Source organism: Dyadobacter tibetensis Y620-1, assembly GCF_000566685.1.
Lineage (GTDB): Bacteria > Bacteroidota > Bacteroidia > Cytophagales > Spirosomataceae > Dyadobacter > Dyadobacter tibetensis.
Genome location: NZ_AZQN01000008.1, coordinates 1 through 115,343 on the forward strand (window position 1 = coordinate 1; position 115,343 = coordinate 115,343).

Below are 115,343 nucleotides of genomic sequence, written 5' to 3' on the forward strand. Positions count from 1 at the left end.
AGGGACTGTGTCGTAAACATAACACCTAACGTTTCGGGGCTTTGCGATGGTGGGGCAATCGAAGCACAAATCTTCAACTTTGCAGTTTCGCCCCACTATTGCAAAACCCTTGTTAGCGGTTCGGTTTTATTTTTCTAATTCTTTTTGCTTTCATTTTTTAGGTCGTTTAGAATGGCAGGTCGTCCGATAATTCTTGAGCTTTTTCTTGTTCATTAACCTTATTCATTTGTGTTTCTATAAACTCAATAAATTTTATTGTACTTGATATGTTATTAAAGATTAAAACACTTTCGTGATAGTTAAGAACAGGATTGTCGTGGGCAAAACTTTTATTGTTTCGTATGTCGTTAAATGCTTCAATGATGTTGATTGAGTATTTTAAAATTTTTTCTGACATTGACGATTCAATATGTTTCTTGTCCACAATAAACTTTACATATTTTCCAAATACAGCGTTTAGTGAGTCAGCTTTATCATAAGAGATATTGTGTTTGTCACATAATTCTCTTAAATATTTGAACGTGAAAGTATGAAGTCTATCTAATGCAACCTCGGGTTCATTTCTTTCAATACTTTCTCTAATTGATTTTGCAAGTAGTTTAAAGTCACGGTCGTCAGCATTTGGTTTGATTGCATCAATATGTTCAACAATACTCTCTTGTTTTAATCTGTCAGCGATTTTTACGCACTCTTTATAGAGATTTTCGTCATGGTGGTAGTCGATTTCGCCTGTGTGAACTTTTGAAAGCCAATAATCACAGAATGCAGATAACAATTTGCCAAATGTATAATTTGATTCAACTTTAATAAATTGCCTAAGTCGGTTAGCTTTTGAATTTGAACTGTAATGATATTTAGGGTCGTTAATGTCTAAACCAACAGCTTCACCAACAAACTCTTGAAAAGTTCGGTCGGAAAAGTCCATAACATAGCCACTTTTCATTCCCAAAAAGTTCTCAATGTTCGCTTTTTCTATGTATGTCAAGTCTGCCATTTTCTTTCATTTTTTGGGTCGCTCTAAACTGACCGCTAACGGTTTTCGGCTTGGCGATGTGGCGGATATTTAGCACAAAAGTTCAATGGAATTACTGCTGTTGAACCTTGCACAAATGTTTTATAGAAGCACTTCAGCCGCCATATTGCCAAACCGATGTTACCAGCAGTTATTTTTCAATGTAATCTATCAAATTTTTTGTTTTAGATACTAATTTAACGTCTTGTTTGTCTGCCTTATCAAAGTCAGCTTCCTCTATCACTTTACAACACTTCTTAAAGGCTTTAATTGCTTTATCGTCATCATATAAAATATCTAATAAAACTTTACAATATTGTTCCATTTTTTTGCTATTTAATCTTGGCATATCTTCCTTTTCATTCAGCATTCTAAATAGCATAAGTAAGTGAAATTTTACTTTTCTGTAGCTTGAATCCACTAAACCACGTTTAAATAAAGTTTCTAATTTATAATAAGCATAAGCACTTGTATAATATGGAAAATAAGAATGGTTATTATCAAAAATTTGAATTTTACCATCATTTAACTTCCTGACAATTGAACCGAAGTAACTTGTTACATTATGTGGTTCATTTAAAAACATACCAGCAAACGACTTAATTTGATATGGTACTGTTATTACTCTTGACTTGATTACAGTTGTGTCAGAATTATACTGTTTTGAACGTCTTTCATAATAAAGCTTGTTATCATTTTCATAAGAGTTATAAAATTGTTCTAAACTTCTTTGAAATTGAGTTAAAGAAGCCAATTGTTCCTTTTTAATAGGAGTTTGATTGTTTGTCGCTAAAGTAATTCTTGTTTTTATTTCATCATCTTCGGTTGCTATTAATTTAATTGGTATAACAACGTTAGGTGTATTAGTACTGTTTCTATTGTTATATAAAACATTACTTGTCTGACATCCATTTACAATCTGATAATCAGTAATTGTAAATTGATTACCAGTTGGAGAAATTTTACTGGCAACTATTGTTATTCCATTGTTTAGAACACTAAATATTTCTGAACCTTCGTTTGTAATAGTGGAAGCAATGCCACTATTAACATCATTATTTTCTCCTTGAAAATCTCTTACATTATCCTCAAAAACATTTAAAAGATTTTGGTCTTCATTCGCAACAATTTTCAAAAATTCTGAATATGGAATTAAACCGATGTACGCCTCTGATATTCCAGAAATTTCTGGAATTGTCAACCTATTTGTAAAAGTTATAGTTGTACTTACGCTTTCTTTTGTTTTTCTGTAATAAGTAGCTAATTCTCTTGCACCAATCGGTATAATATCAATTGAATCAAATAAGTTTGTGCTTTCTAAATCCTCTTTGCCAGATTCAATTATTGCAATCAAATTTGTATCACCAACCCATTTTCCTGTTGTAACATAAAATAATTTACAAGTAGGATTGTTTTTCAATTTAGGTGCATTATTATAGATGTGATTTGCTAAATCTGCGAATTTTTGCAACGATTCATTTCTTCTAAATTTGGGAGAAATTGAAAAGAAATCTTTAACACCAAAAATAAAAGTATTTAATTCGGAAGTTGAAAAATTGGAAGATGTTTTTGACTGAATAAAGGTAAAATCTACTTCTATTGTTCCATTTTTTTCAATAAGGTCATCAATTTCTTCTGTATTTTCAACTAAAACTCCGTTCACAATAATTGATATTCCGTCGACACCTGTATCATCACCATCACCAATTGTCACAAAGTTTAAGTCAAAAGTTTTATTATATTCATTAGAAATTATTGAATAATTAGCTAGTTTTTCAAAATCTTTTGATTCTCCTTGTGAAGTTAATTCTTCGGTTTCTAAAAGTTCTTTGATAAAGCTTTGTGTAATTCTATCCATAGTGTTTTTTTATAATTGCTGGTAACGGTTTCGGGCTTGGCGAAGGTGGCGATTTTCACCACAAATGTTGATGCAGAGAACCAAACTTTGATTAACCACAAATGTGTCTGCGGAGCACTGAACCGCCACTTTTGCCAAACCCGTGTTAGCGGTAGTTACTTCTCATGATTTCTAATTACCTTATTCAATACTCTAAAAATGTCACTAGGCCGATTAATATTTAACTCTTCAAAAGTCACTAGTTCAGGGTAAAAATCTTCCTCCGAGAATGACTTTTTAATTTTCTTGACAATTGTCATAAATGCAGCATCTAAATTCAATTCTGTTTTAAATGTCATGGAAAATTCCACAAACAATAGTGCAGCATAAAACTTATTGAACTGTTCGTAATACTTATGGAAATTCGAAGAGGAAAAAACGGTCGGCCCCCATTTACCGTCTTTATCTGTATCATACCATCCCATTCGTAAAAGTATATTGGGACTAAAATGTACCATCCTTGATGTTGCGTGGTAAAAGAAGTCATATAGTTGTTTTAATTCTCCGTCAATGGCCATATGCTCTACACTCGGGAAAATTCGGTCTTTACTCAACCCATTTTTTTGCATTATTGCTTTTAATCGGTTTTCTAATGCTTCAATTTCTGGTCTAGTATCTTCCTGCTTTGGGGAAATTTGGTCTGGAACAACTCGATTAAAGTATGCTGTCTGAGCCTCAATTGAGGTTTTCAGAAGATATTGCATATATATTAACATTAATTCATCCCTATCAGATGTAAAGTACTTTCTAAGGTACTTCAGAACTATTAGGTCTTCGCAAATACCTCTTAAAAATGGTGTAAGAAAAAATGAGTTTTCAATGGAATTGTCACTTTGAATGAAGTGATTATACTCTATACATTTTGCAAAAGCAGCCTTAATAACACAAACAAAACTTTCATTAAGGTTTTCTGTTGGATGAGAATTGTAGTTCTTTAATTTCTCAAACAGTTCTATAAATTCATCCTTAAAGTTCATCTTTCCGTGTTGTTTAATTACCGCTAACACTGTTATTTACGGCACTAGTTGCGTCTATATCGTATTAGTCAGTAGGTTTCTCTACAATTATATCGAAATTTTCAAGAAAACAAGCCGTGCATTGGGCGGTTTTGTTATTGGCGAACAATATATATTAATATATTGAGGTATACAAGTGCCAGGTCCCAGCTTTTTTTAATAACTCGAAGTTCCACCCCTTCTTGTAGAATATTCCGGGAGGTGGGATCCGTCGCGAAAGGGTTCCTCAGGATATCCACTGTATACCAGACATTTAAGACGCTTTTCTCCACCGCAGTTCTCAATACATTTTAAATGCTTTTGGTATAATATCCCCCCTCCTCTTTAATGCGGCTTTAGTCTGGTAATTCCAGAGAATGAAGTACTAATGGACAGAAACCAGCCCGATGCCAAATCATCAGATCCTTTTTTGAAATTGCCTCTCAAAGCCGTTGTAATCCTTACTTATTCTATACACCATACTTAAAATATATATATGGGCAATACGAATTACGGTAAACCATATACGTGTTTACCAGTACTTGAAAAAATTCGCTTTATGTCTCTAGTCAAAGTAGGAGTCGTTGGGCTAGCTTCCCATTTCAGCGACAAGAAAAAAAAGCCGTCTCAGATAAACGAGACGGCCGTATGGGTGCTGGTCATCAACGCTTCATCGCTAAAAGCAGAAAACCCTTCCTTTGTGATGATTAAGATGGGGAAACCAAGAATTTATAGAAGGTCAAAAGAAAGCCCATTGGTTGGAATAGTAATTCCGACTGTAGAAGAGGTCGTGGAGGCAATTGCAAAAAGAGACAAAACAAGAACATTCCTAGTGGGAGCTATGCACTGAGAATGCCCTTGGATTAAGTACACAGCTTCCAATGAAAATTGTCCTTTTAACCGATGGATCACCACGCGAAATCCCATTGGATTGGCGGACCATTAATTTTAAAAAGGTCCCGCCTAAGCATCTTCTTGCAAAGGGGAAAGTTAGCAGGCTGGCCGTACAAGCCCTCAAGGAACTTGGCGCAAAGGTTGCTCCGTAAGGATTAATCCTTACGGATCTGCCGGTTGTTCGCCTTTAACGAAGAGTAAGGAGAACAAAGGTGAAATTGAAACACACCGTCCTGGCTACCTTGGCACCCAAGATATTCATTACGTGGGTTATCTTAAATGGGCCGGGAAGATTTATCCCGGCGGGGAACCGCAGCAAATATTCTTAGATTCAAATAGCCATGTAACTTTTGCAAAGATAAATGATCGCAAGTAACCTCCTTAACGATCTGCCGACAATTTCGTATCGTCCTCCTTTCCTGAATCCTCTTCAGGAGAGGTCTTTTTCGCATTCTCAGCCGGATCGTTAGGCAGTGAACCCGTTTCTTCTCTTCCTGCTTTTTCGTAGGTACCCTCCTGGATTTTTATATTTAGCTCGTCAGGATTCTTTAATTTCTTTCCTGGCTCTTCTTGATTTTGCATAACGTATATGTTTGGTTAATACGATATACTGACTATCAAAATCCGTGCCAAGGAAAGTGGTTCCGCGAAGGGAGGCGCCGCAGCAGGTCTACTCAATAGAATTATACTAACCAGTGAATTTATAGCTGATATGCCGTTACCTTCATTTCTGAATCGTCGTAACGGAGAATGCCTTTCTAGGTTCCTGAGAACGGATAACGCTGTCCCGTCATTTTGTTTTGTAGAACAGCACTGAAGGAACAGGTAATATTAATGGCTTGAATACCGTAAGTGACGACCAACCTGGATTTAGGAGGTACGTTGAAAGTGACGCCTTCAGTACTGCGAGAGACTAGATTATAAGGCTTATGATTCACTTGTTGGTTAAAAGGAAATTTTTCGGGAAACAAATTCACCATACCATCCGAATTCCAATTCTGGGGAACACTTACCAAAAAGTCGTCCAGATTTACATCTTTAGGTAAAGCGTCCAAATTGGTCAGTTGAAATTGGGATGTTTTTACAAGTTCATTTAAATTACCCGTAAAACTCTGAACATTTACAGTCTGGCCCGGATTGTAATAGGTAGTGTCCTTCAAGGCAACACGTGTACTATCCATCATATCGCTGCTATCCATATAATACTTAAATTCCTCAATAAAATATGCTGCTGTCGCCGATTCTTCTGGCTCAACCTTATCAGACTTGGAACAGGAAGAGATTAGAACTCCGCCCAATATTGTCATCATTAATAGCTTATAATAGATACGGCGCATATACGTATTTGATTGGGTTAATAGGATAGCTTATTTAGGTATACATTGGTTACATTCAAATATAGTTATATTATTCTGGTTTTTCAATTTCACATTTTATTCCTGCAGTGTTACATCGTAGCCCTTTTGTAAAAGCACCCGCATGATCTCCTCTCTACTAGTCGTCTCCTTATGGTAAGTAATCCAAATACGCTTATCTTTTATTGCGAGACTACTAGTCCGGATCCCGTTTATAAGTGCCAAATCCTTCTTTACATAATTAACTTCAAATGGCTCATTAATTTTAATTTGTATGCGGCGATGGGTCTTAAAGAACTGAAATTGCTGCTGGGCAATCTGTTGATTTTCATTGTGGAAAGGTTCAAAATAACCTATAGCCAAGGTAGATGCCGCTACCATCCAGCCGATGTAATAAATCATTCGATCGGCATTCGAATGAAAACGCCCTTTCCCAAAATGATGCCGGATTAGTTTTATACTCAGATAAATCAACATACAGCTTTGAAGAAATAAAATATAAGGACTGTATTCTACCCAGAAAGAAAATTGGGGTAGTGTGCCGCCGGCTATGGCTAAAATAGGAACGAGGCAACATCCGATATGGGCTAGAAACAGGAGAACTGCTGCGGATAACGAGGGAATAGATTTGAAAATCATATCAATCTAGGCTTATGGTTTCATACATTTTGACAATATTTGCAACATTGTTGCATTTACTAAAGTTCATACCTATGAAGAATTTCATTTTCCCACCCGTATTATTAGCTCTACTGACTTTTTCGGGTTGCGCTCCTAAAAAAGACGCGAATACCTTGATTCAGGCGCATAAGCTCCACCTTGAATCGATCGCCATAGCCCAGGAGCTAGAATCTACCTTCCAGACTCTTCAAAAAAGGAATCTACCTACAGCCCATCGCCAGAAAGTGGACAGCTTAAACCAGCTTCTTCATTTATGGGAAGCGTCCCTGATTGAAGTTTCTGGATTTGACCATGAGCATGAGGGAGCACACGAACATAAGCCAGCTCCGCAGATGACAGAAGAATCCATGCTCGAATATCAACTTCAGGCGAAACAGGCTATTCTGTTGATTCAAAAAGATCTGGAAGAATTTAGTCAACTTAAATAATAGTAAGCAAATGAAATCGCTGATAACAGCCTTCCTCATCGGTAATGCCTTTTATTGGCAGGGTCTCAGCCTCCCCATGCTTATAGACTGGGATCGGCTGAAAGACGTAAGATTCGTGCGGAAACTTAATAAAGACGTCAATATGCATTTCTTATATCCAACCTTCGGACCGAAGGTTAATGCCTTGTCAGGAAAGGAAGTGCAAATTGAGGGATATATGATCCCGGTTGATACAGAGTATAATTTATATGTACTCTCGGCCTACCCTATGGCCATGTGCTTTTTTTGTGGAGGATCGGGACCAGAAACTATTATCGAGCTACAATTTAAAGACAAAAGACGCCGCTTTAAAACAGATGAGATAAAAACAATCCGTGGTAAACTCATTCTGAATGCCAGCAATATCGAGCATCTGAATTACATTCTCAAAGATGCGGTGGTTGAAAAATGAAACCCATCCAATATCTCGATGGCCTCCATTTTGGAGAGGTTTCAATAACCTAAGCTATCACCAGTCTGAGAAGCAGGAGATCGCTCCCATTACTCAGGCTGGTGATATTCCAGCATTTCTTTAGTCAATATGTCCAGCAAACCGGTCACGAATTTTGTGCATCATTGTTGCAATCTATTTTAATAAATTCTTAAATTGCAACAATGTTGCACAATCATAAATGTATTGAAATATGTGCCTTGTATTTTTCCATCTTTAATGCCTATGAGCACTCATTCTACCTACCTTAAATTTCTTTCCTAAGATGAATACTAGATTAATTAAGATTATTGCCCGACAGGAATGGGCTGCCTTTTTCCGAGCCAGACTCCCCCTCGGCCTTTATGCAGTACTCTTATCTATGAGTATTTTAGCTATCTATATTGGATGGCAATATGTTAACAACTTCAACGAGCACCAGACCGAAGCCAAAGAAGAGGTCCACGATCATTGGATGAAACAGCCAGACCGACATCCACATCGAGTAGCACATTATGGATACCTGGTTTTCAGAGAGAAATCGCCATTAAGTTTTTTCGATTTCGGACTAGACAGTTATGTAGGAAATTCGGTTTTTCTGGAAGCACACCGGCAAAATACGATTAATATGAGTGAGGCAGGTTTCTCCAACGGAATGCTTCGTTTCGGAGAACTTAGCATGGCTGTGGTATTCCAACTGCTAGTACCTTTATTTATCATATTTATAGGCTTTCATACCATTGCTGGTTTAAAGGAGAACGGCCTACTCAAAATATTACTTTGTCAGAAAGCTACCTTTCGAGATGTTTTGTTAGGCAAAGCAGCGGGAATAACCTTACTAACCTGGTTTTTATTTTTGCCCTTACTCTTTTTGGGCTTATTGATAGGCACGGTGTCTCATTCTGCTGGGCTCTCTACGGATGAGCTAATACGTATGGGGTTGATCGTTCTATCATATGGAATTTATTTCCTGATTATATCCATGATTGTAGTAGCCGTTTCTGCTATTAGCACCAATGCCCGAAATGCATTAATGGCTTTGGTACTTATATGGATTCTGTTCTATGTTATGGTACCGAAAAGTGCACAAAACCTGGGAAATACTATTTTTGTTGCTCCAGATAAAATAACCTTCGAGCAAGGAATAGAAAGTGATATTGCAAAAGTTGGCGATAGTCATAATCCCAACGATCCGCACTTTTCTGAACTTAAAGAATCCACTCTGAAGAGATATGGTGTCGATTCCATCCAGGCATTGCCCATTAACTATGGAGCGCTGGTAATGCAGGAAGGAGAAAATATAAGCTCTGGGATCTTCGATAAACATTACAATCAACTCATTCAGATCTACAAATCGCAAAACTCAATAGCTTCCTTTCTCAGCTTTATCGACCCTTTCCTGGCTATTCGGAATATCTCCATGAATTTATCTGGTACCGATTTCGAAAGTTTTACAGAGTTCCAAAAACAAACTGAAAGGTACAGATTCGAAAAAACACAAGCCCTTAACAAAATCCACCTTAACCAAATCAAATTCAAGGACGACAGTAAACAAAGGGTAAATGCTCAGAGTTTCCAGCAACAACCGGAATTTAAATTTCAACCTGTCCCCATTAAAATGAGCCTCCGGCATGGTGCAATGGGCATTTCCGCACTGTTCTTCTGGGTACTTGCCAGTTTCACTCTATTAAGTTTTATTTCTAAAAAACGTCAGTTCCAGTTATGAAATCCCGTCAAAAAATACTGTTTTTGGAATGCAAAAATTTCCTCATAGGAAAAGCGGTTATTTTCAGTGCCATTTGTCTTCTATGCTTTGGAGTCTATGGGTTTTACCATGGAAAAACAATTATTGACCGACAACAAAAGACCATTCTGTCTATATCTGATATTCAAAAAAAACATCTCGACCAGATCGCTTCTCATGGACGTGGCAAACCTGTAGGCACCACAGCCTATTATCCTTTTTTTTATACGTTTAATCCCGCATCCCCTTGGGCTAAGTTCTCAATTGGCCAGAGAGATATTAATCCTTTTACACTGAAGGTTAAAATGCTGGCTATTGAAGGCCAACTTTACGATGCTGAACTGACTAACCCCTTAACACTTCTGGTGGGCAATCTTGATGCTTCTTTTGTTTTTATTTTCCTTTTCCCTCTCCTGATTATTGCCCTTACTTATAACATGATCTCAGGAGAGCAGGAAAATGGTGTATGGAAAATTTTAAGAACCTCAACTACGAATATAAAGGCAGCGATTTTCTATAAACTGCTGGTCCGGTTCGCCTTCGTTTTAACCATGACCTTGTTGCTGTTTTTTTCGGGAATTTTGATTCTAGACCTTCCTTTAACTCAGCCTACTTTTCAATTAGGCCTGGTCTTGATGGTATATGTCATTTTCTGGTTTAGCTTATCGATCGTCATCGTTTCTTTGGGCAAGAGCACCTCATTTAATGCCACAACGATGGTTTCCATTTGGATTTTTCTTTGCATTCTGTTCCCTGGCGTCGCTAATATCATTGTGAATAGGAACATACCCATACCAGAAGCAGCCGAAACGACAATTAAGCAACGAGAAGGATATCATGAAAAATGGGATTTACCTAAAAAACCTACGATGGAGAAGTTTTACGCTGTGTACCCCCAATATAGGAAATATCCCATTCCTGAGGACCAGTTTTCTCCTGGATGGTACTATGCCATGCAACTTGCAGGAGATTTAGAATCGGCAAACTCTTCAGAGGTATTATTTTCCAAACTCAATCAAAGGCAAGAATTTTCTGAACGGTTGGCTTATTTCAATCCGATACTGACTGCCCAGCAGCTGGTTAACAAAGTGGCTAACACCGACCTAAGCAACCATATTCGGTACTTAGAGTCGGTCAAATGGCACCATAAACAAATTAGAGAATATTTTTATCCATTCATCTTTGAAGTTACCCCCACTGAAGCGATGGATTGGTCTGGTTATCCCAAGTACCGACCGGTAACGTATTCGCAGGAGGTTTTATCCTCAGGTATCCTGGTTATTATAATCTGGATCGCCCTAGGCATGGCCCTCTCCATTATACTCTTTTATAAAAATTTCATTCAAATCAAAGACCCGCAAAATGCTTGAAGCTACAAATCTTACCAAAAGGTATGGCAACCATACCGCTCTGAATCAGCTGAATCTGACCGTTGAGCCAGGAGAGATATTTGCCTTACTAGGCCAGAATGGTGCCGGCAAAACGACTACCATTAATCTGTTTCTGGGCTTTATAGAGCCTAGCGAAGGTATGGCACAAATCAATGGTGTTTCAGTCTCTGAAAATCCCGAGGAAATCAAGCAGTACCTGGCCTATATTCCTGAAACGGTAATGTTATATTCTAACCTTACGGGTCTTGAAAACCTTGAATATTTCTCCTCTTTAGCAGGATTTGAATACTCCAAAACGGAGCTTGCAGAACTACTTTCCACAGCAGGTCTGCAGACTCAGGCCTTTGACCTAAGGCTTGGAGGATATTCCAAGGGCATGAGGCAAAAAGTGGGAATCGCCATCGCAATCGCAAAAAAAGCGAAGGTACTGTTACTGGACGAGCCCACAAGTGGCCTGGACCCTAAGGCATCTAACGAATTTTCAACTATCCTGAAAAGTCTTGCGGCTCGGGGCACGGCCATTCTCATGGCCACACACGACATCTTTAGGGCGAAAGAGGTAGCCACACGCATCGGCATCATGCGAGAAGGTTGTCTGCAATCCGTCGTCCGCGCTTCGGATATTTCTGCCAATGAGCTAGAAGAACTTTATTTAAGGACCGTTTAAAGTACATATTATACCCTTTCACTTCAATTCATGAAATTTATTTTTATATTTCTACTCTGCCTGCATGCCTTTCATTTACAGGCTCAAATAGTATCGGGCAGAGTATCAGATGCCCACACGGGAGCTAATATTCCCGGAGCAACCATAAGACTTTTAAACGATAATACAGGCCTGATCACCGATGAGGAAGGTAAGTTTTCTATCGAAGGGAATGGACCCCTGGAAGTTTCATTTTTAGGATATAAAAAATTACGGATTAATCAGACACAACCCAATATGGAAATCGCACTGATCTCCGAAACCAATCAGCTACAGACGGTAGAGGTTCTGGGGCGTGTAAATAGGGACTATAACAGCGATTACTCCTTTTCGGCCACCAGAATCTCGGCCCTCAATAAGGATATTCCACAGTCAATCTCGACGATCACCAAAGAGCTTATGGCGGACAGACAGGCCTTTCACCTTGGGGATGCGGTAAAGATTGCCAGCGGCGTAATCCCTTCCAGCTATTATAATCAATATACCATTCGCGGCATTAGTCAGAATGAAGAAGGACAGATAATTAACGGTATGCGTACCAGGCAATACTATTTTCTTCAACCCCTGACCTCAAATATAGAACGAGTAGAGGTAATCAAAGGTCCCGCCAGTGCTACTTTTTCCTCTGTGGATCCAGGAGGAAGTATTAATTTAGTTACCAAAAAACCCCTGGCCACCAACAGAAATGAAGTCACGCTGAGTGCAGGGAGCTTCAGTACCTTCCGTGCAGCCCTCGATATTACGGGACCGTTGAATGAATCTAAAACGCTCCTATATAGGCTCAACGCAGCATTCCAGGAAGGCCGCTCTTTCCGAGATCTCGTTCGTAATAAGTCACTTCTGATCTCCCCATCGATCAGCTACCTCCCAACAGACAAAACGGCCATTAATGCGGAGCTGATCTTTAGCAATGACAACGGAAATCTAGACCGTGGGCAACCTATTTTTGGGGCGGTAGCCGGCAAAACGGCATTAAACAGCACGCCAAAGGGCCTTAACCTTGGTGCGCCTAACGATTTTTTCAAATCCAAACAGCTGATCCTGATGAGCAATCTGACGCATAAATTTTCATCTCAGATTGGTTTCAATGCCTCGTATATGAAACAGTCGTGGACAGAAGATCTACAGGAACACCGGACTACGAACGGCTTTGCCCCTGATATCACTAACCAGCCGGTAAGAAGCCTTGCCGCCATGCAGTTCGTCCAACGGCAGCAATATTGGAATGTCGATAACCTGAATGCCTACTTCAATTTTAATTTCACTACCGGTTCGGTCGGCCATAAGGTGTTGGTTGGGTATGATTTGAGCTATTGGCATAAACATAAAGGCGGAGGACAAAATGCGGCCCGGGGATTTCTGCTAAAAGACGGCACTGTAGCGAGTTCATTCATTTTGGACAAGGCGGATAACTACCAAACCATAACCATTGGCAACCAAACACTTCCCCGACCTAATGTACACTATTTCGATTTGCAAAACCCGCAGTATACCCTTAGAAATGCCGAAGACTATATTCTGAATGTACGTACGGCTTTGCCTTCTGCGTTAACAACCACCCATGCGATCTACCTTCAGGAGCAGCTGCAATGGAAGAAATTCACTTTACTGCTTAGCCTTAGAAACGATTGGTTTAAAGACATTACCAATTACCAGGCACCGGGCACGCTAACCGTACACAAGACGGCTCTTTTACCACGGGTTGGCTTGACTTATGCTCTAAATAAAGCCATGAATATATACGGGACATATCTGGAAGGGTTTCAACCCCAGTCCAATACTGTTACACTGATGCCCCAAACGGGAGCACTACCATCGGGTAGCCAATTTGATCCCTTGACCAGCAGTCTTAAAGAAGTGGGAATGAAAGTCGAATTATTTCAAGGCCAGATCCATATGAATATGGCTATGTATGAAATCGATCAAAAAAATATTCTTATGAATGCCAACGATTCGACTAACCCTGACCTACTCGTAACGAGAGGGAGTGAGCGCAGCAGGGGCATTGAGTGGGATCTAGCTGGCTATATCACTCCCGACTGGCAAATTAATGCCTCGTATAGCTTCATCGACGCAGTCATCCTTAACGACGCCAATGAAGATCTGATCGGAGAAAGAAAACAAAATACGCCCAAGCACAGCGCAAATCTATGGACCCGCTATAATTTTGCTGCATCCTCGGCATTGAAAGATCTGGGCATCGGCATTGGTATACAGCATCAGGGCAACAAACTTCCCTGGTTTGACCGTAGCTTCACCATTCCGGCCTTTACCATCTTCGATGCGGCCCTGTATTATCATCCCGGTAAAAGCAACATTCAAATCGCAGTGAATGCCGGTAATCTATTCGACAAAAACTACTGGCTGGGGGCACAAAATTACCTGAGGCTGTTCCCGGGGGCGCCTAGAAACGGTAGACTTACCATCAGTTATATTTTCTAAATATTTACATTTTCATCAGCTTCTAGAAAACAAAACTTCCCCCTCGAAACCATAATAGTAAGAAGTGGGAAGTTTTGTTATTCCTTTCAACCCATGTAGAAGAGGTTAGGCCTGTTTACCTACTGATACTCTCTGCTTTGGAAGCCTGCTTGAACTGAACCGGTGAAAATGATTTCTTCCTACGTCGCCACCAGAGCATAAAGCCGGTAATCGACAAGAGACCAGGGGTAAGCCCTATGAATACATAAAGTATTTTAATAGGTAGTCCTCCGAAATTTCCAATATGCAAGGGAAGGAATGTCGACACCAATCGATCGGAAAATGGCTTTTCACTTAGACGGCTAATTTGAAATATCTCACCGTTCTGTTGATCCACCTTTACGGAACTGCCCGCTCCACATAATTTCCATTGCCCGATTTCATAGCCCCTTACTTCAAATTTACGACCAGGCTGGGTGGGCAGATATACATAAGAAGGCTCCAAATCGGGCATGGCCTGCAAAGCCTGGTGGTACATCCTGTCCGGTGAAATGGCCATTGGGGTATTAGGCTTTGTCGTTACCATTTCTTTTTCCCATGATTTACTGTCCAAGGCAAATAGGTTAAACCAAAAACCCGTAAAAAAAATCACCGCATTGAGTAGCAGGGTCCATACACCCACAATACGGTGTAGGTCGGAGGTAATGGTCCGCCAGTTTTTTCTATTCAGCCTCAGGCGAAAGCTCAAAACTTTCCAGATCATCTTCCGGTAGACTACCGCCCCCGTAATTAATGACAGGAGCATGGTCAGGCCAAAAATGGCAGTCAGTGCCGCTCCGGGTATGCCCAGCTGAAAACTAAAATGAAACTGGAACAGCCACTCAATAAAGCTAGGAGTAAACTGGCTTGAGGGACCTTCCCGCAGAATGACTCCCCTGTATGGGTCGAAGGATATTAAGGCTAGATCGTAGGTCATTAAACGGGCATCATTATAATAGATCCTAAAATTATAAGCCTCTTCGGGTCCTGCCTGGGGATTTACCCAGGCAATACCATCCAGATTGGGATAACGGCTGACGATAGTATCGTAGCATTTTTTCAAAGTCCCTTGCTCTCTCCCATTATCAAGAGGGGAAATCTTTAATAAATCATGATTAAAGAACTCATCCAGTTCGGTTTTGAATACCAGGACAGAACCACTCAATCCCAGCAAAAACAAAAAAATGCCCGTAAATAGACCTAGCCAGCTATGCCACTTAAATATTCGTCTGGTCATTGATGCACTTTTCATAAAGCGTTCAGATTTAAAAATAAATTAGGGATTACCATAGCTGATAGGTGACACCCACCCTCATATTGAATGGATCGCCCAAGCCTGCCAGGGTCATCCCAGAGCGGCTCCCTGTGAAATAATGTCGATTGGTCAGGTTATAGGCATTGGCTTGAATCAGAAAACGATTCTTCCGATAGGTAATGGCGGCATCCAGAACGGTATATGAAGGAAAAATAAAATTTTGATTGCTAAGCAAACCAACCTGGTCACTAACATATCGGATTCCGGCAGCCAGACTCAAACCTTTTAGTACGGTAGAGGGAAGATTGTACTTCCCCCAAAAATTAACTTGATGCTTGGGTGCATTAGCGAAGCGGTCTCCCTTATTTCCATAAGTACTATTGCTTATCAGGACATGCTCATTAAAGGCATACCCCGCTACTAGGCTAAGAGCATCCAGATTCCCCGTGATGGTGAACTCTCCCCCCCTACTCCTGGTCCCATCTATAGCCGCCTGGCGATGTGAATTCTCCTCAGTAGGAGCGGCAGTAAGGATATTGGCATAGTTTATCTGGTATATCGAAAGCGTTGCAGATAGGTGGTTGCTAAACAAGTCTGCCTTCGAGCCTAGCTCGTAAAGCGTTGATTTGCGGGTGGGAAAGGGACCTCCCGCACGGATATTATTGGATGTTTGCGGGTTAAAGGACTTCAGATAGGTACCATAAATGGATATATTCTTTACTGGCAAATAAACCAATCCGATGCGTGGGATCCAGCCAGAAGCTTGTAGCTCATCCCCTTGTTTTCCATCCCGGTCTGACAAGGGTGTCTCTACAGCATTATAGTTGTCGTAGCGCAGTGAAAGCAATAGTTTTAACTTGCTACCCATACCGATCTGATCTTGAATATATGCTCCAATCAAATTGGTTACCCGCTCATTATCATCCGACTCTAAGGCGGGAGCCGTAGCATCTGGGACACTACCTGAATGATCTGGATTAAAAATCGAAATTCGGGTAGATGATTTATATTGATAGTCATTCCGCGTCCAGCCATAACGGTTATAATCGACGCCTGCAATAATCTGATGGGCCAGTAGTCCCGTCGAAGCCTTGTATGTTGCAAAGGCAGTGGTCTGCAAACTAAACCGATCCGTCTCCCAGTCCTGGTACCCCCGGCTGATGGAGTCATTCCGAATCCTTCCCTGAGGCACATGGTCGGTAAAGTCCAATACATTTCGAACAGCGCGCTCCACAAAGGTCAGCTTCAGACGATCGTTAAACTGATGGTCGAAGGTCAGAGTAGCCGAACCATTATGTGTTTTACCATAATCCGTCGGGCTTTGTATGGTTAGATTATTGGGGTAGTAAGTAAAATCAAAACTACCATCGGGCCGGGTATAAATAAAACTTCCATTATCATATTGCTGAACTGCTTTCTGATAGGCATAATTAATTTCCAGGTTTATCGAGGTTCTGTCATTTAATAGATAGGTAAAGGAGGGAGCGAGAAAAAGATTTTGTTTCATCTGTTCATCCCTAAAGCTCTTTGACCGATCGTAGCCGGCTATTGCTCTATATAACCACTTTTTATTCGCAGAAATGGGGCCTGTAAAATCCAAGGCTACCCGACCGAATCCCCAACTCCCTCCGGAGGCCGCTACTGAGGCGCGCGATTGAGTTAAAGGTTTCTTGGTTATAAAATTAACCACCCCTCCAGGAGAACCCTCACTGAATAATGCCCCTGAAGGCCCTCTAAGTAACTCTACTGACTCTATATTATATAATAAGGGCTGTTGGCTCCATAGGAATAGATTTCCTCTTATGCCATTATATAGTAAGAAGCTGGCATCATTGGGTGAATAGGCGGTAAAGCCGCGTATCTGATAATTCCCATTACCATTATTAGCTTTCATTCCCGTAAAAGAACCTGCAATATCATTTAAAGTGAAAGCCTGGCGATCCTTAAGAACCTGCTCTGACATGATCTGTACCGACTGAGGGGTAGCAAGCAGAGGAGTGTTGGTACGTGTTGAACCGCTCGAACGCTCTACCTGATAGCCCCCTCTGGCAGTACGAACCAAAACCTCCTCCAGATCCTCCTTATTTTCTGTGAGATTCAGACTTAGATATGAATTATTGCCGCTGGTAATCTCAATTTTCTGAGTGTGACTCCTGTAACTCACGCTTGAAACTACAAGTTGATAGCTCCCTGGTTGTATACCCTCCAGATAGAACCGGCCATCCTGGTCTGATATGGTTCCTAGTGATGATGGTTGCAGTATGACAGAGGCGCCCTTTATAGGTTGTCGATCTACAGTTAGCACGCTTCCAGTCAGCGACCCCAAATTTGTTTGAGCCAGGGCGCTCCAGTTGATAAACAGGAAAAGTAATATATATATGCTTTTGATTTTCATTTGAATAGGATAGAAATATTCCTTCTCTTTCTTTTCAGAATGGAGGAGAAAGGGGAATAATGGACATAAGTTGAGTTTCTCCAGGGAAAAATCTATTTTCTGGAGTAAAGATTAGCTTGCAGGCTGACTGGGCTTAATTGCAGGGCGGAGGCACTAAGATGGAAAGGACCGCTTGATAGTAAGGCAATAAATATAAAAAAGTGGCTTTGTGATTGATTTTTAAACCAGTAGAAGAAAATTCAAAAGAGGATAAAGTCGAAGAAAAAAGTTGTAGGACAGGGATATTCTGAATCTGTTCACTTGTTTGCTGATCCTGTTTCTCCTTTTGCTCTTTAAGCTTTTTGGCCAGATAACATTTCCCGTTACACTGGAGCTGGGGCCTCTCCCTGTTCTCGCAAAGCACTTTGGTGATATAATCCTTATTGACTTGATAGTATGCAATGATGCCCCACTGACTAAAAGTCGGCAGTATACTAGTAATAAGCCATATGTAGACTAGAATCGTACGCATCAAATTGGCGGCAAATATAATAATTAAAGCCTTCGAAATATCCTGAAAACAAAATATTGTCACTATTTACCAACTAGGCATTATCCTATAGTTGAAAAACCTGAACTAGTAAGCTTATCTATCATCGTGCCCTGCGTATTACATTTCGAAATCAAAAAATTCAAAATAAGGCTTTCCATTCATTCAATATTTAAAGCCAATTCTACAATCGGGTAATTTCTGAAACCTCCCTTAAAGGCTATCGGTGCGTCATACTAATTTTCATTTGGTTATGTCCTAAAGGGTTGTCCTCAGGAGGCATTACTAACCGAAGGTCAATAAACTGATAATCATACAACGATGACGGCCATTTCAGTGGCTTACCTAGATAAGTAACCCTCATCAAGTCAGCGGTCGCTGCAGCCCATGCTTTCGACATGGTTACACTATAGCTACAGTTAAAATAAAACAGGAGGCTTACTGTCTGTAAGCCTCCTGTTAAGTTATCCAATTTCAATCAATCGGGGTTCCTTTTTCCTAGCCTCCTCTTTTTTAGGAATGGTAAGAAATAATAGCCCATTTTCGTATTTGGCCGATATCCCATCCTCATCGACAACATCCTTAGGTAGCAGCAGGCTCCTTTGGAATGATTGATAGCTAAATTCCCTTCTGCTATAATTTTCTTCATTTTGTTCGTCCGTATGCTCCTTAGATGAAGCTATGGTGAGGGTATTGCCCTCCAGACGAACCTGAAAATCTGATTTTTGCATACCCGGAGCCGCAAGCTCGACTTCGTAGCATTCGGCCTTTTCCCGGATATTTACTGAAGGTACCGTGGTACTGGTTGCCGAAAAGTTACTGTTCCCCCAGTTAAAAAGTTCGCGGCCAAAAAAATCATCAAATAAAGCTGGGATGCTCTCCCGATTTCTTTTGATAAGTGACATGATTAACCTCCTTTTTTAATTGTTAAACAATAATAAAAATAACAGAAACTATCTGATAACGTGACTACTATCAAAGTCTATACCAGGGAAATTATCCTAAGACAATTTTTCAGATTACTGCCAATTTTTCAGATTTTTCTTATGAAATGTCATCCAGCTAACTGGCAAAAAAGCCTTAGTCCTTCACTTACCATACTAGTGATTTTTTTTGGCTGGCACTTTTTTTTCTAGAGATACTAACTCAAGGTAAAACCAGGAAATTATGAAAACGAAACCATGGTCCAGAAAAAAGAAAATTACCGTAACATTAATCAGCCTAGTACTTTTCCTTGCTGCATTACGGATTGCACTCCCATATATTCTCTTACATTTCGCAAATAAGAGCCTTGCCGAAATGAAAGGTTACTCCGGCCATATTCAGGATATAGATCTGGCCCTGATCAGAGGTGCTTATCGCATCGATAGTATTTATCTTAATAAAACGGATTCGGTTTCAGGCACGCAGACTCCCTTTTTTTCTGCTTCCGTAATCGATTTATCTATCGAATGGAAGGCACTCTTAAAAGGGTCACTCGCCGGAGAGGTTCAATTAGAGAAACCTTATTTGGTTTTTACCAAAGATAAGGTCGAGCCTGCTGATGTCGCTGAAGATTCCGCCAGTTTTAAAAAAGTATTGGACGGATTTATGCCTCTCAATATTAACCGATTCGAAATCAATAATGGACGAATCCGCTATCGGGACCTTACCTCCTCTCCTCAGGTAGATATTCAGATGGACCAGATGCACCTTTTGGCACAGAATCTGCGGAATAGCTACGACTCCACTTCCCTTCTGCCGGCATCAGTGGATGCGTCTGCTCAAATCTACGAAGGCAAACTCACCTTAGACGCAAAACTAAACCCGCTTGCCGATGTACCCACTTTCGATATGAGTGCCGAACTGAATAATACTAATTTGGTTAAGCTTAATGATTTTTTTCAGGCTTATGCCAAAATAGATGTAAATAAGGGGTTATTCGGTCTATATACCGAGGTGGCAGCCAAAGACAATCATTTTGCAGGTTATGTCAAACCTATTCTTAAAGATTTGGACATCCTCGGAAAGGAAGATCGCAAGGATAATATTTTCCAAAAACTTTGGGAAGGAATTGCCGGAGGAGTGGGTCAGATATTGCGAAATCACCCTAAGGATCAAGTGGCTACCAAAATACCATTCAAAGGGGAATTAAAGGACCCTAAAACCAATGTCTGGTACGCTCTAGGGCAAATTCTCCAGAATGCGTTTATCCAAGCGCTTCAACCTTCCATCGATGGAGAAATATCAATGGATTCTGTTGAGAACGGAGAAGAAAACAAAAAGAATTTCTTTCAGAAAATATTCTCCAAAGACCAAAAAAATAAAAAGTAAGTCTTGGCCAATCCATTGCTATATAATCAATGCTGAATCATTGGGAAAGGGATAGGAGGCAACTCCCTGTCCCTTTCCCCTTTTAAGGAGGTTCTCCACCCTATCTGCGTGCTAAAGGCATATGTTAGTACTACAGCCTCACACAGGCAGGGAAGGAGAACGCTATCCTTAAATATAGATTATATTTATCATTATATAAAATCAATCAATTTTTATTATTAACTTCAATCTTTTAATTTTATTGCTCCAAAAAAAAATGCAAATTGTACATGCATATTGGTTGTTATCACAAAATCTAATCTAAAACATGGAGCACAACGAAAGCGACATCAGTAAATGCCCTTTTCATAACGGAAGTATGAAACAAAACGTAGGCGGTGGAGGCACAAAAAACCAGGACTGGTGGCCTAATCAACTTAAGGTAAACATCCTGCGACAACATTCTTCCTTATCCGATCCTATGGAAGCGGACTTCAATTATGCTGAAGCCTTCAAGAGTCTGGATCTGGAAGCAGTAAAGAAAGACCTTCACGCACTGATGACAGATTCTCAGGACTGGTGGCCAGCGGATTTCGGTCATTACGGACCTTTGTTTATACGTATGGCCTGGCATAGCGCTGGTACCTACCGGGTAGGCGACGGTCGCGGAGGATCAGGGTCTGGTCAGCAGCGTTTCGCCCCATTGAACAGCTGGCCCGATAATGTGAGCTTGGACAAGGCTCGCCGACTATTGTGGCCTATCAAGCAAAAATATGGTCGTAAAATATCCTGGGCCGATCTGCTTATACTGACTGGCAATGTGGCCCTTGAATCCATGGGCTTCAAAACTTTTGGTTTTGCTGGCGGTCGTGCCGATGTATGGGAGCCCGACCAAGATGTATATTGGGGCAATGAAACTACCTGGCTGGGAGGAGATCTCCGCTATGCCCATGGCTCCGAAGGGGCTCAAAAAGATCATGGTGTACTGGTATCGGACGATGATGCCGATGGGGATATACATACCCGTGATCTAGAAAAACCTTTGGCAGCGGTGCAAATGGGACTCATCTATGTCAATCCGGAAGGACCAGACGGAAACCCTGACCCTATAGCGTCTGCTAAAGACATCCGGGATACTTTTGGAAGGATGGCCATGAATGACGAAGAAACGGTAGCACTTATTGCCGGAGGTCATACCTTTGGTAAGACGCATGGAGCGGCTTCGGCCGATCATGTCGGAAAAGAGCCGGAAGCTGCCGATCTGGATGCTCAAGGCCTCGGCTGGAGCAATAGCTATGGTTCGGGAAAAGCTGCCGATACCATTACCAGTGGACTGGAAGTAATATGGACAACTACGCCCACCCAATGGAGCAATAACTTCTTCGAAAACCTATTTGCCTTTGAATGGGAACTTACCAAAAGTCCGGCTGGAGCACATCAATGGGTCGCAAAAAATGCAGGGGAAATTATACCAGATGCCTACGATCCCGGCAAAAAACATGCCCCAACCATGCTTACTACCGACTTAGCCCTGCGCATGGATCCCGCCTATGAAAAAATATCCCGGCGTTTTTTAGAAAACCCAGACCAGTTTGCAGATGCCTTCGCCAGAGCATGGTTCAAGCTTACTCATAGGGACATGGGTCCTCGCGCAAGATACCTGGGACCTGATGTTCCTGAGGAAATTTTGTTATGGCAGGATCCTATACCTGAGGTGGATCATGAATTGATAGAAGAGCATGACATTGCACTGCTCAAAGAAAAGATCCTGGCAACCGGACTTACTGTTTCTGAACTTGTTTCTACAGCCTGGGCATCTGCTAGTACCTTCCGAGGTTCCGATAAACGTGGTGGAGCCAATGGAGGCCGTCTGAGACTTGCTCCTCAGAAGGATTGGGAAGTAAACAACCCTGCTCAGCTGCAGAAAGTGCTGCAGACTCTAGAAGGCATTCAACAGGAATTTAATCAGGCCGGAGCCAAAAAAGTATCTATAGCCGACCTGATCGTTCTGGGAGGTGCCGCAGCCATAGAAAAGGCCGCCGACCATGCTGTAATTGTGCCATTTAAAGCAGGCAGAATGGATGCTTCTCAGGAGATGACGGATGTGGAGTCCATGAGTTTTCTGGAACCTCTTGCCGATGGATTCCGAAATTATAAAAAGTCCAACTATACGGTATCAACCGAAGCCATGCTGATAGACAAGGCGCAACTGCTTACCTTAACGGCACCTGAGCTCACCGTGCTGATCGGTGGAATGAGAGCCCTGGACACCAATTATGACGGTTCTAAAAATGGAGTCTTTACGCATCGACCAGGCAAGCTTTCCAACGATGTCTTTAAGAATCTACTGGATATGAATACAGCCTGGAAAGCGACCTCTCCAGATCGTGAAACCTATTTGGGTACCGACCGTAGTACCGGACAACCCAAATGGACCGCCAGCCGGGCGGACCTGGTATTTGGCTCAAACTCGGAGCTGAGGGCCATCGCAGAGGTGTATGCCAGTGCCGATGCAAACGACAAATTTCTTCACGATTTCATCGCAGCGTGGAATAAAGTAATGAATCTAGATCGTTTCGAGCTAAAATAAATGCTTCTTAAGCGCAATATTACCTGCGGCAGGGCTAACCCCCTGCCGCTTATTTGTTTGAAAGCAGATTTTCCCAATCAAGATCGCTGTTTACGTGTCCGAGGTTATTTGCGTGTTACTTACTGATGTCAATAGATTCTCTCTCGACATATTTTCTAAAATTATCCAGAATAGCTTGCCATCCAGCCCGCTGCATTTCTATGCTATTCTGACTTTCTGCATCGAATCTGATCGTAACAGTTGTAAAGCTTCCTGACCTGTCAAATTTTATAAAGGCTTGCCTCCCATCCGCCATAGTATAATTAATGGTTTCATAAGGCACCACTTCGTCATAAATTGCCTCAAAATCAAAACCTATGCTCCCATCGCGAGCTTCCATCCTGCTAAGATACTTACCTCCAACTCTCAAATCATTTTCAGCTTTAGGACAGTGCCAGTCATCACTGGCAAAGTTCCAGTGAGTAATATGTTCGGGATTGGACCAGCATTCCCAAACCCTGTCGATAGAACCGTTAATCTCCGAACTGATCTCTATTTTTTCCATATTAATTTTCCTTTAAAAAATGATCTGTGTACAAAACAATTTTTAATTAAACCTTGTATGCAAAAATAACTCACGAATAAAGATATTATTAAGGCGAAAAACGACAGATTTAAGGGGTAATTGCGCCTCCCATGTAAGCCATAGAGCCAGGTTTTCAGCCCTTCCTAAAAAGACTGCTTATCGTCCGGACTCATCTCCCGTTCAAGGCCAGCCATCCCTAAAATAAATAAAAATTCGTAAATTGCAGCTTCATCAAAACGTCGCTTCCATTACCTGTGCATGCATAAAGGACTTAATTTTACAGCCATTGATTTTGAAACGGCTACTTCGGCTCGGACCAGTGCTTGTTCTTTAGGACTGGCAGTAGTAGAAAACGGCCAACTAATAGAAACCAAGAGCTGGCTTATCAGACCGGAGCCTTTCGAAATGAATTTCTTTAATGAGCGGATTCATGGGATCAGCCTTGATATGCTAAAGGACCAGCCGACTTTTGGTGAACTCTGGCCAGAAATAGCGCCTTATGTTACCAATCAGATGCTGGTCGCTCATAATGCCTTATTTGATATTGATGTACTTCATAAAATTACTCAGCAGTTTGACATTCGTTTCAAGACCAAGGAGTATTTCTGTACCTATACCTCTTGCAGTTGGTGCTGGCCAGAATTAGAAAGGTTCAAACTCGACTATGTTGCACGCTTTTTGGGTATCCAATTAAAACACCATGACGCCCTGTCCGACGCTACCGCTTCGGCTCATATAGCCGTGGCTATGGCCAAAAAAACGAAGACCTATGACATCCGTAAGTTAAAAAAAACTTTTCCTTCTAAATTCCCTCGGGTAACGAATCGAGCGCCTGGTCAGAAAGCCGACCGTTCTAAAAGTGCCTTATGGCGTGGCTCCTCCATTCCTGCCGATCTTACGGAACTGCAATATGCCGGCAGTAATATGGAGCAGCTCCACTGGGCCGGTAAACGTTTTTGTGTCACCGGCACTTTTCAGCATTTCCCCGATAGAGAGCAACTCATAGAAACCCTCCGCAATAAAGGAGCTATTCAGCAAACCTATATCTCTCCAAAAACCGAAATTGTTTTACTCGGGGAGAACGCTGGACCGGCCAAAGTAAGAAAGATTGTTGAATATCAAAAAAGTGGTATTCCAATACTCGTATTTCCTGAATCTCACTTTCAAGACTTGTAAATCGGCAATAATATGGCAGGTTATACGGTTTTTCAGAGCTTCACCTGGACGAACACAATCCCTCCTAGGCATAACAGGTAATTAAATAATGCTGGAAGATCAAAAGGTTCTGTTTTAGGTCAAGCCAAAACTTCTATACAATTACCTAATTATCAATACGTTAACTATCAATCCGGAAGACTCTAATTATGTTTTCTTATTTATAATTAGTACAGATTAACGTAGTATCAATATTTTTTATTTATTTCGCATCGTCAAAGAGGCTCGTAGCCTTCGTTATTCGAAAGTCAAATAATTCCAGGTCGACATCTGACCTGGCGCTTAGAACAACGTTTTTAAACGGTTATATGACAGCCCTTTGATCGCGAATAAAGTCAACCAACAGATATCTGTTTATAATTAGTCCAATCAAATTGAAGATGAAAAAATCACTCCGCACGGTACGCAATTTAACCCTGGCACTATCGGCCATGGCATTTTATGCCTGCAAAGACGATAACAATTTTGACCCGATAGAAACAAACCTACGGGCAAAAATAGAATATAGCAGTCTGACACCTACTACCGACTATAAAACCACATTTGTAGACGGAAGTAATGCCAGTACTGTCGATTTCACGGAAGGTAATGCCCGCTTAAAAATGTTCCAGGCAATGGACAATTATATCAAGGGAGCTGTAAATAACAATGAAGAAATCAGTGCGACCGTCCTTAGCAATATGTTTGCTAATACAGGCAATGCCTTCCCGGATAGTGTAGGCGTAAATGCAAGTCCATTTAATATTAAGAGTGCAGTGGCGTTTTCTGCCGATGCAGCCACTAAGGCAGAAACGGCCTTATACTTCGATGCTTTATTCAGCCAGATTGCTGCAAACAGTAAGTTCATAAACCAGACCGGCGAAATGGGAAAACCTGGCAAAATTGGACGGTATTTGGTAGATGCTAAGGGTATTGAGCTTGCTCAGATCATTCAGAAAGCCCTGATTGGTGCCCTTCAGTACGATCAGATCGCTAATGTATTATTGGCGGAAGGTTTAGAGGCAGATAATAAAACTGAAATTTCTGGAAAGAACTATACCCAACTGGAATATAATTGGGACCAAGCTTATGGCTTGCTAACTTTTAATCCTATCTACCTTAAAGGAGCTACAGACTCCGACAAGGTTACGAGTGAATTTGGCCTTGGCTCCTATATCTGGGAATACAATAAGGCTGGTTATGCGAAGATCTACCCAGCATTCCTGAAAGGTCGTGCGGCCATTGTCAATAATGACATAACAGAGGTAAAAGCACAAGCCGATATAATCAAAAAGGAAATGGAAAAAGCTATTGCCTCTGCAGCAGTTGGATATTTGGCCAAATTCAATGCCGCAACCTCAGTGGGTGCAGGGGTACATCCCTTAGCTGAAGGACTAGGATTCATTTATTCGCTACGTTATGCTAAGGTAGCAGGTGGAGATGCTCCTTTCTCCGATGCCATTCTGGTATCGCTCATTGGCAACCCCAATGGCGTATGGGACCTGGCTCCAGCGACGGTAACGGCCCAGTCCGACAAAATAAAAACGAAGTTTGCACTATAGACACCATTGAAGTATTCACATCAAAAACAGGAATGGCAGGCTTTAGGCCCGTCATTCCTTCTTGTATTTTTAAACTAAAATGAAAAAAGTCAACTTCTGCCTACCCATACTTTTGATCGGACTCATCTTCATATTAGGAGCTTGCTCAGAAAAAGGGGGTGAATCTTCTGAACCAGATGTTTCAGCCAAAAACAGAACGGCTCTCATGATCAACCTCTCCGACCAAATTATCCTTCCATCATATGCCAGCTACAAAACCAAGCTGGAGGTAATGGTGGAAAAATCGGAGGCTTTTTCCGCTCAGCCTGATATAGCAAATCTTCAAGCCTTTCGGCTTGCCTGGGAGGAGGCTTATATTAGCTGGCAAAAGGTAGAGCTGTTTGATTTCGGCCCAGCCTCCAGACATGCCATTCGTAACTATCACAATATCTACCCAACTAATACAGCGGGCATAGAAGCCAATATACAGGATGCCAATGCCAACCTGGAGGCCCCCTATGCTTATGATAAGCAAGGTTACCCTGCACTAGACTATCTTCTTAATGGACTTGGCTCCACGGATGCTGCAATTGTTGCAGCTTATAAGGGTCAGGATGGTGCTAAAAGACTCGCTTATATCCGAAGGCTTACGGGCCGAATGCAGACGTTGCTATCTACCGTAGTCAGTGAGTGGAACGGAAGCTACCGTACCGAATTTGTCAGCAAAACCGGCTTGGATATCGGTTCTCCGTTAGGGGAATTAGTTAATGGCTATATTGCCCATTATGAGCGGTATATCCGATCTGGAAAAATAGGGATACCATCCGGCGCTTTGGTCAATGGGATTACCTCGGCCGACAAAGTGGAAGCTTATTATAAAAAAGATCTGAGCAAAAAGCTTGCTCAAAGCGCTCATGAAGCAGCCGTAAACTTTTTTAATGGGGTTTATGCAAATTCCAGTGAGGAAGGCCCATCACTTAAATCTTACCTGAATGCCCTGGGCACCAAAGACTTGAGTAGCGGGCTGTTGCTAAGCGAAGTAATCAACAGCCAATTTTCAAAGAGCAATGAGGCATTGAAAGGTTTAAATGACAATTTTTATCTGGAAGTCACCACTAACAACCAGGCCATGCTAACCGCCTATGCCGAATTACAGAAAGTCGTTCGATTGCTTAAGGTGGATATGACTTCGGCCATGAGTATTACCATCACTTATACCGACAACGACGGAGATTGATTTCACCGGATCCAGAACTGTGATGCAGCAAAACATCTACTGGCCCAGATTAGCCTACTTACAAAAATCCGCCTCGACCGCCCCATTGGCAGTCTTTAGGATCCTTTTTGGCTTATTGATCGGTGTCAGTATGATACGTTTTGCCCTTCATGGCTGGATAGATATGCTTTATATCCAGCCCCTGTTTCATTTCAGTTTTTACGGTTTCTCCTTCATCAAACCCCTGGGGCAAGCCACTTATCTGATTTTTGGGCTTTGCCTGTTATCGAGCCTTATGGTTACCTTGGGATGGTATTATCGCTGGGCCGCTCTAAGTCTGTTCCTTAGCTTTACCTATATAGAGCTTATGGATCAGGCCACTTATCTGAATCATTATTACTTCATCAGCCTCATGGCCCTGCTCATGACAGTGCTACCGGCCGGTCGTTACTTCTCGGTAGATGTCTTTCGCAAACCAGAGAAGGCCTGTTCAAGAATGCCAGCCTGGTGCCTTCACGCCCCACTGTTATTGGTGTTTATTCTTTATTTTTATGCCGGCCTGGCCAAGTTAAACAGTGACTGGCTGCTTCACGCTCTTCCTCTGAAGATCTGGCTCCCAGCACGCAACGATATGCCACTTATTGGGCAGGCTTTCAACCTCCCCTGGATTCCCTATTTGTTTAGCTGGTTCGGATGCTTTTATGATCTGACCATCGTATTTTTTCTGTTATACAAGAAAACCCGGGTTGGAGCATATCTTACTGTGGTAGTATTTCATGGATTAACTGCGATATTATTTCCAATAGGTATGTTTCCATATATTATGATGGTAACGGCCTTATTATTTTTTCCTGCCAGCTTCCACCACCAACTCCTTGACAAATTATCCAAGGCCCTATCCCTGTCTCCCGCCAGGTTGCATACTGACCACAGTTATCGATTCCCCCTTCATCATCAAAAATGGATCTTAACCTTAGTAGGGACTTTCTTTATCTTCCAACTCCTTTTCCCATTTCGGTACGGTCTATACCCCAACGAACTCTTTTGGTCAGAAGAGGGCTATCGATTTTCCTGGCGTGTCATGCTAATGGAAAAGGCGGGACAGGTACAATTTACCGTCCAGGACTCCCACCACGCCCCCGAAAGAGTAATAAATAGTGCGTTTTTGACACCCTTACAGGAAAAAATGATGGCTACACAGCCCGATCTGATCCTACAATTTGCGCATTATCTGCGTGATTTTTATACAAAAAAAGGATTTACAGCGCCAAAAGTATACGCGGACACCTATGTGTCACTCAACGGCCGGCTCGGACAAACGCTCATCGACCCGTCTACCGACCTAGCTAGGGAGACGGACTCCTTTCAACCAAAATCATGGATACTACCATTTAAAGATGAAATTAAAGGTCTATAATCTCATATTATTAATGTTGCTTGCCCTTCGGGTTTCCGCACAGTTTACTCTCTCCGGAGTCGTGCGGGCCAAGACAGATAGCAGCACCATAGATTCCTGCCGGATATATTTAAACGGGAAAATAAGTACCTATACCGATGCCAGAGGGCACTTCCAGTTCGACAACCTTCCCAGAGGAAGTTATAGCCTTCAAACTTCGGTTATGGGGTACCAGTCAGTCTCTGCCCGGTATCAGCTTTCGAGCGACCAGCAGATTGTTTTCCTGCTGCCCTCCCTAGACCAGCACCTGCAAGCGGTAACCGTAAAAGAAAAGCAGACGGGTTTCGGAATGTCCCGGCTACGGGGTGTGGAACATATGGCCATTTATGAGGGGAAAAAATCCGAGGTAATAGATCCAGACAAAATCACGGCCAACCTTTCAACGAATAATGCAAGGCAAATTTTTGCTAAAGTCGCCGGGCTGAATATATGGGAGAACGAGGGAGGGGGCCTTCAACTGAACATTGGTGGCCGTGGCCTTGACCCCAACCGTACCTCTAATTTCAACGTTCGGCAGAATGGATATGATATCAGTGCCGATGCCTTAGGCTATCCAGAAAGTTATTACACCCCTCCAATTGAAGCGGTGGGCAAAATTCAGATCGTGCGAGGAGCGGCATCTCTACAATATGGTACTCAGTTTGGAGGACTAATCAATTTTGTAATGCGGAAGCCTGTTGAAGACAAGAAACTGGAATTAACGGCGCGGCAAAGCATAGGTTCGTATGGCTTCTATAACGCATTTACGAGCGTTAGCGGTACGGTCGGAAAGTTAAGTTACTACTCCTTCTTTCAATATAAGAAAGCCGATGGCTGGAGAGATAACTCCCAGTTTAAGAACCACACTTTTTACGCCGACCTGGACTATCGACTCACAGAGAAGGCGACAATTGGCCTGGACATCACCCAAATGGGCTATCTCGCCAAACAGCCTGGAGGACTTTCCGATCAGATGTTTGCCAGCGATCCCCGCCAAACGAATCGTGAGCGCAACTGGTTTGATGTAAAATGGAATATGCTGGCCCTACATTACGATTATAAGTTCAACAGCATGGAGGAGTTTAACCTCCGATTATTCGGCCTGGATGCTCATCGCTACTCCGTAGGCTTCCGACCCAACAGGGTGGCTACCATTGATGATAACGGGGAGCGTGACCTTATTAAGGGAGCCTTTAAAAATTGGGGTGCTGAAGCGCGTTATCTGAAGCGCTATTATTTGGGGAAACAGCTCAATGTATTGCTGGCAGGTAGCCGATACTATCACGGATACAACCAAAGTCTGCAAGGGGTAGGCAGTAGCGGAAAGGATGCTGATTTCCGATTTATAGAGCCCGATAAGCTTAATACTTACGCCTATGAATTTCCGAATCGCAACGTTTCCATTTTTCTAGAAAATATCTTCTATCTGGGAGAGCAATGGTCAGTCACCCCCGGGTTGAGATACGAATTTATCAATACCCAGGCTGAAGGCTATTACGGAAATATCTCCAGAGACCTGGCCGGAAACATTATTACCATTACAAAAAATGACGAATACCGGCAGAATAAACGGCAGTTCTTATTAGCAGGATTGGGCATTAGCTTCAAACCTAGCGCAACCATGGAGCTTTATGCTAACCTCAGCCAAAATTACCGATCTATAACCTTCAGTGATATGCGGATTTCTAATCCCTCTTCGGTAATCGATCCTGAAATGCAAGATGAAAAGGGGTATTCGCTGGATTTAGGATTCCGTAGTCGTGGGACTAGCCTGTTGAGTTATGATGCCAGCTTATTTTTATTAAATTACGATAATCGCATTGGCGAAGTGCAGTTTTACGACGAGAATAACCGAGTCCTCCGCTTGCGTACTAACGTGGGGCAAGCCCTGATTGCAGGGCTGGAAACCTATGTAGAAGCCGATGTCTATCGACTATTTCGCCCAGAGAAAGAAAATCTAAGTGTAGCCTTATTTTCTAATTTAGCCCTCATCGGATCGAAATATGTGCGGAGCGAAATGCCGGGTATCGAAGGCAATGAAGTGGAGTTTGTCCCAAAGATTAATCTTAAAACGGGTATAAAGGTAGGCTATAAAAATTTTAAAGGTTCGATGCAGCTCACTCACCTTAGCGACCAGTATTCCGATGCAACCAATGCCGTGGATGGAGGTGTATCCTCAGTGGTCGGGTTGATCCCAGCCTATAAGATCGTCGATCTAAGCATTTCCTATGATTGGAATAAGTTAAGAATAGAGGGGTCGGTCAATAATTTAGCCAATGAAATGTATTATACCAGGAGAGCCACAGGTTATCCCGGGCCTGGCATTCTGCCCTCGGATGGAAGAGGCTTTTTCCTTACCTTACAGGTAAAGCTATAATAGTGAACAAATCGGCGTAAACTGGGGGGTACAGTTGCGATGTTTAGCCAAATTGCCTAGATTTCGTATTAAATATAATTAACCCATATGCGCTTCTATAACAAACCGTACATTTTAGCAGCGGTGTTGCTTCTGACATCTCTGTCCCTGGCAGCCCGTCCGCAGTCCGACTCAACGCAGATCAAACGACTGCAAATCATTTATGACGAGGTAAAAAAGGAATTTGCTCCAGATGGACGTACTGCCTGGTTTAAACTCGAGCATAACGACCGGAATGAATATGTGCTCGAGACCACAGAAAAACCAGCTGCCAAGTCATTTCAGGATAAATTAATAGCAGAAGGACTTGACCTGCCTCTGACCCTCTCACTTCTCCCCGACACCACCCTGGGGGAACAGCGGTATGGGTTAGTCAATTTATCGGTGGTGAACCTTCGTTCTACTCCTAGACATTCCGGCGAGTTGGCCACACAAGCCCTTTTGGGTACCCCATTAGACATTCTAAAGAAATCAGGAGGATATTACCTTGTCCGAACCCCGGATGCTTATCTGGCCTGGCTGGATCCTGCAGCTATTTCTCTGAAAACCTATAAAGAAATGGAGGAATGGAGGCAACAGGAGCGCCTGATTTTCACGGCAGATTATGGACATGGCTTTACAGCCGCAAACGACAAGTCGCAGCGGGTGTCTGATCTGGTAATGGGGAATATACTTGTTAAAACCGGAAAGTCGAAAGGGTACTACCAGGTATCCTATCCCGACGGGCGCAGAGCTTATATCAGCACCAGCCAAGTTACGGAATATGCTTCATGGCTAAAAAAAGCTCAACCACGACCCGAAAAAGTGATTGAAATTGCCAAAACCATGCTGGGTGTACCCTATTTATGGGGAGGCACTTCAATCAAAGGGGTTGATTGTAGCGGATTCACCAAGACTTCCTTTTTTATGAACGGTTTAATTATCCCCAGAGATGCTTCGCAGCAGGTTTTGGTAGGTGAGCCAATCGAAATTCTCAAGGATAATGAACTCGACATAGATTTAGCCCTCAAAAACCTCCAGCCTGGCGACCTGTTATTCTTTGCAGGAGGGAAAAATCAAGCCCCTAATGCCAGGGTTACCCATGTAGCCCTCTACCTGGGAGAAGGTTCATTTATACATTCTGCAGGAACGGTACGTATCAACAGTATCCGTAAAGAGGCGGCTAACTACGACGACTTTCAGTCCCGGACTATTGTGGCTGCCCGACGATATGCCGGACAGATAGGTCAAGCAGGTTTAACAGCGCTCAGCGCCAGCTCCGGGTACTAGATTTTTTTTAATAACAAACGCTTACTACCTCAACCAGCCTGGTAGTAAGCGTTTGTCCTTCCCGGTTAGCCAAGGGGATAAGTATAATTTATATATTAAAAGGAAAAAGTTCAGAAACGCTTGAAGCCATACCCCCTTCGAGACAGCTCCTCAATGAGCTCATCCAGTCGCAAATAGAACTTGTCTGTTCTCCGAGGGTCGATTCCCGGATGTATCAATATATGATAACCCGCTAAACCCGATTTCTCTTCCCGCTGTAAAATACTAGTCATGATCCAGTCGGATGACTTATAATTAGGCATTTCCGGAGTTGTATAATCGGCATTCGACCCCGTGCCGGGGGTGAAATTTACCGTTATTTGGCCTAATTCCTGGGCTAATAAAACTACCTTTTCATTATACCATTCATAAGGAGGCATAAAAAAATGGCTTTCGATTCCCAAAGTCTGAAGCTCAGCTAAATTATTTGCAATATCATTTTGGATATCATCGGGCTTTACAAGAAGTTTCCCCCGCTCCTGCCAGTCACAATAGAGCAGATGTCGATCGGAATGGGCACCCACATAATGACCTCGTTTGGCCATATTGACCACCAACTCCCGATGCCCCCTGACGAAGTCGCCGGTCAGAAAAAAGGAGGCGTGTATTTTTCTTTTCTCTAAAACATCCAGTACATAACCGAAGCCTTGATCCTGATCATGTCCCGTAAAGCATAGAAAAATTTGCTTTTCGGTACTATCGGAACGCAGAAGGGCCCCCATAGCATCTATCATACCTTGGGCATAAAGGAATTCAGAAGATAATATCAAAAAAATAAGAATGCCCAGTTTCTTCATCTACGTACCTTTTTCACATCGGCTTCGTTGCCATTCATTTCGTAAGGAAGTTCCCACACATTTCCCATCTTATCACCAAAGTACAAACGGGATTCGGTAAAGGAATCAGGGTTACCATCGGCCCAGAAATAATTAAAAGGCTCTTTACCATTCATTACTTTTCTGACATAATTATGATTATACCTACTGTTATGGGTAACGTTTTTGACGGCCTTCCAAGTCTTACCCTTATCAGTACTCTTCCACATGACAAGCTCTCCCCCTGCCCCCCAGCGCTGAGGGGTATCGGTAGTAGGCGCCACCACCGTCCATACCCCATCTTCGACTAAGAGGCTACCCATGTCATAGTTGTGGTCGGAAGTCGTGATCTGGTGTTCCCTCCAGTCTTTACCATTATAATGCATAACCATCCATTGACGCGGACCGTTATCGGGCCCGGGCCGATGCCCGACACCTATAACATATAAGGCGATAGGATTGCCCTCCTCGTCGAAGTCTACATCTTTAACATAAACATTTTTCTTTACTCCAAAATATTCTCGTAAAAGCGCCGGGGAATCGTAATCACTCAGCGGAACTTCCACCGGCCTACCGTCTACCGTAGTCCAGGTGCGCCCCATATCGGTCGATTGGAGATAGTATAAGTTGGTCCGTAGGTCTACATCTCCATCGGGATGCCAATTCATAAAAGTCACCACTTTACCCCCATACTGCCCTGTAACCTGATAATGGCCACTTTTTTTATCTTCCGCTCTTTTAATACCAGCCAATTTTTGATCTTCAGTCCAGGTTATTCCGTCTGCACTCGTTTCAAAGTATAATTCTCTAACACCCGAATATTTGGTAAAGAAATGAATAAAGCCCTTGCCCGGCACGTATTTTGGTTGCGGGTAGGTCATTTCTTCTTCACTAATTTTCTCGAACCCCTCGGTACTGTAGGGCTTCAGACTTCTATATTTCATACCGGGCCGAGTTTTGCCGCGGCCACTCACAAACACCCACAGAAATCCGTCCTGATCCAAGGCCAGACTAGGGTTATCGTGAGGGTCGTCTACACCATTCTTATCATATACAACCACTGGCTTAGATACCTTCTGACTGGCATGGTCGAAGCTCCCGATCATACAAAGCAGGTGACGCTCCTTAGCATTACGCGTACCTCCATAAACAAAAAAAGTTTTATTGACGGCGGGAGCATAAATAGCCAGTGGGTTATGCTTGGCGGTATAGGTTCCCAGCCCTCCTGAATACTTATCACCATATTCAGAAAACTGGCCAAGCGTGAACCATATTCCTTTATACCCTTCTACTGTTTTCAGAGGTTCCGAAGCTAAATTCTGTGCGATTAATCCATGGGACGCACTCGTGCAGACCAGGACTATCAGGTATAAAATAAATGGATGATTACCGGGCAATGGATATTGAAAGTATTTCATAAGATGGGTTTAAGGTGAATCTCCTGATTTATAGAAAGACCAGGCAGATTTTATCAATTCGTTTTCTTGATTTTAAACCAATCCAGGTGTAGCCTCTAGCACAGTCTGCAGGATCAGAAACAGTGCGGGATGTGGCTTGGCAGATTGGCTTAACAGATAGTAAAAGGACGGTTCGCCCATACTATACTGATTGCTGCGCTTGTAGCAAGATCCTATCCGATTAAGGGTAATGCGCCTTGGTTAATTTCTAATGAGCTCCCTGGCTCGCCCACTAGAATATAAGCCAAAGTCACCTGAGTGGCCTAAAGGGATATGGCCTTCGATCTGATACGCATCCAGTTGATGCCTATGAAAGCCCTTACCCCCAAGTTTTAGGATTGATGTTACGCACTCATTAACCCCAGAACTAGATATATTCCAGAATGCTTACGATAGAAACAGCAGGTAACCAGCTTTTGGTAAAAAGCGCAAATATTTTAACAATCAGAATAATTCATGAAAAGGCTAATGCTATTTCTATGGGTACTAACCGCAAGTGTTTACGCTCAACAGTATTTCAACTCCCCGACGGTTAAGCGACACACTACCGTATCCATACAAGGAGAGGATTTTTATATCAATGGCCAAATCTTATTGAAAGGCATTTCATACCAAGGCTTCCGCATGGAGGGGCTACTACCCAATTCCCGTATGGTACATGGTATATTCGACGTCCGCAATATCAATTGCCCATCACACCTCATACTTCAACCTGAAAATACCGATGGACTGATCGATTTGGCGAAACCGATAAAACGTAAAAACAAAAGGTTATTGGTTTCTACAAGTTTTTCTGGCAACTCCATTCCTGCAGCTCATGTGCTGACTGTTTCCGACTTCTTGCTCCTGCATGGCAACGGAGTCAGGCAACCCAAGCGAATAGCAGAAATGGTAGATATGCTACGGGAAAGTTTTGCATACAAAGGTCAGCCCATTATTTTCAATGAAGAGGACCATTTCGATTTCGACAAACCACATAACAACTTACTGACCACTACCAAAGTGCACGCGTAGTGGGGGTATTTGGACTATAGAATGAAAGATGAAAAATATATAGATAGTTTCCTGAGTGTCCCTGGAGAATGGACTATGTCCTGTGTAAGAAAAAAGAAGTTTTTTATTTACTTCAGAAATCACCTCAGGAGATTCCATATAGGCACCTCCTTTTTACTTGAATTTACCTCCATGCTCATATAATCTATGGCTGCTCCTATTGGATGAGCCTCACTAAACCCAAATTCGTTATGAGAAAAATCATCTCTTCCCTTGTCGTACTATTGATTTTAATCAATACTGCTTATGCCAAAGAAAAGCGTGACCTCTTACAAAAAGCCGCTAATCTAGCCACCTTAAAAGCCGCTCTAATTCCCGGACAAGAATGGGTACCTTACCCTGCCTACTCCGACAGGACTGGCTGGGAAAAGTTAGCAGGCTCCTACCGAGTCGAACAAATTGCCAAAGGAGCTCAATATTTGGATTTTGAATGGCGCTTAATAAAAGCCACCGACTATCTTGAATTTGAAAAAAGTGGCTCCCGAACCATCATGGAATCCCCTTATTCAGCCAACAGCTCTGCACTGAGCAGCTTGGTAATGGCTGAGCTCTGTGAGGGAAAGGGCCGGTTTATTAATCAGATCATTAATGGCGTATGGGTATTTTCCGAAATGACCTCTTGGGCTGCTTCAGCCCATCTAATTTCTGCTCAGCATAATAAGCGTGCCCTCCCCGACTTCCAGGAGCACGTCATCGATCTCGCTGCTGGGGATATGGGCTCACTCTTATCTTGGGTGCATTATTATTTCAAAGAAGAATTTGATAAAGTGGACCCAAGTATTGCTGCCAATCTTCGCCATAATATTGAAAAAAGAATCCTCCAACCCTATATGAACCGGGATGATTTCTGGTGGCAGGCTATCGATTTGAAGCCTGGCGGTAACGTTAACAATTGGAATCCCTGGTGTAATTTCAATGTCCTGACCACTTTCATGCTTATGGAGAATGACCCAGAAAAAAGAGCCCAAGGCATCCACCGTACCATGGTCTCAGTCGATCAGTTCATCAATCACAATCATGACGACGGAGCCTGCGAAGAAGGGCCGTCCTACTGGGGACATGCGGCCGGGAAAATGTATGATTATCTGCAGGCACTGAGCTATGCTACCAATGGAAAAGTATCCATATTCGACCAACCTCTGATCAAAAATCTGGGCGAATACATAGCCAATTCATATGTAGGCAATGGTTGGGTTGTAAATTTTGCCGATGCTTCGGCAAAAGGGGGTGGCGACGGCCATCTGATCTACCGATATGGAAAGGCAGTTAATAGCTTTAAAATGATGCAATTTGGTGCTTATATGGCCGAAAAGCAAAAAGACGCTCACCTTACAATTGGTCGCGATTTATTTAGGGCACTCGAAGAAATGAGATACAAAACAGACCTATCGGCTATCTCTGCCGCTCTGCCTGACTATGAGTCGATATGGTATCCTGAAACTGAATTTCTCTATATGAAAAATAAATCAGGGCTATTTTTTGCCAGTAAAGGAGGTTTTAATGCGGAGAGTCACAACCATAACGATATGGGTACCTTCTCTCTCTATTTAGACGAGACACCCGTATTTGTCGATGCCGGAGTAGGTACTTATACCCGGCAAACCTTTAGTGGTGAACGCTACACAATCTGGACCATGCAGAGCGACTACCATAATCTCCCACAGATTAATGGCGTTTCTCAAAAGGCAGGGGCACAGTACAGGTCTAAATCAGTTAGTTTTGATCCTAAAAAGAAGCAATTTAGCCTAGACCTTGCCGGCGCATATCCCGATGCTGCGGCGGTAAATACCTGGCAGCGAACCTATACCCTGGCTTCCAAAGGCGGACTAAAAATCTCGGAACGCTACGAACTGAAAGAAATAAAAACCCCGAATAAAATCAACTTCTTAGTATGGCAGAAGCCTGATCTCTCTCAAGAAGGCAAAATTCAGTTGTTTGTAGAGGGAAAAACGGTGATAATGAATTATGATTCCAAAATGTTTTTAAGTAGCCTTGAAACAGTATCTCTACCCGACCCCCGCTTATCTAGAGTCTGGGGTGAACAGCTCTACAGGATCAGCCTTACAGCAAAAAAGGTCTCTAAAAAAGGAAGTTACACTTATGATATTCAGATTGAAGAGTAAGGACATCAAATAATTCAGGCTATCTCGTCAATGAGATAGCCTGTAATTTTATGGTTTATAGACCCCGGGCTAGTTAAGTATCAGGGGCATGTTCGCTTTGCCTCCCATAATCACAATTTTGGCATTTGGAGACTTGGCCAGTTCCTTTTGCGCATTTATCATCTCATATTGCAGCTGTCTGTCTGTCAGACTTTGGGCAATAATTGTCTGATAATCGGCTATACCCTTCGCTTCTACCCGCATTCTTTCTGCCTCCTGCTTTTCTTTCTGGAGTACAAACTCCATTTTCTGGGCGTCCTGCTCGGCATTAATTTTAGATTCGATGCTCTTTTTTACTGACTCGGGCAGATTAATATTTCGAATGAGTAATTGCTCCAGTATAAGGCCGCGGTCTTTAAAATCCTTATCAATGGATTTGTAAATCCGATCCTGAAATTCATCACGTCGTTTAGAGTACAGCGACACCGCATCATAATAAACTGCATTGTCGCGAATACGAGTGCGGGTGACCGGGCGCACAATTTTGTCCTTATAATCCACCCCAATATCCTTGAAGATGGAAGGGGCGCTGGAAGGCAGTACCTTATAAAGGACGGTAAGATCGATGACCACTTCCAAGCCATCGGCAGATAGCACTCTGATAGCATCGTCACCTTTGAGCTCTCCCTCTGAAGCAACAGCGGCCATCGTGTAGTTTTGCGTCTTCGTATCGAAAATTGCTACGGTCACCAAGGGATTAACGAAGTTCAGACCATTCACTAAGACGTCGTCGCTGACCTTTCCAAACAGGGACTGAACTCCAATAGTACCGGAATCTATCTGCCGGATGCTGGCAGATAGCACACCGATTACTGCCAGAGCAACACCCAGGATTTTTGCATAACGGGTATATTGAGAAATATTACGATCGGAATTTTGCAGTACCAGACCGGTAATAAAGAGGAGAATTCCAATGGTTAGAAAAAACATAGGGAAGAATTGGATTTTAGTTGATTCCCTAATTTACATAATTATTAATGCAAATAGCGGTAAACTCCCCATTATCTTGAACTATAATTATATTATATGTAAAATTACACACGCCCCCCCCACCCCTTTGCAATTTTAAAATCATGGGCTTATAAGACCTGCGGCAGGCAACAGCCTAAGGTTATTCTAAATACTTAAAAGTGGATCTATCAAGTAAAAGAGGCAGAAGAATCCTTGTTCTCCTGCCCCCGTTTCCTTATTTTTTTTCGATCCCTGCCAGAATTCGGCCAATATCATTGGCCTTGGTCATATAGTCCAAGCTTATTTCCGTTTCCCCCTGATCTATGGCGGTTTTAAACTTTTTCAAAAGGGCTATATAGTCCCCTAATGCTTTAGAAACATTTTTTTGATTTTGAGCAAAAATGGGCGCCCACATCTGCGGGGAGCTTTTGGCGAGACGTACCGTGGAAGAAAATCCGGTACTGGCCATATCAAAGATCGCTTTTTCATCCCTTTCCTTGTCCAATACAGTAAGTCCAAGAGCAAAAGAACTGATATGGCTCAGATGAGAAACATAGGCCAGGTGCAGATCATGTTCCTTAGGGCTCATATAGTGGATTTTCATACCTACATCACGGAGGAATGTTTCCACGAGCATCAAACAATCCCGATCACATTTATTCCGGTCACATATGATCACATTTTTATTGGTTAACAACTCTGCAAAAGCAGCTCCCGGGCCCGAATTTTCCGTTCCAGCCATAGGATGCACTGCCACGAATTGTGATCTTTTAGGGTGCTGGTCTACCAGTTCGCACACCAGCTCTTTGGTAGAGCCCAGATCCATAATCGTACGGCCTTCGGGAAGTTGGTCCAGCATGGCTGGCAACAAATTCTTAATGGCATCGACTGGAGTAGCCAACACATTTAATTCTGAAATTTTTAAGGCCTCCTCAAGGCTGACCATTTCATCGACAATACCTTTGGCTAAGGCTATTTTCTGATTGACCACTGAAGTGTCTACGCCGACAAATTTCACCAGTGGGTATTTTTTTCGTAGGGATAGGGCAAATGATCCACCCAAAAGGCCTACACCTATTATACTTATAATCATAAGATTGAAAAATCATTGTAAAAAAATAAACAGCAGGGGCAGTAGGCCACCTAGCTATTAGCTCTGAAGCCGGGCTACAGCCTCCCAAATACGTTCTTTGGGCATGCAAAGCGATAGCCGTATATATCGCTGGCCCTTTGGACCAAAAATAAATCCGGGAGCGATAAAAACGTGCTTCTCTACCAAGAGTTCGTTGACCAGGGCCTCGGCCGAGGCAACCGTATCTGGCAGTTTTCCCCAGAGAAACATGCCTTCCTGGCTTTTGTCCCAGGTGCATCCCAGTGCGGACAAAAAAGCCTCGGCGGCATCTAACCTACCCTGGTATACTGCATTGCGACTATCGTGCCATTCCTGATCGTTACCTAAGGCTGCAATAGCCGCTTCCTGCAGAGCCCAGAACATTCCAGAATCTACATTACTCTTTATCTTAAGCACTGCATCTATATAACTCTTGTCTGCCGCCAACCAACCCATACGCCAGCCGGCCATATTATGCGACTTGCTCATAGAGTTAAGCTCAATAGCCACCTCTTTTGCGCCAGATATCGATAATAGGCTAATCGGTTCCTTTTTATTCAGTACCAAACTATAAGGATTATCATGGCATAGCAGAATTTTATGCTTTTGAGCGAAGGCAACAGCCTTTTTAAATAGACTTACTGTGGCTGGTGCACCTGTAGGCATATGTGGATAGTTCATCCACATAATCTTGGTTTTAGGCCCAATCATGGCTTCCATTTTCTCCCAATCAGGTTGCCATCCTTCATGTTCCAACAAGGGATATTCCTTAACAACTGCGCCCACCATCTGGCTTACTGCCCTGTACGCCGGGTAGCCCAGTTCGGGAACGAGCACCTCATCGCCTGGATCTAGGAATGTAAGTGATATATGCGTAATTCCTTCTTTTGAGCCTATCAAAGGAAGAATATCAGAGACCGGATTAAGGGTTACACCATAGGTACGATAATAATAAGATGCAATAGCCTCCCGATAAGAAGGGGTACCGATATACGATTGATAACCGTGCGCCTGAGGTTGTTGGGCTGCACTCGCCAAAGCCTGAACGGTCTGTCCAGATGGCATCATGTCGGGATTACCTATTCCTAGGTTAATCACATCGTTTCCTTTTGCAATCAAATTGCGTACCTCGGCCAGTTTTACCGAAAAATAATATTCGGATGTCTGCCGGGTCCGTAACGCAGTCTCAATGATCATTGAATGATATAATATTTAGTGGCCACAAGGGCCGTCAAAAATGAAGGGCAAATTTACGATATTTATAGGCAACCATGGGCATACCTTACATAATTGATTATCATTGCCCAGACATAATTTAATCGTTTATAAATTTGAGCAATTTAAAAACTACCGGGAAGACATTAATTTCAAATTCCAGTAACTTAGCAAAATGAATATTAAATGGATCGTACTAGGCCTGATGGGCCTTTTAATTGGATGCACCAAACCTAGCGAAGAACTGATGATCGCTACGGCAGCCAACGTACAGTTTGTAATGGAGGACATCAAAAAGGAATTTGAAAGACAAACTGGCCATAAAGTGCAAATCGTTGTGGGATCTTCCGGTAAGCTTACGGCTCAAATCAGAGAAGGAGCACCATTTGACGTCTTTGTTTCAGCCGACGAAAAATACCCGCTTGAGATATATAAACAAGGGGGATCGGACCGTGAGCCAAAGGTATATGCCCAAGGCAGACTGGTGATATGGAGCAAAAATCTAAATATGGAGCAGATGGACTGGGAAATATTAAAGGAAGACCGTATAAGAAAGATCGCTCTCCCCAATCCGCAAACTGCTCCCTATGGCAGAGCGACTGTGGATGTACTTAAGAAACTAGGACTCCATCAGGCTGTTGAAAGCAAATTGGTATATGGAGAAAGTATCGCCCAAACGGCACAATATATTAGTTCAGGATCGGTGGACCTGGGTTTTAATGCCTTATCCATCGTACTCTCTAATGAGCTGAAAGGCCAAGGAAGTTATATGGAGGTAGATAGCAGTTTATACGCTCCCATCCTACAGTCGGCCATTCTGCTACGTCACAGCGCCAATTCGCCCAAGAAGGCTGGTAGTGAAGCTTTTTATACATTTCTTTACTCTACTAAAGCAAAGGAAATATTCAAAAAATATGGGTATCGATAAGGTAAATTGCAGCAGAACTTCATTTTCAAACGAGTGCTTATGATGGACTGGGAACCACTCTGGCTTACCTTCAAGCTTGCTAGCATTACCTCAATTATTCTTTTTGTGCTGGCTCTGCCGATATCTTATTGGCTCGCCTTTGGCAGATTTAAAGCAAGAGGGATTGTAGAGGCCCTTATTGGTATGCCCCTAGTCCTACCTCCTTCCGTAATCGGTTTTTACCTACTACTCGCATTTAGCCCCTCCTATTGGTTCGGCCATTGGATGGACCAGGTATTGGGTTTGCGCCTCGTTTTTTCCTTTCCAGGCTTGGTAGTTGCTTCCCTGATCTACAGCCTGCCCTTCATGGTCTATCCCATTCGGGCCGGATTACAGGCTGTTCCGGCTTCTTTGGTGGATGCATCCTATACCTTAGGTAAAAATAAAATAGAGACCTTTTTCAAAATACTACTGCCCAATAGCAAGCCGGCATTGTTGACAGCTTTTATCCTCACCTTCGCCCATACAGTTGGTGAATTTGGTGTGGTACTGATGATCGGCGGAAATATTCCCGGTGTCACTAAAGTTGCCTCTGTTGCCATATATAACGAGGTAGAGGCCTTGAATTATCCTCTAGCCAACCAATACGCCATGGTTCTATTCGCAGTTACATTCGTTATACTATTATTGGTATATTCGGTAAACAATCGCCTGTTACGTGTCCGAAAAACAAATTGAAATCAGCTTGCACCATAGTCTTCAAACAGCATCAGGAAGGCTTCCCATGGATATATCCCTATATATTCCTATGGGTAGCCGACTGGCCATTACTGGCCCCTCAGGTGCGGGAAAAACTACTATTTTAAGGCAAATTGCTGGACTTTCCATTCCTCAGGCGGGTAAAATTACCGTAGGTGATAATTGCTGGCTGGATACACAAAATGGAATTTCCATTCCCCCACAAGGAAGAAATATAGGTTTCGTTTTTCAGGATTATGCCCTATTCCCTCATTTAACAGTATATGAAAACCTAAGTTACGGGCTCCGTAATGGTCAGGATACGAAAGTGGTTGACATGCTGCTTGAACGTATTGGTTTAATGGAGCTGGCCGGCCGCAAACCTGATCAACTTTCGGGAGGACAGCAACAACGGGTAGCACTGGCTAGAGCCCTGGTACGAAAGCCCGTTTTACTCCTATTAGATGAGGCACTTTCTGCCTTAGACTCGGCTATGCGGCTGAGTCTTCAAGGACTAATTCTTGAGCTTCAACGAGAGCAGGGCTTTACCTTGATCATGGTTACCCACCATTTAGGCGAGATTTTTAGAATGGCTGACCGGGTCGTTCAACTCGATCACGGACAAGTTGTGGGCCAAGGCTCTCCAGCAGTTTGTTTTACCTCACAATCCCTGCCCAGGGCTGCATTGGTACTCTATGGAGAAGTTATATCCTCCCAGGTATTTCCCGACCATATACTAGTGACAGCTCTGGTAGATGAGCAGCTGCGCGAGCTTGAGGTCCCCCTCGATCGGCAGGACGAACTAAGGGAAGGTCAGGCCTTTACACTCACCTATGAGCATAGTCAGGCTCTTATCCAGCGAATCAACTAAATGGTACACTCACCATTAGGAGCTACAGGAAAGCATACTGCACCCTACTTTTTGTCGGGCCCATTCTGGCCGTTTTACAAACCACTTCTCAGAGGCTGGCTGTTCTTCATATGGGTGCTGCAATAACTGATACAGTTCTTCCACGAGTGAATAATCCCCTTTATCGGCAGCATCAATGGCCAACTGCGCCATATAGTTTCTTAAAACATACTTTGGATTTACCGAATTCATGGATTCTTTCCTCATATCATCGGTTGCCTGCTCCCGGTTCAACCTCTGAATATACTGATTCATCCAAGTACGCCATTCCTGCAATATGGGGCCTACTAAATCTTGGGGAGCATAAAATGCTTCCCAGACGGGCTTTAAAAACTCCTTCCCTTCATCGATCCAGGTCAACCGATCAACTTTAGATAGATTTCTAAAGAAAAGTGTCATATCGGTTTCCGTACGTTGTAAAAGGGCTTCCAGCTGATCTATTAAATCTACGTCTTCGGGAAAGGTCAGGAACAGGCCTAGCTTTCCTTGCATCATTTCATGGTATGTTACAGCATAGTTCATTCGATAGTCCTCTAAGACCTTTTCGATGGGTGCGGCCTCTTCTATCAAAGGGTACAGCGCATTAGCCAATTGATAAAGATTCCAGAGGGCTATATCCGCCTGTTGCCCAAACCGGTAGCGTCGATGTTGACGATCGGTCGTATTTGGCGTCCAGTTAGGATCATATCCCTCTAACCATCCGTAGGGTCCATAGTCGATTGTCAGTCCTAAGATCGACATATTGTCGGTATTCATCACTCCATGAACGAATCCAACCCTTTCCCAGTGTACGATCATATCTAAGGTACGCTTGGCCACCAATTGAAAGAAAGCTACATAACTTTCTTTTCCGGCTAATTGGATTTCAGGATAAAAATGCTGAATCGTATAATCGGTGAGTCTGCGTAAGTTTACCAAATCTTTACGAGAGGCAAAAAGTTCGAAGTTACCAAATCGGATAAAGGAAGGCGCTACCCTACAGACAACCGCCCCTGGTTCATAAGCAGGATGTCCGTCATAGAGCATATCACGGAGTACCTGGTCACCGGTGAGTATCAGTGACAGTGAGCGGGTGGAAGGAACCCCTAAAGCGGCCATGGCCTCACTGCAAAGATGTTCCCGAACCGAAGATCGGAGCACGGCCAGGCCATCTGCCGAACGGGAATAGGGAGTAGCACCCGAACCCTTGAGCTGAACGGCCCACTGCTTCCCAGCGTGGTTTACCTCGAACAGATTAATCGCCCGACCATCGCCCAATTGGCCTGCCCAATTGCCAAACTGATGCCCAGCATAGGCCATGGCATAAGGGCTAGTACCAGTCAACAATTTAGCGCCAGAAAATATCCTTAGAAATTCTTCGGACAGAAGGTCTTCTGGGGTCATACCCAGCAAGTTCCCTACCGGGGCGGAAGTATGAACCAAAGCAGGATTTGTTGGGATTCGGGGCGTTACGTACGAAAATGCGGCCCCCTGTACTTGCCGTCTTGCATTGGCACGTTCAGGGTCTGCTGGTAATTCTTTATTGAATGTATCTTGAATATTCAGTTTCATCATTGAGCTGTCAATAAGGACAGGATTAAGGCGTTTTTACCGATCTATGCTGATTGTCCAACAGCGATCTGCTATGTCCATATAAAACCTATATGCCTTCGATAGTTCCCAAAGTGGCTACGGATGCTAAAGGCCAGATGGCAGTTGCCGACTTTCCGGCCGCATATGATTTAAATTTCCAAAACTTTCCTGGGGTAAGAAATTCTAATTGCTGTCTTTTAATCAAATAAACCTTATACCTTAATTTATGCGTAAAATGTACCGTTTTCTTCAGATTGCACTCATCGCCTTCCCATTCTTGGCCATGAAACAAGACAAGCCACTTCGGGTAATATTTTTTGGTGACTCCATTACTCAGGCAGGGGTGGGCCCTAACGGCTATATCACCAAGGCCGGTGAGCTGTTGAAAGCAGAGGGAAAGTCTTCTCAGTTTGAGCTTATGGGAGCCGGCATTGGGGGTAATAAAGTTTACGATTTATACCTACGAATGGAGGAAGATGTTCTGGCAAAGAAACCCGATGTCGTATTTATTTATGTAGGCATCAACGACGTATGGCACAAAGCTTCCTCCGGAACGGGTACTGACCCCGATAAATACGTGAAATTTTATGAGGCTATTATTAAAAAACTAAAAGCTCAGAATATTCGCACTATCTTATGTACCCCAACGGTTATTGGAGAGAAAACCGACAATTCTAACCAGCAGGATGGAGATTTAAATCAATATAGTAAACTTATTCGCGACATCGCTGCCCGCAACAATCTACAGCTATTAGATCTCCGTGTAGCATTTATGGACTACCTTAAAGCCAATAACCCGGACAATAAGGAGAAAGGGGTGTTAACCACAGACCGGGTGCACCTTACTGACGGAGGTAACGCTTTTCTGGCACAAAAGATGGTCGAAGCTCTGCTTACAAAATAGTGGTGCCTATACTGGCCAAAATAGAACAGGACCTGAAAAAATTATTTCAGGTCCTGCATTGATTATAGGGAAGTAGGCTACTATTAGGCCCAGAGATTACCCGGATACTTACCTTCTTCATGTAAGGCAGTAAGTGCAGCTTGTACCTTAGGTTTATCATCTGGATAGGTCACACCAAACCAGTCGGAAGTAGACCGAAAAACGCGGCAATTGCCCAGGTCGTTTTTAATAATATGAGACATCACTGTGGGGATGTAAAATTCTGCTTTGGGAGAATGAAGATTTTCTCTGGCATAAATGTCAAAAAGGTTCTTCGTAATGGGGAACATCGACGGCTTAAAGCCCCAAAAGTTCATTGAAACCGGTGTTTCTGGAGCCAACTCGGTGAGTACCTCCTCCTCTTCGTAATAAATTTTCCCGTCCTTCGGGAAGATTTTAGTACGCTCAGTTACCTCTTCCAGGTTGTGATCGTCGCGCTCAACACATACCCCACGGGATACGGTACCATTTTCGGACAGGGTTCGTTTTAGCTCATAGCCAATCATAGCATGCTGATTCTCATCACCATCTTCACTCAGGAACTTAGCCATGGTAGCGAAGGCATCATAGCCATAAAAATCGTCTGCATTAATTACAGCAAAGGGGGTGTGGGTCTGTTCCCAGGCACAAAGCGTAGCATGACCGGTTCCCCATGGTTTGGTACGTTCGATGGGTCCAAGATCCTCTGGAACATAGGACTGCACACCTTGAATGGCAAATTCATAATCTATTTTACCCTTTAGTTTAGGGGCAAACAAGGCTTCTGCCTGATCCTTAATCTCCTGACGAACAATGAATACGACTTTCCCAAATCCACTGCGAATAGCATCGTGTAAAGAATAATCGATAATAGTTTCCCCATTAGGTCCAAACTCGTCGAGTTGCTTGATACCACCGTAACGGCTTCCAATGCCTGCGGCCAGGATTAATAGTGTTGGTTTCATGAATTATAGTTGCTAAAATAATACCACCCCTATGGGCGTTCAAACTTGGTCAGAGAGACAGAAGGCCCCTACTTTCTACTCATTACTTTGGAGCAAATTAAAAACTTTCTGCCGGATAATAGAAACGCACCGCGGGTTCCACGGTGCGTTTCTATTAATTAAATAATTTTAATATAATTATACGGCAAAACTTTCACCACATCCACAAGTTCTCGTCGCGTTAGGATTCACGAATTGAAACCCTTTTCCGTTCAGCCCGTCGGAGAACTCCAGATTGGTACCTGCTAAATATAAAATACTTTTTTTATCGACAATAATCTTAATACCCTTGTCCTCAAATACCATATCGGTAGGTAAGGAATCAGAATTAAACTCAAGATTATATGTCAATCCGGAACAACCTCCACCCAATACGCCTACTCTGATCTGAAAATCATCAGCATGGCCATCGGCAGTACGTAATTCGATAATTTTATTTTTTGCTTCTTCGCTAACCGTAATCATGATCGTCTTTTTTTGTTTCCCTTCCTCCTAAACGTGCATTTTAATTAAGAAAGTTCATGGAGAAATGACTTTATGTGATAAGTGTCTGTTTCAATATTAATCAATAGATTTTTTATATTATTTTTTGGCTTCCTCTCGGTTCCATTTTTCGTGATCGGTTAAGCTCTCACGGGGCGAAAGCTCAGTTGTCCTTTGGTCATCCTTCGTTTTGAAAAAGGGTAGCAAACCATTCCATGCCAGCAATATAAAGGCAGCCAGCGCTTAAGCTTGATCCAGTATGGTTGCACCTTGCATATTGATACATGAGACATGCATGTGGCAGTCGATATTCACTTTGTTGAACTCATCTTTCATGGCTTGAGCCACAAGCATTGCTGTTTCCTGTCCACGACTTAATGCAAACATGGAAGGACCGGAACCGGAAATGCTACAACCGAGTGCTCCCGCATCTAAGGCCGCCTGCTTCACGAGTCCAAACTGCGGAATCAGGATAGAACGTACGGGCTCAATGATCACATCCACCATAGAACGTTTGATGCGTTCATAATCTGACTGCATCAGGCCACTCACCATCCCTGCCACATTACCCATCTGCGTAATGGTGTCTTTTAGGCTGACCTCATCCCTTAGAATGTATCGAGCATCTTTGGTATTAATCTCAATATCCGGATGAACCAATGTGCAATATAAATCAGTAGGACAAGGGATGGAAAATACATCGAGGGGATCATAACTACGAATCACAACGAAGCCGCCTAACAAAGCGGGCCCAACATTGTCGGCATGAGCCGAACCGGAAGCGGTTCGCTCTCCTTCCATAGCAAATCGGAGCAGCTCAGAACGGGTAAGCGGATTATCCAACAAGGCATTGAGTGCTATTACGCCGGCCACAGCACTGGCAGCACTCGACCCCATACCGCTTCCTAAGGGCATGTTTTTATGTAGGACGACTTCGGCACCGAAGTCGTCGATACCCAAGTGCTTCAGCATATGCAACATCACTACCGTTACCGCATTACGATCGGCTTCCCGAGGCAGTCTCCCCTCATCACCATGAATGTCGGCAATCACCAAGCCAGGCTCCTCACGCCGCCTGATCTCGACTACATCTCCCGGCTCTTCTATGGCGAAACCAAAAATATCGAAGCCACAGGCCACATTGGCAACCGTTGCCGGTGCATAAGCTTTTATATAATTCACTGAAATCGAAAAGTTTTATCAGATGGTTTCACCTTTAGGCCTGCAGGGCCTTGGATCCACCAGCATAAATCATAATTAGCCTAAATAACTACTAATGCTCATAATATCGGCAAAGACTCCCGAGGCGGTAACCTCCGCACCTGCCCCAGGGCCTTTAATTACCAGGGGACGATCCTTATAGCGTTCAGTAACGAAAGACACGATATTGTCGCTTCCCGACAGGTTATAAAATGGATGACTATCATCTACAGCTTTTAGCTCGACTGTGGCTTTACCATGATCGAGAGAGGCGATGTAACGAAGTTTTTTTCCTTCTGCCGCAGCATTCTCGGCCAACTCGGCGAAATAGGAATCGGAATTCTCCATCTCCTGGAAGAAATCGTCTACGGTGGCAGCTGCCAAGCAATTTTCAGGTAATATTTTGGCAATGCTAATATCCTCTGGCTCCAGGGGCACCCCTACTTCTCTGGCCAAAATTAATATTTTACGCGCTACGTCGGCACCACTCAAATCTTCCCGAGGGTCGGGTTCGGTAAAACCCATCGCTTTCGCTTCTCTTACCACGTCGGCAAACCGTACACCTTTTGTAAAGCTATTGAACAGGTAAGAAAGTGTACCCGAAAGTATGGCTTCTATCTTCAAAAATTTGTCCCCACTGGCCATTAATCCTTGCATGGTATTGATAATGGGCAGTCCAGCACCTACATTGGTTTCATACAAAAACTTGACACCACGCTTCAGAGCAGTACGCTGTAGCGACTGATATTCTGCGTACGACCCTGAATTGGCCACTTTATTGGGTGTTACCACCGAAATAGAGGCATCCAGCAGCATATGGTAATATTGAACAATATCTTTATCGGAGGTACAGTCTACAAAAACACTATTGGGTAGGTTAAGCTCGATCATACGCTGCACAAAAGCGGGAAGACTGGTCTTTACACCCTCCTCATCGATACGCTCTTTCCACTTACCCGGGTCGACACCATCGGCGTCTAAGAGCATTTTTTTTGTATTGGTCAGACCGGCAATGTTAAGGTTCAGTAATTTCTCTTCACGAAGATATTGAGTCTGATTTTTTATCTGGTTGAGCAGCGTCCCTCCGATTAGCCCAACTCCTACGATAAACAAATTCAGTGATCGGGTTTCCGATTGAAAGAATACACCATGAATTGCATTAAGCGCTTTTGATAAATCATTTCTTGCAATTACCACAGATATATTCAGCTCTGACGAACCCTGTGCAGTAGCAACAACGTTGATTCCATTTTTACCTAACACAGAAAACAGTTTCCCAGAGACTCCGGAACTCTGCTTCATACCTTCGCCTACGATTGCGATGATAGAAAGGTTTTTTTGTACCCCCACACTGTCGATATGTCCCAGCTCAATCTCTATAGCAAATTCCTTTTCCAGAATTTCAATGGCTTTATTTGAATTTTTGGGATCGATAGAAAAACATATGGAATGCTCCGAAGAGGCCTGAGAAATGAGTATTACACTAATATCATTCTTAGAAAGGGCGGTAAACACTCTTCCTGATATCCCTGCTACGCCTATCATACCACTCCCTTGAATATTCACCAGGGCGATCTCGTCTATAGATGAAATGCCAGTGATGGCATAGTCCTTTCCGTTGGCCGTTTTCTGAACATAGGTACCCTCAAAGTCTACATTGAAGGTATTCAATACTTTCAGGGTAATGTTTTTGGCAAAGGCAGGTTGTAGGCTTGGAGGATAGATGACCTTGGCGCCAAAATGCGATAGTTCCATTGCTTCGGCATAAGAGATAGAAGGAATGGTGAAAGCATTGGCTACTTTCCGGGGATCAGCAGTCATCATACCGTCTACATCAGTCCATATTTCAATACACTCTGCTTCCAATGCTGCGGCAATAATAGAAGCAGTATAATCCGATCCACCTCTCCCTAAGGTAGTCGTCACCCCATCGGCGGTAGAGGCAATAAAGCCTGTAATGCATTGTAAAGCCGTGGACTTAGCAAAATGCTCCAGAATAAGATGATCGGTAAGTTCAAAATCGACCTCAGCCATACCAAACTGATCGCTGGTATAGATAATCTGCCGGGCATCGCAGAATGCGGTATTGATGCCTTTGCTAACAAGAACTTCAGAAATGACCAAAGTCGACAAACGTTCACCAAAACTCATAATGAGATCCAGGGTCCGATCGGAGAGTTCTCTGATCCATGAGACCCCCTTTAGTATATCTCCCAGCTCATTAAAAAGCCCTCTAACAGCGGCAAAAGTACTACTTTGATGCTTGACCGGTATAAGGGCTCTGACCACGGCAAAATGACGCTCTTCAACGACCTTGAGGAAATCCACATACTCTTTATTTCCGGATGCCGCCATCCGACCGATTTCGATCAGCCGGTTGGTAACGCCACCCATGGCCGAAAAAACGACCGCGATTCGTTCATCTTTTGCAAGATTGTTTTCAATGATACCAATTACCGCTTTAATACTGTCGGCTGTGCCCACAGATGTGCCGCCAAATTTGAGAACCTTCATTAAAATATTGTATTCGAATTGCTGGTACAGAATAATAGAATACAAATATAGCAATTCAAAGACCGCTTACGCCATAATTTGACTAAAAGCATTAAATGGGTTTGGAGAATGGCGAATCCAGACAAATAGATCGGATCCTACCCCTAATCGATGCTCTTATCCAAGCGTTGCATTGCCCTTTAGCGGAATAAGCCTGTATCACCCTTTTCCCATTCCTGCATCAATTTCTTTACCATTTCGGGACGCTCCCCTGCTATATTCTTCTCTTCGTGGGGGTCAACTCGATGGTCGTAAAGTTCTATGACGGGGGTTTGCTCCCGGAAATAACGCGTAAACCGATATTGATCTGTGCGCAGGGAGATACCCTTATTAAAATAACTGTAGGCCACCCGGGCAGCCCCCCCCACGCCTGACTTCCCTAATAATCCCACAAAGCTTTGCCCATCGAGCTTGGCAACAGGATTAACCCCACAAAGCTCCATTAGGGTAGGATATATATCTATACTACTTACAATTTTATTTTGTACGAGTCCCTGAGATTTTCCTGGCACTTTCATGATGAGCGCACTCTTTAAAGATACATCGAAAAGGGTATGTTTGCCCCAAACCCTACCGTCACCCAAATGCCAGCCGTGATCGCCCCAAAGGACCACGATCGTTTCTTTCTCCAGATTTAAACGCTTCAGCTCGTCTAACACTTTGCCGATTTGCGCGTCGACATAACTCACAGCTGCATAATAGCCGTGTGTAACCTTGCGAGCATAGGCATCGGAAACAGGCTGATCCAGAGATGCCTTCTCTTCTCCTAACTGGTACTGATTAAATTCGCCGCTTCCATGCAGACTGGCTTCATGAATATGCTGAGGAATATTGGGCGCAGGAGTCAGGGGCAAGGAGTCACGCTGATAGAGATCCCAATATTTTTGAGGTGCATTAAAGGGTAAATGAGGTTTAAAAAAACCTACACCTAGCACAAAGGGCTGGTTTCTGACTGCCAATTGCTGCAATTTCTGTACAGCAAGATTAGCCGTTAGGCCATCGGGATACCCCTCATCATCCACGGGAGCCGATTCGTATGGCTTAACCTTTCCTTTTCTACTTTGCCTGTTACTACCATCGGCATAGGCAAAAAATGCATTCCAGCCGGTCTCCCATTTCCCCGGATCGAAAAGCATTTCGTCCCAACTGTGGGGTAATTCCAGCCGGTTGCTTTTAGGCTCTTCGTATCCATATACATATCCGTCAGCGGAATGGCTAATCTTGCCGATCCCTACCGTATAATACCCTTTTCTACGCAATTGGTCTATAAAGGTCTCTGGAATCTCCGACCTTTCCTTTCCTGCCAGTAATGCTTCCATTGCCGAGTTTTTAAGCTCTGCATTTTGACGGGGCAGTTTGCCCGTAAGCAAACTATAGCGGGATGCCCCACAAGTGGGCTGCGTTACAAAATGATTGGTAAATAGTATCCCTTGCTTTGCCAGCCGATCCATATTTGGCGTTTTTATTAGGGAATTACCATATGCTCCCGTCTCGGGCCGAAGATCATCTATGCAGATGAACAGGATATTAGGTCGGGATGATGGCGCCATGGCCGAGATAATAATGGAAAATAAGATTAAAAATCCTGCACTGAACCTCAACCATTCCGGTCCTGATACCCTAGGCTTCCAATTGTTCATAACTTGATATTTAAATAAAGTAGAATAACTTTTTTCAACTCTCCACTCCCACCAAATACTGCCTCCTGCCACTATCAGGAACAAAGAAGAATTTATAAAAAAACTACTATGCCCGACGCTGAGCTCCGCACTCTATTCACCTGAAGTTTATAATAGCTATCAGGAGCAGGACTAACGTAAAATATCCTATTGTAAAATATTTATAACACCTCAGAAAAAAAATATTAATTGTCATTTTATCAGTATAATATTTGTCCTATATTATATTTTACCTTCAAAAAATATAACCTTCTCGGACTTATTTGGAAATAATGAAAAATTCATTCTTACTTTACATTAAACAAACCAGATCAATATTTTACAATATGAATAAATACTAGAATTATATACTCCATATACATGAATTATCAAATCATTATATTGAATATTTAACATTTTTCAATTTAATAAAATTTTAATATAACACATAAATTAACCCATATAACAGTCATAATGAACTAAAAGAATAATTCAAATCCGCCATTTCACTCCTATCATTTATTCACATTAATTATTCGAAAATTTATAACCTATGAGAAAACCTTTTACATTGAGTTACATTGTAATAATCATGTTTCTCAGCCTGAGTTCCCTCGCTCAGGACATCATTATCAAGGGTAAGGTTAGCTCGGCTACCGACGGTTTACCTTTACCTGGCGCCAGCATCATTGTTCAGGGCACAAGTAAAGGAAGCACTACGGATACCGATGGAAACTTCAGCTTATCTGCACCTGCCAATGCCAAATTAATCGTATCATTCATCGGCTTTATGACTCAGGAGATCGTTCCGGGCAGTCAGTCCGTTTTCAACATTCAGCTTAAGGAAGATGCCACGCAGTTCAACGAAATCGTTGTGACAGCCCTGGGTATTGCCCGTGAGAAAAAAGCACTTGGATATTCCGTACAGGAGGTAAGTGGCAAAACCCTGACACAGGCACGGGAAACCAATCTGGTCAACTCCTTGTCGGGACGCATTGCTGGCGTGCAGGTAACCGGATCCAATGGTGCCCCTGGCGCTTCTTCCCGTATGGTGATCCGGGGGGCAAGCTCTATAGGCAGTAATAACCAACCCCTTTTTGTAGTGGACGGTGTGCCCATTGACAACAGCAACTTTGGTTCGGGCACCGGGGTGGACTATGGCAATGCTGCAGCCTCGGTGAACCCTGACGATATCGAGAGTGTGAACGTACTTAAGGGACCGAGTGCAGCCGCTTTATACGGCTCACGGGGTGCCAATGGGGTAGTACTAATCACTACAAAGACCGGGAAAGGATCGAAAGGAATCGGTGTTTCTGTGAATACCAACACGACCTTCGACTCGCCCTTTCGCCAACCCGAATGGCAAGACGAATACGGACAAGGGGCAAAGGGCCTTTTCTCCTTTAAAGACGGAACCGGCGGAGGAATCAATGATGGTGTGGACGAAAGCTGGGGGCCCAAACTGGATGGTCGTCTGCTTCCCCAATTCGATTCTCCTTTAGATGCTGATGGCAACCGCATTCCTACGCCCTGGGTTGCACATCCTGACAATGTCGATAAGTTTTACCAGACCGGAAAAACATATACCAATAATGTGTCTATCACCGGAGCCAATGACAAAGGAGACGTCAGACTTTCAGTAACCAATTTAAGCCAAACTGGCATCCTACCTAATACAGATTATAAAAGAAGAACGTTTTCGTTGAATGCGGGCTATAATCTGACCGATAAACTGAGTATTCGGGCAACGGCTAATTATGTGAACGATGGCAGTGACAACCGTTCTAACTGGGGTCTGTATTTCATCTGGTTTGGTCGTCAGGTCAATATGGATAATTTGTTACCCTATCAGGCTCCTGGAAGTATTTATCAAAACAATTGGAACAATAATTATTGGACCAACCCCTATTATGTACTCAACCTAAGCACCAAGGCTAACAACCGGGATCGACTTTACGGAAATCTCTCGGCTACCTATAAGTTTGCCGACTGGCTTTCACTTACTGCTCGCTCAGGGACAGACTTTTATACGGACAGAAGAAAAACCAAAACTGCTGCCCGTAAGGACAATTTAAATGGCAATAAGTTATATGACAGCTATAACGAAGAGCAAATATTTGTGAGAGAGTCCAATTCCGACTTTCTTCTAAACGCTACCAAAAAATTTGGCGAGTTTGATATAACGGCTAATATCGGAGGAAATCACCGCACCAATTATGCTCAGCGCAATTATATGGGTGCAACCGAATTGGCTATTCCAAGGGTATGGAACCTAGGAAATTCTCGCCAGCGCCCCGTAACAGAAAACTCTTATATAGAAAAAACGGTCAATAGCTTGTATGCCTCAGGAAACCTTGGTTTTAGAAACTATCTATTTTTGGATCTGACAGCCCGAAACGACTGGTCCAGTACCTTGCCATCCAATAACCGTTCCTACTTCTATCCTTCAGCGGCTCTAAGTGCCATCATAACGGACATATTCGACATCAACTCCAACGTGCTTTCTTTTGCCAAATTAAGAGGTGGAATTGCGCAGGTAGGTAATGATACCGATCCCTATATGCTATACAGTACCTACAAATATGAAAACCCCTGGGGTTCGACCCCTTCCCTATCAGAAAATAACGCCCTGTTGAATGCTGAGCTGAAACCGGAAATTACCTCGTCATATGAAATAGGCGCAGACGTAAGACTTTGGAACAATCGTGTGGGCTTAGATCTGACTTATTATTCCAAGGTATCTTCCAATCAGATTTTGGGGGTGAATATATCCAACACCACCGGCTATTCTTCCAAACTGCTGAATGCTGGAAAAATAGAGAACAAGGGCATTGAAATTCAGCTTACCGCCTCCCCTGTCAAAACCGATAATTTCACCTGGGATATCGGACTCAACTGGGCCAAAAACAAGAATAAGGTAGTAGAACTAGCGAATGGCCTTACTACCTATCAGTTAAACACGAGCTATAATGCCCTCACCCAAAACTATAGTACAAGCAGTTTCCGCGGCCTTTCTGTCGAAGCCAGGGTAGGCCAACCCTTTGGTACTTTCTTTGGCAGGGGATTCTTACGTGATCCCGAAGGAAACATTGTTTATGACGCACAGGGCTACCCAACAATCGACCCGGTAAGCCGCGTACTCGGGAGCTTCACTCCGAAGTGGATCGGCGGATTATCCAATTCTTTTAGCTATAAAAAAGTCACACTCAGCACCTTAATTGATGTGAAATACGGAGGTGATATTTTCTCTCAATCCGTTAATATTGGTCGGTATACCGGCGTCTTGAAAGAGACCCTCTTCGGACGTGAAGAAGGCGTAGTCGGCGAAGGTGTAGTAAATACCGGAACAGCAGAAAACCCCAATTATGTACCTAACGAAAAACGCATTACTTCGGAAGAGTATCACCACAAATATTATCTGCTGACCAATAATGAAAACACCATATTCGATGCCAGTTATGTTAAACTAAGAGAGGTTAAGCTCAGCTATGTACTGTCCGGAAAAGTTTTCACCAAATTACCTTTCCGAGATATAGCAGTTTCGATAGTAGGCCGCAACCTAGCCCTTCTGTATAGCAAGGTCCCCCATATCGATCCTGAGACAAGCTATTATAACGATGGCAATCTGCAGGGAATAGAAAATGGGCAAATTCCTACTACCCGCTCAGTAGGATTTAATATCAGCTTTAACCTCTAATACGATCTACCATGAATAAGATACGCCATTATTTTAGTACAAATGTGTTGGCAGCCGGTTTTCTCTGCTGCAGCCTGTCGTGTACCGACGATTTCGATCAACTGAATACAAATCCTAACAGCGCCTCCTCAGGCACTGCCGATCTATTCCTGCCCCACGGCATACAAAGCGCAGTAGATACCTATACGGGCGGAACCCTTGGGCAGGACATTGGCAGTTTGTTTTCCCAACATTGGGCCCGTATCCAGTACACCGATATTGACCAGTACACAGTATCGGCCGATACCTATAATGCTGCCTGGCAAACACTTTACATCGAATCGCTGGCAGATTATCAAAGGGTTTTAAAACTCAGTATGGAAAGTAAAAACCCCAACTATCAGGCAGTAGCTATGATTATGAAAGCATGGGTTTTCTCGGTGCTTACAGAAATCTATGGAGATATCCCCTATACAGAGGCACTTCAAGGGCTGGAAGGTACCCTTTTACCACAATATACCAGCCAAAAGGATGTCTATGCTGGCCTTATTACAGAATTAAAATCTGCTAATTCCCTGATCGCAGTGGGGACAAATCCTATTTCAGGAGATATTCTATTCAATGGAAATATGCTTAAATGGAAAAAATTCGCCAATTCCCTAAGCTTAAAAATCCTAAATAGAATGTTGTCTAAAAGTGATGCGGGCATAGACGTAAAGGGGGAGATCAACCGAATATTAGGAGACCCGACTCAGTTTCCTATTCTGGCCTCCAATGCAGATAATGTACAGCTCAACTATCTGGATGCTACGAATAATAATAATCCAATTAATCAGAATCGCAAAACCAGAGACGACCATCGGGTGAGCGCCACCCTGGTAGACCGGTTGCTAGCATTAAATGATAGCAGATTGGCCGTTTATGCTAACAGACCAGCCGAAGGAGGACAATACAAAGGGGTTCCCAATGGTTTGGCAGCATCGGATGCCAATGCATATGGACTATCCAAAACCTCCACGGTAGGCGACTATTTTGTGGCTGCTAAAGCACCTGGAGTCATTCTAAGCTATGCAGAATTATTATTCATTAAAGCAGAAATGGCCTATAAAGGCATCGCTACCGCTGGCGCTGTGTCCGCACAATATACAGCAGCCATATCGGCCTCACATGCCCAGTTTGGCCTTACCGTAAGTCCGGAATATCTTTCGGCAAACGGTTTAAAGACAGGTACCGATGCTTATTACCAGATTATGGAACAAAAGTGGATCGCTTTGTTTGGTCAAGGAGTAGAAGCCTGGACCGAATATCGTAGAACTGGCATTCCGAATTTGACCGTCCCGAGGTTAAATACCAATGGAAACATATTGCCTACTCGACTTTCATACCCCGGCTCCGAAGAGTCTCTTAATTACGAGAATTATTCTAACGCATTGAGCAATCAGGGAGGCCAAAACGACATGAAACTAAAATTATGGTTTGCTAAATAGCGAAGAACCCCTTCCCTAATATTTATCGTGCGTCCCGGCGGGACGCACGATTTTTCGCACTTCAGTTAAAATCTTTCAGCATTCGTACGAAGTTGTCTTCGTATTCTTTTAGTGCCAGAAGCAACTCCTGAAGTTCCAGATACTCCGGACTGCCTTTCTGCGCCTTATATATCTCGTCGGCCCTTTCCGAGGCCCGTTCATATTCTCCTTCTGTGTTTATCTTCATAGGAATCTCTCCATTTTTACATGTAAAATAAATAAAAAAAACCGGCCCAATGACCGGTTTCTTTATTTAAATCAATAATCCCATCAGTAACCAGTATTCTGCACTAAAGTGGGCTGCCCATCTTTTTGGCTATTCAAAATTTCATCTTGTGGCAAGGGGAAAACTGAATTTTTGGCGGTAAAAGTCTTTCCAGTCATATAGCTTCTCTTATTAAAGGTACGGCCAGAGGGCTCCTTTCCTGGTACGGCCTCTTCAGCTGCATATTTGTTCAGGACTTTTTCGGCGATACCCCAGCGAACTAAGTCAAAGAAACGATGACCCTCCATAGCAAATTCTAAACGCTGCTCCATACGTACCGCATTGATCGCATAGGCCGCGCCCTTGGAAGCAAAAGTACCCGCAGGATATGGTTCCACTTGATAGTTGACAGTCGGGTCCTGTACGGAGCCTGTTTTGGCACGAACCCTAATCATATTTACGTATTCTTCCGCTTTGGCAAGATTGCCCAATTCGGCTTCGCATTCGGCCAACCAGAGAATGACATGAGACAGCTTTAAAAGCCGGTAGTTATTATTGACGTTTCGCTTACTGGTAGAATGCGTACTGCTATTTTCCTCAGCCAGATAATACATCCATTTTTTTCCTGTAAACGGTCCTGCATATGCCTGATCACGTATCCACACGGCTCCAGGCATGGGCCCCCAGTCCAGGAAGTTCACACCCCGTCGTCCCACGGTCCAGTCAAGGCGCGGATCTACAGGAATAGATTTATCGAGGGCAAAGGTAGCTGAGGCAGCAATACCTTGGTCGTTGGGTAGGTCTACCTGATTATAAGTATCGGCACTACCGTCTGCAGCAGCCCCGATCATGGGCACACCATCCTTGGTTTTAAAGGCATTTACAAGGTTGTGAGAAGGCTGATAGAATCCACAGCAACCTCGCCCCGGAGCAGTCGCAGAATAGGGCCAGTTGAGGTTATCTCCCGCATTACCATTATTACCAGTAGTACCGTCGTTAACAGAAAACTGTACTTCGAAAATCGATTCAGCATTATTATTGCCAGCCGTGCGATAGTTATCATGGTAATTGGCAACCAGCCTTTTACCGGAATTCTGAATAACCTCTTCTAAAATCACCTTGGCTGGCGCCCATTTTTTCTGAAACACCATCGCTTTGGCCAGGTAGGACTTTGCGGCCCATTTAGTAGCCCGACCTTTTTGGGCTTGAGTAGCAGGCAAGTTTTCAGCAGCAAAGGCAAAATCCGCTTCAATTTTGCCCCAGATATCTTCTGTATTGGGCACTTTAGTAGAATTTGGATTTTCTCGGTCATAGATGGTCTCATCTATAAAAGGAACTTTCCCCCACATTTTTTTGGCCTCAAAATGGTAATGTCCCCTTAGAAAACGAGCCTCTGCTACCACCTGCTTTTTCTCCGCATCGGTCATATCCTTTACGTCAGGACTACTAACGATCTGGATAACTTCATTACAACGGGCCACACCATCGTAGGAGTGCCACCATTTTCCCAGGAAATAGGTATTATCTGCTAGCCAGTTATACTGCTCAATAAATGACTGTTCTGGCTGATCACCAGCATCGGTACCTTTAACGGCATCGTCACTGCTGATACCTCCAAAGACGTAATTTGAAATGGTGGATTGGCGTCCGGTATTTCCGGCTCCTACCCCATCTACTAGTGAATAGGCCCCAATTAATAGAGCATTTACACCATTTTTATTACTGAGCTGCTCTAAGGAAGCCTTTCCTTGTGGCTTAAGGTCGAAAAAATTATCGGAGCAGGAAAAGCTCAATCCGACCAAAATTAATAGTATCGAAATTCTTTTCATAATATAAATAATTAAGATCAAATGATTGAATTAAAACCCGAAACGAACACCTACCAGAAATGATTTGGCCACAGGGTAGGCCCCCTCATCGACGCCCATATGGGTATCCTGGTTATCGTTGCCTGACGCGCGCAGATTGATGTCCGGGTCGAGTCCAGTGTATTTGGTAAGCGTAAACAGGTTCTGACCTTGTATGTATACCTGAGCCGAAGCCATTTTTATTTTACTTAAAAAAGGTGTAGGAACAGTGTAGGTCAGCTGGATATTCTTCAATCGTAAATAGGATCCGTCTTCCAGGAAGTATGACGACACCTGCTGGCTCGTAGCATCACCGGAATTCAAACGAGGCAATTTCGCATCGTCACCAGGTTTTTTCCAGGAGTTATAGAGCATATCTTTCGAACGATTCCCTTGGAAAACGTTAAAATCGGTCCAGTACCGGGTATAGTTGAAAATTTCGTTACCATACACCCCTTGACCAAAGAGCGATAAATCGAAACGCTTATAAGCCAAATTGATATTGATACCATAATTAAAGTCAGGATGGGGATTTCCAATGATGGTTCGGTCGGCTGCAGTAATGATATTATCTCCGTTGATATCCCTGAATTTAAAGGTACCTTCTTTGGTATAAGAGCCAAATTTTGGAGCCGCATCTGCCTCTGCCTGGTCTTTTATTACTCCATCCACAAAATAGCCGTAATAACTAGCAATTGGAGAGCCAGCACGTGTGGCCGACATAGCTGGAAGCCGGGTAGTAAAGCCAAAGATAGTAGCCGAAGGATTGTCATTCAGCTTGACCACTTCGTTTTTATATTTCCCAAAATTCAATCCTACGCTAAAACTAAAGTCACCAAGTTTCTCTCTATAATTCAGCCCTATATCGAACCCCTTATTATTGATCTCCCCTATATTGGTATAGGGAACAGAGCCACTACCGGCAGTACGAGGTATTGCAATTTGCGTCAGCATGTCCGTGGTAGTACGATCGTAAAGATCCAAGACAAATTCAATACGGTTATTAAATAAGGATGCATCTAAACCTATATTGGTAGAAGTATTGGTTTCCCATTTCCCCAGGGAATTCCCAAACTGTACCAGGTCGAAGCCTCCCACAATGGAAGATCCTGTTCCGTTGATATCGTATCCGTTATTGGAAGGGTCCGCAGCGTAAAGGGTATATGAATTGTATACATTAGGAATCTGCTGATTCCCGGTTTTACCCCAGCCTCCCCGAATCTTAAGATCGTCTAAGAAGGTAGCTTTCTTTAGGAACTCCATCTCCGAAAGTCGAACTCCAACTGAGAAAGCAGGAAAAACACCATAGCGATTCGCCTCGGAGAAACGGGAAGACCCATCGCGGCGCAAGGTAAAATCGGCCAAAAGAAGATCCTTATAACCATAGTTAATTTTACCGAACTGCGAGAAGAGGGCACTTTCTACAGCCCCCGGACCCGAGTTGCTCAGCCCTGCTGCCGATCCGGCATCCAGATATCGGTAGTCTAAGTCGTCGAAAGCAAAGGAACTCCTACTCGCTCTAAAGCCTACCGCATACGTTTTCACTGACTCAGTTCCCAATAAAACATTCAAACTATGTATTCCAAATTTTTTGGAATAGTTCAGGGTATTAAACCAGGTGAGTGACCGATCTACATCGTTGATTACATTTAAACTGTTGGCATTTCTGGCCTCTGCCGCTTCAATGTCCCGGTGAAAATACTCTGACCGATTATACTGATTGTATTCCAGACCGAGACTGGTTTTGGCTGTTAGGCCCTCCAGTAGTTCAAAGCTGGTAAAAACATTTCCAAATATATGCGAGCCTTTGGTGATATTGTCCTTCTCACGGTACAGCCGTGCGAGTGGATTCGGAGCATTACCTAAGTTACTTCCCCTGCTTCCGGCAAAACCATTATAAGGGGAAGTATTCGTTCCTCCTAATGCTGCAGGTCCACCGGTAATGTCGAATACAGGAATTATAGGATGCACCCGTATGGCAAACATTATGGGGTTACTCTCATTATTATTGGTGATTCCCTGTCGTTCATCGTAAGAGAAGGTAAGGTTTTCGCCGATGGTAAACCGCCCTTTGGTAAATTCCGTGTTGGCACGAACCGAATAACGCTTATAATTGGTATAGCGAAGGATACCCCCCTGCTTAAAATAATTGGCAGAAATCGCATACTTGGCAGATTGGGATCCGCCTGAGGCACCAATTTGATAATTAGAAATAGAAGCTGGATCGAAAATTACGTCCTGCCAGTCGGTTCCTTCTTGATTAGCCTTAGTGATATTAAAAGCTGTTTTGCCTAAGTTAGGATCCGCTATATCGTTGGTATACGTAATGCCGGCAGGCAATTCTCCATATATGTTCGGATAGATATAATCTGCCATAGTCTGATTACCCTGCTGGTCAAATTTGTATTGTGCAGAGGGAGAAGTAACCCATGGGCTTTTGCCTGCACCTATGTCCGACTGAAATAGATAATCGCCCAATTCCCTGGCGTTAAGTAGATCTAGCATTTTCCCTGGACGCTGCGTTCCCGTATAAAAATCGAAGGTAATGCTGGGAGCGCCTGATTTACCCTTCTTGGTGGTGATGATCACGACGCCATTGGCTGCCCTAGCCCCGTATATAGAAGCCGCTGAGGCATCTTTAAGCACCTGCATCGACTCAATGTCATTGGGGTTGATTTGATTGAGTGTACCCTGAGTAGGAACCCCATCGATGACATATAAAGGACTGTTGTTATTAATAGATCCAAAGCCACGAATACGTACCATGGTGCCGCCTCCTGGGGAATTATCATTTCCCACTGTTACCCCCGAGGCTCTTCCCTGTAACATCTGTGTGACACTGGCGGAAGGTACTGCCGTCAGTTCCTTGGCATCTATCACCGCAACGGCGCCCGTAATATCGGCCTTTCGCTGTACGGTATAGCCAGTCACGACTACTTCTGTTAGACTTTTGATATCCTCGGATAAGGTCACATCAATCAACGCACGGTTACCTACTGTGATCTCCTGCTTTAAAAAGCCTATAGAGGAGAAAACAAGAATTGCATTATCCGATTTTACATCGAGGGAATACGCACCATCTGCATCGGTTACGCTACCTACATTGGTCCCTTTTACCTGAACATTCACGCCCGGAATTCCCGTCTTATCGGTATTGGAGGTTACCTTTCCACTCACTTTTCGGTCCTGAGCACGGCTATCCTTAGCCCCTAACCCAATACAAAGGAGCACTCCGATAAGAAATGTCATAGCTTGTAGCTGTTTTTTCATACGCTTCTAAATTTTCTTGGTAAATAAATGATTAGTTATGGGCATTATTAAATCAAAAGTACGCAAGAACCGACATTTTATAGGAAAATTCTAAAAATTATTTTAATTATTTATAGATATACAGCTGTTTACTTATCTTTTTGTTTCCCTTTAATCTACTCTGAGATCCTCTTACTTTATTGTTACCAGAAGGCACCTGCCATGCTTGACGATGATATTTTTAAACAAAAAAACCCGTTCGAACTAAATCGAACGGGTAATACCAATCTACACGTAACTTAATTATGGGGCCAAGGCTTTTTGAATGGTGGCCTTCAGCGCAGCATTATCCGGAAATTCCTGAGGAATCCATCGGTTTACAATTGATCCTGCAGCATCAGCAACCAGAAAAGGGTAACGGATGTCAATGGCGAGTTCCTTTTCCAGCTTCCGTATTGCCTCTGACGAAGCCGACAGATGCATGGCATTGTCCCGATCTTTTAAGTGCTTATTAAGTATATCTATTCCAACCCCCTGGATAACGGACACATAAGCAAACTGAACTTTATCCTGATATAAGGTTTCCATTTTGCTGAGACCGGGTTCATGTTGGCCTATACTATAGGCAAATACAAGAACCAAAGGCTTTCCCTTCCACTTATCTAAAGAAAAACTTTCCCCGTTAAGCTTCGAAAGAGTAACGGCCGGCAAGGAAGCTCCTGGTGTTAATTTTTCACGTACAGTCACCTGCTGGGTTAAATAAGGGAGATAGGGTGACTGCGGAAGTGTTGCCTGATAATCCTGAAGCAGACTCTTTCCTGGTTCCAAATCCGGAATGGCCGTATTGGCATAGTTCAACCAGTAAGTAAGCAGATAGGCCTGTTGTTTTGGATATGGAGCAAATTTGGCTTTGCTAAACTGATAGACCTGACGGAGAGCCTCAGGACTTAATTCATATCTGGAACTACTCTCAACAGGGTATTTTCGTAAGGTCGGTATCAATACCCACTTTCGCAGCTCATCCCGATAGGCCTCACTAAGCAGGGCATCGTCTGATTGAATCTCAAATTTTTCAAGGGTATAATTTTCTAACTCTTTACGCTGCTCGGGATCTAGCACCTTAACCCTGTTTCTACGCATCAAACGTTCCTGTATCAATCTGTATAATAAAATGGGCTCAGCCATAGTAACAGCCTTTACATAAGCTTCGAAGGCGGGGGCGGGATGCTCCGAAGCTTTAAATTCGTTCCACGCGTTTTTGCGCAGTTTCTGTAAGCTATCGCTCTGGGCTAATACGATTTGATTGTCTATCTGAGAAGGATTGTAACCAAAAACCGGCAGATATTGGTACTGGTTTTCAAGAAAATAAGTTTTAAGAAATTCCTGATATCCGGCATTCGTACCCGAAAATTGGGGATTTTGGCCTTTATCAAATAATACCTTCAGCTGATCACCAGGTTGAACAAACAATATCCAAGTCTTACTATATCCTTGCCCAGCTATTTGAAGCTTGAAAATTGTAGGTGCGCTTAGAGAAAGATCTGCCTTTTTGCTTTTATTCTTGTCAAGTTGCAAAGTGGATACCACTTCTTTCTTAGTATCGGCCAAGCCTACGCCCAGATTGGGGTGAAAAACTACATCTTCCTGCACTAAGGTAATCAGACCCGCACTTAGGCTATCCGTTGAAAGAGTAATGGACGTTGGGGTTTGAGCGAACACAGGCAAATAACATACGGACAGCAACGCGATCCATATCCCTTTGTAAAGGCTAATTTTCATATATTTTTAATATTCAAGATGAGATATATACGGATTATAATCAAATGATTATTCAATAAAAGCATGCCAGTTTCTATTCAAGAATCAAATATACGTATATAGTTTTGTCCAAATGATTAGCGATTACCCCATCCGCTACCCCATCTGACTATGTCGACCACAACTATAAAATATAGATGAGGAATCCAGACGAGGAAAATAAGTGTTCAGGATCATGCCGGTAAATGAAGTTCCTGCATGTGCCGGAAAGCTTCAGCAGGTTAGAGAATCAGACAAAATATAATGTATTGACCTTAGAATGGGCTTAAATACGGGATTAGCTCAAATTTAAAACAGTCTATTAAACCTTACCGTATTATCTTTGAGCCACCAACTGATGCTCATTATATTTAAAGGAGATAGTCCGACATGAACCGCTTAGACCTACTAGACTTTCACAATCTGGATAAGAAATTTGAAGGAGAATTATATTACGACGACTCTACACTTCACCAAGCGCAAATAGCGATATATGCAACCGACGCTTCCGTATATCAAGAGTTTCCCTTGGCGGTGGCCATACCCCGCCAGGTAGAGGATATAAAGCTATTGATCCGATTTGCCCGCCAACATAAAACCACCCTGATCCCCCGTGCCGCAGGCACCTCGCTGGCTGGGCAGGTAGTGGGGAAGGGTATCGTAGTAGATATCTCCAAGCATTTCTCAGGAATCTTGGAAATAAATGAAAAAGAAAAGTGGGTGCGTGTTCAACCCGGTGTAATCCGTGACGATTTGAACAAGTATTTGGCGCCTTATGGCCTTTTATTTGGTCCCGAAACTTCCACGGCAAGTCGCGCCATGGTTGGGGGGATGATCGGCAACAATTCCTGCGGACTCCACTCCATCACCTGGGGAGCCACACGCGACCATTTATTGGAAGTAAGTGTCTTACTTTCCGACGGTGAAGAAACTGTCTTTCAGAATCAGTACATCAGTGGTTTCCAGGAAAAACTCCTTCGCGATACCAGCCTCGGTCAACGTGAAAAGTCAATTTATGCCGGTATGTGGGGAATTCTCTCCAACCCTGTTGATCAAGAGTTAATCCGTAGTCAGTTTGCCAAGCCGGGAGTTACCCGTCGTAACTCAGGATATGCCCTCGATGCTCTGGTAGATCACCTAAGGTCCGACCAGATCAATCTCTGCCAGCTTATAGCAGGATCAGAAGGAACGCTCTGTATGGTTACCGAGGCGAAATTGTCATTGGTAGATCTGCCACCCGCCGCCGTTGGGGTCTTATGTATTCATACCTCTACCCTGGCTGAGGCACTCTTTGCCAACCGCATTGCTATGCGTCACCAACCCAAGGCTTCTGAGTTGGTAGACAAGTATATTATGGACTTCACTAAGGAGCATCATGTCTATTCTCATAATCGTTTTTTTATGGAAGGAGACCCTGAGGCCTTATTGATGGTAGAGCTGTGGGGCGAAACTGAATCGGAGGTAAGGCAACTTGTCGATTTATTGGAGGCAGAACTTCGACAGGAGAAGCTAGGCTATGCTTACCCCCTTTTGTTTGGGGAGGATGCCAATAAGGCCTGGGATATACGCAAAGCCGGCCTAGGGCTCATCCGCAATTTGCCTGGGGATACGCAACCCGTTAACCTTATTGAAGACTGTGCGGTAGCCGTTGAGGACCTACCTGAATACATTGCCGAGCTGGCGGAGCTCCTCCAGCGAAGGGGATTGCATGCCTCTTACTATGCTCATGCAGGCGCTGGGGAATTGCATGTAGAACCCATGATCAATCTGAAAACCAGTGCAGGAAAGCAACAATTTAGAGAAGTGCTGGCCGAGACTGCAACATTGGTAAAAAAATACCGCGGGGTACTTTCCGGGGAGCATGGAGATGGAAGACTTAGGGGAGAGTTTATTCCCTATATGATGGGTGAAGAAGTCTATGCCCTGTTTAGACAAGTGAAGAAAATCTGGGATCCTGACGGCATCTTCAATGCCAATAAAATCATTGACACCCCGCCAATGAACGAGTTCCTACGTTATGAACAGGACCAGGACTTAACCTTAATGCCTACCGTATTCGACTTTTCGGATCAGGAAAGCATGCTCCGCTTGGCAGAAAAATGCAGTGGATCCGGGGACTGTCGGAAAACGGAGTTAACGGGAGGAACGATGTGTCCTAGTTTTATGGCAACCCGAAAAGAACGAGATACCACTCGTGCTAGAGCCAATATACTCAGGCAGTACCTGACAGGAAAAGCTCAACCATCGCAAAAGAATATGAATGTTGATCAAGAGATGGTTAAAGAGGTATTAGATCTTTGCCTCTCCTGCAAAGGCTGTAAGTCTGAATGCCCCTCTAGCGTGGATGTGGGGAAGATGAAGGCCGAATTTACACAGCATTATTACGAAACACATGCGGTGCCTATTCGAACCAAACTTATTGCCGGATTTGCCAAACAAATGAAACTTGCTTCGATGGCTCCCTGGGCCTATAATATGGTTTTCGGAAATTCTGCTCTGAGAAAGCTGGCCAATAAAGCCGTGGGGTTCCATCCGGACCGTAGCATGCCGGAGCTCAATAAACAAACCGTTAAGACATGGTTTAAGCGTAGAAAGTCTAACCAAACGCAAACCGGGAATAAGGTGTACCTTTTCTGTGACGAATTTACTGACTATAATGATCTGTCGGTAGGTATCAAGGCAGTGGAGTTATTAGAAGCTTTGGGGTACGATGTCGTAATCCCTGAACACACTGAATCCGGGCGCTCCTACCTTTCTAAGGGATTGATAAAAGAAGCTCAAAAATTGGCAATTGACAATATAAATAAGCTTCAAGGTTTAATTTCCGACTCTACACCGCTTGTAGGAATCGAACCATCTGCCCTGCTTACTTTCCGTGATGAATATGTAGACCTGGTGCCTGAGCACATGAAGGATTCCGCCCGTAACATTGCCAGAAACAGTCTTCTCATTGAGGAGTTTTTAGCAAGGGAAATAGATGCCAGGCGTATTTCGTCTTCCCTGTTTACAACAGAATCCAAATTAATAAAACTTCATGGTCACTGTCATCAAAAGGCATTATCCACTCTGACCGCACCTAAAAAGGCACTATCCTTGCCACAAAATTATAAGGTACAGTTAATCCCATCGGGTTGCTGCGGAATGGCTGGCTCCTTTGGTTATGAGGAGGAGCATTACGAAGTATCGATGCAGGTAGGCGAATTAGTCCTTTTCCCCACCATCCGACAACAGCCCGAAAGCGTTCTCATAGCAGCAGCGGGGACCAGCTGCCGACACCAGATAAAAGACGGTACCGGCAGAAAGGCCCAGCATCCTGTGGAGATACTATGGGATGCACTTCTACGCTAGTCCAGAAGTCTATATTAGGGGCTTCCGAACCTTATTCGGTTCCCCTAATATTTTCCATGACCGTATCAGCATCCGTTCGTGTCTCCACTTCTCCATCATAAGCTGAGTCAGGAGCAATCCCCGTGCTATTTCCTTCCTGTTTAAAGTTTTGATCGTGGTTAAAAAAACCACCAAAAAAAGCAATAAGCATGAGTACGATTCCCACACCTAAGATATATTTCCACACATTTTTCGTATTTTTTGTGGCTCTGGCTTCTTTGTCTGTCTCTTTTCTGTCCATAACGTATTGTATATTTTGTTATACCCTCCTTCCTACCAAAGTCATACCAGCGCAACCCTGAGTCAAACGCAATTAATATTAGGGAATTTTGTTGAATATATTTCACTATCCCAACAGCGTGAACCAAAAGCCATACAAAATGCGTTAAATCGGCGGTTACCCAACACCCCATTGTCATCAAACTATAGCATACACAGATAAATTGCCATGAAAAAAATATCAATATCCACCTTCCTCATCGTTCTTTTGGCGCTCACAAGCCAGGCTCAAAACACACGAAGCTTTCTTTCTGTCAATGGTGGTTACAGCTTGCCGGTGGGTGAGTTGGCGAGAGAAAAACTAAATGATCCACTTTCGGGACTGGCAGGTTCGGGGTATTATGGGCAGGCAAACTACGATTTCCGAGTTTTTCGCTGGCTGGGCTTACGGGCCTCAGGTAGTAAGAATATTAACACTACCAATTCTGGCCCTATAATAGAAAAGGCTGACTCCTATGCTTCTGTATTGGGAGATAATTACAATTGGGATAGTCAAGTCTCCAAATGGAAACTTAATGCCTTATTGGTAGGGCCAGCCATCTATCTTAATTTCAACCGGGTACAGTTTGAGGCCCATTTGCAGGCAGGTAAAATCTGGGCCAATTCTCCCTCCGTCAATCTGGTAGGGCACAAAGCGGGAGGAGATGAGCCTGTATATGTTGATTTAAAGACCGCATCCACCTCTGCTTTAGGGTTAGGAGCCGGGGCGAGTCTTCGTTTTCCAATCATCAATAGCCTGTTCTTTCACTTTACGGCCGATGTTATTGGTTCGGAAGCAGAGCTAAAAGATGTTGCGATTACGGCCACTAAAGGGAGCTACCAATTGGTAGATAAATTTAGCGACAAACGATTTATTGGTGTAGTAAATGTAGGGGCCGGATTCGGAATCGCATTTTAAGCATTTATGATCAGTAGAACCATTTTCACTTCGTCTTTTCGAAACATGACTAATGGGACTTTACAGATCAATTACAAAGCCCGGATCGTAACAATCTGGGCTATTTCTTTACTTATCTTTCTGCTTTCGGCTATAGGCACTGCTGCATGGGCACAAAAATATACGCCCGGAGACTCTTTGCAGGTAGTGTATAAGCGCATAGACACTTTAGATCTTACATTAAGGGTCTACTACCCTCAACACTATAAAGCAGGCAAGCCATTGGCCACCATGATCTTTTTCTTTGGCGGAGGATGGAATGGAGGTAGCTATAAACAATTTGAAGGGCAAGCGAAATATTTCTCTCATAGAGGGCTAATTACCATCTTGGCAGACTACCGCGTTTTCAGTCGAAATAAGACCAGCCCATTTGAGGCCGTGGCGGATGCAAAATCGGCAATACGCTTTATCAGACAGCACCAGGAAATACTAGGTATCGATGGGGGTAAAATTATTGCAGCGGGAGGATCGGCAGGAGGGCACTTGGCCGCAGCAGCAGACTTAACTGCACTGGATGAGCCAACCGAGGACCTTTCAATAAGTTCCCGACCCAATGCTTTGGTGTTATTTAACCCAGTTTTCAATAATGGTCCAGGACAATATGGCTATGATCGGATAGGCGATCGCTATCCCGAAATTTCGCCTTTCCATAATATCCGATCTGGCGCGGCCCCTACCATCATATTTCTCGGCACGGCTGATAAATTAATCCCAGTTCAAACCGGGACAGAATACCGAGATAAATTGAAGGAGGTAGGCAGCAAAGCGGAGCTACACCTCTACGAGGGGCACGGTCATGGATTTTTTAATAAAGGTGAAGCTTATTTGTCCACCATCCGTCAGGCCGACCTGTTTCTAGGGTCCCTGGGTTATATAAAAGGTAAACCGAAAATTTAAACTCCATTCTCCGGCTCCTGTTCTATCGTAATACCTTGCACCTGTTCGCAGCGGGAAATAAATCGCTCGAGCAAGGTATTCCGTATTTCGAGAATCATTTCGCAATCCATCTCAAATTGCTGCGAAATAACAGGTAATTCCATTTCTTTAACAATCCGCATAGCATCGTTCATTTGGATGTAGGCAAATTTCATTTTATAATGTTGAACCATATGTCGAGTGACCAACTGAGCCTGATCCAGAGCCTCTTCAGTCACTGTTTTATAGGCATTGATTAAGCCGGGCACCCCTAAAAGGGTTCCCCCGAAATAGCGCACCACCACCACTAAAACATTGGTAAGTTCCCGGGAATACAGGGTGTTTAAGATGGGCCTGCCTGCGGTTCCCGAGGGCTCTCCATCGTCACTCATACGATAGCTCATTCGATCTAAACCCAGACGGTAGGCATAACAATGATGCACCGCTTTGGGGTGTAATTCCTTTAGGTTTAAGAGGTATTGTTTGGCTTCTTCTTCCTTGATAATTGGGTAAGCATAGGCCAGAAACTTACTTCCCTTGTCTTTATAGAAACCTTCGGAAGGCGTTTGTATGGTCTGAAAACTATCTTCGAATAACACGAGTTGCTAATTTTTTCTTATGGTAAATAATAGAAGTATAGATTAGTCCCAACAGGGCAAGTGCGGCCATAGCCATAAAAACCAAGGGGAAATTCTCTATTTTGTTGCTGAACAATTCAGCTGCTATGACGGCACCCAGACCGATACCCGCTTCCAGAGCAATATACATAGTGGCAATGGCACGCCCACGATTATGATCCCCACTCAGATCCACAGTCCAGGCTGAAAGTACGGGCGATAACACCCCCATCGATATGCCAAATAACGCAGCCCCAACAAAAAAGACTGGGATTGACTGGGCAAAACCAGTAAATAACATGGCAACAATCAGAAAGCAGCACCCCACTATAGCGACGGGTTCTCTTCCTCGGCGATCGGAGGTCTTCCCTGCCACTAGTCTCACCAGAAGGGAGAATAGGGTAAAAACCATAAAATACACGCCTCGATTATCCAGGCCCAGATGATCGCTAAAATCAGGCGTTACTGTAAGCACGGCCCCAAAACTAAAATAGACCAGCAAAATGATCAATGCCGGTTTGAATACATCGGGTTCAAAAATATCCCTGCGGCTCAGCCTAAAAGAATCAAAGGAAAGTTTCTGTCTCTCCCGCAAGGTCTCCTTCATATTGATCAGGATGATAATAGACAAAAAAGCCAGTAACGAAGATGTATAAAAGAGCATATTGAGTGAAAATCTGTTGCTAATAAGGCTCCCTATTGCTGGTCCAAAGGCAGATCCTATACCCATGCAAATTCCATGGATTCCCATAGCTTCTCCCCGGCGCGTCACTGGCACAATGTCGGCAACATAGGCCGATGTGCCCGTTGGCTTGAAGCCGGTAGAAAAACCATGAACCAGCCTTAACATTAAAAATGGTATGACAGTAGTGAAGATCGGATACAAGAACCCACATAAAACACAAACCAGGGAACCAAACACCATGACGGGTACCCTGCCCACCCGGTCTGTCAGCCGACCACTAAAGGGTCTGGAAAGACCCGCAGTCAAGGTAAATAGCCCAATGATAAATCCCTTATATTCTGCGCCACCCATAGCAGTCAGATACGCTGGCAACTCTGGGATAAGCATGTTAAAACTGGAAGAAAATAGAAAAGAACTTATTCCTAAAAGCCAAAATTGGGTGGTTAAAATACTAGGTACGGCATGCTGATTCATGCCCTAAAAGTACAAATAATAAACCCGATCGGCAATTCATATCATCCCTACTGTGTATCTGGTCACCATAATCCTCCAGTTTAAATGTAGCCCAAGGAATTAAACAGCGACCTCAAACCCAGAAAATAGATTAGGACACTTTATTCATATCCAGGAAGTTTGAGGCATTGAATAAAGAACTTGTCGCAGATATAGAGCAAATTTGTTTTAGGATTAATGACAAAACTATACAAACCAAAACCTGCCCTGCTGTCTAAACATTGATTGGGGGCCTTAGCCTTCCATTTAATCAAACCGGTGCGGCTATCAAGGCATTCGATCGTTCCTTTGCCACCGCTCGACATAATAAGATCCCCCTTATAAAGCTCTATCTGAGAGCTACCGGTTCCCACATTTCTGTTCTCCCAAATTATAGCACCCGTTTCCTTATCAAGTAGGGCGATTTCCTCGTGTTCGGACTTTGCTACTAAGCCATTTTTCAATAGCAACATACTCGCACGATTGAATCTATAATGCAGGTAGTCAAAAGCCTGCCTCCAAATCAGTTTGCCGGTAAAGGCATCAAGACAGTAAATATCAAAGGCTCCAGCATAATACAATTTATTATTTTCAAATAATATGGGGTTGGATGAGCTTTGAGCATACCTATCTATGCTATCTACCCTCCACAGAATTTCATTTTTACTTATATTCCAGGCTACCATATCGGCTCTATTTACCAAAGTTTTAATATTCCATTTCCTGCTTTGAAAGGTGGCAATCGTATCATTGTTATGGATGTAGAGTACTGGACATTCTAGATGACTCGTTAAATTGTTTTTCACAGGTTCAGTAAACAATAACTTTTCTTTACCTGTTTCGCTATCTATCTCAAATAAATAGCTTTCGTCAGTAATCTCCTTACCATCTGAAGGGAAATATACCTTATTCCCGTATAAACTAATAAAAGGCCCCCCATTTCCCTGTTCATTTTTACCCGAAAATTTGCTATTCTTCCATAACAGATCACCATTATCACTAAAACAAAAGAGTTCATGCCAAGAAGTATAAATTAGCTTTCCCTCATGAACCACCAACTTTCTACCACTGTCAAAGATTAGATTCTTGGAATCACTGCTACGATCTTTATATTTAGTCCATGATTCCATTATTTTATTACCGTCAAATTCGAAGTATCCCAATTTTGAATCGGTATTACTTTCTATATTCCCATGATCAGATCCAATCCAAAAAATATTTTTTCCATCTATTGAAAAGAATTGGGCTACTCCATAAGATGAGTCGGGAGCAATAATTTTCTGCCAAACCACCTTTAAAGTAGTATCACAAACAGGTTTTGGCCATTCATAAGACGGATAGAAGGGCAGGTCAAAATTATTTTTACAGCTAAAAAAAACGGTAGCCACAAAAATGATGATGGTGTTCATTTTTACAGAAAAAAACATGGCTATTGGGCGTCAAGTTTAAAAAAAACACCATGCAAGCCATCAAACAATTCTCGGGATCGATATTTCAACTCAGGCGAATTCCTCTCCTGCATATGTGAATTGTTGGGTAGTTCCACTTGATTAGCCGCACTCACCCCCGGGAATGCCTTTTGCGATTCTACAAGCACTACCCCGTCGGAGGGTTTTAAAGAATTGGTAGTGGTGGTAACTGTGTAAGATTGGGTTAAGGTATAACCCGCTATCTCGGGACAGGGTTGAGCAGAGGATATCTGTGGGTACCCATTCCCGTCAATTGGTGTATAGTAGCAGGTGTTGGTAGTAGTGTTGGTAATGCTAGCGGCTCCTATCACATCCAACCATTTACTATTGATGTTTTCAAGAAAATTGATCGCATCGCTCAGTGCCGAAATCCTATCTTTGTAAGGCCATGCACCGATACACCAAAAAAGGAGTGAATGGTTCGAGCAATGAACGAAAAGTGCGAATTCCTGACTTTGACGAGCGGCTTTATAATCCATCAATATTTTTTGTCCATCCACCACACCCTGATAGTCGTTGGTGGCTCCAAATGTAGGCTCCTCATTCGGATCATTCCTAAAATAATGCAAAACCCTCCAAAATACATCATTAGGATCCTTGTTGCCATAAAAAGCGACTTTTTGAATATTGGACGTATTGTTCTGATGAAATGTATTTAGGTCATTTAATTCTGAAGAACCTACCATGTAAGAATTGGCCACTGCAGAGGTGAAATGCCCTGCCACGATATCCACTACACTGAATCGATTAGCGTCATTAGGCACTACAAAATCACAAAGTGAATTCGAAAAATTTTCGCTAATTCTCTTTGCAACCGGCCAGAACAATCCTTTTAAAAGTGGAGCCTCTTGCAATGTGCTCTGAATTTCTACCTTTAAGAGCTTGTTACAGGCATTGTTAGCCAATGGAAAAAGTTTGGAGTCCCGATTATTGATAATTTGGGCTCCGCCATGGGGTGAGCCAATGGTCACTATTCCGCCAAAGGTTCGGGGGACACCGGAGTATTGAATCAGCTGATCTGCTTTTCTGGAAACTATCCCTCCCTGGCTATGCGCTATAATGAAGCTATTGGCTCCAAAGCTGGCAGCATTCGGTTTTGTGAAAATTTGCTCTTTCACTCGATCGGCACAAGCCTGCAAACCATATTGCTGTCCATCCGAATAGATGATATCGCTGAACACATTGGCTTTTCGTGATGGATAGTCCGGAGCACCATAACTAATAGCACCGGCAAAATCAGTAAATGAAAAACTATTCCCCCCTAATCCGTGTACGAAGTACAGATTTTTAGTATGCTGGGCATTAGCATTAGTCGAAGCTTCTATAATTGATAGAAACAAGACAAAACATAGTACATTTTTCATGAGCTTATTGTTTAACAAATTGTTGACGAATTACTCCAGTAGAATGCGTTAACTTAACGGTGTAGAGCCCTGGAGCTAACTTGCTCACATCCAGCTTAATGGCCCCTTTATCCTGATCTAAGATCACGGTTAAAACACTTAACCCATAGTTATTTTCGATCGTTATACCACTCGGAATCAAATCTTTAGAATATTTTGCGGTTATCTCAGTGGCAGTCGGATTTGGAAATAAGCGCAAGACCCTATCTGTCTGGCTATCCAAGTCGAAATCCTCTAACTCGCCAGATTTTTTGTCATCAAAAACTCTTTTGCCATCCAGTTCATAATGCTCGTAACGTACATAACTAGTTTTATAAATATTGGCATAACCTTGATGCTCTTCTTTATGTCGTTCGAATACTTTAAGAGCTTTTGATTCATTTTTGAATACTTTCTTAAAATAGATCTCTTCACTTTTTAGCTCATGATCTTTTGAGTCATTTGTTTTTCTATTAACAATATAATTTTTCGTATCAATTTCGGTTTCTTGGGTGGTACCGAAATCCAAATAAGTGCCGTCTACATTCGTTTTCAAAGCCCTTTTTAATAGTACATGTCCATTTGGCAATTCTTTAAATGATACATTTTGAGCCTTTGCTTCCAACTTAATTGTGTTAGCATCTGGAAACTCAAAAACATTCAGACGATTTCCTGTGCTCTTAATATCCTTATCAATTTGGCTTCTTAATTCTTCAGAATGTTCTCTTTCAAATATCAAATCGCCTTTCGAATTGTAAATTTTGGTACCAATATTATCCGTGACAATCTTTTTGGTGTCGGGGTACCAGGTTTCATTTTTGTTTGTCACGAGGTATTCTTTCGTTTCACTGAAGTAATCGCCATCTATTGCTTTAGTCATTTTGTATACCTCCCTTGTAGGTCTCATTTCAATAAGATCTTGAGAACTCACATTTTTTAGAAAGACTTTATTACTCACTTCGTAATGTGTGTCCTCAGTTACGGTGTACGAAATCGTATTTTGTGCTTTAACGGGCAGTGACAGCAGAATAAAGATAAAAACTACCCGGCCTAGAAGAACAGTTATTTTCGTGGAGAGACAAATAATTGTTTTCATAATATATGATTTACTTTATAGTGTAAATTCACTATTAAATTAGACATAAAATAATATAAAACAAAGTAAAAACTACACTATTCTTTCAAAAAAATAACTAAAATTAATAGCCATAGACTGTTAGATTATCAACAAAGCTGAGGCCGGCTTCTGAATACCGGAAAGGCAATCGGAAATGGGGCTAGATCACGACCAGCCTAAAAGATTTATAAACAATTAGTTTATATACAATCTTGTAATTATTGATTAAAAATAACATCGAACTCGATCCATCAATATCAGGATACCCTCGTTCTTCAGAGTCTTATGCCAATCGGTATAATATTTTCCCTTACTCCTTTTCCCAATGGTTCTTTTTCACCAACTTTAAAAAATGGTACGGATATTCTATAAAGATGGGCGCATGGTACGCAGGGAGGATGATCTTCGGGCTCTAGGTCAGGTAAAAAATCTGCTATGGGTCGATTTACAATCACCTACTATGGAAGAGGAAGAATGGGTGGAAAGTCAGTGTGAGATTAGCTTTCAAACGCCACAGGAAATCGTGGAGATTGAAAGTAGCTCCCGTTTTTTCGAACAAAATGATACCATCAATGCTAACTCCAATTTCTTACGAATTGACAAGGATGGCTATGAGACCTATCCCGTTTCATTCCTGTTACATAGGGGGGTACTTTTCACCTTTCGAAGAGGTGATTCTCAGACCTTCGCAGATACAGTAAAGAAAATGAAAGTCAGCCCGCATACTTTTCAGTCTGGAGTAGACTTTATGCTGATGTTACTCGAAACACGAATAGAGGCTGATGCCGATTCCTTGGAGGCCATCTCTAAGGATATAAGCACAATCAGTAAGTCCCTTACTCATGAGCAAAAAGCGCGACAAGAAGTACTCATACGTATCAGTGGTTTACAGGAAATTACGATGATGCTCCGCGAGACAAGTATAGATAAACAAAGGGTTCTGTCGGGAGTTCTCAGAAGCCTGAATTTTCCCGAAAATAGAAAGGAACATTTACGCATTATTTTGAAAGACATCAATTCTTTGCTGGAGTATACGACTTTTAACTTCGAACGTCTGGAGTACTTACAAAATACCTTTATGGGTTTAATCAACCTTGAGCAAAGCCAAGTGATAAAAATATTCACGGTGGTAACGATCATCTTTATGCCCCCCACCTTAATAGCGGGAATCTTTGGTATGAATTATCATAATCTGCCTACCAGTCAGTCTCCTTACGGCTTTGCAGCCTCATTACTTATGATGGTTGGTTCCTCGCTCACCGTCCTCTGGTACTTTAGAAGAAAACGCTGGATTTAAAGGCGGGTTTAGCGGACTACTGCCTATTTCAGCAGCCGGTAATTTCTAAATTCAAATAACCTCCTACCTGTTTTCTTTTCAAACCAGTATAATAGTGCGTTTTTTAGCTTAAATTTCTTTCGACTAATGTCCAGATCTACCTTCCAGTTCTGGGCTAGAATTCTATTTGTCATAACCGCTGGGTGGGTTCCTTCAAATTCTTTTAAAGAATCGAAAGCATTATAATCGAACACGTCATCGGATCGCAATTCTTTTTCCCAAGCCTCTCCCTCTTTCCAAAACCTGCTGACATTTTTAATTTTTGTTTTCATCTGTTTGGGGCTTTTAACCCATCCATAATGATAAATAGCTGCTCCACAATGCTTAACCATCAATTTCTCCTGCCCACGTCGAAACCCCTGGGCATCTCGATAGGCAGATATAGGCGTCTTGCTGGGATTATTTTCATTGCGGATGATACGAATCTCCCTTCGGTACCATTTTCGGCTATCACCATGATACCGATACGTGCCAAAGAAATGTAGGTAGTCAAAGAGTAAACCTTCCACCCGTTTATCGTCCACATATTGCTCACATGCCTGCCTGATCTGCTGATGGTATTGTTCATGAAGTACTTCGTCGGCCTGGATATAAAAAGCCCAGTCAGAATCGGCAGCTATCTGGGCCAGGGCTTTGTCTGTCTCTACTGCCAATACCTGCCCCCCTTTTCGCAGATTCATATCCCATTCGGTCTGCACGATCCGAATCTTATCCGAATCAATGGCCTGAATTAACTTCAGGGTATCATCATCGCTCTTCCCCACACTTACCAGCATTTCATCTACTACAGGTAAAATGGATTTAATGGCCTCGACGATCGGATAATCATTTAATATGGCGTTGCGAATGATAGTAAATCCCGAAATTTTCAAAACTAAGATAGGTTAATAAGTGAGACTGGCAAAGTTACTGTTTTTTACTATAATTAATAGGTCAGCTAGGCCAGAGCCATCAGGATCCTAGAATTGCCGAAATGTTTTTGACAATGCGGGCCAAAGAGCGTAGATTTGTCGCCCTCCTGAACGTATTGATTCATACGATTGCCTGATATAAAAAAGCATTCATCCAAAGAAATAATAGATAGCTATGACACAAGAAACCAATAAAAAGATGTTGCCCGAACCCTTGCTACAGGAAGACCCTATGCGATTTGTATTATTCCCTATCAAACATAATGACATATGGGAAATGTATAAAAGACATGAAGCTTCATTTTGGACTGCTGAAGAGATTGATTTATCACAAGATCAAAAAGACTGGGAAAACCTTAATGACGGAGAGCGCCATTTCATATCTCATGTACTGGCTTTCTTTGCGGCCTCCGACGGGATTGTTAACGAAAACCTGGCCGTAAACTTCCTTAGTGAAGTCCAGTATGCCGAAGCCAAATGCTTCTACGGATTCCAGATTGCCATGGAGAATATTCACTCGGAAACATATAGCCTTCTCATTGATACCTATATCAAAGATAACACCGAGAAGGATCGATTGCTACGCGCAATGGACACCATTCCTTGCGTTCAGAAAAAAGCGGAATGGGCACTTAAATGGATTAACAGCCCCGTTTTCGCAGAGCGCATTATCGCTTTTGCTGCCGTAGAAGGAATATTCTTTTCAGGCTCTTTCTGTTCCATTTATTGGCTCAAAAAGCGTGGTTTGATGCCTGGACTATCTTTCTCCAACGAGCTTATTTCTCGTGACGAAGGTCTTCATTGTGAGTTTGCCTGCTTACTATACACCCGCCATATCGTCAACCAACTCGACCCTGAGCGGGTAAAGGAAATTATGATCGACGCGGTGAAAATAGAGCAGGAATTTGTGACCGATGCACTTCCGGTATCTCTTATCGGCATGAATGCTACCTTGATGAACCAGTATATCGAATATATTGCCGATTTCTGGTTAGAGCGTTTAGGTTGCGAAAAGGTTTATGGATCTACCAACCCATTCGATTTCATGGAGCTCATTTCCCTTCCAGGGAAAACTAATTTCTTCGAGAAAAGAGTTGGTGAATATCAGAAAGCTGGGGTAATGAGTGGCGTAAAGGACAAGGAAAACGGAGGACATAAGATTTCTTTCGAGGAAGACTTCTGATCAGAATCAGAGGCTCTGAAATTACATTTCCGAGTTCAGAGCCTCTATTCAATAACCCTGTCGAGAACTTTCCACACCATTTCCGACTCATAACCCTTTCCAAGAGCAAATCGGAGTAGTTTTTGTTTCAGTTTAAACCGATCACGCTCCCTTGAAGCCAGCGTATGTTTCTTTTTCAGCAACATTTCCTCTAATTCTTGTTGATAGGATTCTTCTTCTATCTCAGCCATTCCCTGCCCGATATTATAGTCACTTAACCCACGACGCTGGAGCTCCTGCCGGATTTTTCGTCGCCCCCAGCCTTTTATTCTAAACTTACCTCCGGCATAACTTTTGGCAAAGCGTTCCTCATTAAGGTAGTTTTGCGAGATAAGCTCGGCAATAAGTTCCTCAGCCTCGTCTCCCCACACATTCCATTTCTTGAGCCTCTGGCGCACCTCTTCCTGAGTACGTTCCTGATAGGCACAATAAAGGGCTGCTTTCTGCAAAATAAGCCGATCCATACTTTTTAATTAATGGTTAAATATTACTAATTTAAACACAAGAATAAATATTTTTCTCTCAGAATGACCTATTTTTGACAGGAAAACCTTGCACCCTAACCCATCATTTTGCACGATCATGACTGTTAAAAGAAGATCTTTTTTGAAAACCATACCCGCTATCACAGGCCTCGGGCTGGTATCAGACCTTTATAGCGAAAATATCACTAACGCCCGAACTAAGCTCCGGGTCATCATTGCTTCAGATGGTCATTACGGCCAACCCAGTACCGATTTCGAACAGTTTCATACCGATCTTATTGGCTGGATAAACCGGGAAAAGTTACAAAAAGGCGTTGATTTCACCATATTCAATGGAGATTTGGTACACGATGACCCCACACTTTTCTACGATTTAAAAACTACCTTAAACAAGCTTCAGGTCCCATATTATGTAACCCGGGGAAATCATGACAGGGTTGCACGGGATGTATGGAAAAGCACCTGGGGCTACGACACCAACCATAGCTTTGTAAAAGGGCAATATGCCTTTATTCTGGGAGATACCTCCAATGAAAAAGGGGAATACCTCTGCGTAGACCCGGAATGGCTCAAAAGTGAAATTGCTAAGCACTCCGACAAAAAAGGAATATTTATCTTCCTGCATATTACCCCAATAAAATGGACTAATCATGGAATTGTCTGTCAGGAAATTACCGAATTATTTGAGAAAACCCCTAATGTTATGGCCATATTCCATGGACATGACCACGACCAGGATGGCACGAAGATGATGGGCAAAAAGCCCTACTTTTTCGATGGTCACTTTGGCGGCAGTTGGGGGACTTCCTATAAAGGCTATCGGGTATTGGAGATATTCGAAGATGACACCTGGACATCCTATCAATACAATCCTACTGCGGCTCCTATTCTAAACAGCTTTAGTGGTAAAAGCTGATTTTTTAAATCTTAACAGAAAAACGCCATGGCCTCTGGGGTTAAGCTTCTGCCAGAGCATGGCGTTTTTCTATTGCTGACGAATTGTTTAGTCGATGCGAATCAAGTGGTTTTTCTTTCCTTTAGAGACGAGTACAAACCGGCCCTGCAACAAGGATTCGTCCGTTACCGGCTGGTCGGCAGCCCCTACCTTTTCTTTATTGATACTTACTGCATTCTGTTGAATGGCCCGGCGGGCCTCTCCTTTCGAAGCGTAAATCTCATTATTAGTAGTTACCGATACCAAATCTAACACATTGCCACATGACTCCCAGTCGGCACGGCTAATGGCAGACTGGGGTACACCAGCGAAAATCGTTTCGAATTCGTCAAGGGCAATGCTCTGTAAGGTCTCTAGAGTAGCCTTACCAAATAGTACTTCAGAAGCTTTCAAAACGAGTTGATACGCTTTTGGGGAATGAATGCGTATGGTTAATTCTTCGGCCAGAGCTTTTTGCATGGCACGAAGGTGTGGAGCCTCAGCATGCTCTGCCTCTAAGGATTCTATGGTTTCCCGGTTTTTTAGGGAGAACACCCGTAAAAGGCGCGGACAGTCGGTATCGCTTTGTCCCAACCAAAACTGGTAGAATTCATACGGCGTTGTTTTAGAGGGGTCCAACCAGATATTCCCCCCTTCACTCTTCCCAAACTTGGTTCCATCGGCCTTGGTAATCAAAGGGGTGGTTAAGGCATAAGCCTTAAAATACCCCTCTTCGTCCCCTTCTTTGCGGCGAATTATTTCGGTTCCGGTGGTAATATTACCCCACTGATCCGATCCACCCATCTGAAGGCGCACGTTATGATGCTTATAAAGATGATAAAAATCATAGCCTTGAAGCAACTGGTAAGAAAATTCGGTGAAAGAAATCCCAGTTTCCAGTCTTTTTTTAACGGAATCCTTGGACATCATATAATTGACGCTTAGGTATTTACCGGCTTCACGCAAAAATTGCAAAAAACCCATTTCCTTAAACCAGTCATAATTATTGACCATCTGAGCCGCATTTTCACCGCAGTCAAAATCAAGAAATTGTTCGAGTTGCTTCTTGATACCAGCCTGATTTTTGCGAAGGGTATCCTCATCAAGAAAGGACCTCTCGGAAGCTTTGAAGGAAGGATCCCCAATCATTCCTGTCGCTCCACCCACCAGGGCTACGGGTTTATGGCCGGCCCTTTGTAGATGCACCAGCAACATTACCGTTGCCAGGTTTCCTATATGCAACGAATCGGCCGTAGGATCGAAGCCGATATAGCCCGTCGTCATTTCTTTTTGAAGTTGTTCATCGGTGCCAGGCATCATGTCTTGCAACATGCCTCTCCAGCGTAGTTCTTCTATAAAATTCGGCTTCATGCGTAACGAATGGTTGTAATTTCAAAATCGAAACGCAAAGGTAAGCCTTATTTAGAAAGAAAGGGTAAACGAATGGGGAAGAAGAATAAAGCAAACTGAAATTTCATCCATACTCTTCCCCTACTTATTATAGCTGAGAATTAGAGGTCAGAATTATACTTCCTGAGCCCATAACAAGGAAGAGTCTCCGTAGCTAAGGAAACGATAGTTGCCCTCCATCGCTTGGTCATATATACTTCTCCACGAGTCGCCAATGAGAGCTGCAATAAGCAATAATAAAGTGGAACCTGGTTGGTGAAAATTGGTTACCAAGCCCTTACATATCTGAAACTTATAGCCAGGGAAAATAAATATTTCCGTTTCGCCCACTATTTCTTCCATATTCCTCTCCTCCATAAATGCCAGAATGGCTCCCAGCGAGTCGGATAATTGAGGCGAACCTTGTTCTATTAAAGGATATGGATATAGCTTTTCAATAAAGAACTCCGTTGTCTCCTTTCTTAATAATTTCACACCATACCAGTATAGGCTTTCCAAAGAGCGCATGGAGGTAGTTCCCACCGGAACGATTTGACCGGCGTGAGCCTGAAGATCTTCAATCGTTTTCCTGGTAAAAACAATCTGCTCTGAGTGCATATGATGCTCGGTAACCGTGTCCACCTTAATAGGCTGAAAAGTTCCTGCTCCAACGTGAAGGGTAAGGTAGGTCCGGTCAATGGCTTTGTGCGCCAGCGCATCGAATACCCGATCGGTAAAGTGAAGACCTGCAGTAGGCGCTGCTACGGCTCCATCTTGCCTCGCATAAACGGTCTGGTAGGTCAGGGTATCTTCGGCCTGGGCATCCCGGTGTAGGTATGGAGGCAGCGGAATTTCCCCCAGGGCCTTCACAACCTCCAGAAAGTCATGGCCCGACTCCCAATCGAACCGAACCAAATTTTTTTCTACATCCTCATACCTGGCTGTAAGCGCGACCGATTGCCCATTCAAAACCAATTCTGTATGCAGGGTATCCTTAGCTTTCCAGCGTTTTTTATTCCCAATCATACACGCCCATACAGAGGATTTCTGAACTAACATGGCCTCATTAATGATCCGGGTCGGCCATTCGGGGTGAAGTAAGAGTAGCTCTATACTCGCACCGGTATCTTTGGTAAAATGTGCTCTAGCAGGGATCACCCGGGTGTCGTTAAATACCAGTAAAGTATGCTTGGGCAAGAATACGGGCAACTCATCGAATTGGTGGTGACTTATCTTCCCCTGCCGATAAACTAATAATTTAGACTGATCCCTGTGGGCAAGGGGATATTTTGCGACACGTTCGTCGGGCAAGTTATAAGTGTAATCCGACAACCGGATTCCTTCAGCTTTTTCGAGCCAGTTTTGCTTCATTACCTTCAAATCTTTTCTTCGGGTACAGGAGTTCCTATCAAACGAATGGGCAGTAAAAAGAGCACGGTGAAAAATCCTAAACCAAGATATAAAACCCAACTAAAATCGAATACACTTAAATTGTATTGTTCAGAATTAATGGTGGCCAGTGAAAGAAGGGATAAGCCAAGAATGGTATTGATACTTCCTACAAGCGCATTGAGCCAGTTGCTCACCAACTCATTGAGCAAAGGCCTATTTTGAGCCCATGCTAACCGATTCGGAATAGGCATATGTTTGGTTTCCATGCTCGGAACCAGTTTAATTAAACGGGCCATCAATACATTATTGATTAGAAACAAGCCCATGATCAAATAGAAAATATGCTCTTTACTTACATATAGCTCAGCAGCCCCTGTATTAGAGAAATCTACAGCCACCATTTCAGGAAAGACGGAATAGGTCCATAACAGGGATCCTACCAAGAAAAACATTGACATCCAACGCCAAACCCTAAAACCAAATGTTGATATTTTCATAATGACTTGCCTGCTCCGGCATTGATAATTCTCCTATCTAAATTTTGCGCAAAATTAGTCCTCAACGAGTCGAAAACCTAATGCTTTAGGTTTGTATTGTGAAATCAGTACTTTTCGTACCGCCTAACCTATTCGACTAAGCCTAAAAGCCTCCCAGGCCTACAAAGGGCCAGTAAACCTTCGTTGCAGGGGGATAATCCACAGCTTACCAGCCCTGCTTAACATCAAATTAGGTATATTTACTCAATATTGAATGGCCCTTTCACTCCTGGCTTAACAATTCTTAACATTTAAATTTTAGATCAAATATTAATTTTCTAATCCGGCGAAACATGAAAATATATACCAAAACAGGGGACAAAGGTACCACCTCCCTGATCGGGGGCACCCGACTTAGTAAAGCACATATCCGCATTGAATCATATGGCACGGTAGACGAACTTAATGCATATATTGGCCTTCTTCGTGACCAGCCTGTCAATGAAGGGCGGAAGGATCTGCTGAAAGAAATTCAGGATCGGCTATTCACCATTGGTTCACACCTTGCCTCCGAACCAGAACAGAATAAGCGAATATTACCCGATCTAACGGAAAGTGATATAGAACTACTGGAGTCTGAAATGGATGCTATCGATGCAGTGGTCCCCACATTACGAGCTTTTATACTTCCGGGAGGACATACGGCCGTATCATATGGTCATCTCGCACGCACGGTATGCCGACGTGCTGAGCGAGCGGTTATACACCTTAAGCAGCAGGAGGAAGTTGAAGACATCGTAATCCGCTATCTCAACCGGCTTTCGGACTTCCTCTTTATGCTTTGCCGGAGCATGTCCCAGGAGTTGGGCGTTCCAGAAGTAGAATGGAAGCCGCGGATTAATTCAAAAAAATAATTGTTATACTAAACATCTGCATTTTATCATTTTAATTTTTAACTTGCCAAACCATTCTTTTAGTTAGATTAAGGGCAAAAAACGGGCGACCAAGCCTGTTTAATGAGCGAAGATCTGATCAACCTATACCATTAAATTTCAGGCATTATGACAGCCGACACATTGCAAATCGAAATTCAGCAGACGACGACATCCCGTTTGCAACAGGTAGATTTTTCGAACCTGGTTTTTGGACGCGACATTTCCGACCATATGTACATTGCCGAATATCGGGATGGCCAGTGGCAAAACATGCGAATCGTCCCTTATGGAGATCTTTCGCTTAGCCCTGCAACGGCTGCCTTGCACTATGGCCAGGCAATTTTTGAGGGCATGAAAGCTTATAAAAATGAATCAGGAGAAGTACTTCTCTTCCGGGCTATAGACAACTGGAAACGGCTAAATAAATCGGCGGAAAGAATGTGCATGCCCACCATACCCGAAGACGTATTTATGACCGGTCTTACCGAGCTGATAAAGCTCGATTCGGGTTGGGTACCTAATACACCAGGTTGCTCGCTTTATATCCGTCCCTACATGTTTGCTACGGATCCTTATATTGGCGTTCGACCTTCCGAAAGTTATTATTTCATCATCTTTACAAGTCCGGTGGGCACCTATTATGCCAAGCCTCCTCGGGTAAAAATAGAAACCCGCTACATCCGGGCGGCCGAAGGTGGAGTAGGTGGTACCAAATGTGCCGGAAATTACGGAGGCTCCCTGTACCCCGCCAAGTTAGCTCAACAGGAAGGCTACGACCAGTTGATCTGGACCGACGCGCGGGAGCATGCATACATCGAAGAATCGGGTACAATGAATATAATGTTTGTTGTTAACGGCAAATTGGTTACTCCTGCCGTATCCGAAACCACACTCGATGGCATTACTCGCCGGAGCATCATTGCCATCGCCAAGCATATGGGCATGGAGGTTGAGGAGCGCCGGGTAACGGTAAAAGAAGTGGTTGAAGCCTTGCAAGATGGTAGTATGGAAGCGGCCTTTGGCGCTGGAACAGCCGTAGTGATTTCCCCCTTTGCCAGCATTGCCTACGAAGGCGTGGACTACTCCCTTCCAGAAATAACGGAAGAATCCTTTGTTTCAAAGGTTAAAAATGTGATTACAGATATCCGCGTCGGAAAATCTGAAGATATTTTTGGCTGGACCCTGAAAGTATAGTTTATCTCGAAAGAACAAAGCCCTTCCCAGTTGAAGGGCTTTGCGCTTTAATATCCCCGAAACTTAAAATAGGCAAAAGCTCCACCTATTATTCTCATCCTAAACGGAACCCAAAGCACAACTTTTCCGGAACGGAGTATTGACAGGCCTTTAAATGGATAGGAAATCAAGGACAACTTTTATTTCTAATGGCTGTTTAGCAGATTTTAGTTTGGGTCAATTTTTGCTTTTATCTTATTTTTGAGCATTCAAGTATATCAACTTAAACACATTCATGTCTATTACTTTTTCAAAAGATACCGCTAAAGAAACCGTTTTCGACGGGGTACAACAGTATATCGACCAACTGGGCTTTCAGGTAGTAGCCAAAGATCACTCCCGCCCTTGGGGTGGCTTTTTTGTTTTAGATGAATCACAGGCTCCCGAATTTATCAAAACGTTCTTCCCTCATCTATCGCTTGCCGATTTTGCCGGATATGAAAAACTGAGTCCTAAAATATTGGTGGTAGCTCCTAACAAACGTCTTTCATGGCAGTATCATCACCGTCGTGCTGAGATATGGAAAGTCATCGGCGGTAATGCCGGAATCGTCATCAGTGATACAGATGAGGAAACGCCTATGCGTCAACTTCCAATTGGTACTGTCATAGATCTTAAAAAAGGAGAAAGACACCGTCTGGTAGGTGTCGACGAATGGGGAATTGTAGCCGAAATCTGGCAACACACCGATCCAAATCAGCCTTCTGACGAGGATGATATCGTTCGTGTTCAAGACGATTTTGGAAGATAAATTTTTGAGCATTCTTTAAAAGGTCACCTACTCTTTATTGATCATTTCGGTGACCTTTTTCCTTTGTCTCAACCATTAAGCCACTTAGTTCCTGCATTTCATTTAGCCACTCCTCACGTGATCAGCCTACTTCGTACCGATAGCGAGAACCCTGCGTTTGCCTACCTCACAAACCTGCTTGACGAGGTCCTTTGTGACTTGTACAACACTCGCAAGGAGGATTACGAAGACTACAACCGCATTACCAATTTACAGACAGTACTCCTTGCCTATGCTGATGGAATACCAATTGGCTGTGGATGCTTTAAATTAGTTGATGACCAAACCGTGGAAATAAAGCGCATGTTTGTTCTGCCAACTTATCGAGGGCAGGGCCTGGCCAAACGTATGCTTTCTGAGTTGGAAAGCTGGGCCATTAGCCTGGGCTATTCCCGGTCTATTCTGGAAACGGGCAAGAGACAGAGTGAAGCTATCGCATTGTATCGCAAGATGAACTATGAACCCATAGAACGCTACACGGCGCCCGATAGCATTGGAATAAGTGTCTGCTTCGCCAAGACCCTTGGTAAGAATTAGGCATTTCACCGCAGTGAACCCATCCCTCCATCTACTGGTATGATCTGCCCTGTAATCCATCCTGATTCATCTCCGAGGAGAAACTGTGCCAGATGGGCAATATCCGAGGTAGTACCTATCCTTTTAAGAGGATGCCGCGCTGCATTAGCATTTCTCTTCTCCTCAGTGCTGAGTAATTGGCTCGCCAATGGGGTATCTGTGACAGACGGGGCGATACAGTTGACCCTGATTTGAGGCGCCAATTCCGCAGCCAAGGCCCGGGCAAGACCCTCAATGGCTCCTTTGGATGCCGAAACAATGCTATGATAGCCGAAACCCGTTTGTACTGCTACGGTAGAAAATAATATAATAGCGCCACTTTCCGCTTTTTTTAGCTTAGGTAATACTGCCTGAATACACTTAACCGCACCTGATACTTGTAAGGAATAATCGTTCAAAAACTCCTGGGGTTTAACCCTAGAAAAGGGCTTCAGGACTATTTTGCCCGGACAATATGCGACCCCATCCAATACGTCAGGCAAAAAACCAAAGTCCATTTCCTCTGATAAAACGTCTAAATAATGATATTGAATAGCAGTTTCATCTTTTGACAAGGGTTCGTTACTGAAATAGGTACCCCATACAGAATGTCCGGTCTCCGTGAGTTGGGTGGCAAGCTTTTTGCCTATTCCGGAGGAAGCTCCAATTATAAGATAGTTTTTCACGATATTGTTCTTTAAGAATTTCTCTTAGCCTCTATTATGTCATACTATAGAAGTACAGTATGATACGTAAAACAATTATACCTTGGGTTTTCACTTTTTGATTCACATTAGTATTTTACTTTAGTTACGCCCCCCTCCACAACCTATGAGCGAACATTACGCTAACGAACCTGAACGAAACACCCTAGGCGACAACCCCGTGGTGAGCATCTACCGCTCTTTGGTGATCCTAACAATAGTGGTGGCTGCCATTTCTTTTGGCCAAGATATTATTGTCCCCTTGGCCCTAGCCTTTTTATTAGCAGTTTTACTCAGACCAATAGAGGCATTTTTTATCCGTCTAGGTCTACCCAAAGCACTGGCGATAAGCCTAACGGTGCTATTGGCTGTACTACTATTGGCTGGCGTTATCTTACTTCTTTCGATACAGATTTCGGAATTCTCGGAGCAATGGCCCAAACTAAAGCGTAATATCAACGATGCATATCGTCAAGTTCGACGTTGGGTCAGAAGAGAATACAGTGTAAGTTTCTGGGAACAGGATCAATATATTAAAAAGGCTCAGACCAGAACGATAGAAAACCTCCAAAACTCGGAGGCAATCGGGAATATAACAGGTTCTCTTGGCACTTTGGTCCTCTTGCCGATCTATGTATTTCTGTTACTCTACTACCGTACCATGTTCATACATTTTTCAGTGGTTCTTTTTGCCGACAAGCACAAGGCCAAGGTTTTGGAGATTATGGGCCAAATCAAAACCATCATACAAAGTTATATGCTGGGGTTACTTTTAGAAACTGCCGCAGTTGCCACAATGAACGCCATAGGCCTCCTCATACTCAATGTTCAGTATGCGATATTACTGGCCGCTATGGCGGCTATCCTAAACCTTGTCCCCTATATAGGAGGCCTGGTAGCCACAGCCTTGGCCGTAGCCGTTACTTTTATGAATCACCCCGAAGGCTACACCGTGCTTGGGGTGGTATTGGTATTTATAGTAGTACAATTGATCGATAACAACCTGCTAGTCCCATTGATCGTAGGTTCTAAAGTACGCATTAATGCGCTGGTATCCATACTGGGTGTATTAGTCGGAGGAGCCATCGCCGGTTTATCAGGCATGTTTTTGTCTATACCGACCATAGCCATCATGAAAGCAATATTTGATCGGGTCGATCATCTTAAGGCATGGGGAATTCTACTGGGCGACGAAACGCCCGAGGAAGCCAGTACTCAATTCGAGAAAAGCATGAAAGAAAGTTCGGCCCCGCTTAAGAACAAAACCTAGAAGCACTCTACCGATGGGGAGCGATCCTGAGACCCTCCCCCATCGGCAATATAGCCCAATTAGGCCCCCTGTACCACTTCATTCTGGTTCGTGTAAACCTTGGCCTTCAGGTCGTGCAAAAGACTAAAGAGCCCAAAGAAGGTACGGTTGATATAGATAAAGTGCTTTGAACCCCGGTTCATATTCATTTTGCGCAGCTCACTATCGTGGGCATATTTCTCGCCAATTTCCGCAAGTTTAGCGAAAAATGCCTCGTCGGCGAAATCAAAAGAATCCTGTTGAAAAGGCTGGGTAAGCAAGGACAGAATCGTATGGAAAAGATTAGAAAAGTATGTCCTTTCTGCTGGGCTATCATTTTCCAAAAGAATCTCCAGATCTCTTAATTTTTCATGAAAGATAATAGGGTTATTGAGTTTCTGAGGATCGACCAATTCGAAGTATGGAAGATAAAAATCTTCGGGTATGCTCTTCATACAGCCAAAATCTATAGCGATTAAGTTGGCTTGCTGATCTACCAGAAAATTGCCTGGATGCGGGTCGGCATGTACTTTTCGGAGCACATGCACCTGGTGCATATAAAAATCCCATAGCGCCTGCCCAATCTTATTAGCGGTTTCCTGATCTGGTTTCAATTTACAGAATTCGGAGAGATGCTTGCCATTCATCCAATCCATGGTAATGACCCGCTCACAGGATAAATCGGGGTAGTACTGGGGAAAAACAAGATTTGGTATATGGGCACAGGCCTCGGCTACCTCGGCACTCTGCGCTATTTCCAGATAATAATCTGTTTCCTCTACTAGCTTGGATTCTACCTCAGAGAAATACTTTTCCGAATCCTTTGCCTGAATATTAAACATTTTCATGGCGATAGGCTTCACCAACGCTAGATCCGAACTAATGCTCTCTGCTACTCCCGGATACTGAATTTTAACTGCCAACTCTTTCCCATCTTTACGAGCTTTATGTACCTGACCAATGCTTGCAGCATTGACCGCATTAAAGTCAAAGTGGTCGAACAAATCCAGAGGAGATTTGCCAAAATACCTCCGAAAGGTTTTGGCAACCAGAGAAGCCGACAGAGGTGGAACCGAAAATTGGGATAATGAAAACTTTTCGACATAAGCCTGAGGCAAGAAATTCTTTTCCATGCTCAGCATCTGTGCCAATTTAAGGGCGCTCCCTTTCAGGTTTTTCAAACCATCATAAATATCATCTGCATTGGCATTATTCAAATTCTCCCGAGCTTCGAGCGGGTTGGTTAACTTTTCACCATAATATTTTAAGTAGTTCCCTCCAATTTTCATCCCCGTCGATAGGATTTTGCTCGCACGCTGGATTTTTGAAGTAGGAATTTTGTCTATGGTCTCCATGCTTAGCTTAATTTTTCTTTAAACAAAAATTTCCCAAAATCAATTACGCTTTCCAAAGGCGTTACATCGAACAGATCGAAAGTAGCCCGGATCGACTTCTCGATAAATAGATCGGTTTTTTCAAACCCAGCCGACTCGTCATCCATCCAGAATTTCAGAGTCACCATCAGTTGAACCCACGCCCCTTCATTCAATGCATCCTGCTGCACTTTCTTCACACGCTCACTCTTGGATTTTAAATATCCTTGGGAAATTCCTTCAATAAATTCCTTAAATTCCTTTCGAAAATCCCTCAATTTCATGAGGCCGTCTAGCCTATTCTGTTCGCCCTGGAGTGCATAAATCACATAACTGCGATTGGCCGTCAGTATTTCAAAAAGGGTGTAATAGTAAGTCAGAAGATTTTCGCGGAAACCAAGAGAATGCATATCCACACTCTGAGCCATTAGCCCCAGGGCCATCTGATGAAAACCTATAAAGACCTGCTTTTCGATTACCTCAAATGAGGCATAAAATTTATAAAACTCTTTTTCTGAGAACCCATTTTTTTTGCTAAAAATATAAACAGATTCGGGCTTCTTACCATTTTCCAGGCAATGAGCCATATACAAATTCATGATGTGCTCGGCGGTAAGTACGGGTGCCGTTTTCACTTCCTTAGTCCTTGTTGCCATGTTTTTTATTTGGTTAGTCCATAATGCCTGCCATGGATGTAGCAGGGCATAACTCTCTAACAACAATTACATCAAAATCATTGGCCTTGGCTCAAAAAATTCTGAGGGAAATAGGTATACTTTGAACTCCACGGCCGCCCCCTGCCTATACTTCCCGGGCCGATTTCTAAGGCATATTAATCCGAAGCTAAAGCCTCCAGCATAATATCCAAGGCCTGATTCATCTCGTTTTCGTTTAAATTTCCGAAACCTAGTCGTATGGCACTTAGATCTTCTGTTTGAAACAAGAGTGTTTGAGGAAGATGCAACCTTTTTTTCAGACAATTTCTACTGAGTTTCATCAGATTGATATCTTTGCGCCATTGCGTCCATACAGCCAGGCCTCCAGGGGGAATGTCAAAAGTCAAATAATTTGAAAAATCTTTTTCTAATCGATTACACAACACATCTCTGCGTTCCTGATATACTTTTTGTGCCTTTTTAAGATGACGTTGAAAGTCTCCTTCCTTAATCATTTCCGCTAAAGCCTGTTCCATGACCATATCACCCTGCCGATCTACAATACGCCTGAGTTTGGCAAGTTCGAGTATCAGATCGGCCGGGGCCACCACATATCCTGTTCGCAGGCCGGGAGCCAGGGCCTTACAAAATGATCCTATATAAACCACCATTCCAGAACGATCGGCACTTGCAAGCGGCAGAACCGGACTACTCTGGTAGTGATAATCATAGTCAAAATCATCTTCTAAAATAATGAAACCATATTCTCTGGATAGCTCCAGAAGCTGCATTCGGCGCTGAGCACTAAGCGTTACCGTAGTGGGATAATGGTGATGGGGCGTTATATATAGCATTCGGATACTCGTTTTTTTACAGAGATCCCGTACCGCCTCCAGTGATATCCCCTGTTCGTCCACCGGTACAGCGCTGATCTGAGCACCAGCCTGCTGGAATATCATATTAGCAACATAATAGCTCAGATGCCCTACGATCACCCGATCGCCCCGTTCCAGCAGTAACATGGAGGTAAGGTATAAACCCATTTGAATTCCTCTTGTAGTCAACACATTCTCGGTTGAAATATGGAGCCCACGAGTATCATTTAAATAGCCTGCCAGGTATTCGCGAAAGTAGGCATTACCTTCCACCTGGGCATAGCCCAGATGAACCCGGCTATTACCCCGGCGCATAATCCCTGCATAATTTTTGGATAGTCTTTCCATAGGCGCTAGCCGCACATCGGGAAGTCCATCGGTAAATTCAAGTTCAGTTTGGGTAAGGGCTACTGGTCTATCCAATAGCATACTTTTTTTGAAAAGAAACCCTGCTTGTACGGGGTAGACTGATAAATCGAAAGTATCAACCAGCTCTAAGGACTCTTGATGCAGCTTCTGCACGGAATGAACAAAGGTACCCCTATTGGGAAGGGTGGCCACCCACCCCTGCGCATCCAGCTCGGTAAGGGCCGCTAAGACCGTCTTACGATGCACCTTTAAGCCCTGTGCCAGCTGCCTGCTCCCTGGCAATCGTGCACCAGGACGGAGCACCCCCCTTTGGATCGCATTGATCATCTGCTTGGCGATTTGCAGGTACACGGGTATTGATAGGCCTCTATCAATATGAATCAATGTGCTGAGGGGAATTTCAACCGGACTACTCATAATATCAAAACTGGATCATTTACACGGACCGGCAAGATACTAATTTTGCCGTCAGGAAATAGAATTTAAGACCTGGCTAGCCGGTTATGTAGTCCTTTCCTTCCACCTTTTTAATAATAAAATGAAGACACAAATTCCTTACAAGATTTTACTTTTTTTTCTCTCCATTTCCTTCTGGTCTCAGGCTCAGGAAATATCCCTGGATCCTGTTACGATTACAGCAGGAATTGTCGAGCGCCGCGCCTCTGAGTCCGGACGAAATATCGCCGTGATTAAAGGTGAGTTTCTCAAGGATATGCCTGCCAATAGTATAGACGAACTATTGCGCTACATTCCTGCGGTAGAAATTCAGGCCAGGGGCCCCATGGGTTCACAAAGCGATATTGTGCTGCGTGGTGGTACTTTCCAGCAAGTTTTAGTCGTTCTGGATGGCATCAGGCTTAACGATCCGAATACGGGTCACTTTAACAGCTACATTCCCATAGCTTCTACGGAAATAGAGCGGATAGAAGTGCTGAAAGGGGCTGCTTCGGCATTATATGGCTCAGAGGCCGTTGGTGGCGTAATCCATATCATCACCAAGGCCTTTGCTGCCAAATTGGACCGGGATTCCGACCCAGAGCACCGCAACGATTATCAGGTACAAGGGCAGGTCGGCATAGGAGAGTACGGCCTGAAAAATGCACTTTTAGGCGGCTATCTCAATACCGGCCGATTGGCCTTGGCAGGGGGGCTTCAATCCAATAATGCCCGGGGAGTTCAACAGAGAGGGACCAGGGGCTTTTTTCATAATAATACCATCTCACTTTCGGCGCAGTATGCCCTGGCGCCCCACTGGAGTTTGTCGGTCCGTAGTTCCTATGATCATCGAGATTTCGGAGCCCAGAACTTTTATACCGTTTTCGCTTCAGACACGGCCAGCGAAAAGGTGCGTAGCAATTGGAATCATGCCAAACTGAAATACCAAAGTCATAAAAACACCATTACTCTGGACGGAGGCTATAAACGGGTCAAAGATCAGTATTTGTACAACCCCAGCTCCCTGGCCAACGAAAGTACTTCCGAATTATGGCAGGGCCTATTATTATGGCAGCACGATCTTAATGATAAAATTTCCATCGTTTCCGGGCTTAATTATCAAAATAAGCAAATTTCCTCCAATGACCGGGGAGAACATAGTTTGCACCAGCTCGCTCCCCTGTTTACCCTTACTGCCCGCATGGACGAATATTTAACCTTGAACCCTACCCTACGCCTGGATTGGCGGCAAAATCTGGGTACGGAACTCATCCCTCAGCTTAACGTATCTTATAAAAGAAATAACTGGCAATTTCGTGCGAGTGCCGGAAAGACCATCCGGGATGCCGATTTCACCGAGCGATATAATAATTACGGCAAAAAGCTGGTCACCGGTGGTAGTGTAGGCAATCCGGACCTGAAGGCAGAGCGATCCTTTAGTTATGAAGCGGGATTTGACTGGTTCGCTGGAATGCGGCTTAAATTATCGAGCACCTATTTCCAAAGAATTCAAACGGATCTGATCGATTACGTGACGACTCCCTACGCCAATATGCCCCGAAAAGACAACCTTTCTCCCTCTGGGATATTTGGCCTGACGACCAATATAGCTGAAGTAACGACCTCAGGTGTTGAAACTGATCTTCAATACAATCCTGATTTGGGAGAGAATCAACGCTTGTGGCTAACCTTAGGCCTTACCTGGCTCAATAGCAATAGCGATAGCCAGGAGCCCTCTTTTTACATCACTTCCCACGCTAAATTTCTAAGTAATTTTGCTGCCATTTACCAGATTGGTAACCTCTCCCTATCCATGACAGGTCTGTATAAAGTAAGAAATCCAAGACAGGCCAGCGCCATTGAGGCCAGTGTCTCCAGATCCTATTTTGTTCTTAATTCTAAAGCTGAATTTTCTTTTTTCGAGCAAAAGCTAAAAATCTTCGTACAAGCTGACAATATTTTGAATAAAAAATATAGCGATCTGTTGGGAGCTCAAATGCCCGGACTCTGGATGTCGACAGGAATTCGAGCCTACTTCAAACAGTAGTAATCTTTCTATAAAATATGTAGATAGCTCAACTTCACAAAATACAAATAACAACGTATATATATGTACGTTCATAACCTCCAAGACCACGTCTTGGAGGTTTTATTATATAGAAACTTCAAAAACCTTGTCTGGGATTAACTTGAACACTTTTCGAATTAATTCTTAATGCAAAACTTCCTTCCTCCTCAAACCTGCAACGCCCCAATTTGCTAAACAGACTTCGCATTTTGTAACCTTTTATTACATTTTAAGCATGATTCCTCTGAACAATTAGCTATCAATAGATTAATAGTACAATTTATATCCGGTCAACTCCAAAATGAACTCATAGTAAACCGTTAGGCTAAACAAAAGATTTTTGTAGTAGTTATTTCAACTGATGGAAACGACTAATTAAATTGACTTACATTTATAAATAGTTCACGATAAAATTTGATCTACAGAAAAATATATTTAGCAGCTTAGAGGTATTATATTCTATAAGTAGTGTAGTATATTTATTAAAACCCAATCACAATATTTTTTGTATATTGAGATCATATAGCCAAAACCTGCCGAAATAAATGGAATAATTCGTCAGAATCTAACACAAAAACAAATTGCCATGGAACAGCGTACAGGGTTTTCCAGGAATCCTTTGAATCAAAGATTAAGCATTTGCCTACCGCTCAGTAACACTACTTGAAAAATGAAATTAAAGATTTGAGTAATCACTAAATGAACAAAACACAACTATTTTTATGAACCATTCATCTACTAAAATCTTCAGCAAAATGCTGAAAAGGCCACGAACACTTGCCATGCTATTCATAGCATTTCTCTTTTTAGGAAATTTAAATCTGCAGGCACAAAGCAGTAATGCCCCTGCGAATACATTTTCACCACTGATAACGAATACCTATTCCAATCTGACCGTTACTTCTTCAACGGTACTCGGTTCAGACGAATTTTCTAATAAGAACCGCTTAATAGATGCGAATCTCGAAAACGCCTCGACTTGGGGATATGCCATAGCATCGAGTGCTTGGATTAGCGTTAAAGACAATAATGCAACGGGTTCCAATGTATATCCTGCAGGAAGCTATGCCGGATTTGTTTTAAGCAATGATGATATTGCCGTTTTTGGGAATAGTAGCATCAAAACATATTTAAATGGTACCTTGCAGGAGGATAAAGACGCTGCCTCTCTGATATCCCTTGGACTATTGGGGGGAGGTGCCGCAAAACTCGGCTTTTTTACCAGCAAACCCTTTAATGAAATAAGATATGATGCCTCGGCTGTTGGTATTGGTACAAAAACGGTTTATTATGCTGAAGTTAAAAGATTTGCTAAAGGACCGGGTTTAAATTGCAACGAACCTACAGCACTTACCAGCCCGGCTCATCCATTGAAAGTAGAAACTAGCCTTTCAACTACCTGTCTGGTATGTTCATTTACGAATACGAACGCGGTCATAGATAATGATGCTAATACTGCCGCAACCTTGTCGACGACCGCAGCAGTGGCCGGTTCAGCCTCCCTTACTGTAACCAATCCAATCGACAGTTTGCCCCTAAACACCTTTGCTGGCTTCGATATCGAATCGAATTCGCTGCTCTCTCTGGACGTCTTAAGCGGGATACAAATTACCTTACTTAATAATGGGGCTGTTGTGCAAACGAGCCCTGCCAATCTAGTATTAGCCGGAGTGAGCAGCCTTTTGGTAACAGACCCCTCCAGACAACGCATAGGTATCGTATCAAATACTACTTTTGATGCAGTAAAAATTACCTTCGACCTTCCTCTTAGCGTTAACCTGGGCTCGGTTAAAATTTACGGGTTAGTGGTAGAGAAACTTTGTGCTGCTACCTTGGCATGTAACAAAACTTATGACTGGGGACCATCCACCTTCCCAACCATTATTAACAGCCAGGCGACAGGTGTCACAGGATTAGCCTCGGTGGGAGGAACTGTGGCTAATCCTTGGAACGTAATCAATGGAGTAGATAGCGATTTCGCTACCCTGTCTACTACGGTAGGAGTAGGTGGTGCGGTGACGCTGGCCGTGCTGGATCCACTGAGCACCTATCCCATTGGTACTACCGCAGGTTTTGCCATCGATATCCCTTCCGGCATTCTAAAACTGAACCTTTTTAATAATCTTTCTTTAAAAACCTATTTGGATGGTGTGCTGCAAGAAACCATTCAAAATTCCCAGCTTCTCGAGCTCTCATTATTGGCCAACCTGACTGGAGGAAGTCCGAACGAACCTTATAATATTGGATTTGTAGCGCAAAAACCCTTCGACGAACTTCGTATCACGGTTAACTCCCTAGCATCTTTACTCAATTCCGTCAGGGTATATTCAGCCTTTATTGACACCCGCACCATTCTGGGAGCTGGCGGCCTTGTCTGCCTCAATACCTTACCCGATTTTAATGTTACTTACCCCGGAATTGCCACTACGGGCAGGGTAAACACCAATGATGTAATAACAGGCACAGTTACCTACGGAATCCCTATGCCCACCATTGGCAATCCGTCAGGAGCGAGTATTACTATGAATCCAGACGGCTCCTACACTTTTAATGGTACTGCACCCGGTGTCTATAAATATCAGGTTCCCGTTTGCCTTACCGGCCAAACGAGTGATTGCGCGACGGAATCACTTAGAATATCGGTTCTGGACAAAGACAATAATACCAACCTACCTGCTGCCAACCCTGATTACGCCTATGCCAAGGGAGCTCCCAGCAGTCCCTCGTCTATCATGGTTAAAATCGGGACAAACGACGGACCGGGAAATATTGGAGGAACCCTGGCCACCCCTACCATTTCGGTGCAGCCTGTCAACGGCACTGCTTCCATAGACGGTAGTGGCAATATGGTTTACACCCCCAATCCAGGATTTTATGGCACTGACATCATAACCTACCAGGTATGTGAAAGTCCATCCTTACTCTGTACAACTACAACGGTACAAGTGAGTGTATTAGCTCCCGGAGTCTCTGACATGGTAGCAGCCGCCGATGACTATGTCACCGTGGGCATGAACAAGACCCTTACCAGAACTGAGATCACAGGCGTATTAAGCAATGACAACGGCCCAACCGGTGAGACCTTAACAGTGGTTCCTCAAAATACAAACATTCCTGGAGTAGGCACGCTCAACCTATTGGCGAATGGCAGCTATACCTTTACGCCAGAGCCTGGTTATTTCGGTCCGGCGAACTTTACCTACCAGACCTGTGCGACTGGATCTGACTGTTCCAGTGCCACCTTATATATTTTGGTGCAGGCCCTGCCAGATCTGACTCCCGCTCAGTTATTTTCCGGATCTCAGCTCAAGATCAACAATTTGAACACGTTACAATATGTTGTAGCCATTAGCAATGTTGGAAATGCATCGACAGGATCGACCATTACCTTCACCGTCAGTAAGTTTCCGAGTGGATCCGGCATTACTCTGACCCCCGCTCTTCTTACAAGCTACACGATATACGGTACGTCCTATGCTTTAGATAACAGCGATTTTAATATAGTAGATATGGGTACAGAATATGTTATCACCTCCAAAACACCTACTGTGAAGATACCAGCTCAAGAGGTAAAATATGTAGGCTTCCTTATAGGCCGAATTGGTGGGACTGCAGAAACTTTGATGAATACTGTCAACATTCCCGATGGCTCAGGTGGTGAATCCTCCATTGTGAATAACGTGATAATCAATCCTGTCACCAAACTCTAATCTCAAAACCACGCATATCATGAAAAAAGCACTTATATTTTCCTTAATGCTGGCAGGTTTCACCCCCTGTCTGGCTCAGTCCGTAGATTTGGAACTTGCTTCCATCTCCACTACACCGACAAGCATCCCGGCTGGTAGCCAGGGTATCATCGATTTGAACTTCAAACAGAATGGACCTGACGCATTGCCCGCCAATGCAGCTAGAATATCCGTATCTATCAATACCAATGTTGTCCGATATACCAGCCCCCTTTCCATAACCGATAATTGCGGAAACTTATGGAGTATTACGAATGACACAGATTCGGCCTCAGGACAGATTCTGATCAGTAACAGTGCCCCTATTCCAAATGCCTCCAACTGCATCCTTACCATACCGGTAGAAGGGGTTGTAGAGGAGCAAGCTGTTGTCACCGTTGCTTCTACCATATTATCCCCAAGTGTCTCGGATAGGGATGGTACCAACCAAGGAACTTTTAAGAATTTCCAGGTAGGAACCCCCCTTCCGGTAAGGTTAGCATCCTTTGAGGTGCGAAGGGAAGGTAGTACAGCGCTATTGAATTGGGCCACCACAGAAGAGTCCAATAGTTCTTATTTTGAAGTTCAACATAGTGCAGATGCCAAAACCTGGAGCAAGCTGGGACAAGTAAACAGCAAAGGAGAAGGTGTTATGGCAAGAAATTACAGTTTCAACCATCCAAATACAGTAGACGGAGAAAACTTCTACAGGTTAAAAATGGTGGACCGTGATGCCACTTTCGCCTTCAGTCGTATACGCAATATTAAGTTCGAAAAAGATGCTACGCGTATTACACTCTCCCCAAATCCGGCATCTGAACTTCTGAAAGTAGACACCCCGGACTGGAGTCTGGTGAAGTCTCTGCAGATAGTGGATTTCAACGGCCGATCTATATACCGCACTAGCACCCCACCTAGTGAAAACCAGGTCTCCGTGAAAAATCTGTCTACGGGAATGTACCTGCTCCGGATTACCCATAACGATGGGCAAACTTCCGTCCATAAATTTATGGTCAATCGATAATACACTTCCATTTTTCAAAAAGGCTCTGAATCGTTGATTCAGAGCCTTTTTACTTTTTTCCTGATAACCAATTTTCAATCAGATTAATGGCTAAAGCCTGGAATTGTCAGTATTACCTTACCGATATGCTGACTTTCCTCTAGAATCTGATGGGCTTCTTGGGCTGCTGACAGGGGTAAATCCTGAAAAATGATAGGCTTAAACTTTCCCGAAATCAATAAAGGCCAGACGTTGGCAATTATTTCCTGGGTTAGCTGAGTTTTAAAGATATTGGAGCGGTTCCTTAAAGTACTTCCGCTGATATGTAGCCTTCTTCTCATAACAAGCCCAAAGTCGATCTCAGCCTTGCTACCCTGCATGGTATTAATAAAAATTAAACGGCCTTCTTCATTTAGCAGGGACAAATTTTTAGAAATATAGTCTCCTCCCACCATGTCTAGAATTACATCGATCTCCTCTTTACCAAGTTCGGATACAAAGTCTTGTTTCTTATAATCTAGACAGCGAATAGCACCTAAATCTTCGCAGGCAGCACATTTTACGGGATTTCCTGCTGTGGCGTACACTTTTGCACCGAGGGCAGTTGCGAGCTGAATGGCAGTTATCCCGATACCACTGCTCCCTCCATGAACCAACAGACCTTCTCCCGCCTTCAGTCTACCTCTCTGAAAGACATTATGCCAGACCGTAAAAACGGTCTCTGGCAAAGAGGCCGCTTCGATATAAGACCATCCCTGGGGTATCTCCAGACAATGGCCCGCCTCTGCCAGCACATGAGTAGCATAGCCTCCTCCAACAACAAGGGCACAAACCTTCTTATCTGAAAGTTGTGGATCCACATCTGCGCCTAGGGCTTCAATTATACCAGCGACTTCCAATCCGGGAATATCCTGAGGAGCCCAAGCCGGAGGGGGATAATTACCCTTACGCTGATAAATATCGGGACGATTTACACCTGCTGCCGCTACCCGAATTCTGACCTGCCCGGGGCCGGGTTCCGGAATTCCCCTGGTTTCTAATCTGAAGGACTTCCTACTGCCATCCCCTACTAGGGCCATTGCCTGCATACTCATTTCCGATGTTTATATTTGGTTTATGGAACATGATCAGTAAAACTCTTTGCCAAAAGGAGCAAAAGAAAGACGCATTAATTTAAAATGCTGCTGGGCGAAGGGCAGGCCGATAATGGTAATTGCCAAAAGAATACCGAAAAAAAGATGTGTGAGAGCGATCCAAAAGCCGGCGACCACGATCCAAATGATGTTGAAGACCAAAGAAAGGCAGCCACTCGCCTGAGGTGCCTCCCGGACTTGCTGGCCAAATGGAAGCAAGGTAAAAAGACCAATTTTAAAACATTGCAGCCCAAACGGAATGCCTACGATGGTAAGGCATAACAAAAGACCTCCGATCATATATTCCACAAAAACGGCGAATCCGCCGAAAATCAACCAAATGATATTGCCAATTAAATTCATATTGCTAAAAAATTAAGATTAAAATCCTTAAGACTATTTCAAAGTAATTTTTTCGTAAAAATGGAACACAAACACCCCTTCAGGATCCCCATTATGAGGGTAATTCCAGTTTAAGTTTGGTATAGAAATCTGCCTCAGTGAGTTCTGCCACCTCACCTGGCTTTAAGTTACCCAAGGTTAGATCCTCGATTGCCACTCTGATAAGTCTTCTGCAAGGATGCCCTGCTGCACGTACCATCTTTCGGATCTGTCTGAATTTCCCTTCTGCATTGGAAATCAGTAGCCAGGTATAAGGCCCATAGTGTTTTACCGGCTCAAACTGCGCATATAAACTTTCTGGATGCTCTACCCGGCTTACCTCGCAGGGAAGCGTTTTGTAATAGGTAGGGCCTTCTACCAGAATATCTATCCCCGTACTTAAGATGGCAATGGTCTGTTCAGTAACTTCACCTTTCACTTGCACCATATACTTTCTTTGGTGACTTACCGGTCCGTTAAATAGCAAACGGGTAATCCGCTGATCGGTAGTCAGGAGAAGTAATCCTTCAGAGTCGTTATCCAGGCGCCCTATGGCATGCGTTCCTTCTGGAAATTCAAAGGATAAGGTACCTAATAAATTTACCGTATCGTTGCTCTTAAATTGCGAGACCATATTTTGCGGTTTATTCAATACGAAATATCGAAATGGGCCTATATTCTTTTTTCTTTCTTCTGACATACGGAAATATAGTGCAAATAAACCAATCTCGGCGGGCTTTGGAAAATTTACTCTTTTATATGGTCCATCTTATAATGTTGTGACAAAAGGTCATCTCCAAAATCATTTTCCAAATCGCGGACCACGGTATGTATATGATTTGCATCGTTTTGGGTATTATCAAACTCAATCAAAAAACCCGGCCCGTGAATCCTATAATAATGCCCTTTATCACTACCCATCAGGGGTTGCTGGTCGCCCATCCAAGCAAAATAGATATTTGCCAAGCCCTGCGCTTCTAGCTTATTCCATTGCTGGTTGGCCAAGGTGATATGATAGCGATTGAGATATTCCTTGATCAGGGTAGTCAAAATTTTACGCTGTGCAGGGGCAAGCGCCTGATAGGAGACTCCTTCGAACCTAGCCAGAGAGGCTTTCCTACCATTGCCTGTTAGGATGTCGTAAGGCGATTTGACAGACAAAATCGCTTGTTTAAGTTGAGCGGGTTTGAGGCTATGAAGCAGTTCAAAAGCAAGAGATTGCTCATCGGCCAGTACTACCCTGTTTTTCTGTGGCATTTGCGCCAGCACTTTCCCCGGATTACTTCCCATAAAACCCGGCGTAAAGGCTATTTCCTGTCCTATAATGGTAAAATGTACAGACAGATGGTGTCCTTCGACTCTCCAGGCCCATGGGTTAGCTCCAGGCTCGCCAAATATCATAAAAGAATAATTTTCCGGATCCCGGCGAAGGTCATTCGGCGGGCGATTTTCGACAATCCGTAGTACATTTTCAAGATCTATAATTTCCTTTGTTTTCCTATATCCTTCTGAACTTAACAGGGATTGAACCATGGCCAATGCCTTTTCTCTTTGCACTCTGTTCATCTGTTTAAGCGCTAACCCCTTTCGCTCTCTGGGCACAAAGTGCCAGTCAAAACGCAAAGGGCTTTCAAAGTCGACTATAGCGATCTCACGTTGCTCAGAATTCAAGGTTTTGACAAAGGCATCCGCCGAAATGCGTAAGGAGGTAACCAGTGAAGATTGATGCTGACTTACCTGGCCAAATGCGGCTGAAACAGTACACATGAATCCGGCAGTGGAAACAAAAAGAGCCTTAAAGCAGAAAATCTTCATGATTTATTACTTCTATATATTTGACATTCAATATAAAAAGCATCCTGGAAAGATTCTTACCGCTATGGCACGCAATTTTATTTACTTCCGAGAACAGCTTGTGTTTACCATGGGGCAGACCCCGGGATCGTATAAGGTACCTTGAATGATCCTAAATAAGCATTTACAGATTACCGAAAGGATGTGATGACTATATTTGCAACTTAAATTTTAGATATGTCAAAAGTAAAATTAACCGTAAATAACAACGGATCGCTTAAAGTAGATGGCGATTTCGAGATAGTAGACCCAAAGGGCAATGCCTATAACCTTCAAGGTCGTACTGTAGTATCCATTTGTCGTTGTGGCCTCTCGGCTAACAAGCCATTTTGTGACGGCTCACACAAAGGTCATTTCGAACATGATGCAATCGCATTCGATTTACCTCCCAAAAAAGTATAATTAAATGGGTGATGAGGTCCGTATGCTCGCCAGGTTTTTATTGAGAAATAGCCTCACGAACATACGGACCAATGATCTGTAATGGCATCCTCGTCGTATGTAACACTTTGCGCCATCCACATATCTTCTTTTCTGTGAAATCTATTAATCCCTATTTACCAGTTCTAAAATCCTTTTCTCTTCTTTTTATTCTATTCGGTCTGTCCGCCTGTTCGCTTCTCACTACCAAGCGGTCCAGAAATATTCAGTATATGGAATCTCTGAGTCTGGACATTTACAAAAAACGATTTAATAAAAAATCAGAGCCGGTATGGTTGTTTATTCATGGCGGGAACTGGAATTCAGGAAATAAGAATCAGTACAACCTGATGGGGCGCAATATGGCAGCCAAAGGAATGGTAGCCGTTATCATCGACTATACCCTGAGCCCCGAGGCGAATTATAAGCAAATGGCCTTTGAGTCGGCGAAATCAGTGGCATGGGTGAAAAATAATATCAAGAAATATGGGGGAGACCCCGACAGAATATTTGTTTCCGGACACTCTGCTGGCGGCCATCTGGCCTCCTTGATTTCCACTGACAACGGCTACTTCGATTCGCTGGGTATGCCGAATCCCATCAAAGGAACGATCCTTATAGATGCAGCGGGACTGAATATGTATGGGTATCTCCAGAAAGAAAAGCCCGGTAAAGGGGATAGTTACGCCCACACATTTGGCCTGCAGGAAACCGTATGGAAGGATGCGTCTCCTCTGTTTCACTTAAATAGAAGCACCCCTCCGATGATGCTCCTTATAGGCGAAGAAACCTACCCTTCCATCGTTGCCAGTACCGAAGACTTTAAGGTTGGATTGAAAAAATTCGCTCCCGAGACGCCTATTATTGTTCAACGCAACAAGAAACACATTCCTATGGTTTTGCAGTTTTTCAATCCCTTCAACAAGCAAATTCGGAGAATTGGTAATTTTATTGATAATACAGAAGGCAGGTCAATATCCTCTTCATCCTCAACGATCGAAGCCAAATAGATGTGCACCCGCACTCTTTTTGGTTTTCAACAGATCCCTAATGATTTCGGCAGCCAGCACACTAAACAGGATCCCATTTCCACCAAATCCTAAGGCAAAAAAAGTATCGGGGTGCTCTGCTACTGAACCGATATAGGGAAGACCATCCTTTGTTTCAGCGAAAGTCCCACACCAGTTATAGTCGGTAACGAAGGGCAGCTCTGGAAACAACCCCTGGGCGTCGCTTTCAAGCTGGCGGGTTTTCTTCGCTAGGAGTTTATCGCGTTTTACGGCACTGCTAAACATTTCGTCCTTTCCCCCGATTAGCATCCGGTTATCACTTGTTGTGCGCATGTAAAGGTATGGACGGGCACTTTCCCAGAGAAGCGCATTTTCATACCATAATGGCTCATCAGAGGCAAAGGGCTTACTGATAATGGCATAGGAAGAATGCAACCGAACGATAGGTTTTGAAATATAATTTTGTGATTCATAGCCACTGGCCACCACCAATTTTTTCGCTTTTAGCTCCAGGCCATCTTCCATAATTAACTTGACCCCAGATTTCTGGTGAACAATTTCCTGAACCTTAACGGTATCGTATACCTGGGCGCCCTTTCCAATACAATACTGGAATATGGCATGGGCCAACTGGTACGCATCCACCTGGGCTCCGTCATGAGAAAGTATCGCTGCCGATTGCGGGAAGTGTGGAAAATGCTTTCCCAATTCCCCCTGATCCCACCAGTCTACATCAATACCAATCTTTTTTCTGGCTTCGTATTCCTTTTTCAAGTCTCCTACTTCCTTTTTATAAGTGGCGTAATAAAGACTTTTCTTCAGTTCAAATTCAATGTCGCCCCCCAACTTTTTCACAATTTGCTGAACTTTACCAATGGCCTCCACACAGAGCAGGTAACTCCTTTTAGCATTTTCGGCACCTACCATTTCGGTCAGATCCACGAGCATGGTATCTATTTCATACTGCAGTAGGGCTGTACTTCCTGAAGTACTACCCATGCCCACATGCCGTTTTTCGAGTACGGTAACCTGAAATCCTGCTTCGGTAAGATACCAGGTGAGCAGTGCTCCTGTAATCCCTCCTCCCATGATTACTATATCGTGAGAGCCGCCCTCTTTCAGGGCCGGATAGGCAAAAGAAAATCCATTTTTATAAAACCACCAGGGTTGACCGCTTAATAAATCCATAAGATTTGATTTGAGGAAAGTTGAAGACGCTGACAAATTCAAAAAGTCGTACCATTCATATTTTGGTTTTACTCATTGGATTAGGAACCTCTAGAATCATTTCATTGGCCAGCATAAAAATACGTCGATCTGGAAGCCAGCCGACCTTGTATCCACCTGTAAAAACTCCGAAACTAGGTAAGATGGCTTGAAAGGGGTCTATTACAAAACAGGGGGATCGAAAAGTCTGACGCCCCTTTCCTGCTAATACATAAACGGGATGAATATGCCCACAAAAGACATACTGCGTATTTTGTGCCTCATCTCTGGGATGATGGCAAAATAGAAAAGGCCCTTCCTGATATTCTTCCCTATAAACAATTAGCGCCGCGTCCTGGTAATGATGCTGGGCAAGGCTGTCATGATTGCCAAGCACAATCAGTATCGAAACCGAAGGGTAGCCTCGCCTCCAAGCCACAAATTCTTCCCATTCCCGATTATAGCGACTATGGAAAAGATCTCCTAGGAGAATGATGCGCCTGGCCTTTGTTTTCTGCATGAGCCTGTCGAGGACGATAAAATTTTCTGCCGCTGCCCCATTAGGGATAGCGATTCCTTCATTTCGAAAGTGTGTAACCTTTCCTAAATGTAAATCACCAATCAGAAGGGTCTGGGTATCTTCCCAGAATATGGCCCGGTCGGCCAGAAGTTGAAACGAATGATTCTTTAATTTAATCTGCATTACTGTATTGTGCGAGCATCTTTTGAATACGATCCTCTAATTTTTCTGATGTTAGTTGTTCTCTGAGCCGATCTACCATAATAGGGAAAGCAAATGGCGAAGGTTTGCTGGTTTTTATTATACGAATCTGTTGCTGTGATATTCTCCCTAGCGCTTCACGCATCCTTTCTTCTTCCAGCTGATAGGTAAAGACCTCCTGATAGGCTTGTTTTACCAAAAGATTATGATCTTCATATTTGGACATAACCGTAAATAGCAATGAAGCTGAGGCTTGCAGATGCTTGGCCTTCTGATGCTTACCAGGATAACCCTGAAACATCAAGCCTGCTATGGCGGCTATTTCCCTAAATTTTCTTTTAGCCATTTCCGTGGCGTTCACGCTATGGTATATATCATCGACAAGATTGTCTTCGGAAAACAGATCTATCTCCCCCAAAATTCCATCTAGGTCTACCGAGCGGTCGCTAAGCATTTCAAAACCATAGTCGTTCATAGCCACAGAAAAGCCAATGGGCATCAGGCGGCTAAGTCTATAGGCTAGCAAAATGGACATACCCTCATGAACCAGTCGCCCCTCGAAGGGAAACACGAAGATATGGTAGCCCTCTTTGGTCGCACATTGCTCGATCAGTAGCGTATCCATATTGGGAATAATCGAGCGTTGCGCCTGCAGTTGCAACAGCGGTTGAAGTCGATCCAGCTCTTTTTCTTGACCAGGGTTTTCCAATGCCTCTGCCAGCCTTTTTCTTATAAAAGTTGACAGCTGAGAGGACAAGGGCATGCGTCCTCCCGCCCAACGGACGAGCTGGCCTTTATTGCTCGAAGATTTCTTTACGGTGACGGTCATTTCGTGTAGGCGCACGAAGGCTACAGACATCCCACCAAAGAAAAATACATCTCCCGGTTTTAGCCGTGAAACAAACGACTCTTCAATGCTACCCAGATATTTCCCCTGCTGCATTTTGACCTTTAACGAAGTTTCCGAAACGATGGTCCCCATGCTAAGGCGATGCCGCATAGCCACTTTCCTGCTCAACACCTTGTATCGTCCCTCTATACGTTCCACTTTCTTAAATTCATCGTATACTTGTAAGGAGGGACTGCCCGTGCTAATATAGCCCAATAGCCACTCCCATTCGGCTCGTTCGAGATACTGGTATGCATAGGTTTTTTTTATCTCCTGAAAGAGTGCCTCCTCCTCAAATCCTTCTCCTACCGCCAGGGTCAGCAACCATTGGGCTAGCACGTCGTAGGCATGCATTACAGGAGGCCTGTCTTCCAAAATATTTTTATCGACTCCATCTCTCAGGGAAACCGCTTCGATTAGTTCCAAGGCGTTGGTAGGACAAAAGTAAATAACACTCTGTGCCCCGGGTTGGTGACCACTCCTACCCGCTCTCTGGATAAAACGAGCGATACTTTTAGGACTCCCTACCTGTATCACAGTCTCTACTGGCCTGAAGTCCACCCCTAAATCAAGGCTCGAAGTGCAAATCACCAATTTCAACCTTGCCTGATGTAAGGCATCTTCCACCCAATCTCGAATTTCTCTGTCTAATGAGCCGTGATGGAGTGCCATTATCCCGGCAAATTCAGGATACTTTTCTATGATGGTCCGGTACCAAACCTCGGTTTGAGACCTTGTATTTGTAAAAATCAGGGTAGTTTTACTCTTCCTAACAATGTCTATTACGCTATCGACAAGCCTGATGCCCATATAACCACTCCAGGGTAAATTTTCGATTTTGCTGGGAATAATACTCCTGACGGCCAGTTTTTTCTTGCTCTTAGCCTTTATCAGTTCTGCTTCCTCCAGTGGAGCTCCTACGCCTAGCAGCACCTGTCGGGCTTGGTCTAAGTTACCAATCGTGGCCGAAATTCCCCACGTTTGCAAATCCGGGTTAATGCTACGAAGCCGGGCTAAGGCCAGTTCGGTTTGGGTACCACGCTTGGTAGACATCAGCTCATGCCATTCGTCGATGACTACGGTATGTACATGGCGAAAAATCTGTTCAGAATTTTTTTGAGAAAAAAGGATATGCAGACTTTCCGGTGTGATAATCAATGCATCGGGCATCCGAGTCCGTTGTTGCTGCCGATCTTTATAGGTGGTATCGCCAGTGCGGATGCCCACGTCCCAAAGGAGATTCATCTCCAGGCATACCAGCTCCATATTTCGATGTAGATCACGCGATAGGGCCCGAAGAGGGGTAATCCACAACACCTGAAGCCCCTTCCCTGCCTTGGCTCCGGGATGCGCCACCGAGTCGATATGCCTGATGAGAATAGGTAGCCATAAGGCATAAGTCTTTCCACTACCGGTGGGAGCATTTACCATACCGCTCTTTCCCGCCAGATAGGCTTTAGCCGCCTTCTTTTGGAAGTCTGCCCATACCCAGTTTTTAGTTTTAAACCACTGTTTAATCAGTTCTTGCCCCTGCTGTTTTTTCAAAAGCGTAATTGTTATTATAAAACCAGTTCAATCGTATCGGTGTTTCCCTACCGTCCAACCCTTCACTGCCAAAAATGTCTGGCCAGATTCTATGGCTCCTTCTTCCATTTCCGTGCCCATGGAATCGTTCCATCGATTGAGAAAACCAAAGAGTGCTATTACTCCAAGCATTTCAACAATTTCTCCCTCATCCCAATAAGTACGTAAATTTTGTGCAATGGCATCGTCTACGGCGTTGGGTACTGATGCCGAGGCCACCGCAAAATCCAAGGCTGCTTTCTCAGCCTCTGAAAAGGCATCACTGGTCTGATATTCCCAAACTTGCTCCAGTTGGCTCTGCTCCGCTCCATAGCGTTCTGCAGCGCGGATCGTATGTGCCTGACAGTAGCGGCATCCCGTTACATGACTGGTAACGTAGCCGATCAGGCGCTTTAAAGCGCTGGTCACACGACCCTGATTCTCCATTACAGCCTTATTCATCTCGATAAAAGCATACGCAATTTTAGGGCGAATGTGCATAGTTTTTACACTGTTGGGACAGAAGCCCAGGGTCTCATCATAAAAAGCTATTAATTTTTGAAGATCCATATCGTCGGGATCCTCTTTGGGAGCTACCAGCGGTTGTTGCATGTCAATATGTTAAAATTCTTATGATATTAATCCTCAGCTTTTATTAACTCGGAGTCAAAAGCAACCTGATTCTCTAAGGTTTTGTGGACGGGGCATTTGGAGGCTATCTCTACGAGTCTCAATCGTTGGGATTCATCCAAATCACCTACAAATTTCAATTTCTTGGTGATATGATCCAAAAAACCAGCGGGTTCATTCCCCTCATTCAGATCATCTTTATGCTTTTTATCATGAGTAACATATACAAAAATCTCTTCCAAGGCCCATTTCTTTCGTTCGGCATATAGTTTTACCGTCATAGCTGTGCATGCTGCTAAACCAGCAACAACGAAATCGTAGGGTGAAGGCCCGAAATCGTCTCCGCCTACCGATGCGGGTTCATCGGCCAGCAGGGCGTGTGCAGCGGTTTGCATATTGGTGGTAAAATTATTTTCTTGTAAATTCAGGTGGGCAACCAGCTGTTCGCCTTCGGTGCTCAGCATCTGATTGGTCTGTTGAGGAATGTAACGGTTTACCCACATGCCAATCATGTCTCCCACATAGGTGCTATCTTCTTTCTTAGATAATAGATGGTCGGCACCATCCAGAGAAATATAGCTTTTAGGGTGATGCGCCAGCTCATAGATCTGCTGGGCATTTTCTATTCCTACCGTTTTATCGAAAGGGGCATGTAGGATTAATAATGGTTTCCGAAGCTTACCAATTACTTCCTCCATATTGGCTTCTTCTAATTCTTTTATAAATCGCCCATTAATATGAAAAGGCCGACCACCTATGGATACTGTAGCTTCCTCATCCTCGTCCAAATCCTGTAGCTGATCGGTAAAAAGATGTTTTACGTGATCGGCTCGAGCGGGAGCTCCAATAGTGGCAATGGCTTCAACTTCCTTCAGCTGACTAGCGGCCACTAATACGGCCGCCCCACCCAATGAATGCCCCACCAATAATTTGGGAGCCTGGTAATGGTCTTTCAGATACTGGTGCACATCCAACAAATCGCTTACATTAGCTGAAAAATGGCTTTCAGAAAAGGCTCCGCTACTCTTTCCTAATCCTGTAAAGTCGAAGCGGACAACACCAAACCCATGATTGGTAAGTGAGCGACTAATGTCTCTAACGGCATTAAAATTACTATTACAGGTAAAACAGTGGGCAAAAATTGCGATATGGTTGGGTTTCTGGTTGGCAGGCAATTCCAGATAGGCATTTAAAGAATGCCCTCTCCTATTCTTGATAACGATATTTTCGCTTTTCATTCTACTTTGGGTTAAGTTTTCAATCGATGGAATGTAACCAGGCTTGCAAACAATATGCCTTCCCTCTCCAATGTAAGTAATTTTGACAAAATTGACTGCGCCAACAGTAAATGTTCAGTCCCATAAACAACCAAGGACTGAATGAAGAAAGCGCTGTCCATCTAGGAGAAACAGCGCCGTAACCGAAATTCAAAGTCAAATTAAAATCTGTCGTGGGCATTTGGAAGCTCATCATGAGTCTGAATAGCCACGGCGGCAAAAAGGGCAATTACCACCAGAATAAATATCAGATTTATGGCCCACCGAGTCCAATTAAACCCCCTTGAACTAAAGTCCGGATAAAATCGGTCGATCAAAAAACCTATCACCATCATATTAAGGATATAGAGGTACTGTTCAATACGATAAACACTCAGGAAGGCACCGGTTATTAGTATGCTTAAGACGGTATAGACCCCCAGATTGCTGAAGAAGAATATCTTTAAATCTTCGTATTTCAAATGCAGATCAGTTTTATTTTTCTTTATAAGGAAATAATAAAACCAGTAGGCGGTGGAGCCTAGAATAAGAACGGCAGCCATCCACTGTATTTTCAGTGCCAAGGCCGATGCGTCGGTCAATGGCGACAGTTCAGTTACCATTTTAGAAAGTCGTTCGCTGCCAAAGGACTGTTCCCATATCAGGAAGGGAATAATTAATACGAGTATTGCCAGGGGAACAATCAATTTACTGCGATCTACCTTTGTGGTTATCTGGGGCCATGGCGTTGTAAAAGTACCATAAGCCATACCCAGTCCTCCAAAAAAGCCTATGGAATACTCCATCACGTTCCAGAAATTAAATTGAATTCCCGACTCTCTACTGATGACCTGAATGAAATTTCCAAAAGAAAATCCGAAGCCCGCACCCAGTCCCGCAAAAATAGCGACTCTTAAAGCCCCTTTGTGACCGTTTCGCAGCATATACCAAAATAAGGCTATAGCCATTCCCAGACAAGCAGCCCATGCTTCGGAGCGTGGTGGGGTCATTAGCCAGCCAAGTTGTTCAATCAAAAAATAATAAAATATAATAGCGCCTGTTGTCATTTCTACAATCACCTGAGACCAGGACACTCGATGTTCGGGATTATCGGAAAGCACCAGGCCGAACATCCCTCCTCCAATCAATCCGAAAAGAGCTCCTATGACGAACAGCATCCCTAAACCATAATAGGCATTTAGAAAAGAAGAGGAATGACCATAACCGACCACCATGCCATAACTAATGATGCCTCCCACGCCCCAACCTATGGCTGAGGCAAGAGACAGTTGAAGAGCTTTCGCATACCAGTCGGCCCTTTTGGCTAGGAGCACCACCGCCAGCCCCCCTATTCCCCCAGCCCAAGCCGCTCCCTGCTCATGACCAAACTGCCCCCTGATCGCCCAGGCTGTTGCCAAAGACATCCCTACTACTATCATTGCTAACCAGGATCGTTGATTCATCATTAATAAATATTAAAGTGATTAAAGAGGATTATAGACAGCGGACCAATGCCGGAGACTTTACTTTCAATACGTCTCCATTTCCTAAAAAGGCTATTGTACTACTATAGAGAGAGGTATGAACGGTGCATAATTAAATACCTGGTTATGAGAGGCAGAGCCCAATAGGGCAGGATCAATAGTCCTATCTTTCAAAAACACCGTAATATTTATTAGAACTTTCACCCTATTAACACCCATATGCTCAGCAACCTTGCCATAAACGGAGGTCCCAAAGAGGTCACTACACCATTTAGCTGGCCCATTTTCGACGCACAAGAAATAAAAGCCGTTGCCGAGGTGGTGGCCAGTGGCCAATGGGGCAATCCAGATTGCACCGGATTGGTAGCCAAATTTGAAGAAGAGTTTGCTGCCTATTGCGGAAGTAAATATGCCGTTTCCTGTGTCAATGGCTCCGTTTCGCTAAGGCTTGCCCTAATCGCCTGTGGGGTTAAGCCCGGTGATGAAGTCATTGTTCCTCCCTATACCTTCATTGCCACCGCATCGGTGGTGATAGAGTGCAACTGTGTCCCCATTTTCGTCGACATTGATCCAGAAACTTATAATCTGGACTACCGGTTGATTGAAGCAGCCATTACTCCTCGCACCAAGGCCATCATACCGGTACATTTCGGTGGACAAGCCTGCCAGATGGATGAAATCATGACCCTTGCCGGTAAATATAACCTCAAGGTGATCGAAGATGCGGCCCATGCACATGGAGCGTCCTATAAAGGAAGTAAACTTGGTTCTATAGGCCATGCGGGCAGCTTTAGCTTCCAGTCGTCCAAAAACCTCACCTCAGGTGAAGGTGGCATGGTGGTAACCAACGATGAAAACCTGTATGCCACCATACGCTCGCTGCGCAATGTGGGCCGTATCGATGGGGGCCAGTGGTATGAACATTATAATCCCGGCTGCAATTACCGCATTACTCCAATGCAAGCTACTTTGCTCTCCTTACAACTGCGAAGCTTAGAGGCACAGACATTGAAACGAAATGAAAACGGACTATTACTCAGTCAACTTCTCGCTGACGTGGACGGTATTTCGCCGCTGACCAGAGGACATGGAGAAAACCTGCACAGTTACCATATTTTTATTTTTAAATATGATCCTGAGTTTTTCGGAGGTACCCCAAAAAATCGTTTTGTAGAAATGTTGGGAGCAGAAGGGGTGCCTTGTTTCAAAGGTTACCCGGAGCCGCTTTATAAACAGCCCCTCTTTCAAAACAAGAATTTTATGTGTTACGCTATTCCAGAAACTGCGGACTACAGCCAGACCTATTGCCCAGAGGCTGAAAAGGCCTGCTATCAAGATGCAGTGTGGATATTACAACATGGTATGTTAGGAGAAGCAGAGGACATCGGGGCGTTCGCTAGGGCCATTGTCAAAATACAAAAGGCCCTGACTGCCTAGAGAGGCTGAACCTTGCCAAGGTACTATCCGTAAGTTTTTAGGGAGTACTCCGAATTATTCGTACCTTTTCCACTGTCAATCTTTTGGCTTTTGAGTTCCAGGAGGTTGCCATTGGAGCGGGATTTGTAGGAATAATTTTTCAA

The 115,343-nt window shown here is 43.5% G+C and carries 90 protein-coding genes and 2 pseudogenes; 42 read left to right on the top strand and 50 right to left on the bottom strand.

Annotated features, from left to right (window positions below; all coding sequences use genetic code 11):
• Positions 1 to 166: 166 nt before the first annotated feature.
• The 3 genes from X939_RS0117745 to X939_RS0117755 form a co-directional block, all read right to left on the bottom strand.
• On the bottom strand, positions 167 to 994 hold the full coding sequence (locus tag X939_RS0117745; RefSeq protein WP_025764627.1) for an abortive infection family protein: 828 nt from the start codon (positions 992 to 994) through the stop codon (positions 167 to 169).
• Between the two features lie 169 nt (positions 995 to 1,163).
• The gene (locus tag X939_RS0117750; protein ID WP_025764628.1) at positions 1,164 to 2,870 is read right to left on the bottom strand and encodes an AIPR family protein; all 1,707 of its coding nucleotides are present in this window, start codon (positions 2,868 to 2,870) and stop codon (positions 1,164 to 1,166) included.
• A gap of 155 nt (positions 2,871 to 3,025) precedes the next feature.
• Positions 3,026 to 3,886 (bottom strand): DUF5677 domain-containing protein, encoded by an 861-nt coding sequence (locus X939_RS0117755; RefSeq protein ID WP_025764629.1) that lies wholly within the window; start codon positions 3,884 to 3,886, stop codon positions 3,026 to 3,028.
• Positions 3,887 to 4,463: 577 nt separating this feature from the next.
• On the opposite strand from X939_RS0117755, the gene X939_RS24040 reads away from it, so the two are divergent.
• The 3 genes and pseudogenes from X939_RS24040 to X939_RS23965 form a co-directional block, all read left to right on the top strand.
• A complete protein-coding gene (locus X939_RS24040) occupies positions 4,464 to 4,754 on the top strand; it encodes a DUF6088 family protein (RefSeq protein ID WP_131694782.1) in 291 nt (96 codons plus the stop codon).
• A gap of 13 nt (positions 4,755 to 4,767) precedes the next feature.
• A pseudogene (locus X939_RS24145) lies at positions 4,768 to 4,950 on the top strand (DUF6088 family protein); the annotation flags it as partial.
• A gap of 59 nt (positions 4,951 to 5,009) precedes the next feature.
• Positions 5,010 to 5,171, top strand: a pseudogene (locus tag X939_RS23965) (IS481 family transposase); the annotation flags it as partial.
• An 8-nt stretch (positions 5,172 to 5,179) separates the two neighbouring features.
• Here X939_RS23965 and X939_RS0117775 read toward each other — a convergent pair.
• The 3 genes from X939_RS0117775 to X939_RS0117785 form a co-directional block, all read right to left on the bottom strand.
• Positions 5,180 to 5,380: a hypothetical protein gene (locus tag X939_RS0117775; RefSeq protein ID WP_025764632.1), complete on the bottom strand. Its 201-nt coding sequence runs from the start codon at positions 5,378 to 5,380 to the stop codon at positions 5,180 to 5,182.
• 176 nt (positions 5,381 to 5,556) lie between these two features.
• Entirely contained in the window at positions 5,557 to 6,135 is a 579-nt protein-coding gene (locus X939_RS0117780; RefSeq protein WP_025764633.1) for a hypothetical protein, read from the bottom strand.
• Between the two features lie 96 nt (positions 6,136 to 6,231).
• On the bottom strand, positions 6,232 to 6,792 hold the full coding sequence (locus X939_RS0117785) for a hypothetical protein (protein ID WP_025764634.1): 561 nt from the start codon (positions 6,790 to 6,792) through the stop codon (positions 6,232 to 6,234).
• 74 nt (positions 6,793 to 6,866) lie between these two features.
• On the opposite strand from X939_RS0117785, the gene X939_RS0117790 reads away from it, so the two are divergent.
• From X939_RS0117790 to X939_RS0117815, 6 genes are all read left to right on the top strand, one after another.
• Positions 6,867 to 7,262, top strand: coding sequence for a hypothetical protein (locus tag X939_RS0117790; protein ID WP_025764635.1), 396 nt, complete (start codon positions 6,867 to 6,869; stop codon positions 7,260 to 7,262).
• Between the two features lie 10 nt (positions 7,263 to 7,272).
• Entirely contained in the window at positions 7,273 to 7,713 is a 441-nt protein-coding gene (locus X939_RS0117795; protein WP_025764636.1) for a hypothetical protein, read from the top strand.
• Between the two features lie 304 nt (positions 7,714 to 8,017).
• Positions 8,018 to 9,457 carry an ABC transporter permease gene (locus X939_RS0117800; RefSeq protein ID WP_025764637.1) on the top strand — a complete coding sequence of 480 codons (1,440 nt, stop codon included), beginning with the start codon at positions 8,018 to 8,020 and terminating at the stop codon, positions 9,455 to 9,457.
• Positions 9,454 to 10,845 (top strand): ABC transporter permease, encoded by a 1,392-nt coding sequence (locus tag X939_RS22620; protein WP_025764638.1) that lies wholly within the window; start codon positions 9,454 to 9,456, stop codon positions 10,843 to 10,845. The genes X939_RS0117800 and X939_RS22620 overlap by 4 nt, the downstream gene beginning before the upstream one ends.
• Positions 10,838 to 11,533, top strand: coding sequence for an ABC transporter ATP-binding protein (locus X939_RS0117810; protein ID WP_025764639.1), 696 nt, complete (start codon positions 10,838 to 10,840; stop codon positions 11,531 to 11,533). The genes X939_RS22620 and X939_RS0117810 overlap by 8 nt, the downstream gene beginning before the upstream one ends.
• 30 nt (positions 11,534 to 11,563) lie before the next feature.
• Positions 11,564 to 14,014, top strand: a complete 2,451-nt coding sequence (locus X939_RS0117815) for a TonB-dependent receptor (protein WP_025764640.1) — start codon at positions 11,564 to 11,566, stop codon at positions 14,012 to 14,014.
• 115 nt (positions 14,015 to 14,129) lie between these two features.
• On the opposite strand, the gene X939_RS0117820 is transcribed toward X939_RS0117815, so the two are convergent.
• From X939_RS0117820 to X939_RS0117840, 3 genes are all read right to left on the bottom strand, one after another.
• The gene (locus X939_RS0117820) at positions 14,130 to 15,284 is read right to left on the bottom strand and encodes a PepSY-associated TM helix domain-containing protein (protein WP_044199977.1); all 1,155 of its coding nucleotides are present in this window, start codon (positions 15,282 to 15,284) and stop codon (positions 14,130 to 14,132) included.
• A 31-nt stretch (positions 15,285 to 15,315) separates the two neighbouring features.
• On the bottom strand, positions 15,316 to 17,682 hold the full coding sequence (locus X939_RS0117825) for a TonB-dependent receptor (RefSeq protein ID WP_025764642.1): 2,367 nt from the start codon (positions 17,680 to 17,682) through the stop codon (positions 15,316 to 15,318).
• Positions 17,683 to 18,675: 993 nt separating this feature from the next.
• Entirely contained in the window at positions 18,676 to 19,116 is a 441-nt protein-coding gene (locus X939_RS0117840) for an Hsp20/alpha crystallin family protein (RefSeq protein ID WP_025764645.1), read from the bottom strand.
• A 262-nt stretch (positions 19,117 to 19,378) separates the two neighbouring features.
• On the opposite strand from X939_RS0117840, the gene X939_RS0117845 reads away from it, so the two are divergent.
• Both X939_RS0117845 and katG read left to right on the top strand, forming a co-directional pair.
• Complete coding sequence (locus tag X939_RS0117845; RefSeq protein WP_025764646.1) at positions 19,379 to 20,524, top strand: DUF748 domain-containing protein; 1,146 nt, start codon at positions 19,379 to 19,381, stop codon at positions 20,522 to 20,524.
• A 307-nt stretch (positions 20,525 to 20,831) separates the two neighbouring features.
• On the top strand, positions 20,832 to 23,093 hold the full coding sequence (katG, locus tag X939_RS0117850) for a catalase/peroxidase HPI (protein ID WP_025764647.1): 2,262 nt from the start codon (positions 20,832 to 20,834) through the stop codon (positions 23,091 to 23,093).
• A 115-nt stretch (positions 23,094 to 23,208) separates the two neighbouring features.
• Here the strand turns inward: katG and X939_RS0117855 are convergent, their stop codons facing one another.
• A complete protein-coding gene (locus X939_RS0117855) occupies positions 23,209 to 23,637 on the bottom strand; it encodes an SRPBCC family protein (RefSeq protein ID WP_044199981.1) in 429 nt (142 codons plus the stop codon).
• 279 nt (positions 23,638 to 23,916) lie between these two features.
• Here X939_RS0117855 and X939_RS23205 point away from each other — a divergent pair, with 279 nt between their 5' ends.
• The 6 genes from X939_RS23205 (at position 23,917) to X939_RS0117885 (ending at position 32,729) form a co-directional block, all read left to right on the top strand.
• Positions 23,917 to 24,834, top strand: coding sequence for an exonuclease domain-containing protein (locus tag X939_RS23205; RefSeq protein ID WP_025764649.1), 918 nt, complete (start codon positions 23,917 to 23,919; stop codon positions 24,832 to 24,834).
• 419 nt (positions 24,835 to 25,253) lie between these two features.
• Entirely contained in the window at positions 25,254 to 26,414 is a 1,161-nt protein-coding gene (locus X939_RS0117865) for a DUF4856 domain-containing protein (protein WP_025764650.1), read from the top strand.
• Between the two features lie 79 nt (positions 26,415 to 26,493).
• Complete coding sequence (locus X939_RS0117870) at positions 26,494 to 27,630, top strand: imelysin family protein (protein ID WP_025764651.1); 1,137 nt, start codon at positions 26,494 to 26,496, stop codon at positions 27,628 to 27,630.
• A gap of 22 nt (positions 27,631 to 27,652) precedes the next feature.
• A complete protein-coding gene (locus X939_RS0117875) occupies positions 27,653 to 29,026 on the top strand; it encodes an HTTM domain-containing protein (RefSeq protein WP_025764652.1) in 1,374 nt (457 codons plus the stop codon).
• A complete protein-coding gene (locus X939_RS0117880) occupies positions 29,007 to 31,421 on the top strand; it encodes a TonB-dependent receptor domain-containing protein (protein ID WP_025764653.1) in 2,415 nt (804 codons plus the stop codon). Before X939_RS0117875 ends, X939_RS0117880 begins: the two co-directional genes overlap by 20 nt.
• Before the next feature lie 87 nt (positions 31,422 to 31,508).
• Positions 31,509 to 32,729, top strand: coding sequence for a C40 family peptidase (locus X939_RS0117885; protein ID WP_025764654.1), 1,221 nt, complete (start codon positions 31,509 to 31,511; stop codon positions 32,727 to 32,729).
• A 110-nt stretch (positions 32,730 to 32,839) separates the two neighbouring features.
• Here X939_RS0117885 and X939_RS0117890 read toward each other — a convergent pair whose 3' ends face one another.
• A complete protein-coding gene (locus X939_RS0117890) occupies positions 32,840 to 33,565 on the bottom strand; it encodes a polysaccharide deacetylase family protein (RefSeq protein WP_025764655.1) in 726 nt (241 codons plus the stop codon).
• Positions 33,562 to 35,001: a BNR-4 repeat-containing protein gene (locus tag X939_RS0117895; protein WP_025764656.1), complete on the bottom strand. Its 1,440-nt coding sequence runs from the start codon at positions 34,999 to 35,001 to the stop codon at positions 33,562 to 33,564. The genes X939_RS0117890 and X939_RS0117895 overlap by 4 nt, the downstream gene beginning before the upstream one ends.
• A 495-nt stretch (positions 35,002 to 35,496) precedes the next feature.
• Between X939_RS0117895 and X939_RS0117900 the strand changes: the two genes are divergently transcribed.
• Together X939_RS0117900 and X939_RS0117905 are read left to right on the top strand one after the other, a co-directional pair.
• The gene (locus X939_RS0117900; protein ID WP_198034449.1) at positions 35,497 to 36,054 is read left to right on the top strand and encodes a hypothetical protein; all 558 of its coding nucleotides are present in this window, start codon (positions 35,497 to 35,499) and stop codon (positions 36,052 to 36,054) included.
• A gap of 230 nt (positions 36,055 to 36,284) precedes the next feature.
• Complete coding sequence (locus X939_RS0117905; protein WP_025764658.1) at positions 36,285 to 38,216, top strand: heparinase II/III domain-containing protein; 1,932 nt, start codon at positions 36,285 to 36,287, stop codon at positions 38,214 to 38,216.
• Positions 38,217 to 38,285: 69 nt separating this feature from the next.
• On the opposite strand, the gene X939_RS0117910 is transcribed toward X939_RS0117905, so the two are convergent.
• The 3 genes from X939_RS0117910 to X939_RS0117920 all read right to left on the bottom strand — a co-directional run bounded on the left by X939_RS0117910 (position 38,286) and on the right by X939_RS0117920 (position 41,514).
• A complete protein-coding gene (locus X939_RS0117910; protein WP_025764659.1) occupies positions 38,286 to 39,185 on the bottom strand; it encodes a prohibitin family protein in 900 nt (299 codons plus the stop codon).
• Positions 39,186 to 39,441: 256 nt separating this feature from the next.
• Complete coding sequence (locus X939_RS0117915) at positions 39,442 to 40,299, bottom strand: prephenate dehydrogenase (RefSeq protein ID WP_025764660.1); 858 nt, start codon at positions 40,297 to 40,299, stop codon at positions 39,442 to 39,444.
• Between the two features lie 57 nt (positions 40,300 to 40,356).
• The gene (locus X939_RS0117920; RefSeq protein ID WP_025764661.1) at positions 40,357 to 41,514 is read right to left on the bottom strand and encodes a pyridoxal phosphate-dependent aminotransferase; all 1,158 of its coding nucleotides are present in this window, start codon (positions 41,512 to 41,514) and stop codon (positions 40,357 to 40,359) included.
• Positions 41,515 to 41,707: 193 nt separating this feature from the next.
• Between X939_RS0117920 and modA the strand changes: the two genes are divergently transcribed.
• Genes modA through X939_RS0117935 form a run of 3 tightly spaced genes read left to right on the top strand, consistent with a single transcriptional unit; the run spans position 41,708 to position 44,048 of the window.
• Positions 41,708 to 42,460: a molybdate ABC transporter substrate-binding protein gene (gene modA, locus X939_RS0117925; RefSeq protein WP_025764662.1), complete on the top strand. Its 753-nt coding sequence runs from the start codon at positions 41,708 to 41,710 to the stop codon at positions 42,458 to 42,460.
• A 42-nt stretch (positions 42,461 to 42,502) separates the two neighbouring features.
• Positions 42,503 to 43,177 (top strand): molybdate ABC transporter permease subunit, encoded by a 675-nt coding sequence (modB, locus tag X939_RS0117930; RefSeq protein ID WP_025764663.1) that lies wholly within the window; start codon positions 42,503 to 42,505, stop codon positions 43,175 to 43,177.
• Positions 43,158 to 44,048 carry an ABC transporter ATP-binding protein gene (locus X939_RS0117935; protein ID WP_229236094.1) on the top strand — a complete coding sequence of 297 codons (891 nt, stop codon included), beginning with the start codon at positions 43,158 to 43,160 and terminating at the stop codon, positions 44,046 to 44,048. Before modB ends, X939_RS0117935 begins: the two co-directional genes overlap by 20 nt.
• Before the next feature lie 15 nt (positions 44,049 to 44,063).
• Here X939_RS0117935 and X939_RS0117940 read toward each other — a convergent pair whose 3' ends face one another.
• Positions 44,064 to 45,641 (bottom strand): protein adenylyltransferase SelO, encoded by a 1,578-nt coding sequence (locus X939_RS0117940; RefSeq protein ID WP_052353493.1) that lies wholly within the window; start codon positions 45,639 to 45,641, stop codon positions 44,064 to 44,066.
• Positions 45,642 to 45,885: 244 nt separating this feature from the next.
• On the opposite strand from X939_RS0117940, the gene X939_RS0117950 reads away from it, so the two are divergent.
• Positions 45,886 to 46,563: an SGNH/GDSL hydrolase family protein gene (locus X939_RS0117950; protein WP_025764666.1), complete on the top strand. Its 678-nt coding sequence runs from the start codon at positions 45,886 to 45,888 to the stop codon at positions 46,561 to 46,563.
• 83 nt (positions 46,564 to 46,646) lie between these two features.
• On the opposite strand, the gene X939_RS0117955 is transcribed toward X939_RS0117950, so the two are convergent.
• From X939_RS0117955 to X939_RS0117975, 5 genes are all read right to left on the bottom strand, one after another.
• The gene (locus X939_RS0117955) at positions 46,647 to 47,546 is read right to left on the bottom strand and encodes a nucleotidyltransferase family protein (protein WP_025764667.1); all 900 of its coding nucleotides are present in this window, start codon (positions 47,544 to 47,546) and stop codon (positions 46,647 to 46,649) included.
• A 177-nt stretch (positions 47,547 to 47,723) separates the two neighbouring features.
• On the bottom strand, positions 47,724 to 48,050 hold the full coding sequence (locus X939_RS0117960; protein WP_025764668.1) for a HesB/IscA family protein: 327 nt from the start codon (positions 48,048 to 48,050) through the stop codon (positions 47,724 to 47,726).
• 261 nt (positions 48,051 to 48,311) lie between these two features.
• Positions 48,312 to 49,250, bottom strand: a complete 939-nt coding sequence (locus X939_RS0117965) for a homoserine kinase (RefSeq protein WP_025764669.1) — start codon at positions 49,248 to 49,250, stop codon at positions 48,312 to 48,314.
• A gap of 75 nt (positions 49,251 to 49,325) precedes the next feature.
• Complete coding sequence (gene thrA / locus X939_RS0117970; protein ID WP_025764670.1) at positions 49,326 to 51,782, bottom strand: bifunctional aspartate kinase/homoserine dehydrogenase I; 2,457 nt, start codon at positions 51,780 to 51,782, stop codon at positions 49,326 to 49,328.
• 179 nt (positions 51,783 to 51,961) lie between these two features.
• On the bottom strand, positions 51,962 to 53,461 hold the full coding sequence (locus tag X939_RS0117975) for a sulfatase (protein WP_052353494.1): 1,500 nt from the start codon (positions 53,459 to 53,461) through the stop codon (positions 51,962 to 51,964).
• Between the two features lie 571 nt (positions 53,462 to 54,032).
• On the opposite strand from X939_RS0117975, the gene X939_RS0117980 reads away from it, so the two are divergent.
• Both X939_RS0117980 and X939_RS0117985 read left to right on the top strand, forming a co-directional pair.
• Positions 54,033 to 57,176 (top strand): SusC/RagA family TonB-linked outer membrane protein, encoded by a 3,144-nt coding sequence (locus X939_RS0117980; protein ID WP_025764672.1) that lies wholly within the window; start codon positions 54,033 to 54,035, stop codon positions 57,174 to 57,176.
• 11 nt (positions 57,177 to 57,187) lie between these two features.
• On the top strand, positions 57,188 to 58,642 hold the full coding sequence (locus tag X939_RS0117985; RefSeq protein ID WP_025764673.1) for a SusD/RagB family nutrient-binding outer membrane lipoprotein: 1,455 nt from the start codon (positions 57,188 to 57,190) through the stop codon (positions 58,640 to 58,642).
• A gap of 61 nt (positions 58,643 to 58,703) precedes the next feature.
• Here the strand turns inward: X939_RS0117985 and X939_RS23840 are convergent, their stop codons facing one another.
• The 4 genes from X939_RS23840 to X939_RS0118005 form a co-directional block, all read right to left on the bottom strand.
• Positions 58,704 to 58,868, bottom strand: a complete 165-nt coding sequence (locus X939_RS23840; RefSeq protein WP_198034450.1) for a hypothetical protein — start codon at positions 58,866 to 58,868, stop codon at positions 58,704 to 58,706.
• 83 nt (positions 58,869 to 58,951) lie between these two features.
• The gene (locus X939_RS0117995; RefSeq protein WP_025764674.1) at positions 58,952 to 60,715 is read right to left on the bottom strand and encodes a RagB/SusD family nutrient uptake outer membrane protein; all 1,764 of its coding nucleotides are present in this window, start codon (positions 60,713 to 60,715) and stop codon (positions 58,952 to 58,954) included.
• Between the two features lie 30 nt (positions 60,716 to 60,745).
• Positions 60,746 to 63,982 (bottom strand): SusC/RagA family TonB-linked outer membrane protein, encoded by a 3,237-nt coding sequence (locus X939_RS0118000; protein WP_131694785.1) that lies wholly within the window; start codon positions 63,980 to 63,982, stop codon positions 60,746 to 60,748.
• Between the two features lie 303 nt (positions 63,983 to 64,285).
• Positions 64,286 to 65,761 carry a TlpA family protein disulfide reductase gene (locus tag X939_RS0118005; RefSeq protein ID WP_025764676.1) on the bottom strand — a complete coding sequence of 492 codons (1,476 nt, stop codon included), beginning with the start codon at positions 65,759 to 65,761 and terminating at the stop codon, positions 64,286 to 64,288.
• A gap of 408 nt (positions 65,762 to 66,169) precedes the next feature.
• Here X939_RS0118005 and X939_RS0118010 point away from each other — a divergent pair, with 408 nt between their 5' ends.
• Positions 66,170 to 69,127: an FAD-binding and (Fe-S)-binding domain-containing protein gene (locus X939_RS0118010; protein ID WP_025764677.1), complete on the top strand. Its 2,958-nt coding sequence runs from the start codon at positions 66,170 to 66,172 to the stop codon at positions 69,125 to 69,127.
• 31 nt (positions 69,128 to 69,158) lie between these two features.
• Here the strand turns inward: X939_RS0118010 and X939_RS0118015 are convergent, their stop codons facing one another.
• On the bottom strand, positions 69,159 to 69,407 hold the full coding sequence (locus X939_RS0118015; RefSeq protein ID WP_025764678.1) for a hypothetical protein: 249 nt from the start codon (positions 69,405 to 69,407) through the stop codon (positions 69,159 to 69,161).
• A gap of 207 nt (positions 69,408 to 69,614) precedes the next feature.
• Between X939_RS0118015 and X939_RS0118020 the strand changes: the two genes are divergently transcribed.
• Together X939_RS0118020 and X939_RS0118025 are read left to right on the top strand one after the other, a co-directional pair.
• Entirely contained in the window at positions 69,615 to 70,343 is a 729-nt protein-coding gene (locus tag X939_RS0118020) for a hypothetical protein (RefSeq protein WP_025764679.1), read from the top strand.
• A gap of 6 nt (positions 70,344 to 70,349) precedes the next feature.
• Positions 70,350 to 71,279: an alpha/beta hydrolase gene (locus X939_RS0118025; protein WP_229236095.1), complete on the top strand. Its 930-nt coding sequence runs from the start codon at positions 70,350 to 70,352 to the stop codon at positions 71,277 to 71,279.
• Here X939_RS0118025 and X939_RS0118030 read toward each other — a convergent pair.
• The 5 genes from X939_RS0118030 to X939_RS0118050 form a co-directional block, all read right to left on the bottom strand.
• The gene (locus X939_RS0118030) at positions 71,276 to 71,896 is read right to left on the bottom strand and encodes an IMPACT family protein (protein WP_025764681.1); all 621 of its coding nucleotides are present in this window, start codon (positions 71,894 to 71,896) and stop codon (positions 71,276 to 71,278) included. The genes X939_RS0118025 and X939_RS0118030 overlap by 4 nt on opposite strands.
• Positions 71,880 to 73,073, bottom strand: coding sequence for an MFS transporter (locus X939_RS0118035; protein ID WP_025764682.1), 1,194 nt, complete (start codon positions 73,071 to 73,073; stop codon positions 71,880 to 71,882). Before X939_RS0118035 ends, X939_RS0118030 begins: the two co-directional genes overlap by 17 nt.
• A 140-nt stretch (positions 73,074 to 73,213) precedes the next feature.
• Entirely contained in the window at positions 73,214 to 74,518 is a 1,305-nt protein-coding gene (locus X939_RS0118040) for an outer membrane protein assembly factor BamB family protein (protein WP_025764683.1), read from the bottom strand.
• A gap of 2 nt (positions 74,519 to 74,520) precedes the next feature.
• A complete protein-coding gene (locus tag X939_RS0118045; protein ID WP_025764684.1) occupies positions 74,521 to 75,924 on the bottom strand; it encodes an esterase/lipase family protein in 1,404 nt (467 codons plus the stop codon).
• A 4-nt stretch (positions 75,925 to 75,928) separates the two neighbouring features.
• Positions 75,929 to 77,038: a T9SS type A sorting domain-containing protein gene (locus tag X939_RS0118050; RefSeq protein WP_025764685.1), complete on the bottom strand. Its 1,110-nt coding sequence runs from the start codon at positions 77,036 to 77,038 to the stop codon at positions 75,929 to 75,931.
• A 373-nt stretch (positions 77,039 to 77,411) separates the two neighbouring features.
• Here X939_RS0118050 and corA point away from each other — a divergent pair, with 373 nt between their 5' ends.
• The gene (gene corA / locus X939_RS0118055; protein WP_025764686.1) at positions 77,412 to 78,356 is read left to right on the top strand and encodes a magnesium/cobalt transporter CorA; all 945 of its coding nucleotides are present in this window, start codon (positions 77,412 to 77,414) and stop codon (positions 78,354 to 78,356) included.
• Positions 78,357 to 78,379: 23 nt separating this feature from the next.
• Here corA and X939_RS0118060 read toward each other — a convergent pair whose 3' ends face one another.
• Positions 78,380 to 79,267 (bottom strand): glycosyltransferase family protein, encoded by an 888-nt coding sequence (locus X939_RS0118060; protein ID WP_025764687.1) that lies wholly within the window; start codon positions 79,265 to 79,267, stop codon positions 78,380 to 78,382.
• 214 nt (positions 79,268 to 79,481) lie between these two features.
• Between X939_RS0118060 and X939_RS0118065 the strand changes: the two genes are divergently transcribed.
• Positions 79,482 to 80,489 carry a ribonucleoside-diphosphate reductase small subunit gene (locus X939_RS0118065; protein ID WP_025764688.1) on the top strand — a complete coding sequence of 336 codons (1,008 nt, stop codon included), beginning with the start codon at positions 79,482 to 79,484 and terminating at the stop codon, positions 80,487 to 80,489.
• 44 nt (positions 80,490 to 80,533) lie between these two features.
• Here X939_RS0118065 and X939_RS0118070 read toward each other — a convergent pair whose 3' ends face one another.
• Entirely contained in the window at positions 80,534 to 80,992 is a 459-nt protein-coding gene (locus tag X939_RS0118070) for a regulatory protein RecX (RefSeq protein WP_025764689.1), read from the bottom strand.
• Positions 80,993 to 81,134: 142 nt separating this feature from the next.
• On the opposite strand from X939_RS0118070, the gene X939_RS0118075 reads away from it, so the two are divergent.
• Entirely contained in the window at positions 81,135 to 81,929 is a 795-nt protein-coding gene (locus X939_RS0118075) for a metallophosphoesterase family protein (RefSeq protein ID WP_229236097.1), read from the top strand.
• Between the two features lie 87 nt (positions 81,930 to 82,016).
• Here the strand turns inward: X939_RS0118075 and tyrS are convergent, their stop codons facing one another.
• The 3 genes from tyrS to X939_RS0118090 all read right to left on the bottom strand — a co-directional run bounded on the left by tyrS (position 82,017) and on the right by X939_RS0118090 (position 85,225).
• Positions 82,017 to 83,318: a tyrosine--tRNA ligase gene (tyrS, locus tag X939_RS0118080; RefSeq protein WP_025764691.1), complete on the bottom strand. Its 1,302-nt coding sequence runs from the start codon at positions 83,316 to 83,318 to the stop codon at positions 82,017 to 82,019.
• A 153-nt stretch (positions 83,319 to 83,471) separates the two neighbouring features.
• Entirely contained in the window at positions 83,472 to 84,707 is a 1,236-nt protein-coding gene (locus X939_RS0118085) for an S-adenosylmethionine:tRNA ribosyltransferase-isomerase (protein ID WP_025764692.1), read from the bottom strand.
• A gap of 5 nt (positions 84,708 to 84,712) precedes the next feature.
• The gene (locus X939_RS0118090; protein WP_044199986.1) at positions 84,713 to 85,225 is read right to left on the bottom strand and encodes a hypothetical protein; all 513 of its coding nucleotides are present in this window, start codon (positions 85,223 to 85,225) and stop codon (positions 84,713 to 84,715) included.
• A 332-nt stretch (positions 85,226 to 85,557) separates the two neighbouring features.
• Here X939_RS0118090 and X939_RS0118095 point away from each other — a divergent pair, with 332 nt between their 5' ends.
• The 4 genes from X939_RS0118095 to X939_RS0118110 all read left to right on the top strand — a co-directional run bounded on the left by X939_RS0118095 (position 85,558) and on the right by X939_RS0118110 (position 88,699).
• A complete protein-coding gene (locus tag X939_RS0118095) occupies positions 85,558 to 86,118 on the top strand; it encodes a cob(I)yrinic acid a,c-diamide adenosyltransferase (protein ID WP_025764694.1) in 561 nt (186 codons plus the stop codon).
• A 147-nt stretch (positions 86,119 to 86,265) separates the two neighbouring features.
• Positions 86,266 to 87,333: a branched-chain amino acid aminotransferase gene (locus tag X939_RS0118100; RefSeq protein ID WP_025764695.1), complete on the top strand. Its 1,068-nt coding sequence runs from the start codon at positions 86,266 to 86,268 to the stop codon at positions 87,331 to 87,333.
• A 274-nt stretch (positions 87,334 to 87,607) separates the two neighbouring features.
• Entirely contained in the window at positions 87,608 to 88,123 is a 516-nt protein-coding gene (locus X939_RS0118105) for a cupin domain-containing protein (protein WP_044199988.1), read from the top strand.
• A 117-nt stretch (positions 88,124 to 88,240) separates the two neighbouring features.
• Positions 88,241 to 88,699 carry a GNAT family N-acetyltransferase gene (locus X939_RS0118110; RefSeq protein ID WP_025764697.1) on the top strand — a complete coding sequence of 153 codons (459 nt, stop codon included), beginning with the start codon at positions 88,241 to 88,243 and terminating at the stop codon, positions 88,697 to 88,699.
• A gap of 5 nt (positions 88,700 to 88,704) precedes the next feature.
• Here the strand turns inward: X939_RS0118110 and X939_RS0118115 are convergent, their stop codons facing one another.
• Complete coding sequence (locus X939_RS0118115) at positions 88,705 to 89,403, bottom strand: SDR family NAD(P)-dependent oxidoreductase (RefSeq protein ID WP_025764698.1); 699 nt, start codon at positions 89,401 to 89,403, stop codon at positions 88,705 to 88,707.
• Positions 89,404 to 89,548: 145 nt separating this feature from the next.
• Between X939_RS0118115 and X939_RS0118120 the strand changes: the two genes are divergently transcribed.
• Positions 89,549 to 90,691, top strand: a complete 1,143-nt coding sequence (locus tag X939_RS0118120) for an AI-2E family transporter (protein ID WP_025764699.1) — start codon at positions 89,549 to 89,551, stop codon at positions 90,689 to 90,691.
• Positions 90,692 to 90,750: 59 nt separating this feature from the next.
• Here X939_RS0118120 and X939_RS0118125 read toward each other — a convergent pair whose 3' ends face one another.
• From X939_RS0118125 to pdxR, 3 genes are all read right to left on the bottom strand, one after another.
• Positions 90,751 to 92,064, bottom strand: a complete 1,314-nt coding sequence (locus X939_RS0118125; RefSeq protein ID WP_025764700.1) for an ABC1 kinase family protein — start codon at positions 92,062 to 92,064, stop codon at positions 90,751 to 90,753.
• Between the two features lie 2 nt (positions 92,065 to 92,066).
• On the bottom strand, positions 92,067 to 92,738 hold the full coding sequence (locus X939_RS0118130; protein WP_025764701.1) for a TetR family transcriptional regulator C-terminal domain-containing protein: 672 nt from the start codon (positions 92,736 to 92,738) through the stop codon (positions 92,067 to 92,069).
• A gap of 176 nt (positions 92,739 to 92,914) precedes the next feature.
• A complete protein-coding gene (gene pdxR, locus X939_RS0118135; RefSeq protein ID WP_025764702.1) occupies positions 92,915 to 94,399 on the bottom strand; it encodes a MocR-like pyridoxine biosynthesis transcription factor PdxR in 1,485 nt (494 codons plus the stop codon).
• A gap of 121 nt (positions 94,400 to 94,520) precedes the next feature.
• On the opposite strand from pdxR, the gene X939_RS0118140 reads away from it, so the two are divergent.
• From X939_RS0118140 to X939_RS23210, 3 genes are all read left to right on the top strand, one after another.
• Positions 94,521 to 96,464 (top strand): TonB-dependent receptor plug domain-containing protein, encoded by a 1,944-nt coding sequence (locus tag X939_RS0118140; protein ID WP_025764703.1) that lies wholly within the window; start codon positions 94,521 to 94,523, stop codon positions 96,462 to 96,464.
• 776 nt (positions 96,465 to 97,240) lie between these two features.
• Positions 97,241 to 100,195: an Ig-like domain-containing protein gene (locus tag X939_RS0118145; RefSeq protein ID WP_025764704.1), complete on the top strand. Its 2,955-nt coding sequence runs from the start codon at positions 97,241 to 97,243 to the stop codon at positions 100,193 to 100,195.
• A gap of 19 nt (positions 100,196 to 100,214) precedes the next feature.
• The gene (locus X939_RS23210; protein ID WP_084299553.1) at positions 100,215 to 101,237 is read left to right on the top strand and encodes a T9SS type A sorting domain-containing protein; all 1,023 of its coding nucleotides are present in this window, start codon (positions 100,215 to 100,217) and stop codon (positions 101,235 to 101,237) included.
• 83 nt (positions 101,238 to 101,320) lie between these two features.
• Here the strand turns inward: X939_RS23210 and X939_RS0118155 are convergent, their stop codons facing one another.
• The 4 genes from X939_RS0118155 to X939_RS0118170 all read right to left on the bottom strand — a co-directional run bounded on the left by X939_RS0118155 (position 101,321) and on the right by X939_RS0118170 (position 104,545).
• Positions 101,321 to 102,310 (bottom strand): NAD(P)H-quinone oxidoreductase, encoded by a 990-nt coding sequence (locus tag X939_RS0118155; RefSeq protein WP_310588076.1) that lies wholly within the window; start codon positions 102,308 to 102,310, stop codon positions 101,321 to 101,323.
• Positions 102,311 to 102,343: 33 nt separating this feature from the next.
• Positions 102,344 to 102,712 carry a YccF domain-containing protein gene (locus X939_RS0118160; protein ID WP_025764707.1) on the bottom strand — a complete coding sequence of 123 codons (369 nt, stop codon included), beginning with the start codon at positions 102,710 to 102,712 and terminating at the stop codon, positions 102,344 to 102,346.
• Positions 102,713 to 102,803: 91 nt separating this feature from the next.
• Positions 102,804 to 103,430, bottom strand: coding sequence for a pseudouridine synthase (locus X939_RS0118165; protein WP_025764708.1), 627 nt, complete (start codon positions 103,428 to 103,430; stop codon positions 102,804 to 102,806).
• Between the two features lie 47 nt (positions 103,431 to 103,477).
• Positions 103,478 to 104,545 (bottom strand): DUF3500 domain-containing protein, encoded by a 1,068-nt coding sequence (locus X939_RS0118170; protein ID WP_229236098.1) that lies wholly within the window; start codon positions 104,543 to 104,545, stop codon positions 103,478 to 103,480.
• Between the two features lie 216 nt (positions 104,546 to 104,761).
• Here X939_RS0118170 and X939_RS0118180 point away from each other — a divergent pair, with 216 nt between their 5' ends.
• Together X939_RS0118180 and X939_RS0118185 are read left to right on the top strand one after the other, a co-directional pair.
• A complete protein-coding gene (locus X939_RS0118180) occupies positions 104,762 to 104,986 on the top strand; it encodes a CDGSH iron-sulfur domain-containing protein (RefSeq protein ID WP_025764711.1) in 225 nt (74 codons plus the stop codon).
• Between the two features lie 134 nt (positions 104,987 to 105,120).
• Entirely contained in the window at positions 105,121 to 106,014 is an 894-nt protein-coding gene (locus X939_RS0118185) for an alpha/beta hydrolase (RefSeq protein ID WP_025764712.1), read from the top strand.
• On the opposite strand, the gene X939_RS0118190 is transcribed toward X939_RS0118185, so the two are convergent.
• The 6 genes from X939_RS0118190 to X939_RS0118215 form a co-directional block, all read right to left on the bottom strand.
• A complete protein-coding gene (locus X939_RS0118190; RefSeq protein ID WP_025764713.1) occupies positions 105,994 to 107,202 on the bottom strand; it encodes an NAD(P)/FAD-dependent oxidoreductase in 1,209 nt (402 codons plus the stop codon). The genes X939_RS0118185 and X939_RS0118190 overlap by 21 nt on opposite strands.
• Positions 107,203 to 107,257: 55 nt before the next feature.
• On the bottom strand, positions 107,258 to 107,923 hold the full coding sequence (gene pdeM, locus X939_RS0118195) for a ligase-associated DNA damage response endonuclease PdeM (RefSeq protein ID WP_025764714.1): 666 nt from the start codon (positions 107,921 to 107,923) through the stop codon (positions 107,258 to 107,260).
• Positions 107,913 to 110,375: a ligase-associated DNA damage response DEXH box helicase gene (locus X939_RS0118200; protein ID WP_025764715.1), complete on the bottom strand. Its 2,463-nt coding sequence runs from the start codon at positions 110,373 to 110,375 to the stop codon at positions 107,913 to 107,915. The genes pdeM and X939_RS0118200 overlap by 11 nt, the downstream gene beginning before the upstream one ends.
• A 27-nt stretch (positions 110,376 to 110,402) precedes the next feature.
• Positions 110,403 to 111,005, bottom strand: a complete 603-nt coding sequence (locus X939_RS0118205) for a carboxymuconolactone decarboxylase family protein (RefSeq protein ID WP_025764716.1) — start codon at positions 111,003 to 111,005, stop codon at positions 110,403 to 110,405.
• 26 nt (positions 111,006 to 111,031) lie between these two features.
• Positions 111,032 to 112,261: a bifunctional alpha/beta hydrolase/OsmC family protein gene (locus X939_RS0118210; RefSeq protein ID WP_025764717.1), complete on the bottom strand. Its 1,230-nt coding sequence runs from the start codon at positions 112,259 to 112,261 to the stop codon at positions 111,032 to 111,034.
• Positions 112,262 to 112,461: 200 nt separating this feature from the next.
• Positions 112,462 to 113,745: a hypothetical protein gene (locus tag X939_RS0118215; RefSeq protein WP_025764718.1), complete on the bottom strand. Its 1,284-nt coding sequence runs from the start codon at positions 113,743 to 113,745 to the stop codon at positions 112,462 to 112,464.
• Between the two features lie 237 nt (positions 113,746 to 113,982).
• Here X939_RS0118215 and X939_RS0118225 point away from each other — a divergent pair, with 237 nt between their 5' ends.
• On the top strand, positions 113,983 to 115,200 hold the full coding sequence (locus tag X939_RS0118225; protein ID WP_044199993.1) for a DegT/DnrJ/EryC1/StrS family aminotransferase: 1,218 nt from the start codon (positions 113,983 to 113,985) through the stop codon (positions 115,198 to 115,200).
• The last annotated feature ends 143 nt before the right edge of the window (positions 115,201 to 115,343 follow it).

Coding starts and splice junctions, on each gene's coding strand:
- X939_RS0117745 (WP_025764627.1), bottom strand. CDS start 994: ATGGCAGACTTGACATACATAGAAAAAGCGAACATTGAGAACTTTTTG.
- X939_RS0117750 (WP_025764628.1), bottom strand. CDS start 2,870: ATGGATAGAATTACACAAAGCTTTATCAAAGAACTTTTAGAAACCGAA.
- X939_RS0117755 (WP_025764629.1), bottom strand. CDS start 3,886: ATGAACTTTAAGGATGAATTTATAGAACTGTTTGAGAAATTAAAGAAC.
- X939_RS24040 (WP_131694782.1), top strand. CDS start 4,464: ATGTCTCTAGTCAAAGTAGGAGTCGTTGGGCTAGCTTCCCATTTCAGC.
- X939_RS0117775 (WP_025764632.1), bottom strand. CDS start 5,380: ATGCAAAATCAAGAAGAGCCAGGAAAGAAATTAAAGAATCCTGACGAG.
- X939_RS0117780 (WP_025764633.1), bottom strand. CDS start 6,135: ATGCGCCGTATCTATTATAAGCTATTAATGATGACAATATTGGGCGGA.
- X939_RS0117785 (WP_025764634.1), bottom strand. CDS start 6,792: ATGATTTTCAAATCTATTCCCTCGTTATCCGCAGCAGTTCTCCTGTTT.
- X939_RS0117790 (WP_025764635.1), top strand. CDS start 6,867: ATGAAGAATTTCATTTTCCCACCCGTATTATTAGCTCTACTGACTTTT.
- X939_RS0117795 (WP_025764636.1), top strand. CDS start 7,273: ATGAAATCGCTGATAACAGCCTTCCTCATCGGTAATGCCTTTTATTGG.
- X939_RS0117800 (WP_025764637.1), top strand. CDS start 8,018: ATGAATACTAGATTAATTAAGATTATTGCCCGACAGGAATGGGCTGCC.
- X939_RS22620 (WP_025764638.1), top strand. CDS start 9,454: ATGAAATCCCGTCAAAAAATACTGTTTTTGGAATGCAAAAATTTCCTC.
- X939_RS0117810 (WP_025764639.1), top strand. CDS start 10,838: ATGCTTGAAGCTACAAATCTTACCAAAAGGTATGGCAACCATACCGCT.
- X939_RS0117815 (WP_025764640.1), top strand. CDS start 11,564: ATGAAATTTATTTTTATATTTCTACTCTGCCTGCATGCCTTTCATTTA.
- X939_RS0117820 (WP_044199977.1), bottom strand. CDS start 15,284: ATGAAAAGTGCATCAATGACCAGACGAATATTTAAGTGGCATAGCTGG.
- X939_RS0117825 (WP_025764642.1), bottom strand. CDS start 17,682: ATGAAAATCAAAAGCATATATATATTACTTTTCCTGTTTATCAACTGG.
- X939_RS0117840 (WP_025764645.1), bottom strand. CDS start 19,116: ATGTCACTTATCAAAAGAAATCGGGAGAGCATCCCAGCTTTATTTGAT.
- X939_RS0117845 (WP_025764646.1), top strand. CDS start 19,379: ATGAAAACGAAACCATGGTCCAGAAAAAAGAAAATTACCGTAACATTA.
- katG (WP_025764647.1), top strand. CDS start 20,832: ATGGAGCACAACGAAAGCGACATCAGTAAATGCCCTTTTCATAACGGA.
- X939_RS0117855 (WP_044199981.1), bottom strand. CDS start 23,637: ATGGAAAAAATAGAGATCAGTTCGGAGATTAACGGTTCTATCGACAGG.
- X939_RS23205 (WP_025764649.1), top strand. CDS start 23,917: ATGCATAAAGGACTTAATTTTACAGCCATTGATTTTGAAACGGCTACT.
- X939_RS0117865 (WP_025764650.1), top strand. CDS start 25,254: ATGAAAAAATCACTCCGCACGGTACGCAATTTAACCCTGGCACTATCG.
- X939_RS0117870 (WP_025764651.1), top strand. CDS start 26,494: ATGAAAAAAGTCAACTTCTGCCTACCCATACTTTTGATCGGACTCATC.
- X939_RS0117875 (WP_025764652.1), top strand. CDS start 27,653: ATGCAGCAAAACATCTACTGGCCCAGATTAGCCTACTTACAAAAATCC.
- X939_RS0117880 (WP_025764653.1), top strand. CDS start 29,007: ATGAAATTAAAGGTCTATAATCTCATATTATTAATGTTGCTTGCCCTT.
- X939_RS0117885 (WP_025764654.1), top strand. CDS start 31,509: ATGCGCTTCTATAACAAACCGTACATTTTAGCAGCGGTGTTGCTTCTG.
- X939_RS0117890 (WP_025764655.1), bottom strand. CDS start 33,565: ATGAAGAAACTGGGCATTCTTATTTTTTTGATATTATCTTCTGAATTC.
- X939_RS0117895 (WP_025764656.1), bottom strand. CDS start 35,001: ATGAAATACTTTCAATATCCATTGCCCGGTAATCATCCATTTATTTTA.
- X939_RS0117900 (WP_198034449.1), top strand. CDS start 35,497: ATGAAAAGGCTAATGCTATTTCTATGGGTACTAACCGCAAGTGTTTAC.
- X939_RS0117905 (WP_025764658.1), top strand. CDS start 36,285: ATGAGAAAAATCATCTCTTCCCTTGTCGTACTATTGATTTTAATCAAT.
- X939_RS0117910 (WP_025764659.1), bottom strand. CDS start 39,185: ATGTTTTTTCTAACCATTGGAATTCTCCTCTTTATTACCGGTCTGGTA.
- X939_RS0117915 (WP_025764660.1), bottom strand. CDS start 40,299: ATGATTATAAGTATAATAGGTGTAGGCCTTTTGGGTGGATCATTTGCC.
- X939_RS0117920 (WP_025764661.1), bottom strand. CDS start 41,514: ATGATCATTGAGACTGCGTTACGGACCCGGCAGACATCCGAATATTAT.
- modA (WP_025764662.1), top strand. CDS start 41,708: ATGAATATTAAATGGATCGTACTAGGCCTGATGGGCCTTTTAATTGGA.
- modB (WP_025764663.1), top strand. CDS start 42,503: ATGGACTGGGAACCACTCTGGCTTACCTTCAAGCTTGCTAGCATTACC.
- X939_RS0117940 (WP_052353493.1), bottom strand. CDS start 45,641: ATGATGAAACTGAATATTCAAGATACATTCAATAAAGAATTACCAGCA.
- X939_RS0117950 (WP_025764666.1), top strand. CDS start 45,886: ATGCGTAAAATGTACCGTTTTCTTCAGATTGCACTCATCGCCTTCCCA.
- X939_RS0117955 (WP_025764667.1), bottom strand. CDS start 47,546: ATGAAACCAACACTATTAATCCTGGCCGCAGGCATTGGAAGCCGTTAC.
- X939_RS0117960 (WP_025764668.1), bottom strand. CDS start 48,050: ATGATTACGGTTAGCGAAGAAGCAAAAAATAAAATTATCGAATTACGT.
- thrA (WP_025764670.1), bottom strand. CDS start 51,782: ATGAAGGTTCTCAAATTTGGCGGCACATCTGTGGGCACAGCCGACAGT.
- X939_RS0117975 (WP_052353494.1), bottom strand. CDS start 53,461: ATGAACAATTGGAAGCCTAGGGTATCAGGACCGGAATGGTTGAGGTTC.
- X939_RS0117980 (WP_025764672.1), top strand. CDS start 54,033: ATGAGAAAACCTTTTACATTGAGTTACATTGTAATAATCATGTTTCTC.
- X939_RS0117985 (WP_025764673.1), top strand. CDS start 57,188: ATGAATAAGATACGCCATTATTTTAGTACAAATGTGTTGGCAGCCGGT.
- X939_RS23840 (WP_198034450.1), bottom strand. CDS start 58,868: ATGAAGATAAACACAGAAGGAGAATATGAACGGGCCTCGGAAAGGGCC.
- X939_RS0117995 (WP_025764674.1), bottom strand. CDS start 60,715: ATGAAAAGAATTTCGATACTATTAATTTTGGTCGGATTGAGCTTTTCC.
- X939_RS0118000 (WP_131694785.1), bottom strand. CDS start 63,982: ATGACATTTCTTATCGGAGTGCTCCTTTGTATTGGGTTAGGGGCTAAG.
- X939_RS0118005 (WP_025764676.1), bottom strand. CDS start 65,761: ATGAAAATTAGCCTTTACAAAGGGATATGGATCGCGTTGCTGTCCGTA.
- X939_RS0118010 (WP_025764677.1), top strand. CDS start 66,170: ATGAACCGCTTAGACCTACTAGACTTTCACAATCTGGATAAGAAATTT.
- X939_RS0118015 (WP_025764678.1), bottom strand. CDS start 69,407: ATGGACAGAAAAGAGACAGACAAAGAAGCCAGAGCCACAAAAAATACG.
- X939_RS0118020 (WP_025764679.1), top strand. CDS start 69,615: ATGAAAAAAATATCAATATCCACCTTCCTCATCGTTCTTTTGGCGCTC.
- X939_RS0118025 (WP_229236095.1), top strand. CDS start 70,350: ATGATCAGTAGAACCATTTTCACTTCGTCTTTTCGAAACATGACTAAT.
- X939_RS0118035 (WP_025764682.1), bottom strand. CDS start 73,073: ATGAATCAGCATGCCGTACCTAGTATTTTAACCACCCAATTTTGGCTT.
- X939_RS0118040 (WP_025764683.1), bottom strand. CDS start 74,518: ATGTTTTTTTCTGTAAAAATGAACACCATCATCATTTTTGTGGCTACC.
- X939_RS0118045 (WP_025764684.1), bottom strand. CDS start 75,924: ATGAAAAATGTACTATGTTTTGTCTTGTTTCTATCAATTATAGAAGCT.
- X939_RS0118050 (WP_025764685.1), bottom strand. CDS start 77,038: ATGAAAACAATTATTTGTCTCTCCACGAAAATAACTGTTCTTCTAGGC.
- corA (WP_025764686.1), top strand. CDS start 77,412: ATGGTACGGATATTCTATAAAGATGGGCGCATGGTACGCAGGGAGGAT.
- X939_RS0118065 (WP_025764688.1), top strand. CDS start 79,482: ATGACACAAGAAACCAATAAAAAGATGTTGCCCGAACCCTTGCTACAG.
- X939_RS0118070 (WP_025764689.1), bottom strand. CDS start 80,992: ATGGATCGGCTTATTTTGCAGAAAGCAGCCCTTTATTGTGCCTATCAG.
- tyrS (WP_025764691.1), bottom strand. CDS start 83,318: ATGAAGCCGAATTTTATAGAAGAACTACGCTGGAGAGGCATGTTGCAA.
- X939_RS0118085 (WP_025764692.1), bottom strand. CDS start 84,707: ATGAAGCAAAACTGGCTCGAAAAAGCTGAAGGAATCCGGTTGTCGGAT.
- X939_RS0118090 (WP_044199986.1), bottom strand. CDS start 85,225: ATGAAAATATCAACATTTGGTTTTAGGGTTTGGCGTTGGATGTCAATG.
- X939_RS0118095 (WP_025764694.1), top strand. CDS start 85,558: ATGAAAATATATACCAAAACAGGGGACAAAGGTACCACCTCCCTGATC.
- X939_RS0118100 (WP_025764695.1), top strand. CDS start 86,266: ATGACAGCCGACACATTGCAAATCGAAATTCAGCAGACGACGACATCC.
- X939_RS0118105 (WP_044199988.1), top strand. CDS start 87,608: ATGTCTATTACTTTTTCAAAAGATACCGCTAAAGAAACCGTTTTCGAC.
- X939_RS0118120 (WP_025764699.1), top strand. CDS start 89,549: ATGAGCGAACATTACGCTAACGAACCTGAACGAAACACCCTAGGCGAC.
- X939_RS0118125 (WP_025764700.1), bottom strand. CDS start 92,064: ATGGAGACCATAGACAAAATTCCTACTTCAAAAATCCAGCGTGCGAGC.
- X939_RS0118130 (WP_025764701.1), bottom strand. CDS start 92,738: ATGGCAACAAGGACTAAGGAAGTGAAAACGGCACCCGTACTTACCGCC.
- pdxR (WP_025764702.1), bottom strand. CDS start 94,399: ATGAGTAGTCCGGTTGAAATTCCCCTCAGCACATTGATTCATATTGAT.
- X939_RS0118140 (WP_025764703.1), top strand. CDS start 94,521: ATGAAGACACAAATTCCTTACAAGATTTTACTTTTTTTTCTCTCCATT.
- X939_RS0118145 (WP_025764704.1), top strand. CDS start 97,241: ATGCTGAAAAGGCCACGAACACTTGCCATGCTATTCATAGCATTTCTC.
- X939_RS23210 (WP_084299553.1), top strand. CDS start 100,215: ATGAAAAAAGCACTTATATTTTCCTTAATGCTGGCAGGTTTCACCCCC.
- X939_RS0118155 (WP_310588076.1), bottom strand. CDS start 102,310: ATGAGTATGCAGGCAATGGCCCTAGTAGGGGATGGCAGTAGGAAGTCC.
- X939_RS0118160 (WP_025764707.1), bottom strand. CDS start 102,712: ATGAATTTAATTGGCAATATCATTTGGTTGATTTTCGGCGGATTCGCC.
- X939_RS0118165 (WP_025764708.1), bottom strand. CDS start 103,430: ATGTCAGAAGAAAGAAAAAAGAATATAGGCCCATTTCGATATTTCGTA.
- X939_RS0118170 (WP_229236098.1), bottom strand. CDS start 104,545: ATGAAGATTTTCTGCTTTAAGGCTCTTTTTGTTTCCACTGCCGGATTC.
- X939_RS0118180 (WP_025764711.1), top strand. CDS start 104,762: ATGTCAAAAGTAAAATTAACCGTAAATAACAACGGATCGCTTAAAGTA.
- X939_RS0118190 (WP_025764713.1), bottom strand. CDS start 107,202: ATGGATTTATTAAGCGGTCAACCCTGGTGGTTTTATAAAAATGGATTT.
- pdeM (WP_025764714.1), bottom strand. CDS start 107,923: ATGCAGATTAAATTAAAGAATCATTCGTTTCAACTTCTGGCCGACCGG.
- X939_RS0118205 (WP_025764716.1), bottom strand. CDS start 111,005: ATGCAACAACCGCTGGTAGCTCCCAAAGAGGATCCCGACGATATGGAT.
- X939_RS0118210 (WP_025764717.1), bottom strand. CDS start 112,261: ATGAAAAGCGAAAATATCGTTATCAAGAATAGGAGAGGGCATTCTTTA.
- X939_RS0118215 (WP_025764718.1), bottom strand. CDS start 113,745: ATGATGAATCAACGATCCTGGTTAGCAATGATAGTAGTAGGGATGTCT.
- X939_RS0118225 (WP_044199993.1), top strand. CDS start 113,983: ATGCTCAGCAACCTTGCCATAAACGGAGGTCCCAAAGAGGTCACTACA.